Source organism: Falsiroseomonas sp. HW251 (genome assembly GCF_050563545.1).
GTDB lineage: Bacteria > Pseudomonadota > Alphaproteobacteria > Acetobacterales > Acetobacteraceae > Falsiroseomonas.
Genome location: NZ_JBNXUM010000006.1, coordinates 53,203 through 163,366, shown reverse-complemented (window position 1 = coordinate 163,366; position 110,164 = coordinate 53,203). Strand labels below are relative to the sequence as shown.

109 protein-coding genes (1 of these 109 cut by a window edge) are annotated in these 110,164 nt (G+C 71.9%); 55 read left to right on the top strand and 54 right to left on the bottom strand.

What is annotated here, in order from left to right; translation table 11 throughout:
* On the top strand, positions 1-65 hold the 3' portion of the coding sequence (locus tag ACLF3M_RS09305; protein ID WP_430656627.1) for a solute carrier family 23 protein. 1,678 nt of this gene lie to the left of the window's left edge; 65 of the gene's 1,743 nt are visible here — the last part of the coding sequence; the start codon falls outside the window, past its left edge; it ends in the stop codon at positions 63-65.
* A gap of 23 nt (positions 66-88) precedes the next feature.
* Here ACLF3M_RS09305 and ACLF3M_RS09300 read toward each other — a convergent pair whose 3' ends face one another.
* On the bottom strand, positions 89-604 hold the full coding sequence (locus ACLF3M_RS09300; protein ID WP_430656626.1) for a DUF1269 domain-containing protein: 516 nt from the start codon (positions 602-604) through the stop codon (positions 89-91).
* 224 nt (positions 605-828) lie between these two features.
* On the opposite strand from ACLF3M_RS09300, the gene ACLF3M_RS09295 reads away from it, so the two are divergent.
* Complete coding sequence (locus ACLF3M_RS09295) at positions 829-1,455, top strand: potassium channel family protein (RefSeq protein ID WP_430656625.1); 627 nt, start codon at positions 829-831, stop codon at positions 1,453-1,455.
* On the opposite strand, the gene ACLF3M_RS09290 is transcribed toward ACLF3M_RS09295, so the two are convergent.
* The 4 genes from ACLF3M_RS09290 to ACLF3M_RS09275 are packed head-to-tail and all read right to left on the bottom strand — an operon-like array spanning position 1,382 to position 4,361.
* Positions 1,382-1,741 (bottom strand): LysR family transcriptional regulator, encoded by a 360-nt coding sequence (locus ACLF3M_RS09290; protein WP_430656624.1) that lies wholly within the window; start codon positions 1,739-1,741, stop codon positions 1,382-1,384. The genes ACLF3M_RS09295 and ACLF3M_RS09290 overlap by 74 nt on opposite strands.
* A 25-nt stretch (positions 1,742-1,766) precedes the next feature.
* Positions 1,767-3,041, bottom strand: coding sequence for a DNA polymerase IV (locus ACLF3M_RS09285; RefSeq protein ID WP_430656623.1), 1,275 nt, complete (start codon positions 3,039-3,041; stop codon positions 1,767-1,769).
* 1 nt (position 3,042) lies between these two features.
* A complete protein-coding gene (locus tag ACLF3M_RS09280; protein ID WP_430656622.1) occupies positions 3,043-3,420 on the bottom strand; it encodes a hypothetical protein in 378 nt (125 codons plus the stop codon).
* Positions 3,417-4,361, bottom strand: coding sequence for an ROK family protein (locus ACLF3M_RS09275; RefSeq protein WP_430656621.1), 945 nt, complete (start codon positions 4,359-4,361; stop codon positions 3,417-3,419). Before ACLF3M_RS09275 ends, ACLF3M_RS09280 begins: the two co-directional genes overlap by 4 nt.
* Positions 4,362-4,437: 76 nt before the next feature.
* Here ACLF3M_RS09275 and ACLF3M_RS09270 point away from each other — a divergent pair, with 76 nt between their 5' ends.
* The 10 genes from ACLF3M_RS09270 to ACLF3M_RS09225 all read left to right on the top strand — a co-directional run bounded on the left by ACLF3M_RS09270 (position 4,438) and on the right by ACLF3M_RS09225 (position 14,118).
* Positions 4,438-4,674, top strand: a complete 237-nt coding sequence (locus tag ACLF3M_RS09270; protein ID WP_430656742.1) for a sulfurtransferase TusA family protein — start codon at positions 4,438-4,440, stop codon at positions 4,672-4,674.
* Entirely contained in the window at positions 4,671-5,600 is a 930-nt protein-coding gene (locus tag ACLF3M_RS09265) for a histone deacetylase family protein (RefSeq protein ID WP_430656620.1), read from the top strand. Before ACLF3M_RS09270 ends, ACLF3M_RS09265 begins: the two co-directional genes overlap by 4 nt.
* A gap of 258 nt (positions 5,601-5,858) precedes the next feature.
* Positions 5,859-6,824 carry a Bug family tripartite tricarboxylate transporter substrate binding protein gene (locus tag ACLF3M_RS09260; protein WP_430656619.1) on the top strand — a complete coding sequence of 322 codons (966 nt, stop codon included), beginning with the start codon at positions 5,859-5,861 and terminating at the stop codon, positions 6,822-6,824.
* A gap of 104 nt (positions 6,825-6,928) precedes the next feature.
* Positions 6,929-7,171: an exodeoxyribonuclease VII small subunit gene (locus ACLF3M_RS09255; protein ID WP_430656618.1), complete on the top strand. Its 243-nt coding sequence runs from the start codon at positions 6,929-6,931 to the stop codon at positions 7,169-7,171.
* A gap of 1 nt (position 7,172) precedes the next feature.
* Positions 7,173-8,078: a polyprenyl synthetase family protein gene (locus ACLF3M_RS09250; RefSeq protein WP_430656617.1), complete on the top strand. Its 906-nt coding sequence runs from the start codon at positions 7,173-7,175 to the stop codon at positions 8,076-8,078.
* A 3-nt stretch (positions 8,079-8,081) separates the two neighbouring features.
* Complete coding sequence (gene dxs, locus ACLF3M_RS09245; protein ID WP_430656616.1) at positions 8,082-9,998, top strand: 1-deoxy-D-xylulose-5-phosphate synthase; 1,917 nt, start codon at positions 8,082-8,084, stop codon at positions 9,996-9,998.
* A 226-nt stretch (positions 9,999-10,224) separates the two neighbouring features.
* Positions 10,225-10,968, top strand: coding sequence for a TlyA family RNA methyltransferase (locus ACLF3M_RS09240; RefSeq protein ID WP_430656615.1), 744 nt, complete (start codon positions 10,225-10,227; stop codon positions 10,966-10,968).
* 9 nt (positions 10,969-10,977) lie between these two features.
* Positions 10,978-12,150 carry a M20 aminoacylase family protein gene (locus tag ACLF3M_RS09235; protein WP_430656614.1) on the top strand — a complete coding sequence of 391 codons (1,173 nt, stop codon included), beginning with the start codon at positions 10,978-10,980 and terminating at the stop codon, positions 12,148-12,150.
* A 4-nt stretch (positions 12,151-12,154) separates the two neighbouring features.
* A complete protein-coding gene (locus tag ACLF3M_RS09230; protein WP_430656613.1) occupies positions 12,155-13,327 on the top strand; it encodes a M20 aminoacylase family protein in 1,173 nt (390 codons plus the stop codon).
* A 2-nt stretch (positions 13,328-13,329) separates the two neighbouring features.
* The gene (locus ACLF3M_RS09225) at positions 13,330-14,118 is read left to right on the top strand and encodes an SDR family NAD(P)-dependent oxidoreductase (protein ID WP_430656612.1); all 789 of its coding nucleotides are present in this window, start codon (positions 13,330-13,332) and stop codon (positions 14,116-14,118) included.
* A 132-nt stretch (positions 14,119-14,250) separates the two neighbouring features.
* Here ACLF3M_RS09225 and ACLF3M_RS09220 read toward each other — a convergent pair whose 3' ends face one another.
* The 10 genes from ACLF3M_RS09220 to ACLF3M_RS09175 form a co-directional block, all read right to left on the bottom strand.
* The gene (locus ACLF3M_RS09220; protein WP_430656611.1) at positions 14,251-15,306 is read right to left on the bottom strand and encodes a dihydroorotate dehydrogenase; all 1,056 of its coding nucleotides are present in this window, start codon (positions 15,304-15,306) and stop codon (positions 14,251-14,253) included.
* Positions 15,296-15,631 (bottom strand): cupin domain-containing protein, encoded by a 336-nt coding sequence (locus ACLF3M_RS09215; RefSeq protein WP_430656741.1) that lies wholly within the window; start codon positions 15,629-15,631, stop codon positions 15,296-15,298. The genes ACLF3M_RS09220 and ACLF3M_RS09215 overlap by 11 nt, the downstream gene beginning before the upstream one ends.
* Positions 15,632-15,633: 2 nt before the next feature.
* Positions 15,634-16,593: a Bug family tripartite tricarboxylate transporter substrate binding protein gene (locus ACLF3M_RS09210; RefSeq protein ID WP_430656610.1), complete on the bottom strand. Its 960-nt coding sequence runs from the start codon at positions 16,591-16,593 to the stop codon at positions 15,634-15,636.
* Positions 16,593-17,324, bottom strand: coding sequence for a class II aldolase/adducin family protein (locus ACLF3M_RS09205; RefSeq protein WP_430656609.1), 732 nt, complete (start codon positions 17,322-17,324; stop codon positions 16,593-16,595). Before ACLF3M_RS09205 ends, ACLF3M_RS09210 begins: the two co-directional genes overlap by 1 nt.
* Entirely contained in the window at positions 17,324-18,289 is a 966-nt protein-coding gene (locus tag ACLF3M_RS09200; protein WP_430656608.1) for a Bug family tripartite tricarboxylate transporter substrate binding protein, read from the bottom strand. The genes ACLF3M_RS09205 and ACLF3M_RS09200 overlap by 1 nt, the downstream gene beginning before the upstream one ends.
* A gap of 20 nt (positions 18,290-18,309) precedes the next feature.
* Positions 18,310-19,866 carry a hydantoinase B/oxoprolinase family protein gene (locus tag ACLF3M_RS09195; RefSeq protein WP_430656607.1) on the bottom strand — a complete coding sequence of 519 codons (1,557 nt, stop codon included), beginning with the start codon at positions 19,864-19,866 and terminating at the stop codon, positions 18,310-18,312.
* Entirely contained in the window at positions 19,863-21,944 is a 2,082-nt protein-coding gene (locus ACLF3M_RS09190) for a hydantoinase/oxoprolinase family protein (RefSeq protein ID WP_430656606.1), read from the bottom strand. The genes ACLF3M_RS09195 and ACLF3M_RS09190 overlap by 4 nt, the downstream gene beginning before the upstream one ends.
* Positions 21,945-22,021: 77 nt before the next feature.
* Positions 22,022-24,049: a M3 family metallopeptidase gene (locus ACLF3M_RS09185; RefSeq protein WP_430656605.1), complete on the bottom strand. Its 2,028-nt coding sequence runs from the start codon at positions 24,047-24,049 to the stop codon at positions 22,022-22,024.
* 21 nt (positions 24,050-24,070) lie between these two features.
* Positions 24,071-25,657, bottom strand: a complete 1,587-nt coding sequence (locus ACLF3M_RS09180) for an MBL fold metallo-hydrolase RNA specificity domain-containing protein (RefSeq protein ID WP_430656604.1) — start codon at positions 25,655-25,657, stop codon at positions 24,071-24,073.
* A gap of 25 nt (positions 25,658-25,682) precedes the next feature.
* Entirely contained in the window at positions 25,683-26,783 is a 1,101-nt protein-coding gene (locus ACLF3M_RS09175) for an MBL fold metallo-hydrolase (protein ID WP_430656603.1), read from the bottom strand.
* A 40-nt stretch (positions 26,784-26,823) separates the two neighbouring features.
* Here ACLF3M_RS09175 and ACLF3M_RS09170 point away from each other — a divergent pair, with 40 nt between their 5' ends.
* Together ACLF3M_RS09170 and ACLF3M_RS09165 are read left to right on the top strand one after the other, a co-directional pair.
* Positions 26,824-27,582: a TIGR00730 family Rossman fold protein gene (locus ACLF3M_RS09170; protein WP_430656602.1), complete on the top strand. Its 759-nt coding sequence runs from the start codon at positions 26,824-26,826 to the stop codon at positions 27,580-27,582.
* Positions 27,579-28,286 (top strand): SDR family oxidoreductase, encoded by a 708-nt coding sequence (locus ACLF3M_RS09165; RefSeq protein ID WP_430656601.1) that lies wholly within the window; start codon positions 27,579-27,581, stop codon positions 28,284-28,286. Before ACLF3M_RS09170 ends, ACLF3M_RS09165 begins: the two co-directional genes overlap by 4 nt.
* Positions 28,287-28,298: 12 nt before the next feature.
* Here ACLF3M_RS09165 and ACLF3M_RS09160 read toward each other — a convergent pair whose 3' ends face one another.
* The 3 genes from ACLF3M_RS09160 to ACLF3M_RS09150 form a co-directional block, all read right to left on the bottom strand.
* Positions 28,299-29,792 (bottom strand): hypothetical protein, encoded by a 1,494-nt coding sequence (locus tag ACLF3M_RS09160; RefSeq protein WP_430656600.1) that lies wholly within the window; start codon positions 29,790-29,792, stop codon positions 28,299-28,301.
* A 157-nt stretch (positions 29,793-29,949) separates the two neighbouring features.
* Entirely contained in the window at positions 29,950-30,840 is an 891-nt protein-coding gene (gene mmsB, locus ACLF3M_RS09155; RefSeq protein WP_430656599.1) for a 3-hydroxyisobutyrate dehydrogenase, read from the bottom strand.
* Positions 30,841-30,928: 88 nt separating this feature from the next.
* Positions 30,929-31,078: a hypothetical protein gene (locus ACLF3M_RS09150; protein ID WP_430656598.1), complete on the bottom strand. Its 150-nt coding sequence runs from the start codon at positions 31,076-31,078 to the stop codon at positions 30,929-30,931.
* Between the two features lie 315 nt (positions 31,079-31,393).
* Here ACLF3M_RS09150 and ACLF3M_RS09145 point away from each other — a divergent pair, with 315 nt between their 5' ends.
* The 3 genes from ACLF3M_RS09145 to ACLF3M_RS09135 all read left to right on the top strand — a co-directional run bounded on the left by ACLF3M_RS09145 (position 31,394) and on the right by ACLF3M_RS09135 (position 33,534).
* On the top strand, positions 31,394-31,957 hold the full coding sequence (locus tag ACLF3M_RS09145) for a hypothetical protein (protein ID WP_430656597.1): 564 nt from the start codon (positions 31,394-31,396) through the stop codon (positions 31,955-31,957).
* 167 nt (positions 31,958-32,124) lie between these two features.
* Positions 32,125-32,985, top strand: a complete 861-nt coding sequence (locus ACLF3M_RS09140) for a transglycosylase SLT domain-containing protein (protein WP_430656596.1) — start codon at positions 32,125-32,127, stop codon at positions 32,983-32,985.
* 60 nt (positions 32,986-33,045) lie between these two features.
* Positions 33,046-33,534: a TspO/MBR family protein gene (locus tag ACLF3M_RS09135; protein WP_430656595.1), complete on the top strand. Its 489-nt coding sequence runs from the start codon at positions 33,046-33,048 to the stop codon at positions 33,532-33,534.
* A 54-nt stretch (positions 33,535-33,588) separates the two neighbouring features.
* Here ACLF3M_RS09135 and ACLF3M_RS09130 read toward each other — a convergent pair whose 3' ends face one another.
* Positions 33,589-34,521, bottom strand: coding sequence for a dihydroorotate dehydrogenase (locus tag ACLF3M_RS09130; RefSeq protein WP_430656594.1), 933 nt, complete (start codon positions 34,519-34,521; stop codon positions 33,589-33,591).
* Positions 34,515-35,330, bottom strand: coding sequence for a dihydroorotate dehydrogenase electron transfer subunit (locus tag ACLF3M_RS09125; protein ID WP_430656593.1), 816 nt, complete (start codon positions 35,328-35,330; stop codon positions 34,515-34,517). The genes ACLF3M_RS09130 and ACLF3M_RS09125 overlap by 7 nt, the downstream gene beginning before the upstream one ends.
* A 75-nt stretch (positions 35,331-35,405) precedes the next feature.
* On the opposite strand from ACLF3M_RS09125, the gene ACLF3M_RS09120 reads away from it, so the two are divergent.
* The 5 genes from ACLF3M_RS09120 to ACLF3M_RS09100 all read left to right on the top strand — a co-directional run bounded on the left by ACLF3M_RS09120 (position 35,406) and on the right by ACLF3M_RS09100 (position 40,247).
* Positions 35,406-36,698 carry a Zn-dependent hydrolase gene (locus tag ACLF3M_RS09120; protein ID WP_430656592.1) on the top strand — a complete coding sequence of 431 codons (1,293 nt, stop codon included), beginning with the start codon at positions 35,406-35,408 and terminating at the stop codon, positions 36,696-36,698.
* Entirely contained in the window at positions 36,695-37,375 is a 681-nt protein-coding gene (locus tag ACLF3M_RS09115; protein WP_430656591.1) for an orotate phosphoribosyltransferase, read from the top strand. Before ACLF3M_RS09120 ends, ACLF3M_RS09115 begins: the two co-directional genes overlap by 4 nt.
* Before the next feature lie 132 nt (positions 37,376-37,507).
* Positions 37,508-38,461 (top strand): Bug family tripartite tricarboxylate transporter substrate binding protein, encoded by a 954-nt coding sequence (locus ACLF3M_RS09110; RefSeq protein ID WP_430656590.1) that lies wholly within the window; start codon positions 37,508-37,510, stop codon positions 38,459-38,461.
* A gap of 2 nt (positions 38,462-38,463) precedes the next feature.
* Complete coding sequence (locus ACLF3M_RS09105; RefSeq protein ID WP_430656740.1) at positions 38,464-39,513, top strand: hydroxyacid dehydrogenase; 1,050 nt, start codon at positions 38,464-38,466, stop codon at positions 39,511-39,513.
* Positions 39,510-40,247: an SDR family NAD(P)-dependent oxidoreductase gene (locus tag ACLF3M_RS09100; RefSeq protein ID WP_430656589.1), complete on the top strand. Its 738-nt coding sequence runs from the start codon at positions 39,510-39,512 to the stop codon at positions 40,245-40,247. The genes ACLF3M_RS09105 and ACLF3M_RS09100 overlap by 4 nt, the downstream gene beginning before the upstream one ends.
* Positions 40,248-40,330: 83 nt before the next feature.
* Here the strand turns inward: ACLF3M_RS09100 and ACLF3M_RS09095 are convergent, their stop codons facing one another.
* Both ACLF3M_RS09095 and ACLF3M_RS09090 read right to left on the bottom strand, forming a co-directional pair.
* Positions 40,331-41,917: an ABC transporter substrate-binding protein gene (locus ACLF3M_RS09095; RefSeq protein ID WP_430656588.1), complete on the bottom strand. Its 1,587-nt coding sequence runs from the start codon at positions 41,915-41,917 to the stop codon at positions 40,331-40,333.
* Positions 41,918-41,997: 80 nt separating this feature from the next.
* Entirely contained in the window at positions 41,998-43,797 is a 1,800-nt protein-coding gene (locus tag ACLF3M_RS09090; RefSeq protein ID WP_430656587.1) for an AI-2E family transporter, read from the bottom strand.
* 115 nt (positions 43,798-43,912) lie between these two features.
* Here ACLF3M_RS09090 and ACLF3M_RS09085 point away from each other — a divergent pair, with 115 nt between their 5' ends.
* Both ACLF3M_RS09085 and ACLF3M_RS09080 read left to right on the top strand, forming a co-directional pair.
* Positions 43,913-46,459 (top strand): response regulator, encoded by a 2,547-nt coding sequence (locus ACLF3M_RS09085; protein ID WP_430656586.1) that lies wholly within the window; start codon positions 43,913-43,915, stop codon positions 46,457-46,459.
* On the top strand, positions 46,456-46,839 hold the full coding sequence (locus tag ACLF3M_RS09080) for a response regulator (protein ID WP_430656585.1): 384 nt from the start codon (positions 46,456-46,458) through the stop codon (positions 46,837-46,839). Before ACLF3M_RS09085 ends, ACLF3M_RS09080 begins: the two co-directional genes overlap by 4 nt.
* Before the next feature lie 125 nt (positions 46,840-46,964).
* On the opposite strand, the gene ACLF3M_RS09075 is transcribed toward ACLF3M_RS09080, so the two are convergent.
* A complete protein-coding gene (locus tag ACLF3M_RS09075) occupies positions 46,965-47,255 on the bottom strand; it encodes a hypothetical protein (protein WP_430656584.1) in 291 nt (96 codons plus the stop codon).
* A gap of 37 nt (positions 47,256-47,292) precedes the next feature.
* Complete coding sequence (locus tag ACLF3M_RS09070; RefSeq protein WP_430656583.1) at positions 47,293-49,068, bottom strand: SLC13 family permease; 1,776 nt, start codon at positions 49,066-49,068, stop codon at positions 47,293-47,295.
* Positions 49,069-49,160: 92 nt separating this feature from the next.
* Here ACLF3M_RS09070 and ACLF3M_RS09065 point away from each other — a divergent pair, with 92 nt between their 5' ends.
* Positions 49,161-49,601, top strand: a complete 441-nt coding sequence (locus ACLF3M_RS09065) for a DUF533 domain-containing protein (RefSeq protein ID WP_430656582.1) — start codon at positions 49,161-49,163, stop codon at positions 49,599-49,601.
* On the opposite strand, the gene ACLF3M_RS09060 is transcribed toward ACLF3M_RS09065, so the two are convergent.
* Positions 49,589-50,017 (bottom strand): CBS domain-containing protein, encoded by a 429-nt coding sequence (locus tag ACLF3M_RS09060; RefSeq protein ID WP_430656581.1) that lies wholly within the window; start codon positions 50,015-50,017, stop codon positions 49,589-49,591. The genes ACLF3M_RS09065 and ACLF3M_RS09060 overlap by 13 nt on opposite strands.
* A gap of 66 nt (positions 50,018-50,083) precedes the next feature.
* Between ACLF3M_RS09060 and ACLF3M_RS09055 the strand changes: the two genes are divergently transcribed.
* Entirely contained in the window at positions 50,084-50,971 is an 888-nt protein-coding gene (locus ACLF3M_RS09055; protein WP_430656580.1) for a helix-turn-helix transcriptional regulator, read from the top strand.
* Here ACLF3M_RS09055 and ACLF3M_RS09050 read toward each other — a convergent pair whose 3' ends face one another.
* From ACLF3M_RS09050 to ACLF3M_RS08990, 13 genes are all read right to left on the bottom strand, one after another.
* A complete protein-coding gene (locus ACLF3M_RS09050) occupies positions 50,972-51,409 on the bottom strand; it encodes an acyl-CoA thioesterase (RefSeq protein WP_430656579.1) in 438 nt (145 codons plus the stop codon). It lies immediately after the preceding gene.
* Positions 51,393-52,619 (bottom strand): benzoyl-CoA 2,3-epoxidase subunit BoxA, encoded by a 1,227-nt coding sequence (gene boxA / locus ACLF3M_RS09045; RefSeq protein WP_430656578.1) that lies wholly within the window; start codon positions 52,617-52,619, stop codon positions 51,393-51,395. The genes ACLF3M_RS09050 and boxA overlap by 17 nt, the downstream gene beginning before the upstream one ends.
* 98 nt (positions 52,620-52,717) lie before the next feature.
* The gene (gene boxB, locus ACLF3M_RS09040; protein WP_430656577.1) at positions 52,718-54,166 is read right to left on the bottom strand and encodes a benzoyl-CoA 2,3-epoxidase subunit BoxB; all 1,449 of its coding nucleotides are present in this window, start codon (positions 54,164-54,166) and stop codon (positions 52,718-52,720) included.
* Between the two features lie 11 nt (positions 54,167-54,177).
* Positions 54,178-55,827: a 2,3-epoxybenzoyl-CoA dihydrolase gene (gene boxC / locus ACLF3M_RS09035; protein WP_430656576.1), complete on the bottom strand. Its 1,650-nt coding sequence runs from the start codon at positions 55,825-55,827 to the stop codon at positions 54,178-54,180.
* A gap of 69 nt (positions 55,828-55,896) precedes the next feature.
* Positions 55,897-56,694: an alpha/beta fold hydrolase gene (locus tag ACLF3M_RS09030; RefSeq protein WP_430656575.1), complete on the bottom strand. Its 798-nt coding sequence runs from the start codon at positions 56,692-56,694 to the stop codon at positions 55,897-55,899.
* Entirely contained in the window at positions 56,691-58,253 is a 1,563-nt protein-coding gene (locus tag ACLF3M_RS09025; RefSeq protein WP_430656574.1) for a benzoate-CoA ligase family protein, read from the bottom strand. The genes ACLF3M_RS09030 and ACLF3M_RS09025 overlap by 4 nt, the downstream gene beginning before the upstream one ends.
* A gap of 3 nt (positions 58,254-58,256) precedes the next feature.
* Positions 58,257-58,724, bottom strand: coding sequence for a DUF4863 family protein (locus ACLF3M_RS09020; RefSeq protein ID WP_430656573.1), 468 nt, complete (start codon positions 58,722-58,724; stop codon positions 58,257-58,259).
* 4 nt (positions 58,725-58,728) lie between these two features.
* Positions 58,729-59,493, bottom strand: a complete 765-nt coding sequence (locus tag ACLF3M_RS09015) for an ABC transporter ATP-binding protein (RefSeq protein ID WP_430656572.1) — start codon at positions 59,491-59,493, stop codon at positions 58,729-58,731.
* Positions 59,490-60,227 carry an ABC transporter ATP-binding protein gene (locus tag ACLF3M_RS09010; RefSeq protein WP_430656571.1) on the bottom strand — a complete coding sequence of 246 codons (738 nt, stop codon included), beginning with the start codon at positions 60,225-60,227 and terminating at the stop codon, positions 59,490-59,492. Before ACLF3M_RS09010 ends, ACLF3M_RS09015 begins: the two co-directional genes overlap by 4 nt.
* Positions 60,224-61,174: a branched-chain amino acid ABC transporter permease gene (locus tag ACLF3M_RS09005; RefSeq protein WP_430656570.1), complete on the bottom strand. Its 951-nt coding sequence runs from the start codon at positions 61,172-61,174 to the stop codon at positions 60,224-60,226. The genes ACLF3M_RS09010 and ACLF3M_RS09005 overlap by 4 nt, the downstream gene beginning before the upstream one ends.
* A 1-nt stretch (position 61,175) precedes the next feature.
* Positions 61,176-62,045, bottom strand: a complete 870-nt coding sequence (locus ACLF3M_RS09000) for a branched-chain amino acid ABC transporter permease (protein ID WP_430656569.1) — start codon at positions 62,043-62,045, stop codon at positions 61,176-61,178.
* A gap of 90 nt (positions 62,046-62,135) precedes the next feature.
* Complete coding sequence (locus tag ACLF3M_RS08995) at positions 62,136-63,326, bottom strand: ABC transporter substrate-binding protein (RefSeq protein WP_430656568.1); 1,191 nt, start codon at positions 63,324-63,326, stop codon at positions 62,136-62,138.
* Between the two features lie 110 nt (positions 63,327-63,436).
* Positions 63,437-64,444: an aldo/keto reductase gene (locus ACLF3M_RS08990; protein WP_430656567.1), complete on the bottom strand. Its 1,008-nt coding sequence runs from the start codon at positions 64,442-64,444 to the stop codon at positions 63,437-63,439.
* A 126-nt stretch (positions 64,445-64,570) separates the two neighbouring features.
* Between ACLF3M_RS08990 and ACLF3M_RS08985 the strand changes: the two genes are divergently transcribed.
* Complete coding sequence (locus ACLF3M_RS08985) at positions 64,571-65,548, top strand: Bug family tripartite tricarboxylate transporter substrate binding protein (protein ID WP_430656566.1); 978 nt, start codon at positions 64,571-64,573, stop codon at positions 65,546-65,548.
* A 214-nt stretch (positions 65,549-65,762) separates the two neighbouring features.
* Here the strand turns inward: ACLF3M_RS08985 and ACLF3M_RS08980 are convergent, their stop codons facing one another.
* The gene (locus ACLF3M_RS08980) at positions 65,763-66,920 is read right to left on the bottom strand and encodes a helix-turn-helix transcriptional regulator (RefSeq protein WP_430656565.1); all 1,158 of its coding nucleotides are present in this window, start codon (positions 66,918-66,920) and stop codon (positions 65,763-65,765) included.
* A 191-nt stretch (positions 66,921-67,111) separates the two neighbouring features.
* Here ACLF3M_RS08980 and ACLF3M_RS08975 point away from each other — a divergent pair, with 191 nt between their 5' ends.
* The 8 genes from ACLF3M_RS08975 to ACLF3M_RS08940 all read left to right on the top strand — a co-directional run bounded on the left by ACLF3M_RS08975 (position 67,112) and on the right by ACLF3M_RS08940 (position 73,378).
* Positions 67,112-67,282, top strand: coding sequence for a hypothetical protein (locus ACLF3M_RS08975; protein WP_430656564.1), 171 nt, complete (start codon positions 67,112-67,114; stop codon positions 67,280-67,282).
* Positions 67,279-67,989 carry a hypothetical protein gene (locus ACLF3M_RS08970; protein WP_430656563.1) on the top strand — a complete coding sequence of 237 codons (711 nt, stop codon included), beginning with the start codon at positions 67,279-67,281 and terminating at the stop codon, positions 67,987-67,989. Before ACLF3M_RS08975 ends, ACLF3M_RS08970 begins: the two co-directional genes overlap by 4 nt.
* Before the next feature lie 127 nt (positions 67,990-68,116).
* Positions 68,117-68,401 (top strand): acyl carrier protein, encoded by a 285-nt coding sequence (locus ACLF3M_RS08965; protein WP_430656562.1) that lies wholly within the window; start codon positions 68,117-68,119, stop codon positions 68,399-68,401.
* A gap of 21 nt (positions 68,402-68,422) precedes the next feature.
* Positions 68,423-68,878, top strand: coding sequence for a 3-hydroxyacyl-ACP dehydratase FabZ family protein (locus tag ACLF3M_RS08960; RefSeq protein WP_430656561.1), 456 nt, complete (start codon positions 68,423-68,425; stop codon positions 68,876-68,878).
* Between the two features lie 3 nt (positions 68,879-68,881).
* Positions 68,882-70,084, top strand: coding sequence for a beta-ketoacyl-ACP synthase (locus ACLF3M_RS08955; RefSeq protein ID WP_430656560.1), 1,203 nt, complete (start codon positions 68,882-68,884; stop codon positions 70,082-70,084).
* Positions 70,081-71,340 carry a beta-ketoacyl synthase N-terminal-like domain-containing protein gene (locus ACLF3M_RS08950; protein ID WP_430656559.1) on the top strand — a complete coding sequence of 420 codons (1,260 nt, stop codon included), beginning with the start codon at positions 70,081-70,083 and terminating at the stop codon, positions 71,338-71,340. Before ACLF3M_RS08955 ends, ACLF3M_RS08950 begins: the two co-directional genes overlap by 4 nt.
* Positions 71,337-72,359 (top strand): zinc-binding dehydrogenase, encoded by a 1,023-nt coding sequence (locus tag ACLF3M_RS08945; RefSeq protein WP_430656558.1) that lies wholly within the window; start codon positions 71,337-71,339, stop codon positions 72,357-72,359. Before ACLF3M_RS08950 ends, ACLF3M_RS08945 begins: the two co-directional genes overlap by 4 nt.
* A 116-nt stretch (positions 72,360-72,475) precedes the next feature.
* Complete coding sequence (locus ACLF3M_RS08940; protein WP_430656557.1) at positions 72,476-73,378, top strand: lipid A biosynthesis lauroyl acyltransferase; 903 nt, start codon at positions 72,476-72,478, stop codon at positions 73,376-73,378.
* A 133-nt stretch (positions 73,379-73,511) separates the two neighbouring features.
* On the opposite strand, the gene ACLF3M_RS08935 is transcribed toward ACLF3M_RS08940, so the two are convergent.
* Entirely contained in the window at positions 73,512-74,063 is a 552-nt protein-coding gene (locus ACLF3M_RS08935) for a YSC84-related protein (RefSeq protein ID WP_430656556.1), read from the bottom strand.
* A 182-nt stretch (positions 74,064-74,245) separates the two neighbouring features.
* On the opposite strand from ACLF3M_RS08935, the gene ACLF3M_RS08930 reads away from it, so the two are divergent.
* Genes ACLF3M_RS08930 through ACLF3M_RS08915 form a run of 4 tightly spaced genes read left to right on the top strand, consistent with a single transcriptional unit; the run spans position 74,246 to position 77,896 of the window.
* Positions 74,246-74,869: a glutathione S-transferase family protein gene (locus ACLF3M_RS08930; protein WP_430656555.1), complete on the top strand. Its 624-nt coding sequence runs from the start codon at positions 74,246-74,248 to the stop codon at positions 74,867-74,869.
* The gene (locus ACLF3M_RS08925) at positions 74,866-75,507 is read left to right on the top strand and encodes a glutathione S-transferase family protein (protein WP_430656554.1); all 642 of its coding nucleotides are present in this window, start codon (positions 74,866-74,868) and stop codon (positions 75,505-75,507) included. Before ACLF3M_RS08930 ends, ACLF3M_RS08925 begins: the two co-directional genes overlap by 4 nt.
* Positions 75,507-76,073: a histidine phosphatase family protein gene (locus ACLF3M_RS08920; protein WP_430656553.1), complete on the top strand. Its 567-nt coding sequence runs from the start codon at positions 75,507-75,509 to the stop codon at positions 76,071-76,073. The genes ACLF3M_RS08925 and ACLF3M_RS08920 overlap by 1 nt, the downstream gene beginning before the upstream one ends.
* Positions 76,070-77,896, top strand: coding sequence for a hypothetical protein (locus ACLF3M_RS08915; RefSeq protein WP_430656552.1), 1,827 nt, complete (start codon positions 76,070-76,072; stop codon positions 77,894-77,896). The genes ACLF3M_RS08920 and ACLF3M_RS08915 overlap by 4 nt, the downstream gene beginning before the upstream one ends.
* A 7-nt stretch (positions 77,897-77,903) precedes the next feature.
* Here the strand turns inward: ACLF3M_RS08915 and ychF are convergent, their stop codons facing one another.
* The 5 genes from ychF to ACLF3M_RS08890 form a co-directional block, all read right to left on the bottom strand.
* Complete coding sequence (gene ychF / locus ACLF3M_RS08910) at positions 77,904-78,998, bottom strand: redox-regulated ATPase YchF (protein ID WP_430656551.1); 1,095 nt, start codon at positions 78,996-78,998, stop codon at positions 77,904-77,906.
* A gap of 4 nt (positions 78,999-79,002) precedes the next feature.
* Positions 79,003-79,455 carry a hypothetical protein gene (locus ACLF3M_RS08905; RefSeq protein WP_430656550.1) on the bottom strand — a complete coding sequence of 151 codons (453 nt, stop codon included), beginning with the start codon at positions 79,453-79,455 and terminating at the stop codon, positions 79,003-79,005.
* 4 nt (positions 79,456-79,459) lie between these two features.
* Entirely contained in the window at positions 79,460-80,032 is a 573-nt protein-coding gene (gene pth / locus ACLF3M_RS08900; RefSeq protein WP_430656549.1) for an aminoacyl-tRNA hydrolase, read from the bottom strand.
* A gap of 193 nt (positions 80,033-80,225) precedes the next feature.
* Entirely contained in the window at positions 80,226-80,918 is a 693-nt protein-coding gene (locus ACLF3M_RS08895; RefSeq protein ID WP_430656548.1) for a 50S ribosomal protein L25/general stress protein Ctc, read from the bottom strand.
* 505 nt (positions 80,919-81,423) lie between these two features.
* Entirely contained in the window at positions 81,424-82,416 is a 993-nt protein-coding gene (locus tag ACLF3M_RS08890; protein WP_430656547.1) for a Bug family tripartite tricarboxylate transporter substrate binding protein, read from the bottom strand.
* A 143-nt stretch (positions 82,417-82,559) separates the two neighbouring features.
* Between ACLF3M_RS08890 and gltS the strand changes: the two genes are divergently transcribed.
* From gltS to ACLF3M_RS08840, 10 genes are all read left to right on the top strand, one after another.
* The gene (gltS, locus tag ACLF3M_RS08885; RefSeq protein ID WP_430656546.1) at positions 82,560-83,750 is read left to right on the top strand and encodes a sodium/glutamate symporter; all 1,191 of its coding nucleotides are present in this window, start codon (positions 82,560-82,562) and stop codon (positions 83,748-83,750) included.
* Complete coding sequence (locus ACLF3M_RS08880; RefSeq protein ID WP_430656545.1) at positions 83,747-84,775, top strand: glycosyl transferase family 90; 1,029 nt, start codon at positions 83,747-83,749, stop codon at positions 84,773-84,775. The genes gltS and ACLF3M_RS08880 overlap by 4 nt, the downstream gene beginning before the upstream one ends.
* A gap of 71 nt (positions 84,776-84,846) precedes the next feature.
* Positions 84,847-85,596, top strand: a complete 750-nt coding sequence (locus ACLF3M_RS08875) for a maleate cis-trans isomerase family protein (protein WP_430656544.1) — start codon at positions 84,847-84,849, stop codon at positions 85,594-85,596.
* A 73-nt stretch (positions 85,597-85,669) separates the two neighbouring features.
* Complete coding sequence (locus tag ACLF3M_RS08870; protein WP_430656543.1) at positions 85,670-86,116, top strand: CoA-binding protein; 447 nt, start codon at positions 85,670-85,672, stop codon at positions 86,114-86,116.
* 117 nt (positions 86,117-86,233) lie between these two features.
* Entirely contained in the window at positions 86,234-86,983 is a 750-nt protein-coding gene (locus ACLF3M_RS08865) for a DUF2076 domain-containing protein (RefSeq protein WP_430656542.1), read from the top strand.
* 301 nt (positions 86,984-87,284) lie between these two features.
* Entirely contained in the window at positions 87,285-88,145 is an 861-nt protein-coding gene (locus ACLF3M_RS08860; RefSeq protein WP_430656541.1) for a LysR family transcriptional regulator, read from the top strand.
* Between the two features lie 31 nt (positions 88,146-88,176).
* Positions 88,177-89,445: a non-hydrolyzing UDP-N-acetylglucosamine 2-epimerase gene (wecB, locus tag ACLF3M_RS08855; RefSeq protein ID WP_430656540.1), complete on the top strand. Its 1,269-nt coding sequence runs from the start codon at positions 88,177-88,179 to the stop codon at positions 89,443-89,445.
* A gap of 3 nt (positions 89,446-89,448) precedes the next feature.
* Positions 89,449-90,663, top strand: coding sequence for a UDP-N-acetyl-D-mannosamine dehydrogenase (wecC, locus tag ACLF3M_RS08850; protein WP_430656539.1), 1,215 nt, complete (start codon positions 89,449-89,451; stop codon positions 90,661-90,663).
* Positions 90,664-90,857: 194 nt separating this feature from the next.
* The gene (locus ACLF3M_RS08845; RefSeq protein WP_430656538.1) at positions 90,858-91,208 is read left to right on the top strand and encodes a hypothetical protein; all 351 of its coding nucleotides are present in this window, start codon (positions 90,858-90,860) and stop codon (positions 91,206-91,208) included.
* A 32-nt stretch (positions 91,209-91,240) separates the two neighbouring features.
* Positions 91,241-92,050, top strand: coding sequence for a transglutaminase-like domain-containing protein (locus ACLF3M_RS08840; RefSeq protein WP_430656537.1), 810 nt, complete (start codon positions 91,241-91,243; stop codon positions 92,048-92,050).
* 10 nt (positions 92,051-92,060) lie between these two features.
* On the opposite strand, the gene ACLF3M_RS08835 is transcribed toward ACLF3M_RS08840, so the two are convergent.
* Positions 92,061-93,740: an FAD-dependent oxidoreductase gene (locus ACLF3M_RS08835; RefSeq protein WP_430656536.1), complete on the bottom strand. Its 1,680-nt coding sequence runs from the start codon at positions 93,738-93,740 to the stop codon at positions 92,061-92,063.
* On the bottom strand, positions 93,737-95,560 hold the full coding sequence (gene glmS, locus ACLF3M_RS08830; RefSeq protein ID WP_430656535.1) for a glutamine--fructose-6-phosphate transaminase (isomerizing): 1,824 nt from the start codon (positions 95,558-95,560) through the stop codon (positions 93,737-93,739). The genes ACLF3M_RS08835 and glmS overlap by 4 nt, the downstream gene beginning before the upstream one ends.
* A gap of 197 nt (positions 95,561-95,757) precedes the next feature.
* Between glmS and ACLF3M_RS08825 the strand changes: the two genes are divergently transcribed.
* Both ACLF3M_RS08825 and ACLF3M_RS08820 read left to right on the top strand, forming a co-directional pair.
* The gene (locus tag ACLF3M_RS08825; RefSeq protein ID WP_430656534.1) at positions 95,758-96,981 is read left to right on the top strand and encodes an MFS transporter; all 1,224 of its coding nucleotides are present in this window, start codon (positions 95,758-95,760) and stop codon (positions 96,979-96,981) included.
* 4 nt (positions 96,982-96,985) lie between these two features.
* Entirely contained in the window at positions 96,986-97,633 is a 648-nt protein-coding gene (locus ACLF3M_RS08820) for a trimeric intracellular cation channel family protein (protein WP_430656533.1), read from the top strand.
* Here the strand turns inward: ACLF3M_RS08820 and ACLF3M_RS08815 are convergent.
* The 4 genes from ACLF3M_RS08815 to ACLF3M_RS08800 all read right to left on the bottom strand — a co-directional run bounded on the left by ACLF3M_RS08815 (position 97,615) and on the right by ACLF3M_RS08800 (position 102,080).
* Positions 97,615-99,171, bottom strand: coding sequence for a glycosyltransferase family 2 protein (locus ACLF3M_RS08815; RefSeq protein ID WP_430656532.1), 1,557 nt, complete (start codon positions 99,169-99,171; stop codon positions 97,615-97,617). The genes ACLF3M_RS08820 and ACLF3M_RS08815 overlap by 19 nt on opposite strands.
* Before the next feature lie 22 nt (positions 99,172-99,193).
* On the bottom strand, positions 99,194-99,607 hold the full coding sequence (locus ACLF3M_RS08810) for a hypothetical protein (RefSeq protein ID WP_430656531.1): 414 nt from the start codon (positions 99,605-99,607) through the stop codon (positions 99,194-99,196).
* A gap of 48 nt (positions 99,608-99,655) precedes the next feature.
* Positions 99,656-100,756 (bottom strand): alanine racemase, encoded by a 1,101-nt coding sequence (locus ACLF3M_RS08805; RefSeq protein ID WP_430656530.1) that lies wholly within the window; start codon positions 100,754-100,756, stop codon positions 99,656-99,658.
* Positions 100,757-100,961: 205 nt separating this feature from the next.
* Positions 100,962-102,080 (bottom strand): pyridoxal-phosphate dependent enzyme, encoded by a 1,119-nt coding sequence (locus ACLF3M_RS08800; RefSeq protein ID WP_430656529.1) that lies wholly within the window; start codon positions 102,078-102,080, stop codon positions 100,962-100,964.
* 48 nt (positions 102,081-102,128) lie between these two features.
* Here ACLF3M_RS08800 and ACLF3M_RS08795 point away from each other — a divergent pair, with 48 nt between their 5' ends.
* The 4 genes from ACLF3M_RS08795 (at position 102,129) to ACLF3M_RS08780 (ending at position 106,723) form a co-directional block, all read left to right on the top strand.
* Positions 102,129-103,238 (top strand): M20/M25/M40 family metallo-hydrolase, encoded by a 1,110-nt coding sequence (locus tag ACLF3M_RS08795; protein ID WP_430656528.1) that lies wholly within the window; start codon positions 102,129-102,131, stop codon positions 103,236-103,238.
* Between the two features lie 373 nt (positions 103,239-103,611).
* Positions 103,612-104,430, top strand: a complete 819-nt coding sequence (locus ACLF3M_RS08790; protein WP_430656527.1) for an alpha/beta fold hydrolase — start codon at positions 103,612-103,614, stop codon at positions 104,428-104,430.
* A 213-nt stretch (positions 104,431-104,643) separates the two neighbouring features.
* On the top strand, positions 104,644-105,315 hold the full coding sequence (locus ACLF3M_RS08785) for a DUF2726 domain-containing protein (protein WP_430656526.1): 672 nt from the start codon (positions 104,644-104,646) through the stop codon (positions 105,313-105,315).
* Between the two features lie 247 nt (positions 105,316-105,562).
* Positions 105,563-106,723, top strand: coding sequence for a benzoate/H(+) symporter BenE family transporter (locus ACLF3M_RS08780; RefSeq protein ID WP_430656525.1), 1,161 nt, complete (start codon positions 105,563-105,565; stop codon positions 106,721-106,723).
* Here the strand turns inward: ACLF3M_RS08780 and ACLF3M_RS08775 are convergent.
* The 3 genes from ACLF3M_RS08775 to ACLF3M_RS08765 form a co-directional block, all read right to left on the bottom strand.
* A complete protein-coding gene (locus ACLF3M_RS08775; RefSeq protein WP_430656524.1) occupies positions 106,619-107,455 on the bottom strand; it encodes a methyltransferase in 837 nt (278 codons plus the stop codon). The two genes, ACLF3M_RS08780 and ACLF3M_RS08775, sit on opposite strands and share 105 nt — an antisense overlap.
* 125 nt (positions 107,456-107,580) lie before the next feature.
* Positions 107,581-108,612, bottom strand: a complete 1,032-nt coding sequence (locus ACLF3M_RS08770; RefSeq protein ID WP_430656523.1) for a Bug family tripartite tricarboxylate transporter substrate binding protein — start codon at positions 108,610-108,612, stop codon at positions 107,581-107,583.
* A gap of 137 nt (positions 108,613-108,749) precedes the next feature.
* On the bottom strand, positions 108,750-110,054 hold the full coding sequence (locus ACLF3M_RS08765; RefSeq protein ID WP_430656522.1) for an Nramp family divalent metal transporter: 1,305 nt from the start codon (positions 110,052-110,054) through the stop codon (positions 108,750-108,752).
* Between the last annotated feature and the right edge of the window lie 110 nt (positions 110,055-110,164).

Sequence of the window (110,164 nt, the reverse complement as noted above, 5' to 3'; positions counted from 1 at the left end):
AGGCCGGCTTCACCCAGCGCGTCACCGGCGCGGATTGCGAGGCACGGCTGGTCTTCGAGGACTGAGCGCCCGGCCGAAGCGCCGCGCGTCAGCCTGCCGCAGTCGGCTGCGCGGCCGCCTGCGCGCCGGCCAGGGCCTCGCGCAGCGCTTCCTCGCGCGTGTGGTCGAAGGAGGTCTGCATCACGCGGCCGCCGACGCCCTTCAGCTCCGCCAGGACCTTGTCGGCGGTGACCTTGCGGATCAGCAGGAACAGCGCGGCCTCGCCGTCATGCAGGGTCTTGCCGACATCCTTCATGAAGGCGTCGTTGATGCCGAGGTCGGTCAGCTTGCCGCTGAGCGCGCCGGACGCCGCGCCGATCGCCGCCCCGGCGAGAGGCATCAGGAAGATCAGCCCGATCAGCGTGCCCCAGAGCGCGCCGGAGGCCGCGCCCATCGCCGTCGTGCTGAAGAGCTGATTCAGCTTCACCGTCCCGTCGGGCTGCTTGGCCGCGATGCAGGCATCGCCGAGCTCGATCAGGTATTGCGACTGCATGGCGAGCAGCTTCTGGCGCACTTCCTCGGCCTTGGCCTCGGTGGGGAAGGCGATCACGACCAGGTCGGCCATCCGGGTTCTCCTGTGCCTTGCGGGGGAGGCGCAGGCTGCACCGGCCGGCGCCGTGCGACCAGGGGCCGCAGGATGACATCAGGTGGAAGCCCACGTCGCGGCACCGGGCCGGGATGGGGGGCACAGCCCGAACCATGTCCGATTCTGACGCCGCCGGCACGGCCGCTTGCCCGCCGGCCGGCGCCGGGCTGACATCGCGGCCGCAATCTCCGGAGTCGCGGCGCATGTCGAGGGACCGCGCCATGCAGGTCCTGCTGGCCGGGCTGGTGGTGGGGCTGTTCGTCCTGCAGCCCGCCGCCGATCTCAGCCTTGTGCCGTTCTGGCTGCCTGTCCTGGTCACGGCCTGCACGCTGCTGGCCGGGGCCATCGCGCTGACCTCGCCGACGCTGCTGCGCTGGCCGATCTTCCTCTGCAGCGCCATCTCCTCGGTGGGCTACGCGCTGGGCAGCGAGCGGCTGGACGGCACCGCGGGCGTCATCGGCCTGGTGCTGCTGGCCTTCGCGCTGTTGCGCGAGGTGCTGGCCCCGGGCCAGGTCGGCCGCAACCGCATCATGGGCGCGATCGCGCTCTACCTCGTCATCGCGCTGGCCTTCGCCGGCTTCTACGAACTGCTGGATACCGAGCTTCCCGGGAGCTTCGCCGGCGCGACGCACCTGCCGCATTCCTTCCGCTATTTCAGCATCGTCGTGCAGACCACGATCGGCTTCGGCGACATCGTCGCCGCGACGCCGCTCGCGCGGTCGGTGGTGATGCTGCAGGCCGTGAGCGGCCAGATCTTCATCGCGGTGCTGCTGGCCCGGCTGGTCGCGCTGCAGGTGGAGGCGCGGCGGCAGCCCGAGGATCGGCAGTAGACCCGCGCCGCCGCGGCGACAGCCGCAGCAGGTCATGCGCGGCCGAGACCACGGCCCGCGCCTGGCGCAGCAGCACCTCCCCCTCCGCCGAGACCACGAGGCGGCGCGTGGTGCGGTGGAAGAGCGGCACGCCCAGCAGCGCCTCCAGCTTGCGGATCTGGACGGAAAGCCCGGCCTGGCTGACGCCGCAGCGTTCGGCGGCGCGGCCGAAATGGCCGCATTCCGCGACCGCGACCGCGTATTCCAGGTCGCGCAGGGACAGGCCGGAGAGGGTTCGGTGCGGCATCCCGCCGGTATGGCGGCGATTCGGGTTAAGAACCGTTAACGGGCCGCTTGCGTTCGAGCCCGCGCCCGCTGACCACGGCGCCTGCGCCGAACTTCCGGCGCAGCGCCTCCACCGCGTTCCACTTTGCCGCGCGCCGCCCGGCATCGGGATCCGCGAGGTCCGGCAGGTCGGCCTGCTCGCCCGGGACGAGCGGTTGGGCGCCGATGCCGATCAGGCGGAAGGCGGTCCCCGTCGCCTCCTTGGCCAGCAGCGGCTGCGCGGCGCGGAACAGCGTCTCCGGCAGGCGCGTGGGCTGCGCCAGGCGCGCATGGCGCGATCGCACCTCGAACCCCGCGGTCTTGAGCTTCAGCACGACGCCGCCGGCGGCGAAGTCCTGCTCCTTCAGCCGGCGCGCCAGCTTCTCGCAGAGCCGCCAGAGCGGCGCCTCGAGCTCGGCCTGCAGGCGGAGATCGGTGTCGAAGGTGGTCTCGGCCGAGATGGACTTCGTCTCGCGGTCGGGGCTGACGCGGCGCGCATCCTCGCCGCGCGCGCGGGCGGCGAGCGCCGGCCCTTCCTCGCCGAAGCGCCGCGCGGCCTCGCGCGGGTCGAGCGCCGCGATCTGGCCGAGGCGCGTGAAGCCGGCGGCATTCAGCTTCCTCGCAAAGGCGGGACCCACGCCCGGCAGCAGCGAGACCGGCTGGTCGGCCAGCCAGTGCACGGCCTCCGCCCCCAGCACGGCGAAGCCGCGGGGCTTGTCGCGCTCCGCCGCCAGCTTCGCCAGCAGGCGGTTGCGCGCGAGGCCGATCGAGACGGTGATGCGGATATCGCGCTCCACCGCTCGGGCGAAGCGGGCGAGCGTCACGGCGGGTGGGGCGCGGTGCAGCGCCTCGGTCCCCGCGAGATCGAGCACCGCCTCGTCGATCGAGAGCGGCTGCACCAGCGGCGTCAGGGCCTCCATCAGCGCGCGGACCTCGCGCGCGACGGCCACGTATTTCGCCATGTCGGGCTTGATGACGACGGCGTCCGGGCAGGCCGCAAGTGCCTTGAACATCGGCATCGCGGATCTCACGCCGCGGGTGCGCGCGACGTAGCAGGCCGCCGAGACCACGCCGCGCTTGCCGCCGCCGACGATCACCGGCTTCGTCGCGAGTTCCGGCCGGTCGCGCTTCTCGACGGAGGCGTAGAAGGCGTCGCAATCGACATGCGCGACGCTCAGCGCGAAGAGCTCGGGATGCGCGACGACGCGGCGCGATCCGCAGGATGGGCAACGCGAGAAGCGCTGCTCGGCCGCCATGTCGCAGTCGCGGCAGAGCGCGGGCATGTCACGCGCGCCGGCGGATCAGCGGCATCGCCGCGAAGATCACCTGCAGCGCGAGGCCGATCAGGCCCGCCGTGGTCTGGAAGCGCTCGGCCCAGAGCACGCGGCCTCGCAACAGCGCATCGAGCGCGGTCTCGGCCAGCACCAGCAGCGCCAGCGCGACCAGCCCCATGCCGAGCCGCGGCAGCAGATCGGGCGACATGTCGAAGAGCCGCGCGGCCCAGGGCGCGGCGACAGCCATCGCCGCAACCATCGGCACGCCCTCCGCCGCCACCGCCCAGGCCGCGCCCAGCCAGGGCTCCAGCAGCAGCGTGCGGACCACGCCGAGCAGGAAGCCGAGGCCGAAGATCGCGGCGAAATAGACCGCGCCGGCGGCGATCACGGCGTCCAGCCCCGCTCGCGCGGCGCGTCGTCCCACAGCCGCGCCGCGCCGAGCACGCCGGAGCTGTCGCCATGCACCGCGCGCACAACGGGCGTGGAATACGCGTCCGAGAAGACGTGGCGCGGGATCAGCCGCGGCAGGTCCTCGTAGAGATGCGCCATGTTGGACAGCCCGCCGCCCAGCACGATCACGTCGGGATCGAGCAGGTTCACGACGGAGGCCAGGGCGCGGGCCAGGCGGTCGGCATGGCGATCCAGCGCGGCCTTAGCGCGCGCATCGCCGGCGGCCGCGCGCGCCGGCAACTCGCTCGCGTCGCGCGCGCCGGGGCCGTCGGCATCGGCGGCCAGCGCCGGGCCGCAGAGGAAGCTCTCGATGCAGCCCGGCTTCCCGCACCAGCAGGCGGGCCCCGGGAACTCCGCCTGCGTCATCCAGGGCAGCGGGTTGTGGCCCCATTCCGCGGCGACGCGATTGCGGCCCTCGACGATGCGGTTGTTGACGACCAGCCCGCCGCCAACGCCGGTGCCGAGGATCACGGCGAAGACCACGCCATGCCCCTCCCCGGCGCCGTCCGCGGCCTCGCTCATCGCCAGGCAGTTCGCGTCGTTGGACAGCCGCACCGGCCGGCCGAGCCGCGCGGCGAGGTCGACGCCGAGCGGGCGGCCGTTCAGCCAGGTGGAATTGGCGCCACGGATGGCACGCGTGACCGGGTTCTCGCTGCCGGGGATGCCGATGCCGACGGTGCCGCGCGCGCCGAGCTCGGCCTCCGCGCCCTCCACCAGGCCGGCGATCGCCTCGATCGTGCCGGGATAGTCGCGCGCGCTGGCGACGCGGCGGCGAAGCCGCACGGCGCCCGCCTCGTCGAGGGCGACCACCTCGGTCTTGGTGCCGCCGAGGTCTATGCCGAGCCGCCATGCGGTGCCGGGACCGTTCCGCCAGGACATTCCGGCAAGGTGAGCGCCCCGCGCCGGGACCGCAAGCATGCTGGACGCCGCCCGCGCGCGGTGCTGGATTCGCGGGATGGGAGATACGCTGCTCGACGTCCAGGGGCTGACCTGCCCGCTGCCGGTGCTGAAGGCCAACAAGGCGCTGCGGTCACTCGCCCCGGGGGCGAGGCTGACCGTGCTCGCCACCGACCCCGCCAGCGTGAAGGACTTTCGGGCGTTTGCGCAGGAGACGGGACACGCGCTGGTGGCCTTCAGCGAGGAGAAGGGGGTGTATCGCTTCACGCTGAAGAAGCGGGAGGATACGGCGTGAGCGTGCTTCTCCTCAGTCACCGCGCCTGCCTGCACCACGACATGGGGGCGCATCACCCGGAATGCCCCGACCGTCTGCGCGCCGTGCTGCGCGCGCTGGAGGCGGAGGAGTTCTCCGACCTGATCCGCGACGAGGCGCCGCAGGCGACCGTCGAGCAGCTGACGCGCGTGCATCCCGCGCGCTATGTCGAGGCGATCCTCGGCATCCGGCCGGAGCCCGACGACCTCGTGCCGCTCGACGGCGATACGCTGATGAACTGGGGCAGCGCGGAAGCGGCGCTGCGATCCGCCGGCGCGGCGGTGGCCGGCGTGGACGCGGTCTGCCGCAACGAGATCCGGCGCGTCTTCTGCGCGGTGCGCCCGCCCGGCCACCACGCCGAGCCCGCCAGGCCAATGGGCTTCTGCTTCTTCGCCAATGCCGCGGTCGCCGCCCGCCACGCCCAGGCCGTGCACGGGCTGACGCGCGTCGCTGTGGTCGATTTCGACGTCCACCACGGCAACGGCACCCAGGCCTGCTTCGAGGCCGATGCGACGCTGTTCTACGCGAGCTCCCACCAGTCGCCCTGCTATCCCGGCACCGGCGAGGCGAACGAGACAGGTGTCGGCAACATCGTCAACGCGCCGCTGCCGCCGGGCGCCGATGGCGCGGCCTTCCGCGCGGCCTGGGCCGGGAGGCTGCTGCCCGCGCTCGATGCCTTCGCGCCGGAGCTGCTGGTGATCTCCGCGGGCTTCGACGCCCATGCCCGCGACCCCCTGGCGCAGCTGCGCGTGCGGGAGCCGGATTTCGGCTGGCTGACGACGGAGCTCTGCCGCATCGCGGACCGGCATTGCGGCGGCAAGGTCGTGAGCCTGCTGGAGGGTGGGTATGATCTGGACGCGCTGGCGAGCTCGGCGGCGGTGCATGTGCGGGCGTTGATGCGTTCGTAGGGTTCCCCCCCGCCAAAGCGCTTTCTCCCCCGCTCAAGCGCCTCCCGCCGCCGCTTGCAGGGGAGAGATAGGGTGGGGTGCTTTGTCAGCGGCTCCCAGGCTCTCGCACCCCCACCCTGACCCTCCCCCGCAAGCGAGGGAGGGAAAAGAGAGAGCGGGGGGAGGAAGCCGCCGTGGTGGGACAGGCAGCACCGCTTGCCCCTCCTCCCCCCACGCCCTATCCCCTTCCCCATCGTCTCCGGGAGGAAAAGCACAGCCATGATCACCCGCCGCACGCTGCTCGCCGCCGCGCCCGCGCTCGGCGCCGCGCCCGCCTTCGCGCAGGGCGCCTGGCCCGCCAACCCCATCAAGGGCATCGTCCCCTTCGCCCCGGGCTCCGCCACCGACACCGTCGCGCGGCTCTTCGCCGACGGCATGCGGGAGAGCCTCGGCCAGGCCATCGTCGTGGAGAACCGCGCCGGAGCGAACGGGCTGATCGGCGCCGAGGCCGTCGCCCGCGCCGCGCCCGACGGCTACACCCTGATGTTCGGCACCAACTCCACCAACGCCGCGGCCGCGGCGCTGAACCGGCGCGTGCCCTTCGACCCCGATCGCGCCTTCGCGCCGATCTCGACCCTCTGCTCCGTCCCCCTGATCGTGGCGGTGCGCAACGACAGCCCCTTCCGCACGCTGGCCGACCTGATTGCCGCCGCCAAGGCGCGGCCGGAGGGGCTGACCTATGCCTCGACCTCGGCGTCGCAGCGCGTGGCGACCGAGATGCTGGCCTCCATGGCGGAGGTGAAGCTGCTCTACGTGCCTTACCGCTCCTCGCCCAACGCGGTGCAGGACCTGATCGCAGGGCGCGTGGACCTGTTCGTGGCCGACCAGGCGGTGATCCTGCCGCAGATCGGCCAGGGACTGCGCGCGCTGGCGGTCACCACCAAGGAACGCTCGGCCCAGTTGCCGGACACGCCGACCGTCGCCGAGGCCGGCAACCTGCCGAACTACGAGCTCTTCGCCTGGTTCGTGCTGGTGGCGCCCGCCGGCACGCCGGCGCCGGTGATCGCGCGCCTGAACCAGGCCGTGCGCGCCGCCGCCGGCCAGGCGAACCTGCGGGAGAGGCTGGGCTCCACGCTCGGGATGGCGGTCCGCACCTCCTCTCCCGAGGAAGCGCAGGCCTTCATCGTCTCGGAAACCATCAAGTGGACCAATGCGATCCGTGCCGCGGGCATCGAGCCTGAATAAGCCACAAAGTCTTGCTGCAACGCATCATGAGGGGCGGGTGCACGGCGCCCGCCCCTGCCTATTTGTACTAGCCAGCGCCTGGGGAAGCGTGCATCATGTCAAGGATGGTTGACACACCAGCGTCTCGTTCGGTTGACACTTTATCCTTCGAGGAGGCGCTGCAGGAGCTCGAAGGGATCGTGCGTGCGCTGGAAGCCGGCCAGGGCAAGCTCGAGGAGGCCGTCGCGCAGTACGAGCGCGGCGCGGCACTGCGGAAGCACTGCGAGACGCTCCTCGCCGCCGCCGAGCAGAAGGTCCAGGCCATCGTCGAGACGCCGTCCGGCCCGGCGCTGCGGGACGCCGGCTGAGATGTCCGTGACGAGCATCGGCCTCGCCGCCGCCCTGCCCGAGGCCGCCGCCGAGATCGAGCGCACGCTCGACACGCTGCTACCCCCCGTCGAAGGCCCGGAAGCGCGCCTGTACGAGGCCATGCGCTACGCCGCGATGGGCGGCGGCAAGCGCATGCGCGGCTTCCTGGTGCTGGAAGGCGCGCGCCAGTTCGGCGTCGCCCGCGCGGCCGCGCTGCGCGTCGCCGCCGCGATCGAGATGCTGCACGCCTATTCCCTGGTGCATGACGACCTCCCAGCGATGGACGACGACGACCTCCGCCGCGGCAAGCCGACGGTCCACAAGGCCTTCGACGAGGCGACCTCGATCCTCGCTGGCGACGCGCTGCAGACCCAGGCCTTCCAGGTCCTGGCGGAGGAGGACACGCATTCCGACAGCGCGGTCCGCGTCGAGCTCGTGCGCTGCCTGGCAAAGGCCGCCGGCGCGCGCGGCATGTGCGGCGGGCAGATGCTGGACATGCTGGCCGAGGAAGCCGGCGAGGCGCTTGACGAGCCCGCGATTGGCCGCCTGCAGCTGCTCAAGACCGGGCGGCTGATCGAGTTCTCGGCGGAGGCGGGCGCGATCCTCGGCAAGGCGCCGTCGGCGCAGCGCCACGCGCTGGCCGCCTATGGCCGCGACGTCGGCGCCGCCTTCCAGATCGCCGACGACATCCTGGACGCCACCGCCACGCCCGAGGAGACGGGCAAGGCGACCGGCAAGGATCAGGGCGCGGGCAAGGCGACGCTTGTCGGCCTGCTTGGGCTCGAGCGCGCGCGCATCCAGGCCGAGCGGCTCGCCGCCCAGGCGCGCGACCATCTCGACAGCTTCGGCGAGCGCGCGGAACTGCTCCGCGAGCTCGCCGCCTATACCGTGCAAAGGAAGAGCTGACCCATGGCACGTCCCGCCACGCCGCTGCTCGATCGGGTCACGATCCCGCAGGACCTGCGCAACTTCTCCTCCGACCAGCTCAAGCAGCTCGCGGCCGAGCTCCGCGCCGAGACGATCGACGCGGTGTCCGTCACTGGCGGGCACCTCGGCGCCTCGCTCGGCGTGGTGGAGCTGACGGTCGCCATCCATTCGGTGTTCGAGACGCCGCGCGACCGGCTGATCTGGGACGTCGGCCACCAGGCCTATCCCCACAAGATCCTGACGGGCCGGCGCGACCGCATCCGCACGCTGCGCACGGAAGGCGGCCTGTCCGGCTTCACGCGGCGGTCGGAATCCGAATACGACCCCTTCGGTGCGGCGCATTCCTCCACGTCCATCTCGGCCGGCCTCGGCATGGCGGTCGCGCGCGACCTCAAGGGCGACCAGCGCAACGTCATCGCGGTGATCGGCGACGGGTCGATGTCCGCCGGCATGGCCTATGAGGCGATGAACAATGCGGGCGCGCTGAAGGCCCGGATGATCGTGATTCTCAACGACAACGACATGTCCATCGCGCGGCCCGTCGGCGCGATGAGCGCCTATCTCTCGAAGGTCGTGTCGTCGCGGCCGTTCCTGAACGTGCGCGAGATGATGGCGAAGCTCGCGAAGCGCTTTCCGAAGCAGATCGAGCACGCCGCGCGCCGCGCCGAGGAATTCGCCCGCACCGTGCTCACCGGCGGCACGCTGTTCGAGGAGCTGGGCTTCTACTATGTCGGCCCGATCGACGGCCACGACCTCGATCACCTGCTGCCGATCCTGCGCAACCTGCGCGACGCCGACGAGAACCACCCGATCCTGCTGCATGTCGTGACGCAGAAGGGCAAGGGCTACGCGCCGGCCGAGGCGGCAGCGGACAAGTATCATGGCGTGCAGAAGTTCAACGTGGTGACGGGCGAGCAGCAGAAGGCCCCGCCCGGCCCGCCGGCCTACCAGAAGGTCTTTGCGAGCGCCCTGATTGCGGAAGCGGAAGCGGACGAACGCATCGTGGCGATCAACGCGGCGATGCCGTCCGGCACGAGCCTCGACATGTTCGCGAAGAAGTTTCCGAAGCGCTGCTTCGACGTCGGCATTGCGGAACAGCACGCCGTCACCTTCGCCGCAGGGATGGCGACGGAGGGGCTGAAGCCGTTCTGCGCGATCTACTCCACCTTCCTCCAGCGCGCCTACGACCAGGTCGTGCATGACGTCGTGCTGCAGAACCTGCCCGTGCGCTTCGCGATGGACCGCGCCGGCCTGGTCGGCGCCGATGGCGCGACACATGCCGGCAGCTTCGACATCGCCTATCTCGGCTGCCTGCCGAACATCGTGCTGATGGCCGCGGCGGATGAGGCGGAGCTCGCCCACATGGTCGCGACCTCCGCCGCGATCGAGGACCGCCCCTCCGCCTTCCGCTATCCCCGAGGCGAGGGCACCGGCGTGCCGGTCCCGGCACGCGGCACGCCGCTGGAGGTCGGGCGCGGGCGCATCCTGCGCGAGGGCAACTCCATCGCCATCCTGTCCTACGGGACACGGCTGCAGGAGGCTCTGAAGGCAGCCGACGAGCTCGCCGCGCAGGGCCTGTCGGCGACCGTCGCCGATGCGCGCTTCGCCAAGCCGCTGGACACGAAGCTGGTGGAGCGCCTGGCGCGGAACCACGAGGTGCTGATCACCATCGAGGAAGGCAGCACCGGCGGCTTCGGCAGCCTGGTCGCGCAGCACCTGGCCTGGCAGGGCCTGCTCGATGGCGGGCTGAAGTTCCGCCCGATGTGCCTGCCCGACCGCTTCATCGACCACGCCGCGCCGAAGGTGCAATACGACCAGGCCGGGCTGAACGCGCGGCATATCGTTGCGGCGGCGGTGACCGCGCTCGGCGTGCCGGTCGCGCAGTCCGCCAGGGCGTAGAGTTCTACCCCTCCCCGCTCCGGAGCCTCCCTCCCCCGCTCCTCCATTTCCCTCCCCCGCAGGCGGGGGAGGGTCAGGGAGGGGGTGCTTCGTTCAGCGCGCCCTCGATCCTCCGCACCCCCACCCCCTCCCTCCCCCGCAGGCGGGGGAGGAGGCCTCTCATTCGGGGGAGGAAATCGAAGAGCGGGGTAGGGCCATCACAGCGAGCGGGCGGTAATCTCCCCCCATGCCCACCCCCAAGCTCCGCGCCGACGTCGCTCTCGTCGAACGCGGCCTCGCGGACTCCCGCACGCGCGCCCAGGCCCTGATCCTCGCCGGCCTGGTCTTCTCGGGCGAGCAGCGCGTGTCCAAGGCCGGCGACCTCATCAAGCCCGACCAGCCGCTGGAACTGCGAGGACAGGACCACCCCTGGGTCTCGCGCGGCGGCCTCAAGCTCGATCACGCCATCACCCACTTCAAGCTCGAGCCGCAGGGCCTCACCTGCCTCGACGTCGGCGCCTCCACCGGCGGCTTCACCGACGTTCTCCTGCATCACGGCGCGCGAAAAGTCTTCGCCGTCGATGTCGGCCACGGCCAGCTCGCCTGGAAGCTCCGCAACGACCCGCGCGTCGTGGTGATGGAGCGCGTGAACGCCCGCTACCTCACCGCCGCGCAGATCCCCGATCCCGTCCAGGCCATCGTCTGCGACGCCAGCTTCATCGGCCTGCGCACCGTCCTGCCTTCTGCCCTTGCCCTCGCCGCGCCCGGGGCCTGGGCCGTCGCGCTGATCAAGCCGCAATTCGAGGTCGGGCCCGCCATCGCCAAGGGTGGCGTGGTGCGCGACGCCGCGGTGCATGAGCGGGTCTGCGACGCGATCCGAACATGGTGGTCCGAATTGCCGGGCTGGCGGGTCCAGGGTATCGAAGCCAGCCCCATCCTCGGCCCCGAGGGGAACCGCGAGTTCCTCATCGCCGCCCGCAAGCACGCCTAGGGAAGCCGCATGCCCATCATCAACCGCATCGCCGCCTTCACGCCCGAGATGCAGGCCTGGCGCCGCGACATCCACGAACATCCCGAACTCGGCTACGAGGAGCACCGCACCAGCGAGACCGTAGCGAAGCTCCTGGCCTCCTGGGGAATCGAGGTGCACCGCGGCATCGCCGGCACCGGCGTTGTCGGCGTGCTGCGCAACGGCACGTCGCGCCGCGCCATCGGGCTCCGCGCGGACATGGACGCGCTGCCGATGCCGGAGGAGACGGGGCTGGCCTATGCCTCTCGCAACCCTGGCCGCATGCATGCCTGCGGGCATGACGGGCACACCTCGATGCTGCTCGGCGCGGCGAAGTACCTGGCCGAGACGAAGGCCTTCGACGGCACCGTCGTCTTCATCTTCCAGCCCGCCGAGGAAGGCGGCGCCGGCGGGCAGAAGATGGTGCAGGAGGGCCTCTTCACCCGCTTCCCCGTGGACGCGGTCTATGGCGTGCACAACGACACCGCATCGAAGCTCGGCGAGATGCTGGTGGTGTCGGGCCCGATCCTGGCCGCAGCCGACACGATCGACATCACGATCCGCGGCAGGGGCGGGCACGCCGCGCGGCCGCATACCGCGCTCGATCCCATCATGATCGGCGCGCAGATCGTGACCGCGCTGCACCAGGTCGTCTCGCGCCGCGTGGATCCGCTGGACAGCGCGGTGATCAGCCTCTGCCAGTTCCACGCGGGCACCGCGCACAACGTGATCCCCGAGGTCGCGACGATCAGCGGCACCGTGCGCACCCTGCGCGCGACGACGCAGGACGAGATGGAGCGGCTGATCGGCCAGACCGCGCAGGGCATCGCCGCGCTGCACGACGCGGTCGCCGATGTCCACTACCACCGCGGCTATCCCCCTACCGTCAACCACGCCGCGGAGACCGAGCGCGCGGCACTGGCCGCCGCGAAGGTCATGGGCATTGACCGGGTGCAGCGCGACGCGCCGCCGATCATGGCGGGGGAGGATTTCTCCTTCATGCTGAATGAGCGGCCCGGCTGCTTCGTGCGCATCGGCCAGGCCGACGGCGCCAAGGGCGCGGTGCCGGTGCACAACCCGAAATACGACTTCAACGACGACCTCCTGCCGATCGGCGCGAGCTTCTTCGCGAACCTGGTCGAGCAGGAATTGCCGCGGAGCTGAAGGCATGCCGATCCTTAACCGCATCGCCGCCTTCACGCCCGAGATGCAGGCCTGGCGGCAGGACATCCACGCGCATCCCGAACTCGCCTTCGAAGAGCACCGCACCAGCGACCTCGTCGCGCGGCGCCTGGCGGAATGGGGCATCGAGGTGCATCGCGGCCTGGCCGGCACCGGCGTCATCGGCGTGCTGCGCAACGGCACGTCATCGCGGGCCATCGGGCTCCGCGCCGACATGGACGCGCTGCCGATGCCGGAGGAGACGGGGCTGCCCTATGCCTCGCGCAACCCTGGCCGCATGCATGCCTGCGGGCATGACGGGCACACCTCGATGCTGCTCGGCGCGGCGAAATACCTGGCCGAGACGAAGGCCTTCGACGGCACCGTCGTCTTCATCTTCCAGCCTGCCGAGGAAGCCGGTGGCGGCGGCGAGCGCATGGTGCAGGACGGCCTGTTCCGCCGCTTCCCCGTGGAGCAGGTCTTCGCGCTCCACAACGATCCCACGACGCCGATCGGCCAGGCGCAGGCCGTCGCCGGCCCGGTGCTCGCAGCGGCCGACCCGATCGCGATCCGCATCCGCGGCAAGGGCGCGCATGCCGCGCAGCCGCATTTCGGCGTGGATCCCATCCTGGTCGGCGCGCAGATGATCACCGCGCTGCACCAGGTGGTCTCCCGCCGCATCGATCCGCTGGATTCCGCCGTGCTCAGCCTCTGCGTCTTCCAGGGCGGCACGGTCGGCAACGTGATCCCCGAGACCGCGACGATCGAGGGCACGGTCCGCACGCTGCGCGTCGCGACGCGTGACGAGATGGAGCGGATCATCACGAAGACCGTCGCTGGCCTCGCCGCGCTGCACGATGCCGAGGCCGAGCTCGACTACCGCCGCGGCTATCCGCCGACGGTCAACGACGCCGCCGCCACGGACCGCGCGGCGCTGGCGGCATCGCGCGTGCTGGGCGAAGGCCGCGTGATCCGCGAGGCGCTGCCGCTGATGGGCGCCGAGGATTTCTCCTACATGCTGCTGGAGCGGCCAGGCTGCTTCCTGCGCCTCGGCCAGGCGGATGGCGCGAAGGGGGCGGTCGCCTGCCACAACCCCCGCTACGACTTCAACGACGATGCCCTGCCGGTCGGCGCGAGCTGGTTCGCGACGCTCGTCGAGCAGGAGATGCCGAGGAGCTGACGATGGACCTGCAACTCCGCGGCCGGGTTGCCGCCATCACCGGCCCGGCCAAGGGCATGGGCGCCGCGATTACGCGCGCCTTCGCGGAGGAAGGCTGCAGGCTCGTGCTGATCGGCCGCGACACAAAGGCGATCACGCCGGTGGCGGAGGAAGTCGGCAAGATCACGGAGGTGATCGTCGTCGCCACCGACATCACCTCCGACACTGCCTGTTTTGTCGCGGCCGAGCAGGCCAAGGCGCGCTTCGGCACGGTGGACATCCTGGTCAACGTCGCGGGCGGATCGGGCCCGATCGGCAAGACGGGGCTGACGACCACGCAGGCCGAATACGACGAGATCATCGAGCTCAACATGCGGGGCTGCTTCAACACGATCCGCGCCTTCGCGCCCCTGATGGTCGCGCAGCGCTGGGGCAAGATCGTGAATGTCGGCGGCACCTTCGGCATGCGCGGCCGCGCCGGGCGCCTTGCCTACAGCGCGTCGAAATGGGGCCTGCGCGGCATCACCAAGTCATTCGCGCTCGAACTCGGCCCGCACAACATCAACGTCAACAACGTCGCGCCGGGCATGGTGGATGGCCCCCGCTTCCGCGAGAAGGTCTGCAAGGAGATGGCCGCGCGCCTCGGCATCACCGAGGAGGAGGCCGCGAAGCGCCACGCCGCGGACTATGCGCTCGGCCGCATCACGACGGACGCGGATGTCGCCAATGCCTGCCTCTTCATGGCCTCCGACGTGTCGCGGCAGATGACCGGCGTGGACCTGCCCGTGGACGGCGGCTGGGCCGCGCTGTAGCGCCGAAAAACCCTCTCCCGCTCGCGGGGGGTCGACGCATCGCGTCGGCGCCGGAGCGGTCGGCTTTAGCCGACTACGCGTAGGCTGGTGCCGAGCGAAACGAAGCGGGTGGGGGTCCGCGGGCCCTTCCCGCTACCTCGCCTCCTCCGGCACAAATTCCCGCCAATACCCCGGCCGGTCCGGCTGCACCCCGTACCCGACCTGCCGGTCCGCCGCGACGCCGACAAGCTCCTCCGCCGAGCCACCTGTGCGAGCGAGGTAGTCGGCAAACTCCTCCGCCGCGCGCCGCGCCACGCCGAACCCGCCCGTCATCACCGCGCTTGTCATCTCCACCGCCCGCGCCCCGGCCAGCAGGAAGCGCGCGAGATCGAGCCCGCTCCTTGCCCCGTTCGTCCCGAGCAGCGGATAGTCCTTGCCCAGCTTCTTCCGCGTCATCGCCAGCCACCGGCAGGTCAGCGCCAGCGCCCAAGGGCCGCCGATCGCGCCCGCGGTGCCGAGCATCGGCGCGCGCGTCTCGACATCCGGCACCAGCGCCATGAAGCGGCCCATCACGATCACCGCATCCGCCCCACCTTCCTTCGCGGCGGCGGCGAGCGAGGCGACATCCTCGCTCTGCCCCGTGAGCTTGATCCAGAGCGGGATCGTCACCGCCGCACGCAGCGCGGCCGTGATCTCCTTCACGCGGCCCGCCGCGCGTTCCTGGATGATCGCGCCCTTGACGGCCTCGTCGCCATGCGGCGCGCCGATGTTGAGCTCCAGCACACGGATCCCCGCTCCCTGGTAGCGCCGCGCGAGATCACAGGCGGCATCCAGCCCCGCCAGGATGATCGACCCGATGACGTACTGGCCGTTCGTCGCGGCCTCTCGGTCCGCCGCCGCGACCGCCGCGATCCATTCGTCGCTGTCCATCTGCTGCAGCCCCGACCGCCCGAACAGCATCGCATCGGCCGGCGGCCGAAAGTCCCAGGGCAGCGGGTTCCACTCGCTGTCCAGCAGCACATGGTCGCTGCCGTCGAGCTGCCGCTTCGCCGCCGCGTTCTCGTTGATGGATTTCGCGACCACCGCGCCCGCGCCGGTCGCGAGCGCCGCGCGCAGCCCGCCCGCCGTCATGACGTGGTCGCCCGATCCGATGATCAGCGGGTTGTTCAGCCGAACCGCGCCGAGCCGGACCGAGGTGTCAGGACGCATAATCGGGCCGCGCGGGGGAGAAGATATCCAGGTTCATCACGGGCTCGTCGCCCACGACGACGCCGTGATGCATCGCGTTCGGCGGCACCACCAGCAGCCCACCTGGCCCCAGCCGATGCACCTCGCCCTCGATGTGGAAGTCGATGGTGCCGGACATGATCCAGACGATCTGCTCATGCGGATGGCTGTGCGGCTTCGGCTCATGGCCGGGCTGCAGGCGATGCAGCGCCACCGTCGCGCCACCGCCCGTGAATCCCTTGCGGTCAACGCCGGGCCGCACCGGCGTCCAGGGGATGGCGTTCCAGTCGATCTTCGGGATGTTCATGGTCACTGTCTTTCGATGCCGGCCGCGCGGATCACGCGGCCCCACAGCTCCGTCTCCGCCACCAGCATGGCGCGGAAGGCTTCCGGCCCGTTCGCCGCGGGCTCCACCGCCAGCGGCAGCAGACGGTCGCGCACATCCGGCATCGCCATCACGCGACGCAGCTCCGCATACATCCGGTCCACGATCGGCCGCGGCAGGTTCGCCGGCCCCGCCATGCCGTTCCAGGTGATGACGTTGTAGTCGGGCAGCCCGCTCTCCGCGACGGTCGGCACGTCCGGCAGCACGCTGACGCGCGCCGGGGAGGTCACGGCCAGCGCGCGCAGCCGCCCGCCGCTGATCTGGCCGAGCGTCGTCGCCGCGACCTCCATCGCGGCGGTCACGTCGCCCGTTGCCGTCGCGTTCAGCAGATCGCCGGTGGAGCGGTAGGTCACGATCTCCGCCGGGATGTTGCCCATGGACTTCAGCAGCTCGAGCGAGAGGTGCAGCGCGGTGCCGACCGCGACCGAGCCGAGGTTGATCCGCCCGGGATTGGCGCGCGCGCCGGCAATCAGGTCCTGCAGGTTGCGATAGGGCGCATTCGCCGCGACGACGATGATGTGCGGGAAGCTCGCAACCTGGCTGACGAAGGTGAAGTCGTTGATGGCGTGATAGGGCATCGCGCGGAACAGATGCGGCGCCGAGGCCGCGGTCGAGGTCACCAGCAGGAAGGTCTGGCCATCCGGTGCTGCGCGCGCCACTGTCTCGCTCGCGAGGATGCCGCCCGCGCTCGGCCGGTTCTCGATCACCACGGGCTGGCCCAGCACTTCCGCGAGCTTCGCGCCGACGATGCGCGCCGTGGTATCGCCGACCCCGCCCGGCGCGAAGCCGACGATCCAGCGGATCGGGCGCGTCGGCGACCAGTCCTGCGCCAAGGCGGGCAGCGCGGCCAGCGCGAAGGCGGCGGCGAGCAGCAGGCGTCTCATCATTGGCCCTCCAGGAACGGCCGCGTGCGCGCGATCTTGCGCTTCATAAACGCCCAGCGCAGGCCGAGGTTGGCGGGATCGAGCAGGAACGTCTTGGATTGCGCCGCGGCCTCAGGCGCCAGGTGCTGCAGCGGTCCCGCCGCCGCCGCGCGCAACTGCACATCGGCCGCCCATTCCAGCACCGTCATGCCGATGCAGGCCTCCGCGACGTTGCCGCCGACGACCAGCGCGCCGTGGTTCTTCAGCAGCAGCGCGCGGCTGCGCCCCAGGGCGGCCGCGATCGCGTCGCCCTCGTCCGTGCCGAGCACGATGCCGTGGAACTCGTCGAACAGCGCGATGTCGTCCGCGAAGATCGCGCCGGTCTGGGTGATCGGCTCCAGCGTCATGCCCGCGCAACCCAGCGCGACGCCGGCCTTGCCATGCGTGTGCACGATGCAGGTGACGTCGGGTCGCGTGAGGTAGATGCGGGTGTGGATGTGCAGCGTCGGGTTGACCCGCCCGTTGCCGCGCGTGGTGTTGAGGTCGAAGTCGGCCTCGATCAGCCCGTCCGCCCGCACCTCGTCGAAGCCCACGCCCCATTGGTGCGACCAGAAGCGGTCGCGGCCGGGCAGCCTTGCCGTCAGGTGCCCCGCGATCCCGCTGGCCTGACCGTCGGCGTCGAGGATGTGGTAGGCGTGCAGCAGGTCGTCGCGCAGCCGTGCCTCGGCGTCGGTGACCGCGAGCCCATCCATCACTGCTTCTCCACGCCGGCGAGCTGCGCCATGCGGCCCCAGGCCGCGACCTCCGCGGGGATCATCGCGCCGAGCTCCTCCGGCGTCGAAGGTTCCGGCAGGCCGCCGAGCTCGATCAGCCGGTTGCGGATCTCCGTGTTGCCGAGCGCCGCGCGAATCGCGCGGTTCATCGCGTCCACCTGCGGCCGCGGCGTGCCGGCAGGGAAGACGATGGCGTTCCAGCTCCGCACGATGTAGCCGGGCAGCCCGGATTCGGCGGAGGTCGGCACGTTCGGCAGCGTCGGGAAGCGCGTCGGCGCCGTGATCGCGATCAGCTTCACGCGCCCCGCCGCGACCTGCGGCAGGGTCGGCGCCAGCAGCTCGCCCGCCACCTGGATCTCGCCGGTCGCGACCGCATTGATGAGCTCGGGCGAGGAACGGTAGGTCACCGTCGTCATCGGCACCTCCGCCATCGCACGGAACAGCTCGACGCCGAGGTGCTGCGCGTTGCCGACCGCGATGGAGCCGATGTTGAGCTGGTTCGGCCGCGCCTTGGCGTAGGCGATGAGCTCCGTCAGGTTCGACACCGGCAGTTGCGGGTTGACCGCGATGACGTGGTCGTACCAGACCATCCGCCCGACCGGCGCGAAATCCTTCGTCACGTCGAAGGGCATGGTCCGGTAGAACGCCGGCGCGGCCATGTTGCTGGTGGTCAGCAGGTACATGGTCTGGCCGTCCGGCGCGGCACGCGCGACCGCTTCCCCGCTGACGATGCCGCCGGCACCGGGGCGGTTGTCCACGACGATGGGCTGGCCGATTTCCTGCTGCATGATCGGCGTCAGCATGCGCACCGTGATGTCGCCGGCGCCGCCCGCGGCGAAGCCCAGCACGAAGCGCACGGGGCGCGTGAACAGAGGCTGCGCGCGCAGCGCGGGTGCGGCCAGCAGCGTGCCGGCAGCAGCCAGAAGACCACGGCGTCCGATCATGGCGCCCCTCCCCTTGTTGTTCAGGTGGAACCGTAGCCGCCGCCGCCCGGCGTTTCCATCAGCACCTCGTCACTGGGCTGCATGACCATCTTGCGCGCCTCGTTGACGGGCTTGCCGTTCACCAGGAAGCGCCCGGCCTGGCCAGGGCCGCCGCCTTCCATGCCCTCGGGCCCGAGTTCCGTGCGGCTGGCGACCAGGTTCAGCAGCCAGGGGTCCTGCGTGCGCATGCGATAGCCGATGAGCTGCCCGTCGCCACCGCGCTGGCGGCCCTCGCCGCCCGATCCCGGGCGCAGCTCCTTGCGCGTGAACTCGATCGGCATCGCGGCTTCCAGCACCTCGACCGGGACGGCGGCGACGCCGGTGGGGTAGCAGGTCGCGTCGAGCCCGGGCTTGCCGCGCCGCGCGCCCATGCCGCCGGAGTAGTTGAACATGGACGAGGTGAAGGGCCGCCCCTGCTCGTCGCGCCCCTGGATCTGGATCGTCCAGACCGCGCCGGAGCCCTCCGCCACGACGCGGTCCGGCATCACCTGGTGCAGCGCCTTCAGCACGGGGAAGGGCACGTACATCCCGACGACGTGGCGCGCATTCACCGGCGCGGGATAGCGGCAGTTCACGATGCAGCCTTCGGGCGCGATCACCTTCACCGGCCGCAGGCTGCCCCAGTTGTTGGGCAGGTCGGGATCGAGACAGGCGCGCACCGCGAAATTCGCATAGGCCGCCGTGTAGTTCAGCACGACGTTGATCCCGATCGGCGCCTCGGGCGAGGAGCCCGCGAAGTCGATCGTCATCTCGCCGGCCTTGGCATCGATGGTGACCGCGCAGCGCAGCGTGATCTGCAGCCCGCCCGGCACGTCGAAGATGCTCTCGCCGTGGTAGGTGCCGGCACGCAGCTTGCGAATGGAATCGCGCGTCGCCAGTTCCGACCGGTCCAGCACCGCGACGCTCAGCGCCTCGATGTCGTCCAGCCCCTGGCGGTCGCAGAGCGTGTTCAGCCGATCCGCACCGACGCGCCCCGCCGCGACCTGCGCGGCCAGGTCGCCCGCGACATGCTCCGGCGTGCGGACGTTGCGGCGGATGATGTCGAAGAGCAGCGCGTTGGGCGTGCCGCGCTCATACAGCTTCGCCAGCGGGATCCAGAGCCCTTCCTCATGCACGTCCCGCGCGCCGGCGCCGACGCCGTAGCCGCCGATGTCGGTGTGGTGGATGGTGCTGCCGAAGAAGCCGATGCAGCGATCGCCCCGGAAGACCGGCGTCATGATGGTGATGTCGAAGAAGTGCCCGGCCGAGAGCCAGGGATCGTTGGTGATGAGCACGTCGCCGGGCGAGAGCGTGTCCGGCGCGAAGCGCTTCACGAAATGCTGTCCCGCCATGCCGAGGCTGTTGATGTGGCCGGGTGTGCCGGTGACGGCCTGCGCGACCATGCGGCCCTGGCGGTCGAAGAGCGCGGTGGCGAGGTCGCCGGCCTCCCGCACGATCGGGCTGAAGGCGATGCGCTGCAGAGCGCGCGCCTGCTCGGTCACGGTCGCGATGAGGTTGGACCAGAGGATCTCGAGCGTGATGCCGTCGAAACTCGTCATGAGCCGCGCTCCGCAATCACCGCGCCTGACGCGTGGACCTGCGCGACCCAGCCCCGCAGGACAACCAGCGTCGTCTCGCGTTCCTCGATGATCGCGGGGCCGGCGACGCGCTGCCCGACCGCGAGCGAGGCGCGGTCATAGACCGGCACGGACGGCGCCGCCGCTTCCACCGCGACCACACGATGCGTACGCGGCGCGGCTGGCGCGCCGCCCGGGATCGGCGGCGGGGACGCCGCGGGGATCGGCCCGCGCGCGGCCAGCCGCCAGGTCACGACCTCCACCTCCACATCGGGCAGGCGGATGCCATAGAGCGTCTCGTAGGTTTCCTCGAAAGCGGCGCGGAGCGCGGCAGCGTCGCCGGATTCCGCGACCGCCATCGGGATCTCCGTCGTCACCTCGTTCTGCTGGCCGCGGTAGCGGCAATCCACGCCAAGCGAGAAGGTCGCGTTGGCTTCCGCGACACCCGCCTCCGCCAGCGCCGCGCGGCCCTCCGCCGCCATCCCTTCGATCAGCGCGCTCGCCGCGTCCCAGTCCAGGGTGGACAGCGTGTCGAGCGAGGAGCGCACGAGATCGAGCCGCACCGGGGAGACCAGCGTGCCGAAGGCGCTCAGCACGCTCGCCATCGGCGGGAAGATCACCTGCGCGCAGTCCAGCAGTTCCGCGACACGGCAGGCATGCACCGGGCCGGCGCCGCCGAAGGCCAGCATCGGAAGCCCGCGCCAGTCGATGCCGCGATCCGTCGCATGGGCGCGCGCGGCGCCGGCCATGTTCTCGCACACCACCTCGAACACGCCGCGCGCGGCGGTCACCGCATCCACGCCAAGCCGTTCGCCCAGCTTCGCGAAGGCCGCCTCCGCCCCTGCGCGATCCAGCTTCATGTCGCCGCCGAGGAACCGCTCCGCGTCCAGTAGGCCGAGCACGACGTCGGAATCCGTCACCGTCGGTTCACCGCCGCCGCGGCCGTAGCAGACCGGCCCGGGCTCCGATCCCGCGCTGCGCGGCCCGACCTTCAGCAGGCCGAGATTGTCGATGCGCGCGATGGACCCGCCCCCCGCGCCGATCTCGATCATGTCGACCGACGGGATGGTGATGGGGAAGCCGCTGCCGGGCTTGAAGCGATAGCGGCGGTCCACCTCGAACTCACCGGCGACCAGCGGCTTGCGGTCCAGGATCAGGCACGCCTTGGCCGTGGTGCCGCCCATGTCGAAGGAGAGCAGCCGGTCCGTGCCGAGCAATTCGGCGAAATGCGTCGCCGCCAGCGCGCCGGCGGCCGGCCCGCTTTCGATCATGCGCACGGGGAAGGCGCCGGCGACCTGGCCGCCGACGACGCCGCCATTGGACAGCATGATCAGCGGCCGGTTCGGGAAGCCGCGGCGCGTCAGCTCCGCCGCCAGCGCATCCAGATACGGCGCGACGAGGGGTTGGGTGTAGGCGTTAATCACCGTGGTGGAGGTCCGGGGGTATTCGCGGATCTGGGGCGAGACCTCGGATGAGATTGCGATGTGCAGGCCCGGCGCCGCGCGCATCATGGCGTCGCGCGCCGCGCGTTCATTGGCACCGTTGCGGTAGGCATTCAGCAGGCAGATCGCGACGGCGCTCACGCCGCGCGCGGCAAGCTCGCGCGCCAGCGCCGCGGCCTCGTCGGGGTTCACCGGCTTTGCCACCCGCCCATCCGCCAGCACGCGCTCGTCCAGGCCGAAGGTGAGCTCGGGCGGAACCAGGGGCTCGGGATACTCGATCTGCGGATCGAACATGTCGTAGCGATGCTCGTTCCGGATGCGCAGGACATCGCGGAAACCCTGCGTGGTGACCAGCGCCGTCGGCGGGCCGCGGCGCTCGATCACCGCATTCGTCACCAGCGTCGTCGCATGGACCGTCACGTCGTCCACCGCGGCCGGCGCGACGCCGGCGCGGCCCAGCGCGAGGTCCACCGCGCGGAAGAAGCCTTCCAGCAGGTCGCGATGCGTCGTCAGCGTCTTGTCGGTGACCGCGCGCCCGTCGCGATGGCGCAGCACGACGTCGGTGAAGGTCCCGCCAATATCCACCGCGAGGGCGAATCCGGCACCTGTCTCGGCCACGCCTTCCTCCCGCGTCCGTCGGAAGCTCCGGACGCCCGTTCGGCAGCGAGCGTGGCCGAGCCCCCCTGGGGCGTCAATCAGGCCGCGAGCAGGCCGCGCTTCCTCAGCAGCGCATCCACCTTAGGCTTTCGGCCGCGGAAGGCGACGTAGAGCTCCATCGGGTCGCGCGTGTCGCCGGCCTCGTAGATCGCCTTCAGCTTCGCGCTCAGCGCGGGGTCGAAGGGATCGCCCGCTTCCTCGAAGGCGGCGAAGCCGTCGGCGTCCAGCACCTCGGCCCACATGTAGAAGTAGTAGCCCGCTGCATAGCCGCCGCCGCTGAAGAGATGGCTGAAATGGATGGGGCGGTGGCGCAGCCCGATCGCGGGCGGCATGCCGATGGTGTCGAGGAATTCCTGCTCGAATTCCTCTAAAGCCAGCGTCTCGGGCTGGGGGTGGCGGTGAAGCGCCAGGTCGATCAGCGCGGAGCCAACATATTCCACCGTCGCGAAGCCCTGGCCCTCGTTGCGGGCGGCCAGCAGCTTGGCCAGCAGCGCCTCCGGAAGCGGCTCGCCGGTCTCGTGGTGGCGGGCGTGCTCGCGCAACGTCTCCGGCACGGAGAGCCAGTGTTCCAGCACCTGCGACGGGAACTCCACGAAGTCGCCCAGCACCGCGGTCCCGGCCTGCGACGGATAGCGCGCGGTGCTCAGCAGGCCGTGCAGCGCGTGGCCGAACTCGTGGAAGAGCGTGCGCGCATCGTCCCAGGACAGCAGCGTCGGCGAGGCCTTGGCCAGGTTGTTGTTGTTGACGGTGATCGGCGAGACGCGCTGGTCCAAGGCATCGGTCACGCGATACGAGCTCATCCAGGCGCCGGACCGCTTGCCCGTGCGGGCGAAGTTGTCGAGCAGGAAGACGCCGCGATGGCTGCCGTCGGGGTTCTTCGCCTCGAAGGCTCTGATATCAGGGTGGTAGACCGGGATGTCGCGGCGTTCCTCGAAACTCACGCCGAAGAGCCTGCGCGCGGTCGCGAACAGCGCGCGCAGCATCGCCTCCAACTCGAAATGCGGCTTCAGCGCGGCGCCGTCGAAATCGTGCTTGGCCTGGCGCGCGCGCTCCGCCCAGAAGCGCCAGTCCCAGGCCTCGATCCGGCCGTTGTGGCCCTCGGCGCGGGCCAGCGCCTCGAGCTCGGCGCGTTCCTGGTCCGCGCGCTTCTTTGCGGGCTCCCAGGCCGCGCGCAGCAGCGCCTCCGCGGCTTCAAGGCTCTTCGCCATGGTGTCGGCCAGGCGGAATTCCGCGTGGTCGCTGTGGCCGAGCAGCCGCGCGCGTTCGGCCCGCAGCGCCAGGATCTCGCGGATCAGCGTCGCGTTGTCGCGCGCGGGATCCAGCGCGCCGCGCTGCACCCAGGCGCGCCAGGCCTTCTCGCGCAGGTCGCGCCGCGCGGAATAGGTCAGGAAAGGCTCGACCGAGGAGCGCGACAGCGTGATGACGTAGCCATCCGCACCGCGTTCCTCCGCCGCGTGCCTCGCGGCCGCGACCTGGCCCGCGGACAGCCCGTCGAGGTCGGCCTCGGTCAGCACCATCTGCCACTCGTTCTCGTCGGCCAGCACGTTCTGCCCGAACTGCGTGTGCAGCGTGGCGAGCCGCGTGGAAATATCGGTCAGGCGCTGGCGGGACACCTCGTCCAGAGCGGCGCCGCAGCGCACCAGGCTGCGATGCGTGCGTTCCAGCAGCCGGTCCTGGGCGGGATCCAGCGTCAACTCCGCGCGCCGGGCAAACAGCGCGTCCACGCGGCGCCAGATGCCGGGGTCGAGCGCCATCTCCATGTTGTGCCGCGCGAGCCGCGGCGCGATGTCGCGCTCCACCTCCTGCAGGGCGGGCGTGGACAGGCTGGAGGTCAGGTTCCAGAACACCGCGCCGACGCGGTTGAGCAGGCTGCCCGCGCGCTCCAGCGCCTCGATCGTGTTGACGAAGTCGGGCGGCGCGGGATCGGCGCCGATCGCGGCGTATTCCGCGCGGTTCGCGTCCATTGCGGCCTGGAAGGCCGGCGCGAAATGCTCCTCGCGGATGCGATCGAAGGGCGGGACGCCGAAGGGCGTGGTCCAGGTCTCGAGCAGCGGGTTTGTCGTCATGACCCTTATCTGGCCCTGGTTTCAGCTTGCGTCCAGCGCGCGCCTCAGCCGGTCCAGCAGCACCGCACGGGTCCGGTCGTCGCGCGCCTTCTCCAGCGCCTCCTCGATCTGCAGGGTGAGGGCGGCGCGGGCGTTGTGCCAGTCGGGATGCCCGACCGTCTCCGGCCGCGCCCGGCGCTGGCCACCGGCCCCGTCGCGCTCGACCCTGCCCGGCATCAGACGAAAGGCCTCGTCCAGCACGGGGCGGAAGATGCGCTCGTCCGGCGCGATACCCCGCCCGACGACGCGCTTCGCCAGCCCCTCGATCGCCTCCTCCTCTCCGTGCACGAGGAAGACGCCGCCGCTTACCGTCCCGCGCGCCTGCAGCCAGCGGCCGAGCTCCGGCCCGTCGGCATGGCCGGAATAGCCCTCGATCTTCTCGATCCGCGCCCCGACGCGCATCGCCTCGCCCTGGATCTTCACGCGCTCCGCCCCGTCCAGCAGCAGGCGGCCGAGCGTGCCCTGGGCCTGGAAGCCGACCAGCGCCACGACGGTCCGCGCATCCCAGAGCTTCGCCTTGAGATGCGCGCGGATCCGCCCGGCATCGCACATGCCGCTGCCCGCGAGCACGATGCGGAATCCTTCCTGCCGCGACAGCTGCGCGCTCTGCTGCCAGTCCTCGACGTGATGCACGCGATGGTCCGACAGCGCCGTGCGCATTGCCGCGCCATCCTCCAGCATCGCGGCGTGCTTCTCGAAGACCGCTGTCGCGCGCGAGGCGAGCGGGCTGTCGAGGTGGATGTCGGCGGGCGGCACCTGCGCGCTGCGCATCAGCGTCACGAGGTCCAGCACGACTTCCTGCGCGCGCTCCACCGCGAAGACGGGGATCAGCAGCGCGCCGTTCTGCCGCGACGCCGCCTGCACCAGCTTCGCCATCGCGGCGCGGCGGGCGGCGGGCGCGACATCCACGCGGTCCTCGTCGCCATAGGTGCTCTCGATCACCACGTGATCGGCGCCCTCCGTCGGTCCTTCGGGATCGCGCTGGATGGGCCCGAGGTCCGGCCCGATGTCGCCCGATACGATCACACGCATGCGGGGCCTGTCGAACTCCAGCTCGATGGACGCGGAGCCCAGCATGTGCCCCGCGTTCCACCAGCGCGCGCGCAGGCCGGGGACGGGCTCGATCCAGGCGCCGTAGTCCAGCGGGCGGAAGGCGACCATCGCGCGTTCCGCATCCTCGGCCGTGTAGATCGGCTGCACGGGATCGCGCCCGCGGCGGCGGTTGCGGCGGTTGAGCTGCTCGACCTCGGTCTCCTGGATGTGGCCGCTGTCCGGCAGCATCACCGAACACAGGTCGCGCGTGGCTTCGGTCGTGTGGATGGGTCCGCGGAAGCCCTGCTTCACCAGCTTCGGCAGCAGGCCGGAATGGTCGATATGCGCATGCGTCAGCAGCACGGCGTCCACGCTGGTCGGATCGTAGGGGAAGGGCTCGTAGTTCAGCGCCTTCAGCGTCTTCGGCCCCTGGAACATGCCGCAATCCACCAGCACGCGGCCGCCCGGCGTGTCGAAGAGCAGGGACAGCCCCGTGACCTCGCGCGCCGCGCCGCAGACCTTCAGGCCGATCGCCATGTGCGCCTCCCCGCGGCGAGGATGGTCAGGTCGTCCGGTAGCCGCCGTCCCGGAACACCAGCCGGCCCGCGCGCTCGAGGTAGTTCACATGCGCGAGGGCCTCGCTGAAGGCGAAGCCCATCTGGTGCGGGTCGGCGATCACGCGGCCGAACACCACGGGCACCAGCGCCGCGGCCGTGCGCGGCGCGTCGCGGCAGGCCTGCAGGATCGCCTCGCAGCGGGCGTCGTGATGCGCCAGCAACTCGTCGGCGCGGCGGTGCAGGCCGATGAAGGGCTGGTGGTGGCCGGGCAGGATCAGCGTGTCCTCCGCGACGTCGCGCTTCAGCGCCGCCAGCGAGCGGATGTAGATGCCGAGCGGATCGCCATCGGGGTCCATCGCCTGCACGCTGATGTTGGGCGAGATGCGCACCATGATCTGGTCGGCCGCCAGCAGCAGCCGGTCCGCCCGGCAATGCAGCATCACCTGCTCCGGCGCATGGCCGCCGGCGGTCAGCACCTCCCAGCGCCTTCCGCCGATCTCCAGCGCCTCGCCCGCCACCAGGCGGCGGAAGGTGCGCGGCAGGCCCGTCATCATCTCGAGGTAGCGTTGCCCGCCCGACAGCAATTCCTGCGTGACGTCCTCCGCCAGGCCGTGGTCGCGATAGAAACTCAGATAGGGCTCGGAGCGCAGCATCTCCGGCCGCAGCTGGATCGTCAGGCTGGTCAGGTATTCCGTCTGGCTCATCAGCAGCGGCGCGCCGGTGTGCTGGCACAGCCAGCCCGCCATCCCCGCATGGTCGGGATGGAAGTGCGTGGCGACGATGCGCTGCACCGGCCGCCCGCCGAGCAGCGCGTCAAGCGCGCGGAGCCACAACGCCTCGGTCGCGGCGTCGCCGAGGCCGGTGTCCACCACCGTCCAGCCCGGCCCGTCCTCCAGCAGGTAGACGTTCACGTGGTCCAGCCGGAAGGGCAGCGCGAAGCGCATCCACAGCACGCCCGGCGCGACCTCGGTCGCGCGGCCGGGGGCGGGGGGCTCCGCGAAGGGGAGACGCAGCGTCAGGGATGCACCGTCCGTCATGCCCGGCGATGAATAGCCGCGCGCGGCGGGCCCGGACAGCCCCGCGGCACGCGCGCCCTGTCTTGCCATCCCCCGGGATTGCCGGATTGTGACGGCAGGAGGATCACGCATGGCCAGCCCGCCCCGCCACGGGAAGCCGCGCCAGGGCCCGAGCTATCGCCTCGCGCTGTTCGACCGCGACTTCCTGCTCAGCCCCGCGATGCGCGGCGTCCGGCTGCAGATCGAGACGGAGAAGGCCGAGGAAGCGCTGCGCGCCTGGGGCGTGCGGTCCACCATCGTGGTCTTCGGCTCCTCCCGCCTGCGGGAGGACGGGCCGCCCCACCACGCAGGCTGGTACGCCGAGGCCCGCGCCTTCGGCCGCATCGCGAGCGAGCGCGGCGGCGCGCTGCAGCTTGTGGCCGGGCTGCGCGACAACGTCATCGCGACGGGCGGCGGGCCAGGGCTGATGGAAGCGGCGTGCCGCGGCGCGCATGATGCCGGCGCGCCGGCCATCGGCTTCAACATCCGCCTGCCGCACGAACAGCAGCCCAATCCCTACACCACGCCGGAGCTGACCTTCCAGTTCCACTATTTCGCGATCCGCAAGCTGCACCTGGCGATGCGCGCCCGCGCGCTGGTGGTCTTCCCCGGCGGCTTCGGTACGCTGGACGAGCTGTTCGAGATCCTAACGCTGCGCCAGGCCGGCCGCATGGGCCGCGTGCCCGTCGTGCTGGTGGACGAGGCCTATTGGCGACGGCTCATCAACTGGGAGGTGCTGGTGGAGGAAGGCATGATCGCGCCCGGGGACATGGAGCTTCTGCATTTCGCCGCCGGAGCCGAAGCCGCCTGGCATCTGCTGGACGACGCCGGCGTTCGGCTCCGCGCATGACGGAACAGGGCAAGGTCGCGCTGATCACCGGCGGCGCGAAGGGCATCGGGCTTGCGACCGCGCGTCGGCTGGCACGCGACGGGTATCGCGCCGTGGTGGCGGATCGCGAGGCGCCGCCGGCGGACCTGCCCGCCCGGCACGTCATCGCCGACGTCTCGAGCGAAGCCGATGTCGTCGCGCTGCTCGACGGCATCGCGCGGCAGGAAGGGCGGCTCGACGCGCTGGTCTCCAATGCCGGCTTCATGATCCGCAAGCCGATCGCGCAGCTGACGCTGGATGACTGGAACAGCGTCATCGGCACCAACCTCACGGCGACCTTCCTGCTGGTCCGCGGCGCCGAGGCGATGCTGCGCGCCTCGCGCGGCGCGGTGGTGACGATCGCCTCCACCCGCGCGCGGCAGTCGGAGGCGAATACGGAATCCTACAGCGCGTCGAAGGGCGGGCTGGTCGCGTTGACCCATGCGCTCGCGGTCAGCCTCGGCCCCGATGTGCGCGTCAACTGCGTCAGCCCCGGCTGGATCCACACCAAGGGTGAGGCGCTGCGGCCCGAGGACCATGCCCAGCACCCCGCCGGCCGGGTCGGCACGCCCGACGACGTCGCCGCGCTCGTCGCCTGGCTGGTCGGGCCGGAAAGCGGCTTTGTGACGGGCGCCGAATTCGTCAGCGACGGCGGGATGACGCGGAAGATGATCTACGCGGAGTAGGCGCGCGACGCCCTATCTCAGCTCGAAGCCCTGCGCCGTCATCGGCGTCGCCGCGGTGGTCGGCAGGCCGAAGCCGCGCTCGCCCGTGCCGGCCAGCAGGTTGCGCAGCGCGAAATCCACCAGGCTGCGCTCGTCCAGCTGGCGCGAGCCGAGGAAGCGGCGGAGGTCGCGGATCTGGTCCAGGATGAAGCCGGGCTGGAACGCCGCGACCTGCGCGCCCGACGCCTTGATCCGCTCCAGCGCGTAGTCGATCGATTCCTCGCTGAGCTTGATGCCCGTTTTGGCCGAGACCGAATGGCAGATCGCGCGGAACTCCGCCTCGTTCGGCCCGCCGACCTCGATCTTGTGCGCGATGCGGCGGAGGAAGGTCGGGTCCATCAGCTCCTCCGGGCCGATGTTCGTGGAGAACAGCAGCAGCGCGTCGAAGGGCAGCGAGAAGCTCTTGCCGGTGTTGAGCTTGAGGTAGTCCACGCGCCGGTCCATCGGCACGATCCAGCGGTTCAGCAGCACGCGCGGCGGGATGATCTGGCGGCCGAAATCGTCGATCAGGAAGACGCCGTTGTTCGCCTTCACCTGCAGCGGCGCCTCGTAGTATTTCGCGATGTCGTTGAAGTTCAGCTCCAGCATCTCCGGCGTCAGCTCGCCACCGGCGAAGACGAAGGGCCGCCGGCACGGCACCCAGCGCTGGTCGTATTCCTCCGCGACGATGGACACCGGGCCGCGGTCGCCCAGCGCCAGCAGCGCGTCGTCGCTGATGGGGTGATGGATGGAGCCGTCGAAGACCCGCACGATCTGGCCCGCCACCTCGAAGGCGTGCGGGATGAAGACGAAGGACTGGAAGAGCCGCCCGATCTTCTCCGCGATCGTGGTCTTGCCGTTGCCCGGCGGCCCGTAGAGCAGCGCCGAGCGGGAGGAATTGGCCGCCGCGCCGATGTCGCGCAGCACCTCCTCCCGGATGATCATGTCGCCGAAGGTCTCCTGCACCTGCTCCGGCGTCACGAGTTCCCCGTAGACCGATTGCAGGCGGATGCGCGCGGCGTAGTCCTCCACGGACACCGGCAGCGGGCCGACATAGGCGCAGGACTCGAAGGCGGCCTCGGCCTGGGCGCGGCCCTCGCCACTCAGCGAGAACTGGATGTCGCCGGCGCTGCTCGGCTTGAACTCGATGTGCTTGAGCTGCCGCGCCTCCTCGATCAGCTGGGTCGCGACCCGGCTCGAGACATGCAGCTCGGCCGAGACGGAGGCGATGTTCGAGGTGAGGCCGAGCGAGGCGGCCTTGAGGAAGACGTCGCGGGCGATGCCGCGGTTGATGTGCAGGTCCTCGATCCCGAGCGGCTGGACCGGCAGCGTGCGGAAGGCGCGCTCGATCGCGTCCGGCCCGGCCGTGCCCATCCCGGTCAGGATGTCCTTCAGCCGGCGGCCGGTGCGGCGCTGCTCGGCCAGCGCCTGGTCCACCTCCTGCTGGGTGGCCAGGCCGAGGGCGACGACAAGCCTGCTGATGAGCATCCCGCGCGCGTCTCCTGGGGTGGTGGTCGAGCCGGCCTCGGCCGGCATCCCTGCCAGGAATGAAACCATCCCCGGCAACCCCGGCGCAAGCCGAAGGGGCGCCGAATCAACCCGCGGCGACGCAACGCGACCCGTTCCCGCTTGCCGGGCGGCTGGATCAGCCGGCGTTCCCGCCCGCGCGCAGCATGGCGATGATGCCGGAGAAGTCGGCCCCGCCGCCGCCGTTCTCCACGAAGGCGCGATAGAGCGCGAGCGCCTGCGCCCCGACCGGCGTCGCCGTCCCGGTCTGCCCGGCCGCGGCCGCGGCCAGGCCGAGGTCCTTCAGCATCAGCGCCGCCGCGAAGCCCGGCTGGTAGTCGCGGTTGGCTGGGCTGCCCGGCACCGGGCCCGGCACCGGGCAGTAGCTCGTCAGGCTCCAGGACTGGCCGGAGGATTTCGACATCACGTCGAACAGCGCCTGGTGGGTCAGGCCTAGCCGCTCGGCCAGCACGAAGGCCTCGCAGGTCGCGACCATGGTGGCCGCGAGCACCATGTTGTTGCAGGCCTTGGCGGCCTGGCCCGCGCCGGCCGCGCCGCAATGGATCGCGGCGCGCCCCATCTGCTTCAGGATCCCCTCGGCGGCGCTAAAGGCGTCATCGGGCCCGCCGACCATGAAGGTGAGCGTGCCCCCTTCCGCCCCCATCACCCCGCCCGAGACCGGCGCGTCGAGGAAGGGCCGGCCGCAGCCCGCCGCGACCTCGCGCGCCGTCGCGACGTCGATGGTGGAGCAGTCCACCAGGACCGCGCCCGGCGGGCTGGCGGCCGCCATCCCGCCGGCACCCAGCCAGGCGTCGCGCACATGCTGGCCGGCGGGCAGCATGGTGATCGCCACCTCGGCGCCGCGCGCGGCCTCCGCGGCGGAAGCCGCGCCGGTCGCGCCGGCGGCGACGCAGCGCGCGACGAGATCGGGGACGATGTCGAACACCGCGACCTCGTGCCCGGCCTTGGCCAGGTTGCGCGCCATCGGCCCGCCCATGTTGCCCAGCCCGACGAAGCCGATGCGTGCCATGCCCTTCCTCCCCGTGACGAGGCGGAAGGCTAGGCGCGGCGCGCCCGCGCGTCACCTATCGCGGGCCAGGTGACGCGCGCGGGCCTCGTCAACGGCGCCGCTCCATCACGTTGACGCAGTTGCCGGTGACGTCGATGGCCATGGGCGGGATGCAGGGCGCGCCGCCCTGGTTCTGCTGCTGCGCGCAGCCCGCGAGGCCGGTGAGCGCGAGCAGCGCGATGCCGAAGACGTAACGCATTCGAATCGCTCCTCGGAAGAGGGTCGTCATCCTGCCCGGCCGATGCCGGGCGTGTCCAGGCGGGCGGCCCGGGCGTGCGGTCCAACCGGCGACCGTCTTCGCGCGCAGCGACGTCGTGCTCGATGGGCACCGGCGCCGCATGGGCCGGGCCGGGGGGGGCGGCAACGTCACCTTCGTGGGCGCCGACTTCGTTCCGACACCGGCCATTCGCTGAGCGGACGGTCAGGAAACCCGGCCACCCCGGATTTGGGCAGGGACAGACTGCCTCCATCGGGGGTGGTGCGGGGCGGGCCGGAGGGTTATGCCGGCGCCGCCATGCGCGCCGTCCTGATCCTGCTGCCGCTCGTCCTTGCCGCCTGCGGCGAGCGCTACTCCCCCGACACCTACGCCACGCGCGCGGTGCAGCAGATGAACCGCGTCGAGCAGGGCGTGATCATCGGCCGGCGCGGCGTGAACGTGCAGGCCGAGGGCTCCACCGGCGCCGCGACCGGCGCGGCGGCGGGCGGGATCATCGGCAGCCAGACGCCGGGCGGCAACATGACCGGGGCGATCGGGGCGGTGGGGGGCGCGCTGCTCGGCAGCCTCTTCGGCACGGCGGCGGAGCGGGTGGCCGGCGACACCACGGCCTTCGAATACATCGTGCGCAAGATGAACGGGGACCTGGTCTCGGTCACCCAGCGCGACGCCCGGCCGCTCGAGGTCGGGCTGAGGGTGCTGGTCATCGCGGGTAACCAGGCGCGGATCGTCGCCGACTACACCCTGCCCGGCCAGGCCGCCCCGACCGAGATCCCGGCCGAGCCGCCCCCCGGCGCGGCGTCCCAGGCCCCGCCCCAGGGTGCGCCCGAGGCCCCGCGCAACGATTCCCCCGCTATCCTTTAAGCCCTGTAATTCCTTGATTTTTTGTAGGCTTCGTGCAACAAGTCCTTGCCAAGCCCCGCCCGGCGGTGGAATTTGTCCGAAGCCTGCAACGGGGCCGGGGCTAAAGTGGTAAAACTCCAAAAGCGTGAGGTCGGGCGGTCTGGCATGGCGGTTGCCGTGGCCGGGGCATGATCCGTCTCCTCGCGCTTCTCCTCCCGCTGATCCTCGCCGCGCCGGCGCTGGCCGAGCAGGGGCTGCTCTGCCGCGGCGCCATCCAGGCCGCCGAGCGGGAAGCCCGGCTGCCGCCGCACCTGCTGATGGCGATCGGGCGGATCGAATCCGGCCGGCGCGACCCCGTCACCGGGTCCTTCCACCCCTGGCCCTGGACCATCAACGTGGAGGGGCGGGGGTACTTCTTTGCCTCCAAGGCGGAAGCGATTGCCGCCGTCCAGGCATTCTGGGCCGGGGGGGCGCGGTCCATCGACGTGGGGTGCATGCAGATCAACCTGCGCCACCACCCAAACGCCTTCCCCACGCTGGACGCGGCCTTCGACCCCATCACCAACGCCCGCTACGCCGCGCGCTTCCTGACCGAGCTCTACGCCCCTCGCAACGACTGGTCGCGGGCGGCCAGCGCCTATCACTCCGCGACGGCGGAATACGCCGAGCCCTATCGCCAGCGCGTCATGTCCGCCTGGACCGAGGAGATGGCCCGGCCCTTCCCGGCGGTGGCCATCCCCGGCGTGCCCTTCCGCCTCGGCCCATCCCTGCCGGCGCCGGCCAACGCCATCACGATCCGCGCACCGATGGCCAGCGCGACCTTCGGCGGGGCAATGGGCGGAGGGGCGATGGGCGGCGGAGGCATGCTGTCGAACGGCGCCGACCGCTTGCCCCTGCCGGCCACCAACGCCGCGCCGACCGGGCGGGGGATCGAGGCCTATCGCCTGGTCCCGACCCCGATCGCCGGCCGCGGCCCGGTCCAGGCCGCCTTCCCCACGGGATTGCGCGACCCGAACGGCCGGGCGACCGCCACGGTCGCGATGCGCTGACGCCGACCCGCGGTCTGCAACGTCTCGACAGCGGGCGGGCGCCTTCCCACTTCAGGGGGCATGGACATGACCGAATGGCTCGGGCTGGGCGGGTTCCTGGTCGCGGTGGTGGCCGCGGCCTCGACGGGCGCCTTCTTCAAGCCCGGCGCCTGGTATGCCGGGCTGAACAAGCCTTCCTGGAACCCGCCGAACTGGCTGTTCGGGCCCGCCTGGGGGGTGCTCTACACCTCCATCGCGGTGGCGGGCTGGCTGGTGTGGAGGCGGACGGGCTTCGGGCCCGAGATCGGGGTCTGGACGGTGTCGCTGCTGCTGAATGCCGCCTGGTCCTGGCTGTTCTTCGGCCTGCGCCGGATGGACCTGGCGTTCTACGAGCTGGTGGCCTTCTGGCTTTCCATCCTGGCGATGATCCTGGCCTTCGCCGGCGTGCGGCAGGATGCGGCGCTGCTGCTGCTGCCCTACCTCGCCTGGGTGACCTTCGCGGGCGTTCTGAACTGGACGCTGTGGCGGATGAACCCCACCGCGAACGGCAACCCGCTTCCGGCGGAGTAGCCGGTTTCCCCCTCCCCCGCTTGCGGGGGAGGGATGGGGTGGGGGCGGCGCAACCTACTCCGCTGCTTTCGCCAGCCGGCTTGGCAGCGCCGCACCGGTGAGCTCACCAACGCGCGCCACGCCCTTTCGCGCGCAGAAGTCGCGCAGCCCCTCGATCACGCCGAGCATCGCGGTCGGGCTGACGAAGGTCGCGGTGCCGACCTGAACCGCGGCGGCACCCGCCATCATGAACTCCACGGCGTCCTCGCCGGTCGCGATGCCGCCCGCGCCGATCACCGGCACCCGCACGGCCTGCGCGATCTGCCAGACGAGCCGCAGCGCGATCGGCTTGAAGGCCGGGCCGGAGAAGCCGCCCATGCCGGAACCGAGCTTCGGCCGCGTCGTCTCGATGTCGATGGCGAGCCCGAGGATGGTGTTGGCGACGACCAGCGCATCCGCGCCCTCCGCCTCCACCGCGCGGGCCACCGCCGCGATGTCGCCGGTGTTCGGCGAGAGCTTCACCCAGAGCGGAAACCCCGGCACCGCGCGCCGCATCGCCGCGGTGGCGGCCGCAGCGGTCTCCGCATGCATGGCAAAGGCGCGGCCGTCCTCCTCGAGGTTCGGGCAGGAGATGTTGGCCTCGATCGCCGCGATGCCGGGCGTCGCCGCCAGCCGCGCCGCGCCGGCGGCGAAGGAAGCAACGCTCGGGGCGGAGAAGCTGACCACCAGCGGCGCGCGGAAGCGCCGCCACTCCGGCATGGCGTGGGCGATGAAGTGATCGAGCCCCTTGCCCGGGATGCCGATGGAGTTGAGCACGCCGGCCTCGGTCTCGCAGAGCCGCGGCAGAGGGTTGCCCGCGCGGTACTCCGGCGTGACGGACTTGGTCACCAGTGCGCCGAGCGCATCGAGGTCGAAGACCTGCGCGAGCTCGGGCCCGAAGGTGCCGGAGGCCGGCATCACCGGGTTCGCCAACGTTAGGCCGCCGATGCGCGTGGTGAGGTCTACCATGCCAGCGCCGCCTGCAGGTCGAAGACCGGCCCTTCCGCGCAGACCCGGAGGTTCGCGATCTCGCCATGCTCGTCGCGCACCTGGCGGACGCAGCAGAAACACATGCCGAGGCCGCAGCCCATCTGCTGTTCCAGCGCGACCTGGCCGGGAATGCCGAACTCCGCGGCCAAGCGCTGCAGCAGCAGGAACAACCGGTTCGACCCGCAGGTGAAGACCGCATCGGGCCGCGCCTGCGCGAGGCGTTCGCGCAACAAGACGTCGACTGCGCCGACCTCGCTGGTGCCGCCGGCGTCGAACACCGCTGTCACGCGCGCGCCCGACGCCCCCGCGAACGCCTCGGCCATCAGGTCGTCCTGCGAGCGCGCCGACAGCACAGCGTCCACCGCGATGCCCATCGCTGCCGCCGCGCCGGTCAGCGGCGCGAGCGTCGCGAGCCCCACGCCGCGCGCCAGGATCAGGATGCGCCGCCAGCTGGGATCGAGCGTGAAGCCATGCCCGAGTGGCCCGACCACCGACAGCGCATCGCCCGCCCGCAACCGCGCCAGCGCCGCCGTGCCCTTCCCTTTCACGTGGAACAGGAACCCCAGCGCTTCGCCCGGCCCGCAGCGCCAGATGCTCATCGGCCGCCTGAGATAGGGCCCGTTCCCCGCGCCGTCGCGGCAGAGCAGGTGGAAGAACTGGCCGGGTCTGCTCGCCGCCGACAGGTCCGGCGCGTCCAGCAGCAGCCGGTGATAGCGCCGCCCGACGGGCTGGCTCTCGATCACCGCGACGTTGCGTTCGGCCACCAGCGCGGCCGGCCCGAGGTCCATCCCGCGATGTTCGGGCGCGCCGGGGCGAAGTCAAGCACGGCTTGCCCGCCACCACGCGCCGCGCGATGGTCGGGCATGGACCTGGCCGTCCGGACGCTCGCCATCGCGCCCGACCTCGCGGCGCTCGCGCGCGCGCTGTTCGAGGAACTGCGCACGTCATCGCATGACGGCGTCGGCATCACGCGCGAGACCTATGCGGCCGGCGAGACGCAGGCGATGCGCCGCATCGAGGCGATCGCGCGGGCGGCCGGCCTCGGCTGCGCCTGGGACGCGGCTGCGAACCTGCGCGTCACCCTGCCCGGCACCGATCCCGCGCTGCCCGCGGCTTCCTGCGGGTCGCACCTGGACAGCGTGCCGCAGGGCGGCAACTACGACGGTGCCGCGGGCGTGATCGCGGGGCTGCTCGCGCTGCTGCACGCCGCGCGCGAGACGCGCCGTGCGCGCAGCCTGACGCTCTTCGTCATGCGCGGCGAGGAGAGCGCCTGGTATGGGCGCCCCTATCTCGGCTCCTCCGCGCTGTTCGGCGTCTTCGATCCCGCCTGGCTCGACCTGCCGAACCTGCGCGACCCGTCGCTGACCCTGGGCGAGGCGATGCGGCGGGAAGGCGCGGACACCGCGCCAATCGCCGCGCGCACACCGCTGATCGATCCCGCTTCGTTGTCGCATTACGTGGAGCTGCATATCGAGCAGGGCCCGGTGATGGTCGCGCGCAAGGTGCCCGTCGGCCTCGTCTCCGGCATCCGCGGCAACCATCGCCACCCCAACGCGCGCGCGACCGGGGAGGCCGCGCATTCCGGCGCCGTGCCGCGCTGGCTGCGGCGCGACGCCGTGCTCGGTGCCGCCGACTTCGCCATGCGGCTGGACGGCACCTGGCGCACGCTGCTCGAGCGCGGCGAGGACCTCGTCATGACCTTCGGCATCTTCACGACCGACCCGCGCGAGCACGCCATGACGCGCGTGCCCGGCGAGGTGCGCTTTACCCTGGAATGGCGCAGCGAGAGCGAGGCGACGCTGGATGCCTTCGGCGATCTTGCCCGCACGGAGGCCGCGGAGATCGCGCGGGAGCGCGGCGTACGGATCGAGCTCGGCCCCGGCGTGCGCACGCCACCGGCCGCGATGGACAAGCGGCTGCTCGCGCTGTCGCACCGCATCTGCCGGGACGCGGCAATGCCGCATGAGGTGGTCGCCTCCGGCGCCGGCCACGACGCCGCGATCTTCGCCAATGCCGGCGTGCCCTCCGCCATGGTCTTCGTGCGCAACGAACACGGCAGCCACAACCCGCACGAGGCGATGGACATGGACGACTTCCTCGCCGCCGCGGCGGTGCTACGCGAGGTGCTGCTGAACGGAGCGGACGTGCTGACATGACGATCGGGCGAAGGACAGCGCAGATCCTGCTCGACACCGGCTGCATCCTGCTGCGGCCCGACCGGCCCTTCGTGCTGACCTCCGGCTGGATGAGCCCGGTCTGGCTCGACATCCCGCGCGCGCTGTCTTTTCCGCTGGCCCGCGCCGCGCTGCTGGAAGCCGCGGAACGCCGCATCCTGGACGTCGCGGGGCACGCCGGCTTCGACGCGATCGCCGCGACGGAACAGGGTGGCATCGCGCTGGGCGCGATGCTGGCGGAGCGCTTCCGCCTGCCCTTCACGACGGTCCGCCGGCGCGCGCAGGGCTTCGGTGCCGACGCGCATGTCGAAGGCGCGCTGCGCCCCGGCGCGCGCGCACTGCTCGTCAGCGACGTCACCACGGACGGCCGCAGCAAGGCGCGCTACGCGCGGTCGCTGCGCCAGGCCGGGGCGGAGGTCGGGCATGTCTTCGTGCTGTTCAGCTACGGCATCTTCGACCGCGTCGTGACGGAAGTCAGCGACATCGGCGCGACGCTCTTCGCGCTCGCGACCTGGGACGACGTGCTGCCCGAGGCCGAGGCCCGCGCCGCGCTGCCGGAGGAATCGCTCGCGGCGTTGCGGGCGTGGCTGGCCGACCCCTTCGCTTGGTCAGCGGCGCGGGGTGGGCTGGCGGCGCCGGATCCGAACTGGAAGGCGTGAGCCCTCCCCCGCAGTGGTGCCTCCCTCCCCCGCTTGCGGGGGAGGGCAAAGGCAAGAGCGGGGAGGGAACCGCCCGCCTTGCCCGCCCTCGCTCCATCCCCGACACTCCCCGCCAAAGGGAGGACCACCACCATGCAGCGCCGCGCGCTTCTCTTCGCCACACCCGCCGTTGCCGCGCCGCGCCTGGCGCGCGCCCAGGCCTTCCCGTCCCAGCCCGTGCGCTTCATCGTCCCTTTCACGCCGGGCGGCAGCAACGACGTGCTCGCGCGTCTGATCGCAGAGCGCATCCCTGCCCGCTTCGGCCAGCCCGTGGTCGTGGAGAACCGACCCGGCGCCACCGGCAACATCGGCGCCGAAGCGACCGCGCGAGGCGCGCCGGACGGGCACACCTGGCTGCTCGCGCCCAACCAGATCTTCAGCGCCAATCCCTGGCTGCTGCGCGCGAGCTTCGACCCTCTGCGCGACCTAGCGATCGCACTGCGCATCGCCGACGTGCAGGTGCTGCTGGTCGCGAATCCGGCGCTCGGCGTGCGCAGCGCGCGTGACCTCGTCGCCAAGGCCGCGGAACGGCCGGGCGCACTGGCCTATCCCTCGTCGGGCATCGGGTCCTTCCAGCATCTCGGCATGGCGGGCCTGGTGGGCACGACGATGGAGCACGTGCCCTATCGCGGTGCGGCGCAGGTACTGCCGGACCTGCTGCAGGGTCGCACCGTCGCCTTCGTCGGCGCGCTGAACTCCCTGCTGCCACATGTGCGCGCCGGCGCGCTGGTGCCGCTGGCCAGCATGGGCCGCCGGCGCATCGCGGAACTGCCGGACGTGCCGACCATCGTCGAGGCCGGCTTCCCCGACGCCGTGACCGAGATCTGGGCCTCGGTCACGCTCGCCGGCGCGACGCCCGCCCCGATCGTCGCGCGCGTCGCGGAGGTGGTGGAGGAGACGCTGACCGGCCCCGAGCCGCGCGCGCGCCTCGCTTCCCAGGGCATCGAGATCAGTTTCATCAGGACCGAGGAGGCGATGCGCCTGGCGCGGGAGGAGCACGCGCAGATGGGCGCGCTGATCCAGCGCCTGGGCATCAAGCCGGAGTGACCATGCAAGCGAACCTGGTCTATTTCCCCGACTTCACCGATCCCGTCGCGGAGCGGATGCTGCGCGCGACGAACCACATCGCGCTGCACAGGCTGGACTTCGCCTGGCCGCGCGACCGGCTCGACGCCGCCTTCGCGACCGCGCACGGCTACCACGCGCTGCCGCGCGTCGAGATCCGCGAACCCTGGTTCTGCGACGCCGCGCTGCTGCAGCGCGCGCCGGCATTGCTCGCGGCGTGTTCCACCGGGGCGGGCTTCGACGTGATCGATGTCGAGGCCTGCACGGCGGCCGGCGTCATTGTCTGCCACCAGTCCGGCACCAACAAGGAGGCGGTAGCCGAACACGTCCTCGGCATGATGATCGTGCTGTCGAAGAAGCTCGTCCAGGCGGACAAGGGGCTGCGCCGCGGCGCGGTCGGCGACCGCTACGCCATGACCGGCCGCGACATCAGGGGCAGGACGATCGGGATCATCGGCCTCGGCAACATCGGCACGCGCGTGGCAGAGCTCTGCCGCGGGCTGTTCGGCATGACGGTGCTGGCCTGCGATCCCTATCTCACGGCCGAGCAGGTCGCGTCCCGCGGCGCCGAGAAGGCGACGATGGAGGAGCTGCTCGAGCGCGCAGATTTCGTAACCGTGCATACACCGCGCAACGCGGAGACGCTCGGCATGCTCGGCGCGAAGCAGTTCGCCCGCATGAAGCCCGGTGCAATCTTCATCCAGACCGCGCGCGGTGGCATCCATGACGAGGCCGCGCTGGCCGAGGCGCTGGGCAGCGGGCATCTGGGCGGCGCCGGCCTCGATGTCTGGGTGAAGGAGCCACCGCCCGCCGACCATCCGCTGCTGCGCTTCGACAACGTCGTGGCCTCCCCGCACAACGCCGGCATCACGCATGAGGCGCTGCACAGCATGGCGGTCGGCGCGGCCGAGCAGTGGATCGCCATCTTCCGCGGCGAGGTGCCGCCGCGGCTCGAGAATCCCGCGGCCTGGCCGCGCTATGCCGCGCGGTTCAGGGAAGCCTTTGGCTTCGCGCCGGCGGCGCTCCACCGATGAGCCGCGTCGTCCTGGTCACCGGCGCGGGATCGGGCATCGGCGCGGCGTGCTGCCGGCGGATGGCAGCGCCCGGCACGTCCTTCCTGCTGCACACGCGCAAGAACGCCGAGGGGCTTGAACGCGTCGCTGCGGCGGCGCGAGACGCCGGCGCGGAGGCCGAGGTGATGCTCGGCGACATCGCCGACCCCGCGCTGCCGGACGCACTGGTCTCGCGCGCGGTGGAGCGTCTCGGGCGGCTCGACGTGCTGGTCTTCGCCGCGGGCTTCGCGGACAAGACGCGGGTTGCGGACATGCCGGACGCGGTGCTCGGGAAATCGCTAGACGCGGTGCTGTGGGGCTTCCTGCGGACCGCGCGCACGGCGCTGCCGCATCTCAGGAACGGTCGCATCCTGGCGATATCGTCCTTCGTGGCCCACGTCTTCCGCACCGATGTCAGCACCTTCCCCGCCAGCGCGGCCGCGAAGGCGGGGATGGAGGCACTCGTCCGCGCGCTGGCGGTGGAAGCCGCCGCATCAGGCACGACGGTGAACGCCGTCAGCCCTGGCTACACGCGCAAGGATCCCGGCGCGCATGCCGCGCTGAGCGCCGCGCAATGGGACGCGGTAACGGCAAAGATCCCGATGCGGCGGCTCGGCACGCCGGAGGATGTCGCGGGGATGGTGAACTTCCTGGCGTCAACGGAAGCGGGATATGTGACGGGGCAGGTCGTGCATGTGAATGGGGGGCTGGTGTAGCGCTGCCCTCCCCCACTCTTCCGTTTCCCTCCCCCGTTCGCGGGGGAGGGAAGCATTTGAGCGGGTGAGGAGGCGCCTCTCGACTACTGCCGCATCCGCACCCAGCGCAGCTCCAGGTCCTCGTTCACGCGCATGGTGAAGTCGGCGACGGTGTCGCGCACAGCGAAGATCTGCGGCTCCTGGTGCAGCGGGATCTGCGGGACAAGGTCGCGGTAGCGTGTCCAGTATTCCGCCGCGAGCTGCTGGCGTTGCGGATCCGCGGGCGAGAGGTTGCTGATCTCCTGCGCGAGCTGGTTCATCCGCGCATCGTCGAACTTGCCCCAGTTGAAGCTGCCGTCGCCCAGAAGCTCCCGCGCGGGGTTGGTCATATCGAAATTGCCCGGCGTCCAGCCCAGCAGCCAGAACTGGTATTCGTTGTTCGCCCCGCCCGCGAGGAAGCGGCCGAAGGGCACGGCGTTCAGCCTGGCCTGGATGCCGGCGCGCTGCAGCATCGCGGTGGCGGCCTGGCAGATCGCCTCGTCGTTGACGTAGCGGTTGTTCGGGCAGTTCAGCGTGATGGGGAAGCCATTGGGGTAACCGGCCTCGGCCAGCAGCCGCTTCGCGGCGTCGGGGTCGAAGGGCAGGCGCTCCGCCAGCGACTGCACATAGCCGCCGATCGCCGGCGAGATCGGCAGGCCCGACGCGGTGGTCGAGTTGCGCAGGATCACGCGGGTGATCGTGTTCATGTCGATCGCCTGGTACATGGCGCGCCGCACCCGCGCATCGCGCAGCGGGTTCGGGCGGCCAGGCGTGTCCAGGCTCTCCGGCCGTGTCACGTCGAAGGCGAAGTAGATGGTGCGCGCCGTCGGGCCCTGCACCAGCCGCACGCCCGGCGCCTGCTGCACCTGCTGCACGTTCTGCAGCGGCACATGGTACATGATGTCGAGCTCGCGCGAGAGCAGCGCGGCAAGCCGCGTCGGCGCCGAGGAGATCGGCCGGAAGATCGCGCGAGTGATGCCGGTGTTGATCTCGTTCGCCGCCCAGTATTGCGAATTCGGCACCAGCACGGTCCGCTCATCGGCCACCCGCTCCACCAGGCGCCAGGGGCCGGTGCCGTTGACGTTGAGCTGCGCGAAGGCGGTGTTCGATCCGGGCTGGCCCGCGCGCGCGACGCTGAAGGCGTTGTTCGCGTCCACCCAGGGCTTGCTCATGATGAAGAACAGCACGAGATCCTGCAGCAGGATCGGGTTCGGCCCGCGCGTCTCGAAGTCCACGGTGAAGTCGTCCACCGCGCGCACCGCCGTGACGGACTGCAGCACATAGGCCATGTCGTTCTGGCGCACGCGCTCGGCCGACATCACGACGTCGGCGGCGGTGAAGGGCTCGCCGCCATGGAAGCGGACGTTGCGGCGGAGGTGGAAGCGCCAGGTCGTGGGGTTCGGCTGCTCCCAGCGCTCGGCGAGCGCGGGACGGATGGAGCCATCGGGCTGGCGCTTCACCAGCGGCTCGTAGATGTTCTCCTTCATCGTGTTGGTCACGCCATGGTTGTTGGCGTGCGGGTCGAGGCCGAGGATGTCGTTCGCGGTTGCCCAGGTGAAGTTCGTCGCCGCGGCCGGCGTCGCCGCCACCGGAAGGCCGGCGCCCAGCGCCAGCGCGCAGGCCGCGCCTCGCAGCGCCGCGCGCATGCTCATCTTGCCCATTTCTTCAGTCGCCTCCCGGAGATGGTCCGAAGGGCGCGGACATACGGCACGCCCGCGCCCGCTGTCCAGGGTCAGGCCGCGGGTTCCGGAACGGTTTCGGGTGCCGCGGCCTGGGCCTGGGCGAAGGCCAGGACCTCGCCCAGCGAGGTGACGATCACCGCCGCGCCGCCGCTGTCCTGGCGGAGTTCCGCCAGCATCGGGCTGCCCGCCGGCGCGTGCCACAGCGCGACGGCGATGGGCACGCCGGGCAGGCGGCGCTGCAGCCGGCGCAGGAAATAGCGCGCAGCGGCGGCGCTGCTGCCTTCCTGCAGGACCGACAGGCAGCACAGCCGCACGCGCGCGGGATCGAGCCGCGCATCGGCCTCGCCCTCCAGCGCCGATCCCGGCAGCGCGACGGCGCCGAAGCCGTCATGGCGCAGCGCCTGCGCCGCGACGGCGGCCGCAAGGTCGTCCAGGCGGCCGCGCCCGGCGATGCAGAGCACCGCTCCTTCGGTCTTCCAGGCCGCGGGCAGCGTCGTCGCGGATTCCGCGGCCGGCGTCTCCTCCATCTCGTCCAGCAGCGCCTCGACCTGCTGGCGGATAGCGGTCAGGCGCTCGGGTTCCAGCACCTCGCGCGACCAGTCGGTCTCGGCCAGCGCCAGCGCACGCAGCGCGACCTCGTCGTGCCAGGCGACGAGCGTCGTCCCCGATTTCAGCGCGGCCCGGGCCTGCGCGACCAGCGCGTCGGCGTCGCCCTCCAGGGCGCGCTGGTAGAAGCTCTCCTCCGGCCGCAGCGGCGGGCGGTCGCCCAGCATGACGTCGAGGAACTCGAGCCGCGGCACGTGCCGCCCGAGCACCACCAGGCACACCGTCAGCGGCGTCGCCAGCAGCAGCCCGATCGGGCCCCACATGAAGGTCCAGAAGGTCGCGGCCACGACAACGGAGACCGGCGAGAGGCCAGCGCTACGCCCGAGGATCAGCGGCTCCACGACCTGGCCCATGATGGGCTCCAGGACCAGGAACAGCGCGGCGACCGACAGGACCAGGCTCCAGCCGGGGTCGGCCGCCAGCGCCAGCAGCATCGGCGGCACCACGGCAACCCAGATGCCGAGGAACGGCACGAAGCGCATCAGCCCCGCGAGGATGCCCCAGAGCGGCGCCGCGGGCAGGCCGAGAAACCAGAGCGCGACCGAGACCACGAAGGCGAAGCCGGCATTCAGCGCGAGCTGCGCCAGGAAGAGGCGCGACAGGCGGTCCGCCGCCTCGTCCAGCGCGTCGTTGGTGCGATGCAGGTCGCGCACGCCGGCCAGGCGGATCAGCCGGTCGCGCAGGTCCTCCCGGTACAGCAGGATGAAGAGCGCGAAGACCACGACGATGCCGAAGGTCGCGATCGGCGTGAGCACCGGCCCGAGCACCGCCGCCGCCAGTTCCAGCGGAGAGGACTCGTTCGTGGCGACCGGGGCCTGCGGGACGGCGGCAGGGGGCGTGCCGCCGACGATGCCGCGCAACCCGTCGAGCGCGTGCTGCGCCTGCTGGATCAGGTCCGCGATGTGCAGCCGGTCGAGCTTCGCCTGCAGGTTCTTCGCGAGTTCCGGCAGCTGGCCCGCCAGCGTGGCGAGCTGGCGCAGCACCAGCAGCCCCAGCCCGCCGATCACGCCGACCGCGAGCAGCACGGCGAGGATGACGGAGGGCGCATGCGGCAGCCCCGCCCGCCGCAGCAGCCGCGCCAGCGGCGCCAGCACGAAGGCCAGGATCACGGCAAGGGCGAGCGGCACCAGCAGGTCGCGGCCGAGATAGAGGGCGGCGACGATGATTGCGCCGGCGACCATCGGCGCGACCTCGGCCCAGGGCGGGATGGCGCGCGCGGGCGCGCCGCGGTCTCGGGCGTCCAAGCCTGGTCCCTTCTGTGTTGCGGCTTGGCAACGCATCGATCACGCGCGGGTTCGGTGCGTGAACCCGGTGGCCTGCCCGGCGCTAAGGACATTCCACGCGGAGTTGTGCACGCCCTTGCCCAACCGGCTCCAAGCCATCGGTCCGGCCCGGCCGCTGCCCCCCTGGGTGCGGCGCGCGCCCTTCGTCGCGGGCGGGCTCGTGGTGCTGGCGCTTGCCCTCTCGGCCTGGGCCTGGCGCGATCCCTCGGCGGATGTCTGGGCCTATGCGGTGGCGCTCGTCGCGGTGCTGGCGGCCTGCGGGCTGCTTGCCGCGCTCGCATTCATGCGGCGGCGGACGGAGCGCCGGGCGAGCGCGCTGTTGCGCGGCGTGGTGGAGAACGCGCCGATCGGGCTCGGCTTCCTCGATCGCGACCTTCGGCTCAGCCACGCCAACCGCAGCCTGGCGCAACTCGGCGAGCGCACGCTCGGCGTCGAGAGCGGGGAGGAGGCGCTGCCCGACACGGTGCGCGCGCAGCTCGAGCCGCATCTGCGCAAGGTGCTGGACGGCGGCCGTGCCCAATCCGGCATCGAGGTTGCGGTGAAGCCGCCGAACAGGGGGCTGACGCGGCACCTGCTGCTCGGCGTCTTCCCGCTGCAGGAGGACGACGACGAGCGCAGCGTCGAAGGCGTGGGCCTGTTCGCCATGGACGACACGTCCCGCCGCCGCGCGGAGGCGCGGCTCAAGCGCAGCGAGCAGCGGCTGCGCACCATCGTGGACGCGATCCCGCAGCTCGCCTGGATGACGGACGCGGCCGGCGCGGTGCAATGGACCAACCGCCGCTGGCAGGACTTCACGGGCCAGGCCGCGGAGCAGGCGCTGGGCGATGGTTGGCGCGAGGTCCTGCACCCCGAGCACGCCGCCCGCGTGACCGAAGGCTTCCGCACCGCGATCGCGGCGGCCGAGCCCTGGGAGGACACCTTCCCGCTGCGCGGCGCCGACGGCCGCTACCGCTGGTTCCTGTCCCGCGCGCTGCCGCTGCTCGAGGACGAGGACGAGGACGGCGAGGCGCATCCCATCGGCTGGTTCGGCACCAACACCGACATCACGGAGCTGCGCGAGGCCGAGGAAGGCCTCGCCGCCGCCAAGGCCGCGGCGGAGGAGGCGAACCTCGCCAAGAGCCAGTTCATCGCCAACATGTCGCATGAGCTGCGCACGCCGCTGTCCGCCGTGATCGGCTATGCCGAGATGCTGGAGGAGGAGGCGGAGGCGGTGGAGGGCGGCGACGCCTTCCTGGACGATTTGAGGAAGATCGGCAGCAATGCCCGCCACCTGCTGTCGCTGATCAACGACGTGCTCGATCTCTCGAAGATCGAGGCCGGCAAGATGGAGGTGCATGCCGAGGATTTCGACGCCTGCGAGCTCGTCCACGAGGTCGCGCAGACTGTCGAGGCGCTGGCCGAGCGCCGGCGCAACCGCCTGGTCGTGGAGTGCGCCGAGGATCTCGGCGGCGGGCATTCCGACATCGTGAAGATCCGGCAGTGCCTGTTCAACCTGCTCGGCAATGCCGCGAAGTTCACCGAGGACGGGACGATCACGCTGACCGCCGCGCGGCATGACGACATGATAACCTTCGCCGTGCACGATACCGGCATCGGCATGACGCCGGAGCAGCTGGATCGGCTGTTCCAGCGCTTCTCCCAGGCCGATGCCTCCACCACGCGGCGCTTCGGCGGCACGGGCCTCGGGCTCGCGATCACCAAGGCCTTCGCGACGATGCTGGGTGGCACGATCGAGGTGACCAGCGAGGCCGGCAAGGGCAGCTGCTTCACCCTGCGGATCCCCGTGGACATCCGCGCCGCGCGCGCCGAGCCGGACGAACCCGCAGTGAGGCTGGGCGAGGCCGTCGCCGCGGAGCAGGACGGCAGCGCCGGGCTCGTGCTGGTGGTGGACGACGACGCCGCGACGCGCGACCTCGTGTCCCGCTTCCTGCGGCGTGAGGGCTTCGCGGTGCGTTGCGCGCAGGACGGGGCGGAGGGGCTCGCGATGGCGCGCGCGCTGAAGCCCGTGGTGATCCTGCTCGACGTGATGATGCCGCGCATGGACGGCTGGGCGGTGCTGGCGGCGCTGAAGGCCGACCCCGAGCTGGCGGAGGTGCCGGTGGTGATGGTCACCGTCGTGCAGGAGCGCGGCCTGGCCTTTTCGCTCGGCGCGGAAGACTACCTGAACAAGCCCGTGCGCTGGGACCGGCTGAAGCGCGTGCTGGACCGCTTCCGGCGCGAGGTGGCGCCGGGGCTCGCCCTGCTGATGGAAAGCGACGAGAGCGAGCGGGCGGAGCTTTCATCGGTGCTCGCGGCGCAGGGATGGACGGTTGAAGCCGTCGCCGACCCGCAGGCCGCGCTGGCGCGGCTGGCGGCGCCGCCGGTGCCTACCGTGCTGGTGATGGAGCTGCGCGCCCCGGCCGTCGGCGAGGGATTCGCGCTGCTGCGCGAACTGCGCCGCCGGCCGGAGCTGCGCGAGGTCGAGGTGATCGCGATCACCGAGGGCGAGGTCGGCCCGGCCGAGTTGTCGGAGCTGCGCGATGCCGTGCGCACCATCGTGCCGGCGGAGGAGGCGAGCCGCGAGCTCGCGAGCGAGTTGAAGCGCGTCGCCGCGCAGAAGCCGGGAATGGAGGCCAGGACGTGACGACGATCCTGCTGGTCGAGGATCACGAGGAGCTGTGGGATTTCCTCTCCCGCCGCCTGAAGCGCCGGGGTTTCGAGGTGGAGCTGGCGCATGACGGGCAGGAAGGCGTGGACAAGGCGCGCGCGCTGAAGCCGGACGTGATCCTGCTCGACATGAACCTGCCGGTGAAGGATGGCTGGACCGCGGCGCGGGAGTTGCGTGCGGACCCGGACACGCAGCGCACGCCGATCATTGCGCTGACCGCGCATGCCATGTCGGGCGATCGCGGGCGGGTGCTGGAAGCCGGCTGCGACGACTACCACCCGAAGCCCGTGGATTTCTCCCGCCTGCTCGCGCAGATCGACGCGGCGTTGCTCAAGCGGGACGAGGCGGAGGGGTAGGGATCCAACCCCCACCCCGACCCTCCCCCGCAGGCGGGAGAGGGAGCGGTTGCGCCAATCTCCGTCTCCCGCTTGCGGGGGACGGCGCCCGCGCAGCGGGCGGATGGCGGTGAGCGCGCCCTTCCCTACTCCTCCACCAGCGCCGGATAGTTCTCCGCCAGCCCTTCCGCCTCCACGCGCGCTTCGCCCGGAAAACTCTCGATCACGCGCTGCAGATCCGCCGGGCGCAGCCGCGGGCAATCCGTGTCTTCGATGCTTCGGCAGGCCAGCCGGTCCAGCAGCGCCAGCACACGCTCGCGAGGGTCCATCGCAATCAGCTTGTCGGCCTGCTTCGCGCTGGCGCTGGCCTGCTGCTCCTCGAGTTCCTCACGTGCCTCGACGGGCAGCCAGCCCAGGCCCTCGTTCGCTCCGCTCATGCGCGTCCCAGCGCGCGGCCTGCGCCGCCGGTTCCCGCTACCGCGCCGCGAGCGGCCAGACCCAGGCGATCATCGGCACGCCGATCAGCAGCACGATCAAGGTCAACGGCGCGCCGAGCCGGGCATAGGCGCCGAAGCGATACCCGCCCGGTCCCATGACCAGCGTGTTGCACTGGTGCCCCACGGGCGTCAGGAAATCGCAGGCCGCGCCCATCGCGACCGCCATCAGGAAGGCGTCGGGCGAGAGGTGCAGCCGTTCCGCCAGGCTCGCCGCGATGGGCGCCAGCATCAGCACCGTCGCGGCGTTGTTCAGGAAGGGCGTGACGGCCATTGCCACCACCATCATCAGCGCCAGCGCGCCGAGCGGCGGCAGCCCGTGCACCGCGACAGCCAGCCAGCCCGCGATGAGGTCCGATCCGCCGGTGGTCCGGATCGCCTCGCTCACCGGGATCAGCGCGCCGAGCAGGATCAGCACCGACCATTCCATGGTGTCGTAGGCGTCGCGCATGGTCAGCGCGCGCAAGGTCAGCATGGCGACCGCCGCGGCGAAGAAGGCCACCGCGACCGGCACCAGGTTCAGTCCGACGCAGGCCATTGCGACGCCGAGTACGATCGCCGGCACCAGGCTGCGCTTCCGGCTGCCCAGCGCGATGTCCCTGCCAGACAGCGGCAGGATGTGGAGCTCGCCCAGAACCTCGGGCAGGCGTTCCTGCTCGCCCTTCAGGATCACCACGTCCCCCGCGCGCAGCCGCAGCGCGGCGAGCCGGCGGGAGATGCGCTCGCCGCGGCGGCTGACCGCGAGCACCGCCAGCCCGTGCCGCCGCGCCAGGTCGGTCTCGGCGGGCGTGCGGCCGACCAGCGGACTCGCGCCGGTGATCACGCCCTCGATCACGCCGGCCTCCTCGACGGGCTGGCGGGCGGCCTGCCTCTCCCCGGCCAGCACGAGGCCGGCGCGGGCCTGCAAACGTTCGAGGTCCTCGGGCTCGCCTTCCAGCAGCAGCACGTCGCCGGCGCGCAGCACGGTCGCGGGCGTCGGCGTGAGGCGGCGGAAGCGCTCGCGGATCACGCAGGCGACGTGCACGCCGGCGACCAGCGCCTCGAACTCCGCGACCGTGCCGCCGGCCATGGGGCTCTCGGCGGGCAGCGTCGCCTCCGTCGTGTAGGCCTCGAGCGCGAAGGCGGCCTCCATGCCCGCGGAGGGCCGCCGCCCGCCCGGCAGCAGGCGCCAGCCGATCGCGAGGAACGCCAGCCCTGCCAGCGAGACCACGATCCCGACCGGCGCGAAATCGAACATCCGGAAGGGCTCGCCCAGGATCTCCTCCCGCATGCGGGAGGCGATGATGTTGGGCGAGGTGCCGATCAGCGTGACCAGCCCGCCGAGCAGCGAGGCAAAGGACATCGGCATCAGCAGCGCCGAGGGCGAATGCCCGGTCCGGCGCGCGAGCTGGAACGCCACCGGCATCAGCAGCGCCAGCGCGCCGATGTTCTTCACGAAGGCCGACAGCAGCATCACGGCGCCGGCCAGCACCGGCACCTGCGTCGCGGGCGACCGCAGATAGGGCACGAGGGGCCGCATGATCGTCTCGACCACGCCGGATTTCGCGACCGCCGCGCTGACCAGCAGGGCGGAGGCGACGATGATCACGATGTCGTCCGAGAAGCCGGAGAAGGCCTCCTTCGCCGGCACGACGCCGGTGACGAGGCCGGCGAGCAGCGCCAGCAGCGCGACCAGGTCATAGGGCAGCTGTCCCCAGACGAAGAGGCCGATGGTCACGCCGACGATCCCGAAGGCGATGGCCTGGTCGGGCGTCATGGGCTGTGGGGGCTGGACGGCACGGGCGGGAAAGTCGCGCGGGGTGCCGCGGGTTCCGCGGAACCGTGGAAGGGCGGGTGCGTCCAGCCGGCATGCCACAGGACCCGCCGCCGGCCGATCGCGTCCTGCACGCGGCGATCGCAACCAAGCTGCTGCATGCCTGGGCGCAGAACCGGCAGCAGGTGCTGGCGCCGCTGACGCTCGACCTCTCGCGCATGGAAAGCGGCCCGCGCGCGCTGCTGCTGGGCATGGTGGCAGCCGCGCAGGCCGTGGGCGGGAAGGACGGGGATCGGCTGCGAGGCGCGCTGCGGCGGATGCGCGCGGAGGGCGCGGCCATCCCCGGCCCGCCCGACCTGTTCCCGCTGCTGCACGAGATCGAGGCGGCGGCGCTCGGCGCGCAGGCCTATGCCGCCGCGGCGCTGCTGCTGGACCGGCGCGTCGCGGCGGAGCGCGCCTTCCTGGACTGGATCGCAGCGCGCTTCGCCCTGCCGGCCTCGGCCGTGGCGGCGCTGGCGCGGCGCTACGGGCGCTGAGTCTCCGTCAGCTCGGCCAGCGCGGCTTGCAGCGGGGCGGAGCCCAGCAGCATCGCCCGGGCGAGGTCGGCCAGCGTGATCCAGCCCGTCACCCGGCCCGCCGCATCCAGCACGGGCAGGCGGCGGAGATGATTCGACGCCATGAGGTCCAGCGCGGCATTCACGCCGTCCTCCTCGCGGCAGGTGATGACGGGGGTGGAGAGCACGTCGGCGACCCGCACCTGGCCGGCATCCAGCCCCCGCGCGACGACGCGGTAGAGCAGGTCGCGGTCCGTCACGATGCCGCGGAGGTCGGCCGGGCCGCCCACGGGCAGCGCGCCGACGTCGAGCTCCCCCATCAGCTCCGCCGCGGCGGAGACAGGGGCCTCCGGCGCGATGAACTCGACTTCCCGCGTCATGAGCTCGGCGACCCGCATGGGCGCGCAACGCCGCCGGGCGCCGCGCCGTTCCCCCGTGCCGGCGGCGCGGCTAGGATGCGCGCGATGACGACGACCGAAAGGCTCAACGGCGATCCCGACGACGACGCGTTCCTCGCGACGGTGGGCGCGCGGCTACGCACGATCCGCGCGCGGCGCGGCGTGACGCGGCGCGACCTGTCGCGCCTGTCGCGCGTGTCGGAGCGCTACATCGCGCAGCTCGAGGCCGGGAGCGGAAATGTCTCGATCCTGCTGCTGCGGCGGATCGCGCGCGCGCTGGGCGTGGGGTCGGAGGAGCTGACGGCCGAGCACCCCGAGCGCAGCGTGGAGCGCCTGCTGATCGACCAGCTTCTGGCGCAGTTGCCGGACCAGCGCCTGGCGGAGGCGCGGGAGATGCTGCAGCAGCGCTTCGGCCGGCAGGAATCGCGGACGCGGGCGCGGCGTCTGGCGCTGATCGGGCTGCGCGGCGCGGGCAAGTCCACGCTGGGGCGGAAGCTCGCGGAACGGCTCGGCGTGCGCTTCGTCGAGCTGGACCGCGAGGTCGAGCGCGAGGGCCGGATGGAGCTCTCGGACATCTTCGCGATCCACGGCCAGGAAGGCTTCCGGCGGCTGGAACGCGCGACGCTGGAGCGCCTGGTGCGGGAGGACACGGCCGCCGTGATCGCCGCCGGCGGCGGCATCGTGGCGGAGCCCGCGACCTTCGGCCTGCTCCTCGACACCTGCGTCACGGTCTGGCTGCGCGCGAGCCCCGAGGAACACATGAAGCGCGTGATCGAGCAGGGCGACACGCGTCCCATGCGCGACAACAGGCGCGCGATGGAGGATCTGCGCGCGATCCTGGCCAGCCGCGAATCGCTTTATGCGCGGGCGGATTTCACGGTGGACACCTCGGGCCGGACAGTCGCGCAGGTGCTGGACGAGTTGGCGTCGCTGCCCGCGCTCGCCGCGGCCTGATCAGATCACGTCGGCTTCGAGGATTTCACGGAACCGCGGCGGGATCGCCATCGGCTTCATCTTCGGCCCGGTCGTGTCGACGAAGGCGCAGACCAGCTTGCCGTCATAGGACACGCGATCGCCGACGCGGCCCTGCACGACGAAGGTGACGGAGGAGCCGCCGAGCTTTGCGATGCGGACCTCGGTCTCCAGCGTGTCGCGCGGCGTGACGGGGCTGCGGAAATCCAGCGAGACATGCACGAAGGGCGAGCCCGAGCCCATGTCCAGGTTGAACTCGTAGAAGCTCGCACCGAGGCGGTCGTTGAAGAACGCCTCGATCGCATCCATCGCGAAATCGAGGTAGCGCGCGGTGTAGGCGATGCGCGCGGGATCGGACTCGCCCCAGCGGATGCGGCGGGCGTGGACGAAGGGGTAGGACTTCTCAGTAGGTCTCGACATGGAAGCGGCCTTCCTCGCGCATCGCCGCGCGGAGCGCAGGCCAGTCCATGCCGCGCGCGGCGGCGACCTCGGTCAGTGCCTCGTCCACGCCCGCCTCGAGCCCGCGCAGGCCGCAGACATAGATGTGCGTGCGCGGCTTCGCGAGCAGCCCGCCGAGCGCCTCGGCGCGGGCGCGCATGCGGTCCTGCACGTATTCCCTGGGCTGGCCCGGGACGCGGCTGTAGACGAGTTCCTGCGCCATCACCTCGGCCGGGACCTTCTGCAACGGGCCGAAATAGGGAAGCTCCTGCGGCGTGCGCGCGCCAAAATACAGGTGGAGCCTGCCGCTGCCGGCCTGGGCGATGCGGCGGCGGCGTTCCGTGAAGCCACGGAAGGGCGCGGAGCCCGTGCCGGTGCAGATCATGACGACGTCGGCCTCGGGCTCGTCCGGCAGCAGGAAGGTGGTGCCGAAGGGGCCGATGACGCCAAGGCTGTCGCCGACCTTGAGATCGCAGAGCCAGTTGGACGCGACCCCGCGGAAGATCGTGCCGTCCTCGCGCGGCTCGGCGACGCGCTTGACGGTCAGCGCCAAGTTGTTCGCACCGGGCTTCTCGCCGTCGCGGGCGGAGGCGACGGAGTAGAGCCGCATCGCGTGCGGGCGTCCCGTGACGTCGAGGCCCGGCGGCACCACACCGATGCTCTGGCCCTCGAGGACCGGGAAGGGCGTCGAGGCGAAGTCGAGGATGATGTGGTGCACGTCGGAAGAGGTGCCGGATTTCGTCACGCGGATGTTGCCGACGACCTTTGCAAGAGCTGGCGTCGCGCGGTTGAACAGGTTGACCTTGGGCTTAGCGGCGGTGGTCGGCGCGCGCGTCTGGCCGCCGGCGCCCTTGTGCGCCTCGGCAAACAGCGCGGCGGCTTCCGCATCGGCGGCTGCGGCGGCGAGTGCGGGTTCGGGCGCACGCGGCGGCAGTTCCTGCCAGGAGAACTGCTCATCCAGGCTGTAGGGCGTAGCGACGGCAAACCAGTTGTCGATGGCGCCGGTCGGGCAGGGCGAAATGCAGTCGCCGCAGGCGTTGCAGGTGTTCGCGTCCACGACGTAGTTGTTGTCGTCGTGGGTGATCGCGTTGATCGGGCAGGTCGCCTCACAGGTGTTGCAGCGGATGCAGATCTCGGGGTCGATCAGGTGCTGCTTGAGGGACGTGCCCTCAGTGGTCGGCGTGCCGTCCATCAATACTCTCCCGACGTCAGTTCGCTTCCCCGTTTCAGAGGCTCCCTCCCCCGCAAGCGGGGGAGGGAAACCGACAGTGGGGGGAGGTCGCTCCGATCCTATTCGTGCAGCTTCACATACTCGAAATGCCCGGGCTTGTTGTCGATGCCGACCTTGGGCGCGGCGATCCAGTTGGCGTAGTTGCCGGCGGTGTCCACGGGCTGCATCAGCGCGGTGATGAAGAGGTTGTCGTCGTTGGACGGCAGCCATTCGTCGCGCTTCGCGGCCCAGGTGCCGGCGTCGATGACGCGGCCGTCGGGATCCGCGTGGATCTTGCTGAACTCGCCGATCTTCCGGTTGAAGGCGACGTCCGGCAGCTTGAGCTGGAAGGGAATGCCGGCCTTCTCGATCACCTTGTTCCAGCGGCCGACGCCACCGTTGCAGTCCACGACATAGTCGTCGCGCAGGCGCATGTTCAGCGCGGAGAGCGCCGGCACATCCTCCTTCACCACGGCGCCGTCGATGCAGCGCAGGACGGGATAGGTGCTGTCGATCAGGCGGTGGTCGTCCTCGATCTTGTCCTCGCGGTAGCGGCCCTTCAGGCCCGCATTGTAGGCGTTGGCCGCGTTGGTCGAGACCTCGCTGCCGAACAGGTCGAGCGTCAGCGAGAAGTGCAGGTTCATCTTCTTCTGGATCGCGGGGAGGTCGATGACGCCGAGCGCGCGGACCTTCTCGATGTCGTGCGGGTCCTGGATGCCGGCGTCCTTCATGGCCTGGCAGGTCCGCTCCACCACGCGCATCACGCCGGTCTCGCCGACGAACATGTGGTGCGCTTCTTCGGTCAGCATGAAGCGGCAGGTGCGGGACAGCGGGTCGAAGCCGGACTGGGCTAGCGCCTCGAGCTGCATCTTCCCGTCGCGATCTGTGAAGAAGGTGAACATGAAGAAGGACAGCCAGTCCGGCGTCGCCTCGTTGAAGGCGCCGAGCATGCGCGGCGTGTCCTGGTGGCCGGAGCGGCGGCGCAGCAGCTCCTCCGCCTCCTCGCGCCCGTCCTTCCCGAAGTACTTCTGCAGGAGGTAGACCATCGCCCAGAGATGGCGGCCTTCCTCCACGTTCACCTGGAAGAGGTTGCGCATGTCGTAGAGCGAGGGCGCGGTCTTGCCGAGGTGGCGCTGCTGCTCGACCGACGCCGGCTCGGTGTCGCCCTGGATGACCAGCAGGCGGCGCAGCATGGCGCGGTATTCGCCGGGCACTTCCTGCCAGGCGGGCTCGCCCTTGTGGTGGCCGAAGCCGATCTTGCGATCGGGCACCGCCGGCGCAAGCAGGATGCCCCACTTGTATTCCGGCATCTTCACGTAGTCGAACTTCGCCCAGCCCTTCGGGTCCACGGAGATCGCGGTGCGGAGATAGACGAGGGATTCCTGGAAGCCCTCCGGCCCCATGTCCTTCCACCAGTCGATGTAGCCGGGATGCCAGGTCTCCAGCGCCTTGCGCACGCGCGCATCGCTGTTGAGGTCCACGTTGTTCGGGATCAGGCCGTCATAGTTGACGTTCATGCCGTCGGGCATCTTGGGTCTCCCTACACGCGCTGCTTGTCGTAGTTCGGCTTCACGCCCGATCCGTAGAGCTTCAGCGCACCCTCCGTGCCGACCGCGTTCGGGCGCTGGAAGATCCAGTTCTGCCAGGCGGTCAGGCGGCCGAAGATGCGCGTTTCCATCGTCTCGGGCCCGACGAAGCGGAGGTTCGCCTCCATCCCCGTCAGCGCATCGGGGGAGAAGCTCGCGCGCTCCTCCAGCATGATGCGGACCTCGTCGTCCCAGTCGATCTCGTCGAAGGTCATGGTGACAAGGCCGAGTTCCTCAGCCTCCTCGGCTTCCAGGCCCTTGCCGATGGCCTCCTTTGCGCGATCCACGCTGCCGGGCTCGCCCCAGAAGCGCGCCTGGAGGCGGGTCAGATTGTTCGACATCGGATAGGCGCCGAAATTCATCGGCGAGAGGGTGATCGCCGCGGGCGGACGATTGTCGCCCTCGCGCTTGCCCGACAGCATCACGGAGCGGTCGGCGGCGAAGGCGAGTTCGGCCAGCGTTCCGGCGAAACAGCTGCCGGGCTCGACCAGCGCGACCAGGCTGCGCGACGTCATGTCCACGCGCTTAAGCACGCGCTTGAGGTAGTGGCGGACCTCGCGGATGAACCAGTCGGCCTGGTGTGCCTCCAGGAATTCGTCATGCCCCAGCACCAGCGCCGCATCGCCTTCGGTGCGGAAGGTGATCAGGCCGAGCTCGGGTTCGTTGGCGCGGAGGTGCAGGATCGCATCGTCCAGCTCGCGGGCCAGGCGCAGCGGCCAAAACTGCGCGTGCTTCGCGGCGTCGAGCGTCGCGGGCGGCGCTGCCTCGGGCCCCAGCACCGTGACCGTCGCGCGGCCGCCAGCGCGGTCGCATTCCACGCGCACGCGGGAATAGAGGATGTGCTCGCCCTCGAAGCGGCGATCGAGCGGCGTCAGCGCGACGCCCTTCGCGTCTTTCGGACGATCCGTCTTCGCCGAGAATTCTGCCGCGCGCTGCTTCACGCGCTCGTTCCAGGCGGAGGGCGGGACGACCTCGTCCACCAGGCGCCAATCCACCGCGCGCTTGCCGCGCACGCCTTCCTCGGTCGAGCAGAAGACGTCGGCGAGATCCCGCCGCACCTTGCGCTTGTCCGTCACGCGGGTCAGCCCGCCGGTGCCGGGCAGCACCGCCAGCAGCGGCGTCTCCGGCAGCGCGACGGAGGAGCGGCGGTCGTCGATTAGCATCACGTAATCCGCCGCGACCGCAAGCTCATAGCCGCCGCCGGCGCAGGCGCCGTTCACCGCCGCGATGTAGTATTGCCCGCTGTTCCAGGTCGCGTCCTCGATCGAGCAGCGCGTCTCGTTGGTGAACTTGCAGAAATTCACCTTGTGGCCGTGCGTCGCTTTGCCAAGCATGCGGATGTTCGCACCGGCGCAGAACACGTTGTCCTTGCCGGAACGGATGACGACGGCGCCGACCTCGGGATGCTCGAAGCGCAGGCGCTGGATCGCGTCATGGAGCTCGATGTCCACGCCGAGGTCGTAGGAGTTGAGCTTCAGCTCCACGCCCTCGAACAGGCTGCCATCGGCGTCCACATCCATGACCAGGCTCGCGACCGGGCCGTCGAGCTCCAGGCGCCAGTGGCGCCACCGGCTCGGCTCCGTCTGGAAGTCGATGCGTGCCATTGGCGATTCCTGCCCTCGTTGGATGCTAGATAATGCAGGTCCATCGGCCGACGCAAGCCGCAATATGAATTATTTTGCTGGTTCGTGGACCCGGAAGAGGCGGTTGGCGAAGTCGGCGACGGCGTCCAGCGTGGGGCCGGTCGCCTCGAGATGCGGGGAATGGCCCACGCCGGGCAGCACCAGACGGTCCACCGGGCAATAGGTCTCGCGTTCGATGATGTGCAGGTGCTCGAGCGTGCCGTAGGGATCGGCCGCGCCCTGCACGACCAGGATCGGCACGCGGACATGCGCGATCTCCGGCTGCAGGTCGAGCACGGCGGGGAAGCCGGGATCGAGCCAGGCGCCGTTCCAGCCGAGGAAGGCGGCCGCGGGATCTCGATGGTACTTCGCCATGCGCTGGAGCAGGTCGGTGGTGTTCCAGCGGTCGCGCGCGCGCTCGATCTCGCCGATGCTGAAGGGCTCGACCATGACATGCGGCGCGAGCAGCGCGAGGCCGCGCACGCGGCGGTCCTGGTGCGATCCCGCATAGATCAGCGCGATCGAGGCACCGTCGGAATGCCCGACCAGCACGCAGCGCCGGATGCCCTGCGCGTCAAGCACGCGGCCCAGCACGTCGCGCGCCTCGTCATGCATGTAGGTCAGCGGCCGCGGCAGCGCGACGCTGTCGGATTGGCCATAGCCCAGGCGCGAATAGGCCATCACGCCGAAACCGGTCATCGCGGCGAGTTTCGCCGGCACGTCGCGCCACAGCGCGACGCAGCCCAGGCCCTCGTGCAGCAGCACCAGCGTCGGCGCTTCCTCCGGCCCCGGCCCCCACCACGCCGCCTCGATCCGGCGGCCGTCGAGTTCGAAGGAAACGTCCTTCATTCGTGGTGCGCGAAGCGTTCGCGCAGCTTGAAACGCTGGATCTTGCCGGTCGCGGTCTTCGGCAGTTCCTCCACCGCCTCGATCCAGCGCGGATACTTCCACGGGCCGGCCGCGGCCTTCACATGGGCCTGCAGCTCCGCGATCAGCTTCTCGCCGGCGACGCCGCCGCCCTTCAGCGTGACGAAGGCCATCGGCTTCACCAGCCCGTCGCTGTCCTCGCGCCCGATCACCGCGGCTTCCTGCACGGCGTCGTGGGAGACGAGCGCGGCCTCGACCTCGAAGGGGCTGACCCAGATGCCGCTGACCTTGAACATGTCGTCGGCGCGGCCCTGGTAGCGGTAGAAGCCTTCGGCGTCGCGGAGGTACTTGTCGCCGGTGCGCGTCCACTCCCCCTGGAAGGTGCGGCGCGACTTCGCGCGCTGGTTCCAATAGCCCTCGGCCGCGCTCGGCCCGTTCACCAGCAACTCGCCGGTCTCGCCATCGGGCACGTCGCGGTCATGCTCGTCCACGATGCGGAGTTCGTAGCCCGGGACCGCGACGCCGGAGCTGCCGTAGCGCATCTTCCCGGGCTGGTTGGAGACGAAGATGTGCAGCATCTCCGTGCTGCCGATGCCGTCCAGGATGTGCACGCCGACCGCCTCGTTCCAGCGGAGCCCGATATGCTCGGGCAGCGCCTCGCCAGCGGAGACGCAGCGGCGCAGGCGCGGCGATCCCGCGCCGCGGGTCAGCGCGGGATTGGCCAGCATCGCGGCATAGAGCGTCGGCACGCCGAAGAACATCGTGGGCCGGTGCCGCTGCATCGTCGCCATCACGCTGTCGGGCGTCGGCCGGTCCGGCAGCAGCGCCGCGCAGGCACCGACATGCATGGGGAAGGTCATGGCATTGCCGAGGCCGTAGGCGAAGAACAGCTTCGCCGCGGAATAGCAGACATCGTCACGCGAGATGCCCAGCACCTGGTCGGCATAGGTGTCCGCCGTGGCCTTCAGGCTGGCATGGACATGCTTCACGCCCTTCGGCGCGCCAGTGGAGCCGGAGGAATAGAGCCAGAACGCGACCTCGTCGGGGCTCGCCTCCACGGCGACCGGCGCCGGCAGCGCCTGCGCGATGAAGGCGCGGAGGTCGCGTTCGTTGTCCTTCAGGCCCTCTGCCGGCGATCCGTCCACCGACGCGACCAGCACCAGCTTCAGCGCATCGAGCCGCGCGATGACGTGCCGCAGCGCCGGCAGCAGCGGCGCGGAGACCGCCAGCGCCTCGGCCCGGCTGTCCTGCAGGATGTAGGCGACCTGCTCGGCGGGCAGCAGCGTGTTGATCGGGATCGGCACGACGCCGGCGCGGATCGCGCCCCAGAACAGGGCGGGGAAATCCACGGTGTCCAGCATGAGCATGGCCAGCCGCCGCTCGCGGTCGATGCCTGACGCGCCGAGCCCGCCGGCGACGCGCGCGGACCCCTCGGCGAGCCCTGCGTAGGTCACGCTGCGATGCGGATCCGCGAAGGCCGGCGCGTCGCCGCGGCCCTCATCGATGTGCCGGTCCAGGAACCACGTGACGGCGTTCGCCATGGGTCAGGCCTTGGTGAACTGGATCGCGCCTTGCGGCAGGAGATACAGCACGATGGCTCGCCCGCCGCTCACGGTCGGGTGATGCGCGGTGTCGGGGCCATAAACCAGCCAGCCCTCGCCCTTGCCGTCGAAGGCCGCACCCGGCGTCTCCGGCATGATCATGTCGATCTCGCCATTGGGGTGGCTGTGGTGGGGCCCGGCCAGGCTGTCCATCAGCACGACATCCACGCTGTAGCCCGCGGTGTCGGGGCCCGGCTTGACGGGGCGGCCGTAGCGGATGCCGCCGGCCTCGCGCTGGCAGAGCCAGCCCTCCGCGATGCCCTGGCGGCAGAGCGCCTTGATCGCTTCGAAGGTCCCGGAGCCCGGCGGGAATTGCGCCTCCAGGGTCTTCGCCAGAGCGGGCTCCACGGGCAGGCCGGTAATGGCCGCGGTCACGTCCCTGATCTTCGCCTCGAAGGCCGCAAGCGACATGGCGTCACACTCCCAGGTGTCGGTGCATCAACGCCGGATCGGCACGCAGCTCGTCGGGCCTGCCAGACCACACCAGCGAGCCCTTCACCAGGATCTCGGCGCGGTCCACGACGGACAGCACCGCGGTGACCGTCTTGTCCACGATGATGCAGGCGAGGCCGGCTTCGCGCACCGTGCGGATCGTCCGCCAGATCTCGTCGCGCACCAGCGGGGCCAGGCCTTCGGTCGCCTCGTCCAGGATCAGCAGGCGCGGGCTCGTCATCAGTGCGCGGCCGATGGCCAGCATCTGCTGCTCCCCGCCCGAGAGCTGGTCGCCGCGGTTCGTCGCGCGCTGGCCGAGGCGCGGGAAGATCGACAGCACGCGATCGAGCGGCCAGGGCGTGCTGCCCGCCGCATCCGGGCGGGCCGCAAGCTTCAGGTTCTCGATGACGGTGAGAGAGGCGAAGACGCCGCGGCCTTCCGGCACCACGGCGATGCCGCGCTGCGCACGCCTGAACGTGGTCTCACGCGTGACGTCCTGGCCGTCCACCAGAACTTGGCCCGCGCGCGCCGGCAGCAGGCCGAGCAGCGTGCGGATCAGCGTCGTCTTGCCCATGCCGTTGCGACCCATGAGCCCGATCGTCTCGCCCGGCCGGATCGCGATGTCCACGCCGCGCAGCACGAGCCCTTCGCCATAGCCGGCCTGCAATCCGCGCGATTCCAGGATGGGCGTCCCCGTCCGATGACCGGAGGGCGCCGCCCGGAGGTCTGAATCGGCCGGGCCACTCATGCGTCGTTGCCCAGATAGGCTTCGCGCACGGCGGCCGACGCCCGGATCGTCGCCGGCGCGCCCTGTTCCAGCACGCGGCCATCCACCATCACCGTCATGGAATCCGCAACCGCGAAGACGAAGTCCATGTCGTGCTCGATCAGCAGCACCGCGTGATCGCGCGTCAGTTCCTTCAGCAGGCCCGCGACCTTCTCGCCCTCCTCCGGGCCCATGCCGGCCAGCGGCTCGTCCAGCAGCAGCACGCGCGGGGCGGTCGCCAGCGCCATCGCGATCTCCAACAGGCGCAGCTCGCCATGGCTCAGCGTCGCCGCGATTCCCTCGCGCTCGAGCCCGACGCGCACCAGCGCGGCGCGCGCCGCCTCGATCGGCGCGGTTTCCCGAGTCGCGCGGTGCAGCCAGCTTCCGGGCGTGAAGACCGATGCCTGCGCGGCCAGCCGCACATTCTCGAAGACCGTCATCTCGCGCAGCACGTTGGTGCGCTGGAAGCTGCGGCCGATGCCGGCCTGCGCGAGCCGCCAGCTCGGCCAGCCCGTCACGTCCGTGTCGCCCAGCAGCACACGGCCCGCGCTCGGCGGCAGCGTGCCGGACAGCAGGTTGACCAGCGTGGACTTGCCCGCGCCGTTCGGGCCGATCACGGCGTGCAACTCGCCGATCTCAATGGACAGCGAGACGTCGGACACGGCGGTCAGGCCGCCGAAGCGGCGGGTCAGCGCCTCGGCGCGCAGCGCGCTCATCGGCGCGGCTCCTTCCGCGCGGGCAGGATGCCAGCCAGGCCGCGCGGCAGCAGCAGCACGACGGCCAGGATGACCAGCCCCTCCACCAGGCGCTGGCGTTCGGTGATCAGCGTCGCGGCCTCGCCCAGGCCGACGTAGGCGAAGGCACCGAGGATCGGGCCGTGCAGCGCGCCGATGCCGCCGAGGAGGACCATCAGCAGCGCCTCCGCGCTGCGGTGCCAGGAGAGGAACTCGGGGTTCACGAAGGCCTCGGTCATCGCCCACATGTGGCCCGCGAGTCCGGCCAGCGCGCCGGCGATGACGAAGGCCACCAGCTTGATACGACGCGTGTCATAGCCAAGGGCGCGCATGCGGTCCTCGTTGGCGCGGATGCCCTGCAGCGCATGGCCGAAGAGCGTGCGCATCAGCAGCGCCAGCCCCGCATACATCGCGACCAGGATACCGAGATTGACCCAGAGCAGCACCTGCGCGCGCTGCCGGCGCGGGACCTCCCACGCCATGCCGAAGATCTCGAAGGCCGGGCGGGTGACGAAGACGCCGTCCTTGCCGCCACCGAGCGGCGTGTCGTGGAAGAGGAAATACAGCATCTGCCCGAAGGCGAGCGTGACCATCAGGAAGAAGAAGCCGCGCGTGCGCAGCGACATCGCGCCGACCGGCAGCGCCGCGATCCCCGCCAGCGCGGCCGCGGCGGGCAGCGTCAGCGCGATCGAAAGTCCGGGCGGCAGCAGATAGACCGCATAGGCGCCGACGCCGAAGAAGGCGGCGTGGCCGAGGCTCACCATCCCCGCCCCGCCCACCAGCAGCTGCAGGCTCAGCGCGAACATCGCGGAGATCAGCGCCGTGGAGGCGAGCTGGACGTGATAGGCCTGCGCCCACCACGGCATCGACGCCACCACGATTGCGGTGATCGCCAGCAGGAGCGTCCCGATCGGGCCCGCGACCCGCATCTCAGCGCCCCGCCGCGAACAGGCCGGACGGCCGCCAGAGCAGCACCGCCGCCATCAGCACATAGACCGCGAGCCCCGAGACGCCGGGCATGTAGGCCTTGCCCAGCGTGTCCACCAGCCCGATCAGCAGCGCCGCCCAGAACGCGCCGGCGATGGACCCGACGCCACCCACCACTACCACCACGAAGCAGATGATGAGGAAGCCGTCGCCCATGTTGGGGTAGACGGAATGCAGCGGCGCCGCGAGCGCGCCGGCCAGCATCGCCAGCGCCGTGCCGGCGGCAAAGACCAGCATGTGGATGCGCCGCGCATCGAGCCCGAGCAGGTCCACCATCTCCGGCTTCTCCGCCGCCGCGCGAATGGCGGAACCGACGCGCGTACGCTCGATCCCGAGGAACATCAGCGCCGCGACCACCAGGCAGACGCCGAGCACGGCGAGGCGGTAGGCGGAATAGGCGAAATCGGCGGTGACGGGGACGGAGAAGTCCAGGATCTTGGGCACCGGCACCGCGTGGAAGTCGTTGCCGAGCAGGGCGGAGCGCGCTTCCTCGAACAGCAGGATCAGCGCGAAGGTCAGCAGCACCTGGTCCAGGTGCTCGCGCCTGTAGAAGCGGCGGAAGAGCCCGGCTTCCAGCGCCGCGCCGACCGCGATGCCGCCGAGGATCGCGGCGGGCAGCGCGAGCCAGAGCGAGCCCGTCAGCCCCGCGATGACGAAGGCGAGGTAGGCGCCGATCATGAACATCGAGCCGTGCGCGAGATTGATCACGCCCATCACGCCGAAGATCAGCGTGAGCCCGGAGGAGATCAGGAACAGCAGCAGCCCGTACTGCAAGCCGTTCAGGATCTGCGCGAGAAGGCCGGAGAGGTCCAAGGGCGTCCTTTCGCCCTCCCCCGATACGCGGCCGCCTCCCCCGCTAGCGGGGGAGGGAAAATCACGGGCGGGGGGAGGGAGCGCGTTTGGTCATGCCATCCGGCAGCCCGTGCCCGGGTCGGCCAGCGATTCCGCGGCGATGCCGATCACCTTGTTCTCCCCGCCCTTCGCCTCGCGCAGCCACATGTTCTGGATGGGATTGTGGCTGGCGGACAGCGAGAACGGCCCGCGCGGGCTGTCGATGCGGGCGCTGCGGATCGCGCGGCTGAACTCCCGCTCGGCGTCGAGGTTGCCGCGCACGCCGTCCAGCCCCGCCGCCAGCATCTGCGCGGCGTCGTAGCCCTGCACGGCATAGACGTCTGCATCGCGGCCCGTGCGGGCCTTGAAGGCCTCCCGGAAGCTCCGGTTCTTCGGGGTGTCGATGCCGTCGCCATAGTGCAGCGAGGTCTTGATCCCCTCGGCCGCGGCGCCCTGGCCTTGCAGCGTGCCCTCCGTCAGGAAGCCGGAGCCGCAGAGCGGGATGCGGTCCTTCAGCCCCGCCGCGGCGTATTCGCGCACGAACTGCACGGCGCCGCCGCCCGCAAAGAAGCTGCCGACGGCATCCAGGTTCAGGCCCGGGATCTGGGCCAGCAGCGGCTGGAAGTTGGTCTCGGGGAAGGGAAGCTTCAGCTCGCGCACCAGCTCCGCGCCGCCCGCGGCCAGGCCCTGCCGGAAACCTTCGCCGGATTCGTTGCCGGCAGCGTAGTCCCAGGTCACCCAGGCCGCGCGCTTCACGCCGTTCCGGCTGAGCCAGAGCCCCATCCCATAGGCCGGCTGCCAGTTGCTGAAGGAGGAGCGGAAGATCGAGGGCGCGCAGAGCTCCCCGGTCGCGGCCTGGTTGCCGGCGTTCGGGATGATCAGCGGGATGCCGCGCTCGCGGCTGACCTGCACCAGCGCCATCACCACGCCGGAATGGACGGTGCCGATCAGCACCTCGGCCCTGTCGCGGCCGACCAGGCGGTTGACGTTCTGCACGGCGTTGGCCGGGTTGCTCTCGTCGTCGAGGCGGATGAGCTGGAGCTGCCGCCCGCCGAAGCGGCCGCCGCGTTCCTGGATGTGCAGCTCGATCGCGGCCGCGATGTTCTCGCCGAGCGCGGCGAAGGTGCCGGAGAAGGGCAGCATCAGCCCGACGCGCAGCGGGGCGCCCTGGGCGATGACCGGACGGGCGACGCCGCCGAGGGCGCCGGCGGCGGCAAGCGCCGCGAAGCCGCGGCGCGATATGGGCATGGCGCGATCGCGCATCGAACGTGGTCCTTCCCTTGTCGCCCGGCGTGAACCCGCCGGATCGTATCCTGCAACAAGCCTATCTCATGCGCCGCGGCAACCTGCAATATCGTGCAGGTTCAACGGCATCACCCTCCTGGCAGCCGGCCCTCCACGGGGTAGGCGGGATCGTTGTAGCCCGGCGTCGAGGGATGCCCGGCCGGCACCAGCCCGTCCACCAGCGCCTCGTCCTCCGCCGTGAAGCGGTAGGCCAGGCCGCCGAGATAGTCCTGCCATTGCCCGAGCGTCCGCGGCCCCGCGATCGCACTGGTGACCAGGCGGTTGTTCAGCACCCAGGCCATGGCGAACTGGCCCGGCGTGATGCCGCGCGCCTCGGCATGCGCGCGGATCACCTGCGCGATGCGCAGGCTGTCCGGGCGCCATTCCGTCTCCATCATGCGCCGGTCCGCGCGCCCCGCGCGGGTGTCGGGCGGCGGCGCGTCCTGGGACGCGTATTTCGCTGTCAGCACGCCGCGCGCCAGCGGCGAATAGGGCACGACGCCAAGGCCGAAATGGGCGCTCGCCGGGATCTGCTCGACCTCGGACTGGCGGTTCAGCAGGTTGTAGAGCGGCTGGCTGGCGACGGGGCGGTCGATGCCTGCCTCGTCGCAGAGCCGGCAGATCTCCGCGATCCGCCAGGCCCGGTAGTTCGACACCCCGAAATGCAGGATCATCCCCTGCCCCACCAGGTCGGCCAGCGCGCGCACCGTCTCGGCCAGCGGCGTCTCGTGATCCTCCTTGTGGAGGTAGAGGATGTCGATGGTGTCCAGCCCGAGGCGTGACAGGCAGGCCTCCACCGCGTCGAAGCAGGCGCGCCGCGACAGGCCGCGCTCGTTCGGGCCCTTGCCCATGGGGTTGGCGATCTTGGTCGCGACCACCCACCATTCCCGCGCGCCGCGCACCAGGCGCCCGGTGACCTCCTCCGACACGCCGTTGCCATAGGCGTTCGCGGTGTCGATGAAGTTGACGCCGGCATCGCGCGCGGCTCCGACGATGCGCGCGGCCTCGGCCTCGTCGGTCGGGCCGCCGAACATCATGGCGCCCAGGCAAAGCGGCGAGACCTTCAGCCCACTGGTCCCGAGACGGCGATAATCCATCGGCGATCCTCCCTGGCCGTCAGTCTGCGCGCCCGGCCGTCGCGCGTCCAATTCCCACCCCGCGCTTGCGCGCCGTGGCGGTATCGTTCTTGCTAGTCCGCGATGAACGAAACCGGGAGTTTCACCATGATCCGTCGCCGCCACCTGCTTGCCGCCGGCCCGGCGCTGCTCGCCGCACCGGCGCTCGCGCAGGGAACGGGAGGCTGGCCGAACCGGCCCATCCGGCTCGTCGTGCCCTATCCGCCGGGCGGCGCGAGCGACATCGCAGGCCGGCAGCAGGCGCAGGTGCTGAGCGAGGCGCTGGGCGTGCCGGTGGTAGTGGACAACCGCGCCGGCGCGGGCGGGACGATCGGGACCGCGCATGTCGCGCAATCCGCGCCCGACGGCTACACCATCATGATGTCGAGCCCGTCGAGCCACCTCGGCGCGCCGCTGCTGTTCCGCAGCCCCGGCTACGAGGGCGTGGACGACTTCACCCACATCGCGACCTTCGCCCGCGGCACCGCCCTGGTCTGCGTGAAGAACGCGCTGCCCGTGCGCAACATCCAGGAGCTGGTCGCCTACGCCAAGGCCAATCCGGGCCGGCTGAACTACGGCTCGGCCGGGGCGGGGGGCGCGAACCACATGCTCGGCGTGCTCTTCATGCTGCGCACGGGGACGGAGCTGACGCATGTGCCCTATCGCGGTGCGGCGCCGGCGATGGCGGACCTGATCGGGGGCAACATCGACCTGGTCTTCGACAGCTACTCCGGCATCATCCCCGCCGTGCGCGCCGGCCAGGTCCGCGCGCTGGCGGTCGTGAGCCCCGACCGCTGGCCGCTCGCGCCGGAATTCCCGACGGTGCAGGAACAGGGCGTGGCCGACTACAACCTGCCGAGCTTCTCCGCGGTCGTCGGGCCGAAGGGCATCCCGGACACGATCGCGGACCGCATGAACGCCGCGATCAACGCCGCGCTGGCGACGCCGGCACTGAACGAGACGCTGACGCGGGGCGGCAACATCCCCTATCCCACGACGAGGGCGGAGTTCCTGCGGGTGATGCAGGAACAGCGGGCGACCTGGCAGGAGCTGGTGCGGGTGTCGGGGGTGCAGCCGGAGGGGTGACGCGGGTGGCCCGGGGAGGGCGCTGCCCTCCCCGATACCCCGCCCGCAAAGGGCCAGTGGGCCCTTTGAACCCATGAATTTAACGCCGAAGGCGGGGAGGGGGCACTTCGGCCCCCTCCCCGCCTTCGGCGTTGAACTGATCGCGGGTCCAGGGGCCCGCCGGCCCCTGGCGGGGTGGGTCCGGGAGGGGCAGCGCCCCTTCCGGCGCCGCGCGTTACACCCCCGCCAGCCCCGCCAGCATCCGCTCGAGGTCCCGCAGGTTCGCCGCGCCCGTCTTCGCCAGCACCGCGCGGACCTGGGTGCGCACCGTCGTCTCCTGCAGGCCGCGCGCCGCCGCCACCTCGGCCTTGGTCGCGCCGCCGGCCAGCGACCGCGCCACCTCCGCCTCCGCCGTCGTCAGGCCGAACAACTCCCGCAGCAGCGCCGCGCGCGGCGCGGCCGGGGCCGCGAGTTCCCGCAGCAGGACCAGCGCCCGGCCGGGCACGCGCCCGCCGGCATGCAGCGACGCCCCCGCCATGCGCGCCGGCAGCGGCGAGACCAGCGCGGCGACGGCGGCCGAGCCGTCCTCGCTGCGCAGCCGGATCGCGCCCCCGGCCTCCCCCTTGACCGCCGCGGCGGCGACCAGCGCGGCGAGCGGCGCGGCATCCGCCCGATGGCAGGGCACCAGCGCCGCCTGGCCCGTCAGCCGACCGGTCGAGCGGCGGAAGCGGAAGCCGAGGCCGGCGGCCGCCATGCCCTCCGCCGCGACATTGGCCAGCGTCACCTGCATCGAGGCGTCCACCACCAGCACGCCGCTCGCCAGGCCGTCGAGCGCGGCAAGCCCCGCCCCGGGGCCGGCCGGCACCGCGGCCAGGCGATGGCGAAGCTGCAGCGCACGGCGCAGATGCGGGACCGCCGCCTCCACCAGGCGGCGCTCGCCCTCGCCGAAGGGCTCGGCGTCCTGCGGGCGATGCAGGCCGAGCGGCATGCTGCCGGCCTCGCCCAGCGGCACCACCGTGCCGACGACGTAGCGCAGCCCGTAGTGGCGGCCGAAGCCGTTCCAGAACTCGCTGCGCAGGAATTCGGCGTCGGGCACCAGGCTGCCGCTGGTGAGCACGGCGGGCCGCGCCCCGGACCGGCGCAGCAGCGACGCCGCGCGCTGCGTCCAGAGGTCGTGCATCCGGTACCGGCTGCCATAGGCGGCGACCGCCTCGGGGGGGATGTTGGCGTGGCAGAGCAGTTCGGCCCCGCCCTGGCCGTCGGCCACCATCAGCGATGCGCTGCGGGCCCCGGCCAGCGCGGCCAGGCCCTGCCCGACGGCATGCCACGGCGTCCCGCCCGCTGCCGCATCGTAGATGCTTTCCGTCACGTCCAGGAGCCGCGCTTCGGTCACGCCCAACCTCCTTCGGCTGACCCAGGCCCTATCACGCGTGCGGGGCACCGGGCTCCGAAAGTTTTCCGAAAGCGCTGCTGCACGACGCCCTGGCGCGCCGTCGTCCTCCGAACGGAGGATGAGGCGGCGGCAGCGGCGGGGCGAGCATGCCGGCGCACCCTTGCCGGGGGTGCGGTCCAGGAGAACGCACCATGCCCTCCCACCACGCCAGGATGCTGCCCGTCGCCATCATGCTGACGCTGCTGCTCGCGGCCACCGCCGCCATGGACAGCGCCGCGGGCACGCCGCGCCAGGCCGTGCCCTATCCCGACGCGCCCGCCCTCGACTGGACGATGCGCCCGACGATGTGGGGGATGCCGTGAGGGCCGCGGCATCGCTGCTCGGCGCCGCCGTCGCGCTGGCCCTGGCCGGCGCGGCGTCGGCCTTCGAATACACGCAGTTCCGCGCGGTGGTCCTGCCGACCGACGACCCCGCGGCCGTGCACGGCATCCCCGCGATCATCGAAATCCCGGCGGGCTGGCAGCCCGGCCATGCCGCGGCGGTCGTGCTGTTCGACCCGCCCGAGGAGCCCGCATTGAAGGACGCGCTGCTCGTCGCGCTGCTCGACAGTGGGGCGGCAGTCCTGATGGTGGACGCCAATGCCGCCCGCGGCTTCTCCGAGGAGTCGGGCAACGACCCGCCGCCGCCGACGGCCGAGAGCCTGGTGCGGGACCTCGCCGCCGCGCTGGCCTCGCTGCGGCGGGATGCCGGGGCAGGAGTGGTGGTCGCGATCGGGCACGGCCTGGGCGGGGAGGCGGCGCTGCTGGCGACCGACCCCGCGCGGCTGGGGCCATTCGGCCAGGACGGCCCGGGCTTCGCCGCGGTCGCCTCGGTCGGGCCGGGCACGCCCGTCTTCCGCGCCGGGGCGGGGCCCGACCCGTCGGAGGGATGGAACCGGCGCGCGCCGCTGCTCTGCGACGTGCTGGCCTTCGCGCTCGGGGCGCTGCCGACACCACGCCCGGCGGTGCAGGTCGCCCAGGCCGGGCCGGAGACCGGCGGGGCCTGCCGGGAAGCGCTCGCGGCGCGCTGACAGCGGGAGGGGCGCGGGGCCGCTGCGCGCCCCCTGCCCTGGACAAGCCGGCCCGATCGCGCGAATACGCGGCCCCAAACGCCGCGTCGCGGACCCCGCGTCGCCTGTCGCCCCGGAGTCCCGCCCCATGACCTCCCCGGTCTTCGACCGCATCGCCGAGATCATCGCCGAGAACAGCGATGTCCCGCGCGAGAAGATCACGCCCGAGGCCCATGTCATCAACGACCTCGGCATCGACAGCCTGGACTTCCTCGACATCGTCTTCGCCATCGACAAGGCCTTCGGCATCAAGGTCCCGGTCGAGGCCTGGACGCAGGAAGTCAACGCGGGGAACGCGCCGGCCGAGCAGTACTTCGTCATGGGCAACCTGGCCCAGCGCATCGAGGAACTGGTTGCCGCCAAGGGCGGCTGACGACCGAGGCAGGGCCGGGCCGTGCGCCTCGAATACTTCCAGATGGTGGACCGGGTGGTGGCGCTGGACGGCGAGACCATTACCGTGTCCAGCAGCGTGCCCGAGGCGAGCCCCGTCTTCGACGGGCATTTCCCGGGCTACCCGATCCTGCCCGGCGTGCTGATGGTGGAGACCATGGCCCAGGCCGGCGGCTGGCTGCTGCTGGCGCTGAACGGGCTGACGCGCATGCCCTTCCTGTCCAAGGTCGCGGAGGCGAAGTTCCGCGGCTTCGTCGGCCCGACATCCGAGCTGACGGTGCATGCCACGCGCACGCATGACGGCTCGGGCTACGCGGTCTGCGAGGCGAGGATCGAATCCGGCGGCAAGCGCATCGCGGATGCCGAGATCACCTACCGCATCCTGCCCTTTCCCGCCCCCGAACTGGAACAGATGATGCGCGACACCGCCAGGCGCATCGGCCTGCCCGGACAGAGCTGAGCCATGGCCGACAACGACATCTGGATCACCGGCGTCGGCCTGGTCTCCTGCGCGGGCGAGGGGCGGGAGGCGCATCTCGCCGCCTTGGCCGCAACCGCGCCGGCGGCGACCGACGGCGACAGCTTCGCGCCCTTTCCCGTGCATCCCGGCCCGGCGCTCGAGCTCGACCGGCAGATCGCGAAGAAGGGCGACCAGCGGCAGATGGAGCCCTGGCAGCGGCTCGGCACCTATGCCGCGGGGCTCGCGATCGACGATGCCGGCGCGCGCGGGCTGGTCTCCACCATGGACCTGATCGTCGCGGCCGGCGGCGGCGAGCGCGACGTGCCGCTCGACGATTCCATCCTGACGGCGCTGGCGCCGCTGCCGCCGGCGGAGGCGGCGGTGAAGCTGAACGCGATGCTGGCGGGCGGGCTGCGCCCGACGCTGTTCCTCGCGCAGCTCTCTAACCTGCTGGCCGGCAACATCTCCATCGTGCATGGCGTGACCGGCGCGTCCCGCACCTTCATGGGCGAGGAGGAGAGCGGGGCCGACGCCGTGCGCATCGCGGCGGCGCGGCTGGCCGATGGCAGTTCCCCCATCGCCCTGGTCGGCGGCGCCTTCGCGGCGCAGCGCTGGGACATGGTGCTGCTGTATCACGCGGGCGGGCTGCTGCGCCGCGCGGCCTATGCGCCGGTGCTGTCGCGGGAGGACGCGCCGGGCGCGATCATGGGCACGCAGGCCGCCTTCCTGGTGCTCGAGACCGCGGCGCATGCGAAGGCGCGCGGCGCCAAGGGCCTGGCGAAGCTCGGCGCCATCGTCACGGCCCAGGCGCGCCGCACGGAAGAGGACAGCGGGCGGGAGGCGATGGCCCAGGCGCTGACGCGACTGATGCCGCGGCTGCCGGAGGGGCCGCTCCCCGTGATCTCCGGCTGCACCGGCGTCGCCGCGCCGACCGTGCTGGAGCGCGAGGTGCTGGGCGGGCTCTATCGCCCGATCGCGCTGCGCGCGACCGGCAGCCGCATCGGCTGGGGCGTGGAGGCGACCTTTCCCGCCAATGTCGCGCTCGCCGCGCTGTGCCTTTCCGCCGGCAGCTTCCCCGCGCCGATGGAGGCGCTGGAAGCGCCGCTGGACGGCGCGCCGCGCGACATCCTAGTCACGGGCTTCGCGGCCTGGCGGGGCGAGGCGCTGGCGCATCTCTCCGCCATTCCTGCGGGAGAGCAGGCATGAGCACGCTCGATCACGCCGGGCACCCGGTCGTCGCGGTCACCGGCATCGGCATCGTCTCACCGCTTGGCGTCGGCATCGCCGACAACTGGGCGGCGCTGCTGGCGGGCAGGTCCGGCATCACGCGGATCGCGCGCTTCCCGACCGATCACCTCCGCACCACCATCGCGGGCCAGGTGACGCTGCCGGGGCTCGACACCGGCGCCATGACCTCGGCCGAGCGCGTGCTGCGCTACGCCACGCTGGTGGCACAGGAAGCGCTGGCCGGCGCAGGCATCGAGGGCGCCTTCCCCGGCCCGCTGATGCTCGGCATGCCGCCCGTCGAGACGGAGTGGCCCTATCGCTTCCGCCTGGCCGAGCGCGCCGCCCCCGCGACGCCGATCTACCCCGTGCTGGTGGACGCCGCCGCGAACTGGGACGCGATGTACGAGAACGCGGCCTTCGCCGTGATCGGCGAGAAGTTGGCCGCCCGCTTCGGCACGCGCGGCGCGCCGATCGCGATCAGCACGGCCTGCGCGACCGGCGCCAGCGCCATCCAGCTTGGCGTCGAGGCGATCCGGCGCGGCGAGGCGGAGGCCGCGCTGGCCATCGGCGCCGACGGCACGGTCCAGCCCGAGGCGCTGATCCGCTTCTCCCTGCTCTCCGCGCTCTCCACCCGCAACGAGGACCCGACGAAGGCCGCGCGCCCCTTCGAGAAGACGCGCGACGGCTTCGTCATGAGCGAGGGCGCGGCCTGCCTGGTGCTGGAGAACTACGACCACGCCAAAGCGCGCGGTGCGACGATCCTCGGCGTGGTGCGCGGCTGCGGGGAGAAGTCCGACAGCTTCCACCGCACGCGGTCGAACCCGTCGGGCGAGGCGATCGTCACGGCGATGCGCAACGCGATCGCGGATGCGGGTTTGCAGCCCGCCGACATCTCCTATGTGAACGCGCATGGCACGGGCACGCCGGAGAACGACAAGATGGAGACGCTCGGCATGCGGGCCGTCTTCGGCGAGGGCGCGCCGCCGATCTCGTCCAGCAAGTCCATGATCGGGCATACGCTGAGCGCGGCGGGTGCGATCGAAGCGGCGATCAGCCTGCTTGCGATCCGCGACCAGGTCCTGCCGCCCACCATCAATCACGACGAGCCCGATCCCGCGATCACGCTGGACGTGGTGCCGAACGCGGCGCGGAAAGCGCGCGTGACCAACGTGCTGTCCAACAGCTTCGGCTTCGGCGGGCAGAATGTCTGCCTCGTGCTGGGGCCCGCGCCATGAGAGCCCTTCGCCTTCACGGGGACCGCGACCTTCGCCTGGAAGAGATCGACGCCCCGCCGCCTCCGGGTCCCGGCGAGATCCAGCTGCGCCTCCGCGCGGTGTCGCTGAACCACATCGACGTCTGGGGCTGGCGCGGCATGGCCTTCGTGCAGCGCCAGCTCCCGCTCGTCGTCGGCGCCGAGGCCTCCGGCGAGGTTGTCGCGATCGGTGAGGGCGTCACCGGGTGGCAGGTCGGCGAGAAGGCGACGCCCTATGGTGCGCGGACCTGCGGCATCTGCCCCGCCTGCCAGGCCGGCCGCGACAATCTCTGCGAGAACGTGCAGGGCGTCGCGGGCTTCCACATCGACGGCTTCGCGCGGGAGGTCGCCAACGTCCCGGCCCGCCTGCTGGTGAAGGTGCCGGAGGTCGTCTCCTACGAGGACGCGGCGTGTTCCACCGTCACCTTCGGCACGGTCGAGCACATGCTGTTCGACAACGCCCGCCTGCAGCCCGGCGAGACCGTGCTGGTCCAGGCCGCGGGCTCGGGCATCGGCTCCGCCGCGATCCGCATCTGCAAGGCGATCGGCTGCACCGTCATCGCGACCGCCGGTGACGACGAGAAATGCGAGAAGGCCAGGGCGCTCGGCGCCGACCACGTCGTGAACTACAACGAGAAGAATTTTTCGTCTGTTGCGCGTCGGGTCACGAACAAGCGTGGGGTGGACGTCGTCTTCGAGCATGTGGGGGCCGCAACCTGGGCGCCGTCGCTGCTGTCCCTGCGGATGGGCGGGAGGCTGGTGACCTGCGGCTCCACCTCGGGCGTCAGCGCCGAGACCAACCTGATGATGCTGTTCCAGCGCCAGCTCCACATCTTCGGCAGCTTCGGCTGCCGGATCGAGAACGTGGCGAATGGCGTGGCGAAGATGGCGGCCGGCATCCGCCCCGTGCTCGACACCGTCGTGCCGCTCGACCGCTTCGTCGAGGGCCTGGAGCGCCTGGAGTCGCGCAAGGTGTTCGGCAAGATCGTCGTCACGCTGTAGACGGCCCCCTCCCAACCCTCCCCCGCGACAGCGGGGGAGGGCTTTTCCCTCATCGCTCCTTTCTTCTCCGTCCCCCGCGGTTGCGGGGGAGGGCGGGGAGGGGGCAAGACGCCCCGATGCCCCGCACGCTCCGCACCCTCGCCGACGAAGCCCTCGCCGCCCTGGTGCGCGGCGGCTTCGCGCTCGTGCGTGCGCTCGGCCCCGACCGCGCGTCGGATATCGGCGCCGCCGCCGCCCGCCTGCTCGGGCCGCTCACTCCGGCCCATCGCATTGCGCGAGACAACATCGACGCCGCCTTCCCCGAGAAGTCCGCCGCCGACCGCGCCGCGATCCTGCGCGAGAGCTGGGAGAACCTCGGCCGCACCGCCTGCGAATACGTCCACATGGGCACGCTCTTCGACTACGATCACGAGAACCCGCGCGCCGGCCGCATCGAAATCTCCGAGGCCGACATCGCGCGCTTCGTCGCGCTGCGCGAGGACGGCAAGCCCGCCATCTTCTTCGCCGCCCACCTCGCGAACTGGGAACTGCCGGCGGTCGCGGCGCGCGCCTACGACCTGCCCTCCGCCGCGCTCTACCGCACGCCCAACAACCAGGCGATCGCGCGCGACATCGTGCGCATGCGCAAGGACGTGATGGGGGAGCTGATCCCGGCCGGGCTGTCTGCGCCGCTGCGCATGATGGAGGCGCTGGATGCCGGGCTGCATCTCGGCATGCTGGTGGACCAGCGCTTCGGGCGCGGCCCGAAGATCCGCTTCCTCGGCCGCACCGCGACGGCCAATCCGCTGCTCGCGCGGCTCGCGCGGCGCTTCGACTGCCCGGTGCATGGCGCCCGCGCGATCCGGCTGCCGGGCAACCGCTTCCGGCTGGAACTGACCGACGCGATCGAACTGAAGCGCGGCGCGAACGGCCAGGTGGACGTGGATGCCGCGACCCAGCAGGTCAACGACATCATCGAGGCCTGGATCCGTGAGCATCCCGGCCAGTGGCTCTGGCAGCACCGGCGCTGGCGGATGTAGCGTGGTGCCAGTCGCCAGGCGCAGGCGGCCCGCCGCCCTTCAGGCGGGCCGAGCGCGCGAAGGCGCGCCGCGCATGCGCGAATGCCCGCGACGCATGCGTCGCGCGCCGGAGGCGGAGCCCGGCGCCTGAGGGCTACGAATTCGGCGTGAACGCCGTGATCCGCGTCCCGTCCAGCGATAGCGACGCCATCAGCCCCTGCTGGTTGAAGCTGATCGCGTAGACCGCCTCGGTCAGCGTCGTGCTGCTCGCATTCGCCTGCAGACCCATGTCGAGCGCCACCACCGACGGCCCCGTGCCGACCTGCCAGCCGTCGTTCCGGCGCAGCGTCGCCAGCGCGTTCTCGTTCATGAACATCATCGCGAGCCCGCCGGTCTGCGCGCCGGCCAGCAGCCCGACCGACAGCCCGCGGATCTGGTAATAGCTCTCGATCGCGCCGTTGCGGACCAGCGCGCCCTCGCCGTACTGGCCGCCGACGATGAAGCCGCCCGACAGGATGCGCGGGAAGACCAGCTGCGCGACGGACACCCGCAGCAGCGGCTCCGCATTCGGCAGGCGGCGCAGCCGTTCCAGCGCCGCCATCACGCCGGCATCGATCTCCGCCTTGGTGTCGGCGCGCGCCGCCGCCGGCACCGCCGCCAGCCCCGCGCCCGCCAGCAGGCCGGCGATCTCTCGTCTACGCCGCATCGGTTCCTCCTCGGTCGTCGGCGCCACCATACATCAGGCCTGGCCCGGCGCGACGATCCGCGACGCCCGGCAGGGCGGGCGTGGAGGCGGCCCCGTCACGTCGGCCTCGGCGCGCCGCCGGGAGGGCTGGCGAGCCCCCCCGGCCAGCCCTACAACGGCGGCAACGGTCCAGGAGGATACCCGTGAAGCTGTTCTACTCGCCCAACGCGTGCTCGGTCGGCATCCATGTCATCCTCGAGGAGATCGGCAAGCCCTACGAGCTCTCGCTCGTCGCGCTGAAGGACAACGCCCAGTACCAGCCGGCCTACATGGCAGTGAACCCCAAGTCGAAGGTGCCGGCGCTCGACCGCGGCGACGGCAAGGTGCTGACGGAATGGCCGGTCATCGCCTTCTGGCTGGCCAAGTCCAACCCCGAGGCCGGGCTGATCCCGACCGATTTCGATGGCGAGGTCCGCTGCCTCGAGATGATGGACTATGTCTGCGGCACCGTGCATCCGCACGGCTTCACCCGCCAGTTCCGCCCCGCCAACTTCGCCTTCCGCGAGGAGGACCACCCGAAGTCGGTCGAGACCGGCAAGGCGAACGCGGCGAAGTATTTCGACACCATCGAACGCAGCTGGACCGGCGGGACCTGGATCCTGCCCTCGGGCTACTCGGTCGCCGACGCCGCGCTGTTCTTCGTGGAGTACTGGGCGACGCGCCGGTCCGGCATGACGCTGCCGCCGAAGCTCGATGCGCATCTTAAGGCGATGCTGGCGCGGCCGGCGGTGCAGCGCGCGCTGACGCAGGAGGGGCTGGCGCTGTGACCGGCGTCACGCTCTGGACCTCGACCTTCACCTCCGGAACGCTGGCGCACCAGGTCGCCAGCGTCTCCGGCGTGCCTTTCGATCTCCGCTTCATCTCGCTTCGCGCGGGCGACCACAGGAAGCCCGAGTATCTCGCGATCAACCCGAAGGGCGAGGTGCCGGCGCTGCAACTGCCGGACGGCACGGTCGTGACCGAGGCGCCGGCGATCATCCAGTGGTTCGCGGAAGCCGCGCCGGAGTCCGGCCTGCTGCCGCGCGACCCGTCGAAGCGCATCAAGGGCATCGAATGGCTGGCCTGGTGTCACTGGTCCATGGGCCGGCACTTCAATGCCTGCTTCGGCCCGCTGCGCCTGACCGACGGCGACGAGCAGGCCGCGACCGTGGTGCGCGCCGCGGCGCTGAAGCGCTGCCGCACCGCACTCGCCTTCGGCGACGCGGCCATCGCGAAGAATGGCGGCACGCTGCTCGGGACGGACACGCCCTCGGCGCCGGATATCTTCCTCGCCTCGCTCGGTGGCTTCGCGGGCTTCCTCAAGCTCGACATCTCCGACCTCGCCAATCTCACGGCGCTGATGGGCCGCGTGGCGGCGATGCCCGGCGTCGCGGCCGCGATGGCGAAGGAGAAGGCGCAAGGGTGATGCTGAACCCACGCCCCTTCTGGTTCCTCCGCCACGGCGAGACCGACTGGAACGCGCAGGGCCTGTCCCAGGGCCGCACGGACATCCCGCTCAACAAGGTCGGGCTGATGCAGGCCGAGCGCGCGGCCCTGACGCTGCGCGCCGGCGGCATCGCGACCGTCGTCTCCTCCCCGCTCATCCGGGCGCGCCGCACGGCGGAGATCGTGGCGGAGCCGCTCGGCCTGCCCGTGCAGCTCGACCCCGACCTGCAGGAGGTCAACTTCGGAGACCAGGAAGGCCTGCCGATGGGCGATTGGTATGACGACTGGATCGCCGGCACCTACACGCCGGCGGGCGCCGAGAGCTTCGCGGAACTCGTGGCTCGCGCCGTGCGCGGTGTGAACCGCGCGACGGAGAAGCAGGCGCCGGTGCTGGTCGTCGCGCATGGCGCGCTGTTCCGCGCACTGCGGCTCGCGCTGGGGCACGAGCCGAATGTCCGCACGCCGAACGCGCTGCCCATGCACATCAAGCCGCCGGCCGATGGGGGCACGTCCTGGGGCATCGCGCCGGCCGCACTGGCGGCGTGAGCGTGACCGGGGGGGCGGAGGAAGCCGGCAGCCGCGGCGAGGTCATCGGGCTGGTCGGCCTCTTTGTCCTCGCCATCGCAACGCATGCGCTGCTCGCGCTCTCGCAGGTCCACCTCTACAACGTCTCGCTGGTGGACACCGACAGCTACACGCGGATGCTGCGCGTGCTGCAGCTCTGGCATGGCGACGGCTGGTACGGGACGCTGCTGCCGCAGCTCAATGCGCCGGACGGGCTGCCGATGCACTGGAGCCGGCCGCTCGACCTGCTGATCATCGCGCCGGCGCTGCCCGCCCTGCTGCTGGGCGACGATGCGGAACTCGCGCTGCAGGCCGCCGGCGCGCTGCTCTGCCCGGTGCAGCACGCGCTGGCCTGCCTGGTCGCGGTCTGGGCCGCGCGCGGGCTGTGGCCGCGCCGCTGGTGCTGGTTCGCCGGCCTGATCCTGCTGACGACGCCGAGCCCCTTCAGCTATTCCATCTTCGGCCGCGCCGACCACCACACGCTGATCCTGCTGGCCGGCGTGGCGACGCTGGGCTTCGCGCTGCGCGCCGCGCGCGGAAGCGCAGGAGCCGCCTGGAAGGCGGGGATCGTGCTCGGCCTTGGCGTCTGGGTGCTGCCGGAAGTGCTGCTGATCGGCATGCCGGTGCTGGCGGCCTTCGGCCTGCTCTGGCTGTCGGGCCAGCGCGACGCGGCGCGGCAGGGCATGCGGATCGCGCTCGGCATGGCGCTCGCGATCGCGGTCGCGCTGCCGATCGAGCGGGCGCCATCGGCCCTGCTGCAGGCGCAGCCCGACCGCATCTCGATCCATCACCTCGCCCTCGGGCTGGTCATCGCCGCGGTCTTCGCCGCGGTGGAGCGGCTGCCGCCGATGCGCCCGCCGGCGCGCGCGGCCGCGGGCGGCGCGCTCGCCGCGCTCGGCGCGGGCACGCTGCTGCTGGCCTGGCCGCAGCTCATCGCGGGCGCGACCGCCTCGGCCGACGGCGCCTATGGCGCCGCCTTCGTCGCGGCGGTCCAGGAGATGCAGCCGCTGCGCTTCGACAGCGTCGCGGCCTGGCGCGACGCGTTGCTGCTGGCCGGCGGCGTCATCCCCGCCACGCTCGCGCTGCTGCTCGGCCTGCTGCTGGGCAGAGAGGCGCTGGGCCCGCACTACCGGGCGCCGATGCTGGTCGTCGCGCTCGCCATGCTGGGCTGCCTGGCCGCGACCATCTCCGCACGGCGCTTCGCGCTCGACCTCGCCGCCCCGGTCGCGATCGCGGCGTCGGGGCTGGTGCCGATGGTGGTCCAGCTGGCCAGCCCCTACGGGCCGCTGGCCCGCGTGCCGGCGCTGGTCGCCTCCACCGCACTGGCGATCTTCCTGCCGAGCTTCGGCGGCAGCGGCCAGGCCGTGGCGATCCGCGATTGCGATCCCGTGGCGGTCGCGCGCTGGCTGGCGACCGGCGTGCCGCCGGTGCACGGCAAGGCCGCCTGGGACGGGCCGGTGATCCTGGCCGACGACCTGAATGTCGGGCCGGCCCTGGCCTATTTCAGCGGCCTGCGCGTGGTCGGCGCGCCATATCACCAGGCCGGCGCGGCGCTGCGCGACCTGCACCTCGCCTTCGGCGCCGACGAGGGCGTGACGCGGGAGATCGTGGCGCGCCGGCAGGTTTCGCTGGTGCTGGTCTGCACGGCGGAGATGGCGGAGCGGGACCCCGGTGGGCGCGACCTGCGCACGCGCCTGATCGCGGGCGACGTGCCGGCGTGGCTAGAACCCGTCGCGATCCCCGAGGAGGTCTCCGAGAACCTCTACCGCCTGTTCGCTGTGAGGCCGGAAGCAGCGGCGCCCTGACCCGCGGTCAGACGTTGAAGCGGAACAGCAGGACGTCGCCGTCCTTCACCACGTATTCCTTGCCCTCGACACGCATCTTCCCCGCGTCCTTCGCACCGGCCTCGCCGCCCAGCGCGACATAATCGTCAGAGGCGATGGTCTCGGCCGCGATGAAGCCGCGCTCGAAGTCGCCATGGATCACGCCCGCCGCACCCGGCGCCTTGGTGCCCCTGGTGATCGTCCAGGCCCGCGTCTCCTTCGGCCCCACGGTGAAGTAGGTGATCAGCCCGAGCAGCGCGTAGCCCGCGCGGATGATGCGGTCGAGCCCGCTGTCCTCGAGCCCGAGGGAGGCCAGGAACTCCGAGCGGTCGGCTTCCGGCATCTGGCTGATCTCGGCCTCGATGGCGGCGGAGACGATCACGGCCGACGCACCCTCGGCCTTAGCCATCGCCTGCACGGCGGCGCTGTGCGCGTTGCCCGTCGCGGCCGAGGCTTCCTCGACGTTGCAGACATAGAGCACGGGCTTGGTCGTCATGAGCTGCAGCCGCCCGGCCGCGGCTTCCTCGCCCTTCGGCACCGCGGTGCGCGCGGGCCTGCCGGCTTCCAGCGCGGCCTTTAGCGGCTCGATCAGCGCCATCTGCCCGATCGCTTCCTTGTCGCCGCCACGGGCGCGCTTCACCAGGCCCAGCGCGCGCTTCTCCAGGCTGTCGAGGTCGGCGAGCATGAGCTCGGTCTCGACGGTCTCGGCGTCGCGCACGGGATCCACGCTCCCCTCGACATGGGTGATGTCGCCGTCCTCGAAGCAGCGCAGGACGTGGATGATCGCGTCCACCTCGCGGATGTTCGCCAGGAACTGGTTGCCGAGCCCCTCGCCCTTCGACGCGCCGCGCACCAGGCCCGCGATATCGACGAATTCCAGGCTGGTCGGGACGACTTTCGCGGACTTGCCGATCTTCGAGAGGATCTCGAGCCGCGGGTCGGGCACCGCGACGCGGCCGACATTCGGCTCGATCGTGCAGAACGGGTAGTTCGCGGCCTGCGCGGCGGCGGTCTGCGTCAGCGCGTTGAAGAGCGTGGACTTGCCGACATTCGGCAGGCCCACGATGCCGCAGTTGAAACCCATGGTCCTATTCCTTCAGCGCCGCGCAGATCTCGGCGGCGAGCGTGGTCGCGGCGATCCGCGCCGCCGCGTCGTCGGTGCGGAAGTCGAGCGCGGCGGCGCGCAGCAGCGGCGCGAGCGTCGCGGGGGGCAGGCCGGCGCGCCTGGCGGCATAGGCCAGCTTCGGCGCGGTCTCCTGCGCCGGGCGCGGCTCGCCGATCAGCGTCGCGGCATCCAGCGCCAGCGCGGCGCGCAGCGCGGCCTCGCCGGCGGCCTGGGTCGCGAGGCGCAGGCGCCGCACATCGGCGGCGCCGTCGGGGCCAGGCTGGGACGCGGCGCGCAGCGCGGCGGCGGAGGTCGCGAGCGCCTGGGCTTCCCGCACCATGCCCGCAGCCAGCGCGGCGGCGGCGTTGGCGAAATCCTCGGGCCCGGGCCCGTGCTGGAGGTCGCCGAAGCTGTCGGAGAACATGTCGTCGCTCATCGCCTCAGCTCTCCTGCGTCAGCAGCGCAACGCGCGTCATGAAGTCCTCGGGCTTGCCGGCGGCCAGCATCGGCGCGGCATCGGCCACCGCATCCAGCAGGGGTCCCACCCAGGTGTCCACCTTCGCGAAGTTGCCGAGCACATGGCCGGTCACGGCGTCGCGGTGGCCGGGGTGGCCGATGCCGAGCCGCACGCGCCCGAAATCCGCCGTCGCGAGCGCGCGCTGCATGTCGCGCAGGCCGTTGTGGCCGGCGGTGCCGCCGCCCTTCTTCACCCGCACCTTGCCCGGCGCCAGGTCGAGCTCGTCATGGAACGCCCAGATGTCGGCCGGCCTGATCTTGTGGAAGCCCGCGGCCTGCTGCACGGCGTCGCCGGAGCCGTTCATGTAGGTCATGGGCTTGAGCGCCAGGACCTTCACGCCGCCCACCGCGCCTTCCGCGACCTCGCCCTTGTAGCGCTTGCGCCAGGGCGAGAAGCCGTGCCGGCGCGCGATCGCGTCGAGCGCCATGAAGCCGATGTTGTGGCGCTGGCGGGCGTGTTCCGGCCCCGGATTGCCGAGGCCAACCCATAGCAGCATGGGGTGGACTCCCTGTGGGGCGGGCGTCCCCTCCCCCGCACCTCGTTCCCTCTCCCGCTTGCGGGGGATGGGCAGGGTGGGGGTGCGAGGAAACGGGCTCGCTGAACGAAGCACCCCCACCCCATCCCTCCCCCGCTTGCGGGGGAGGGAGGTTCTGAAGCGGGGGAGGGTCGCAGCGGGGGCTGCGGGCCCCCTACTTCTTCTTCGCCGGCGCGGCCGGCGCTGCGGCGGCGGGCTTGGCGGCCGCCTTGCCCTTGCCCTTCGCCGGCTCCGGCGCGGCAGGCGCCGCGGCGGCGGCCGGCGCCGCTTCCGCCTCGGTCGTCGGGGCGGCGATCGAGGCCACCATGAAGTCGCGGCCGGCGATCACGGGACGGGCGCCAAAATTGTCCTTCACCGCCGACCAGCGCAGGCCGTCGCCGATCTTGGCCTCGGACAGGTCGATCTCGAAGCTCTCGGGGACGCGGTCGGTCTCGGCCATCACCTCGACCTCACGGCGGACGACGTTCAGGACGCCGCCGGCTTTCAGGCCCGGGCAGCTGTCCTCACCCAGGAAGACCACGGGGACGCGCACGCGGATGCGCGCACCCGGCGCGACGCGCTGGAAGTCCACATGGATGGGCCGGTCGGTGACCGGGTCGAACTGCACGTCGCGCATGATGCTGCGCTCCGTCGGGCCGTCCTTCACGGCGACCTCGAACAGGTGCGACTGCCAGCCGCCCTTCGTCAGTTCCTTCATGACGTCGCGGGGATCCAGGGCGATCAGCGTCGCCTCCTGCTTCGCCCCGTAGACGACAGCGGGGACAAGTCCCCCACGCCGGGTCGCGCGCGCCGCCCCCTTACCGGCACGCTCGCGCGCCACGGCCTCGATCCGAACAGTCTGGACCATCGCCAGGCTCCTTATGCGAAAACTGCATTGCGAGATGTGTGCTTTGCCCGCGCGGCAGGATCGCCGCGAACGCAAACAGCCGGCCTCCAGGGGTGCCGGCGCGGCGCGGCTGTTAGCGGATGCGGAGCCGGAGGGCAAGGGCGCCCGGGGGCGCGGGCCTGCCCCTATCCGGCCGGCCCGTTGAAGAACTCGGCTTCCATGGCTCCCGGCGAGCAGCCCGGCCAGGATGCGCCCGCCCTTGTCGGCGCGCACCGCGGCGTTGAAGACCGGGGTGCGGTGCCGGGGCGGCAGCGGCGCATGGGCGAAGTCCACCCGCACCAGGCGCGCCCGGTCCGGCAAAGGGGGCAGCGCCGTGCCCTCGTTCGCCACGACGATCAGGTTCCAGGCATCGTGCCGCTGGCCGAGGAGGGAGCGCAGCGTGATCGCCGTCCGACCGTGCACGGCCGCCCAGTCGCGCACCCCGGCCTGGTGGCGCACCGGCATCACGAAGTTGGGCCCGGAAGCCTCAGTCCGCCGTCGCGCCCACCGCCTGGATCACGACCTTCCAGCGGTCGCTCTCCTCCTGCATGAAGCGGGCGAAGTCGGCCCGGCCCATCCGCACCGGGATGGACCCGCCGGCCAGGATCCGTTCGCGCAGCGCCGGCTCCTCGATCGAGGCGAGCAGGTCGGCCTCCAGCCGGTTCAGGATGGCGTCCGGCACCCCGGCCGGGGTGCAGAGGCCGAACCAGCCCGTCGAGACGATCTCCACCCCCTGCTCGCGCATGGTCGGCAGGTCAGGGAAGGCGGCGACACGCTCCGCCCCGCTGACCGCAACGGGCCGCATCCGCCCGGTCTGCGCCATCTGCGTCACCGCCGAGATGGACTGGAACAGCATGTCGATCCGGCCCTCGATGAGGTCGGTGTTCATCTGGCCGCTGTTCGTATAGGGCAGGTGCTGCATCGGCAGCCCCGTGATCATCTGGAACTGGCTGCCCGCCAGGTGCTGGGAGGAGCCGGCGCCGACCGAGCCGAAGTTGATCGGGCGGTTCTGCCCCCGCGCCCAGGCGATGAACTGCTGCAGGTTCTGCGCCGGGATGGCGGGCGGGATCACCACGATGTTCGGCACCAGCGCGATCATGCCGACCGCCGCGAAGTCCTTCTCGGGGTCGAACTGCATGTTGCGGTAGAGCCACTTGTTCGCGGCGTTCGCCGCGATGGAGGCGAGCCCCACGGTGTAGCCGTCCGGCGCGGCACGGGCGACGACGGTCATCCCGATGTTGGTGCCGGCGCCGGGGCGGCTGTCCACCACCACGGGCTGGCCGAGCCGGGCCGACATGCGGTCGGCGACCAGGCGCGACAGCACGTCGCCGGCGCCGCCGGCCGGGCCCGGGTTGATCCAGCGGATCGGCCGGTTGGGGTAGTCGCCGGCAGGCGACTGCGCCGGCGCCGGGCGGGCGAGCATGGCGGCGGCAAGGCCGAGCACCGCGCGGCGCGGCAACTCCGTGGGACGCATCGTCATGGTCTCCTGGGCTGCGCGCACACTGGTTCGCCACCCCGGCCGATGCAAGGGCACCGCCCCGGCGGCAGCCGCGGCGCCGCGCGGTTGCCGCGGCGCGCGCGGGGCGCGATGCTGCCCCGCGCCAAGGCGGAGACGACGCGCGGATGAGCCTGGACCCGCTGCAATCGCTGGCGCTCGCCGCGGCGATCCTGCTGGTGGGCCGCGCGCTGAACCGCCGCGTCGGCGTGCTGGCGCGCTACAACATCCCCCAGCCCATCACCGGCGGGCTCGCCTTCGCGTTGCTGGCGACGCTGCTGCACGCCACGACCGGCTTCGCCTTCGAGGTCAGCGTCGCGCTGCGCGGCCCGCTGCTGCTGGCCTTCTTCGCGACCGTGGGGCTCGCGGCCGATCTCGGCCGGCTGAAGGCGGGCGGGCCGAAGCTCGTCATCTTCCTGCTGGTGGTCGGGCCCTATCTGGCGCTGCAGAACATCGTCGGCACCGCGCTGGCTCTGCTGCTGGACCAGCATCCGCTGATGGGCCTCCTCGGCGGCTCCATCACGCTGGTCGGCGGGCACGGCACCGGCGCGGCCTATGCCCGCATCTTCACCGAGACCCACGAGCTGACCGGCGCGGCGGAGGTCGCGATGGCCGCGGCGACGGTCGGCCTGGTCGCAGGCGGCGTGCTGGCCGGCCCCGTCGCGCAATACCTGCTGCGCCGCACGGGCACGCGGGACGCCGTCGGCCCCGGCGAGACCGCGGCGGGGGCCGCGGTGCCCGCGCCGGTCTCGACCGACGCGGCGGTGGTCACGGTCGCGCTGATCGCCTTCTGCATCGTGGCGGGCAGCGCGCTGGCGGCGGCGACCGCGGCCTGGCCGATCCGGCTGCCGGATTTCGTGTGGTGCCTGTTCTGCGGCGTGCTGGTGCGCAACCTGATCGCGCCGGCTGTCGGGCTGCCGGTGGATGACGGCGCGATCGACCTGCTCGGCGGCATCGCGCTCGCGCTGTTCCTGGCGATGGCGATGAGCGCGGTGCAGCTCTGGGAGCTGGCCGACCTCGCGGGGCCGCTGATGCTGATCCTGGCCGCGCAGGCCGCGCTTGCCGCGGTCTATGCGGCAGTGGTGGTCTGGCGCGTGATGGGGCGGAACTACGAGGCGGTGGTGATCAGCGCGGGCTTCTACGGCTTCGCGCTCGGCGCGACGGCCACCGCGATCGCCAACATGCAAGCGGTCGTCGGGCGACACGGCCCGGCGCCGGTCGCCTTCCTGGTGGTGCCGCTGACCGGCGCCTTCTTCATCGACCTCATGAATGCCGTCCTGCTGTCCGGCGCGCTGTCGCTGCCGCTCTTCGCGCCTTGACGGCGTCGGCCCCGCGCACGCCGCGCTGGACCGAGCTGGTTGAGCGGCTGCGGCCGGTGGAGAAGCGCGCCGCCGCGCTCGATGCCTTCCGCTTCGAGGGCTTCCGCGCATCCGCCTCGGATTGCGACTTCGTGCTCCGCTTCCTGCCGGGGCGGCCGCGCATCGGGCTCGCGGCGTCGGCGCGGCTGGCGGCCGCCCCGCCGCGCCGCGCGCTGCACGTGATGGGCCGCCTGGCGCGCAGCCTGGACGCGCTGGGCCCGGCGCTGGCGGCGCTGCACGAAGCGCAGGAGCGGCCGGCGCGGCTGCGGCTGAACGTGGACGATGTCGGCGGGCGCGACGGGCTCTGCTTCGACCGCCCGGCCGGCAGCGATTGGCCGTTGCTGCCCGACCTCTATCTGCTGCGCCATGTCCGCAGCGCCAGGCCGGTGCCGCAGCGCGATCCCGCCGCGGCGGCCGCCGAGTTCACGTCCCGCCGCCCCGTGCTGTTCTGGCGCGGCGCGACCACCGGCGGCGTCATCCGGAGCCTGGACGACCTCGCAACCAATCCGCGCGTGCGGGCCTGCCTGCTGGCGCGGGAGCAGCTGGCCGAGCACGCGGATTGCCGCGTGGTGGAGGTCACCGCCGCGCCCGCCCTCGTGCCGGAGGCCGAGGCCTGGCTCGCCGCGCGCGACCTCTCCGGCCCGCGCGTGCCGCAGGCGGAGTTCGCGCGCCACCGCATGACGCTCGATCTGGCCGGCCATGCCGCTGCCTGGGGCAGCTACGCGCGCTACCTCGAGGGGACGCTGGTGCTGCGCGTCGCGCATGGCCGCGAGCTCTTCTACTATCCGATGCTGAAGCCCTGGACGCATTACGTCCCGGTCGCCGCCGACCTCGGCGACCTGCGGGAGCGCGCGGAATGGGCGCTGGCCAACACGGACCAGGCCGCGCGCATCGCCCAGGCCGGCCATGAGCTGATGGCAGGGCTGCTGGAGGCGCTGCCGGCCCTGACGCTCGACGCGCTGCGCGCCGCGCTGCGGCCGGGCTGACCTGCCCGGCCCCTCTGGCGCACCGCGCCGGGCGTGGCACTCTGGCGCCGCAAGGCAGGCGGAGGCCGACGATGAGCAAGGACATGCAGGGCTGGCGGTGCAAGTTCGGTGTGATGGGACCCTCGACCAACACCATCGTGCAGCCCGATTTCGACAAGATGCGCCCGGCGGGTGTCACCAACCACTACAGCCGCATCTTCACCCCCAACGCCGCCGCCATCTCCAACGAGACCTTCCGCGCCGGCGCGGAAGTCATCGCGGGAAACACGCTGGATGCCGTGAAGTCGGTGATGACCTGCCAGCCCGATCACCTCGTGATGGGCATGTCGGCCGTCACCTTCTTCGACGGCGCCAAGGGTGCCGATCGCTTCGTGAAGCAGGTCGAGGAGTTCTCCGGCCTCAAGATCAGCGTCGGCAGCCATGCCTGCACCGCGGCGCTGAACGCGCATGGCGGGGTGAAGCGGATCGCCGTGCTGTCGCCCTACTGGCCCAGCATGAACATCGAGGTCGCGCGCTACTTCACCGACATGGGCTTCTCCGTCCTGCGCGACATCGCGCTGCAGCGCACGAGCTGGATCGCGATCGCGGAGACCACCTCCGCGGAATGCGTCGAGGCGATCAAGCGGCTCGACGGTGATGACGTGGACGCGATCGTGCAGGTCGGCACCAACCTCTCGATGGTGCGGCTCGCCGCGATGGCGGAGATGTGGCTCGGCAAGCCCGTCATCGCGATCAACACCGCGACCTACTGGCACGCGCTGCGCACGCGGGGGATCGAGGACAAGGTCGAGGGCTGCGGGACGCTGCTCGAGAGGTTCTGATGGTCGTCTCCCGCCCCTGGGCCAGGTGGCCCCCGCGTGGAACGGCGGCCGCGGCCGCGCTTTGGGGAGGCGCATGGATACGACCGACGCCGCGATCCGCGACCTGCTGTTGACCACGCGCCGCATCGCAGTGGTCGGTGCCTCCGACCGGCCGGGGCGCCCGAGCAACGGCGTCTTCGCCTTCCTCCTCGCCCGCGGCTACGACGCCATCCCCGTCAACCCGCAGATCGCGGGGAGGGAGATCCACGGCCGCACCGTCGTGGCGAACCTCGAGGCGGCCGGGCCGCTCGACATGGTGGACGTCTTCCGCCGCTCGACCGAAGCCGGCGCCGTGATGGACGAGGCGGTCCGTCTCGGCGCGCGATCGGTCTGGCTGCAGCTCGGCGTGGTGGACGAGGACGCGGCGGCGCGCACCCGCGCGGCCGGTCTCGTCGTCGTGATGGACCGCTGCCCCGCCATCGAATGGCCGCGCCTCGGGCTGAGCGGGCGGGTCACCGACCGTCACGCAGACGACGCTTGAAATCGGCCCGGCCCTGGGCCACATCGGCGGAGCATGAATTTCCGGTAAGGTGGCGCGGGCGCCTGCCGGACATCCCTCCCCGCGCATGGCCCTTTCCTGAGAGGACCTGAGGACATCATGACGGACGAGGAACGCCGGATCATCACCAGCTTCGTCGAGCGGGTGAGCGGCGCGGCCAATGCGGCGCCGCGCCCGGCCTCGCCCTGGGGCGGCATGGGCGGCGGCGCCCAACCCGCCGCGCAGCCCCTGCCCCCGGTGGACCCGGAGGCGGACCGGCTGATCAACGACCTCTTCGCGCGCTACCCCGAGGCACGCTACCGCATCACCCAGATGGCCTTCGTGCAGGAGGCCGCGCTGGTGGAGATGCAGAACCGCATCAAGCAGCTGGAATGGGAAGCCGAGAACAACCGCCGCCAGGCGGAGGCCGCGCAGAGCCGGACGGGCCTCTCCGGCCTCTTCGGCGGCGGCCGCGGCCCCGCGCCGATGCCGCCCCGCCCCCAGCCGCAGTATCCGCCGGGCTACAACCCCGGGATGCTGCAGCAGCAGGGCGGCGGCCGCGGCTTCCTCGGCACCGCGCTGATGACCGCGGCCGGCGTCGCCGGCGGCCTGGTGCTCGGCAACGCGCTGATGAGCGCCTTCAGCGGCGGCGGCGCGGCACATGCCGCGAGCGCGGCCGGCGCGGGCGCCTTCGGCCAGGATGCGGTGCCGGCCTCCTCCCCCTGGACCGATCCGGGCGCCGCGGCGGCCGAGCCCGCGGCCTGGGGCAACGACGCCCAGCCCGCCGACGACCCGGGCTATGGCAGCGACGCCAACAACGATGCCGGCGCCTATGACGACGGCGGCGGCTACGACGACGAGGAGATTTGACCCTGCGCCCGCCCGGGACGCCTCGCGCGTCCCGGGCGTGACGAGGGCGTTCTCGATCCCCGCCCGCGAAGCATCGCCGGGCGTGCGCCGGATCCCTTTCCCATTGCGCACACGCGGCGGGGTGACTCCCGGCCAATAAGCCCACCTGTCGAACTCGGCCGCGGTGCCCCTGGCGCTGCGGCTTTTTCGTGGGCATTTTGCATGGCCTCAGGCGCCGGCGCGGCCTCCGGCCGCTTGGCTCGCCGCACCGGCGGCGGGCCGCGTTCGCGGCCTCGGCCAGCGTCGCTGGCCGCCATCCAGGATGACGATGCGTCTCCCCGACCTCGACCTCGACCTGCTGCGCTGCTTCGTGCTGGTGGCAGAGGCCCGCGGCTTCACGGCCGCCGGCGACGCGCTCGGCCTGACCCAGTCCGCCGTCAGCCTGCGTATCAAGCGGCTCGAGGAGGTGGTCCGTCGCCCGCTCTTCGACCGCACCACCCGGACCGTCGCGCTGACCCGGGACGGCGAGACGCTGCTGACCTATGCCCGCCGCCTGCTCGCGCTGAACGACGAGGCGGTGCGGCGGCTCGCCGCGCCGCCGGTTGCCGGGCGCCTGCGCCTCGGCGTCGCCGACCATTTCGTGCCGCGCAGCCTGGCGCCGATCCTGGCGCGCTTCGCCCGCACCTACCCCGAGGTCACGCTGGAGGTGGAGGTCGGCCGCTCCCACGAGCTCCGCGCCAAGCAGGAGGCGGGCGGGCTCGACCTCGTGCTCGGCAAGCGCCGCGACGGGGAGAGGACGGGAACGCCGATCTGGACCGAACAGGTCGTCTGGGCCGCCGCGCCCGACTGGACCGCGCCGGCGGATCGCCCCTTGCCGCTGGCGTTGCTGCCGGAGGGCTGCCTGTTCCGCGAACGCGCGCTGGCCGCGCTGTCCCGCGCCGGGATCGCCAGCGAGACCGTCTTCACCTGCGACAGCCTGCTCGGCCTGGCGGCCGCGGCGCAGGCGGGCTTCGCGCTGACCGTGCTCGGCCGGTCGGGCTTCCCGCCCGGGTTGGTGGAGGTGCCCGGCCTGCCGGAACTCGGCTTGGTGGAGATGGCGGTCTTCGGCGATCCCGCGGGACGGCACCCCATCGTGGAGCCGCTGGTCGGTTTCATCCGGGACAGCCTCACGATTAACGGTTGAGAAACCGGCTATCTGCGCCCAACCTGGGGTGATGCCCTCGCCCGTCGCCCCGACCTGCCCGCAAGCCGTGCCGGGCCGGGTCATGCTCGTCTTCGGGACGCGCCCCGAGGCCATCAAGATGATTCCGGTCCTAACCGAGCTGCGCCGGCGGCCAGGCCTGTTCCCCATCGCGCTCTCCACCGGCCAGCATCGCCAGATGCTGGACCAGGCCATGGCCGCGTTCGGCGAGCGTTGCGACCTCGACCTCGGGCTGATGCAGCCCGGCCAGGCCTTGCCTGACCTGTTCGCGCGCATCCTGACCGGCGTCTCCGCCGTGCTGGCGCGCGAAAGGCCGGCGCTGGTGCTGGTGCATGGCGACACCACCACGGCGCTGGCCGCGGGGATGGCCGCCTTCTACGCGCGCATCCCCGTCGGCCATGTCGAGGCCGGGATGCGCAGCCACGACCTCGACCAGCCCTTCCCGGAGGAGTTGAACCGCGTCGCCATCGACGCCTTCGCTGCACTACGTTTCGCCGCTACGGAGACCGCGGCGGCCAATCTTCGCGCGGAATACGATCCCCGCGGCGGCGTGCACGTCACGGGCAATACGGGGATCGACGCCCTGCTGGCGACCGCAACGCGGGCCGTCTTCGATCCCGGCTTCGCCGCGCGGCTGGACGCCGGGCTGCCGGCGCTCGATCCCACGAAGCGCCTGGTGCTGGTCACCGCGCATCGGCGGGAGAACCTGGGCGGGGCGTTGCAGCGGATCTGCGCCGCCATCGGCGCGCTCGCTGCGCGCAGCGACACCGAGATCCTCTGGCCGCTGCACCCCAACCCCGCCGCGCGCGATCCCGTCCGCGCGGCCCTCGGCGGACGCGCCAACATCCACCTGGCGGAGCCGCTGGGCTATGCCGGGATGGTCCGTGCGATGTGCCGCGCGGCCTTCCTGCTGACCGACAGCGGCGGCCTGCAGGAGGAAGGGCCGGCGCTCGGGAAGCCCGTGCTGGTGCTGCGCGAGGTGACCGAACGCCCGGAGGCGATCGCCGCCGGCGTCGCGCGGCTGGTCGGCACCGATCCCGCGCGCATCGTCGCGGCGGCGACGCGGCTGCTGGATGACGACGACGCCTATCTCGCCATGGCGCGGCACGCCTTTCCCTTCGGCGACGGCACCGCGGCGCGGCGCATCGCCGACGCGGTGGAGGAATGGGCCGCCGCGCAACCCGGGCCGCGCCACGCGCGGCCGCGACGCATGACGCGGCCGGCCTCGCGGTGGTCGCTGGCCTGGCGCGGTGGCCGCGCGGCGGCGCAGCCGGCGGTCTGAGCCGTGGCGCGCGTCGCGGTGCATGGCCTCGGCTATATCGGCCTGCCGACGGCCGCGCTGCTGGCCGAGGCGGGCCATGACGTGCTGGGCTGCGACATCGCGCCCGCGGTGGTGGAGCGCGTGAACCGCGGCGTCTCCGGCTTCCGCGAACCGGGCCTCGATGAGTTTCTGGCGCGCGCGCACGCGACCGGAAGGCTGCGCGCCGCGACGACCCCGGCGCCGGCCGAGTTCCACCTGGTCGCGGTGCCGACGCCCTTCGCCGAGGATCACCGCCCCGACCTGTCCTGCGTGGACGCCGCGGCCGATGCGCTGGCGCCGGTGCTGCGCGCCGGCGATTGCGTGATCCTGGAATCCACGGTCCCCGTGGGTGCGACCGAGGCGATGGCGGCGCGCATCTCGGCCGCGCGGCCCGACCTGGACGTGCCCGGCGACATCCATGTCGCGCATTGCCCGGAACGCGTGATCCCCGGCCGCACGCTGCACGAGCTCGTCCACAACGACCGCGTCATCGGCGGCCTCGGCCCGGGCTGCGCGGCGCGCGCGGCATCGCTCTACCGGAGCGTCGTGAAAGGCGCGCTGCTGGAGACGGATTGCCGCACGGCGGAGCTGGTCAAGCTCGCGGAGAACGCCTTCCGCGACGTGAACATCGCCTTCGCCAACGAGCTCGCCGCGATCGCGCGGCGCTTCGGCGTGGATCCCTGGGGCGCCATCGCGCTGGCGAACCGTCATCCCCGCGTGGAAATCCTGTCCCCCGGCGCGGGGGTCGGCGGGCATTGCATCGCGGTGGATCCCTGGTTCCTGGTGCATGGCGCGCCGGAGGAGGCGCGGCTGATCCGCACGGCGCGCGAGGTGAACGACGCCGTGCCCGCGGATGTCGTCGCGCGGGTGAAGCGGGCGGCTTCGGGGTTGGCCTCGCCACGCATCGCGTGCCTCGGCCTGGCCTACAAGCCGGATGCCGACGACGTCAGGGAAAGCCCGGCGGTGAAAATCGTGCGCGCGCTCGCGGCGGAGGGCTTAGCGGTGACGGCGGCCGATCCGTTCCTGGAGACGGCGCCGGCGGGCGTGGCCTTCGCCGGTGTCGCGGAGGCGATCGCGGGGGTGGATGTCGTCGTGATGCTGGTCGCCCACACGCCGTTTCGGGCGCTGGACCCCGCGGCGCTGGAGGGGAAGCTGGTGCTGGACGTGGCCGGCGCGCTAGCCGGCGGAAGGCAGGCCTGACGGCCGGCCCGCGCTCCCGCCGCTTAAATCATAGCGAATATTGTCTGGCTTATTTCGGCAATACCTGCGTTATGTGCATTGGCCGACTGCCAATCAAAGCCCTTCGGGCGGCAAGATGATTATTCGATCGCGCCGAAACTTCTCTGTCGGCTCCTTCGATCTTGTTCAGATGCTCGGCCAACCGGAGCACCATCATGTCCGCCACGACACCCGGCCTGCGCGCCAGGCTCGCCACCCGCTGGACCGAGACGAAGCCCATGCTGACGGGGCTGATCATCGGCCTTGTCGCCGGTCCGATCATCTCCGGCTTCGCCGGCTTCCAGGTCCGCACCAGCACCGCCGAGGCCGCGACGCGCAGCAGCGTCGTCGAGCAGCAGGCCGCCTTCTGCGCGGAGCGCGCGCGCGCCGCGACGCCTGGCAGCGCAGCCCTCGACTGGCAGGCACGCGGCGAGCTCGCGCGGCGCTTCGCGACCATGCCGGGTGCCGCCGCCGGCAGCGCCGACCAGGAAGTCGCCTATGCCTGCGCCAACCGGCTGTCGCGCTGATCGCGGCGGGCCAGGCACCGGCGGGGCTGCCGATGCTCATCGCCGCGGGCTGCGAGATCACCTATGACTGCCCGCAGCCCACGCCGATGCTGCTCGTCGTCAGCCCGCATGCGTCGCGGCTGCCCGACCTCGTCGGCGAGCATGAGGTCTCCTTCGCGCCGGCCATCCCGGCGCGGCACTATGTCGACGGCTTCGGCAATTGCTGCACGCGCATCGTCGCGCCGGTCGGGCGGCTGGTGATCTCGACGCGGCTGCTGAAACGGGATTCCGGCATGCCGGACGCGCTGTCGCCGCTGGCCCGGCAGCGTCCCGTGGAATCGCTGCCCGACGAGATGCTGACCTTCCTGCTCGGCAGCCATTACTGCGACACCGACCGGCTGGCGGAGGCCGCCTGGGCGCTGTTCGGCCAGGGCCCGACGGGATGGGCGCGCGTCCAGGCGATCTGCGACTTCGTGCATGACCGCATCGGCTTCGGCTACGAGCATGCGCGCCCGACCCGCACCGCGTCCGAGGCCTTCGACGAGCGGCGCGGCGTCTGCCGCGACTATGCGCATCTGGCCGTCACGCTCTGCCGCTGCGTCAACATCCCCGCACGCTACTGCACCGGCTATCTCGGCGATATCGGCGTGCCGCCGCCGCACGGGCCGATGGATTTCGCGGCCTGGTTCGAGGCCTTCCTGGATGACCGCTGGCATACCTTCGACGCGCGCAACAACACCCCGCGCATTGGGCGCATCCTGATGGCGCGCGGGCGCGACGCGACCGACGTTGCCATCGCGACGACCTTCGGGCCCTGCACCCTGTCGGGCTTCCGCGTCTTCACCGACGAGGTCACGGGTTGATGCCGGGCGTTCAGCGGTTGCGCCTGGCGATCTCCGTCCCCGCCACATACCCCCAGGTCATGTAGGGGCCGATCGTCGTGCCCGCGCCGACGCCGCGCGTGCCGATGGGATTGGCGCTCGATGCGCCGGCGGCGAAGAGCCCGGGGATCACATGGCCCTCGACATCCAGCACCCGCGCGCGATCGTCCGTGCGCGGCCCGCCCTTGGTCCCCAGGATGGACCGGCTGAACGGCATCGCGAGGAACGGCGCGCGCTCGATCGGCTCCAGGCCCCCGCGACGCCGCTTGTCGCCCTTCGCCGCGGCGTCCGCCGCCGAGGGCCGGCCGAAATCGCCGTCTCGCCCTTCCGCGCAAGCCGCGTTGTAGCGCGCCACCGTCGCCTCCAGCACGGCGGGATCGAGCCCGATGCGCGCGGCGAGCCCCGCTATCGTGTCGTCGCGATGCAGCCAGGACGGATCGGCCTGCGCGGCCCATCGCGCCGGCGGCAAGCGATACGGCAGCAGCTCGTCGCTAATCACCCAGCAGGGCTGATTCACCGGCCGACCGTCGGCGTCGCGGGCATCCAGCGCCTCGCCGATGTTGAAGGTCAGCTCGTTGACGAAGCGCAGGCCGTGGCGGTTGACGAGGATCGCGTTGGGCTCGGTGTGGAAGGGCACGGGCTGCGCCATGATGCGCCCCTCATGCCGCACGGGGATGCAGGGCGAGAGCGTCGCCTGGTCCATGCGGTCCAGCGCGGCGCCCACGGCTTCCGCCATGCGGTGCCCGTCGCCGGTGTTGGTCGGCGCGCTGCCGAGATAGTCGGCGCCGCCGGGGAAATGCCGCTCCAGACGCTCCGCGTCCCATTCGAAGCCGCCGGTCGCGATCACCACGCCGCGCCGCGCGGTCACGCGCTCTGTCACACCGCGCTGCTCAACCAGCGCGCCGGTCACCGTGCCCATGCGGTCCTTCAGCAGTTCCACGGCCCGCGCGCCGGTCTCGATCCGGACGCCGGCATCGAGGCAGCCGCGGATGAGGCCCACGATCAGCGCCGTGCCCTTGCCCCGCGTGTTGGTCAGCAGGCGCCACAGCAGCCGCGGCCAGAGCTGCCAGGCCGTGCGGTAGGGATGGTGATAGAGATCGGTCTCGACGGCCTCGTGATAGGTGAAGAGCTCCGGGATCTGGCTCTTGCGGATGCGCGACGCGAAGCGGCCGGCCCGAAAACGCGACAGCGGCAGCGGCGAGACCATGCGCCCGCGCGGCTTGGCGCCGGGCAGGTCGCGCAAGGGATCGGGCTCCGGCGTCAGCGCGAAGCGGAGCGGGGAGTGTTCCTCGACGAAGCGCAGCATCGGAGCCGAGGCCTCGACGAGGCGCTGCCACAGCGCGTCCTCGCGCTCGGCCCAGCCAGGGGGCGCCGCGGCGCGGATATAGGCCAGCGCCTCCTCCGGGCTGTCGGCGATGCCCGCCGCGGCGGCGTGGTGGTTGGCGGGGATCCAGGTGCCCGCGCCCGACATGGCGCTGGTGCCGCCGACGACATCGGCCTTCTCCAGCACCGTCACGCGCAAGCCAGCAACGGCGGCTGCCAGCGCAGCCGTCAGCCCCGCCGCGCCCGATCCGAGGATCAGCGCGTCGGTCTCATGCGCGAGTACGCCGTGCCGCCGCCGATTCAGACCTCCGGGCCTGTCGGCCCTGCGGTTATCAGAGCCGACGCTCACTCCACTGTCACGCTCTTCGCGAGGTTGCGCGGCTGGTCCACGTCGGTGCCCTTCAGCACCGCGACGTGATAGGCGAGCAGCTGCACCGGGATCGTGTGCAGGATCGGCGCGGAGAAGGGATCGACGCTCGGCAGCTCGATCACATGCTCGGCGAAGCGGCGCAGCGCCGGCGCGCCCTCGGCGTCGGTGAAGGCCATGATCCGCCCGCCGCGCGCCGCGGCTTCCTGCAGGTTGCTCGCGGTCTTCTCGAAGAGCGGGCCGGAGGGACACAGCGCGATCACCGGCACGGCGCTGTCGATCAGCGCGATGGGTCCGTGCTTCATCTCGCCGGCGGCGTAGCCCTCGGCGTGGATGTAGCTGATCTCCTTCAGCTTGAGCGCGCCTTCCATCGCGATCGGGAACATCGAGCCGCGGCCGAGGAACAGCACGTCGCGCGCCTTGGCCACTTCCTCGGCCAGCGCGCGGATCTGCGCGTCCTTCTCCAGGATCGCCGCAGCATGGCCCGGCACCTGCAGCAGCGCCTGGGTCAGCCGGCCTTCGTCGAGCGTCGAGAGCTCACGCCGCGCGCGGCCGAAGCCGATGGCGAGGCACGCCAGCACCGCAAGCTGCGCCGTGAAGGCCTTGGTGGAGGCGACGCCGATCTCCGGCCCCGCGACCGTCAGCAGCGCGGCGTCGCTGCTGCGCGCCATCGTGCTCTCCGGCACGTTGACGATCGAGAGCACCTTCTGGTTGGCGTCCCGCAGCAGCTTCAGCGCGGCCATGGTGTCCGCGGTCTCGCCGGATTGGGAGACGAGGATCGCCGCGCCGCCATCGGGCAGCGGCGGATTGCGGTAGCGCAGCTCGCTCGCCACTTCCGCGTCACAGGGGATGCGGGCGAGCTGCTCGATCCAGTAGCGCCCGACATGCGCGGCCAGGAACGCGCTGCCGCAGGCCGTCAGCGTCAGGCGCGGCACGCGCGCGGGATCGAAGGGCAGGCGCGGCAGCCGCACCTCCAGCGTGCGGGGATCGAGATACTGCCGCAGCGTGTCGCCGAGCACCGCGGGGTGCTCGTGCAGCTCCTTCTCCATGAAGTGGCGGTAGTTGCCCTTGCCGACGACAGCGCCGGAGACGGCGGTCTGCACGATGCTGCGATCCACCGGCGCGTCGGCCGCGTCGAAGAAGCGCGCACCGTCGTCGGTGACGACGGCCCAGTCGCCTTCCTCGAGATAGGCGATGCGGCGCGTCAGCGGCGCCAGCGCCAGCGCGTCGGAGCCGAGGAACATCTCGCCCTCGCCGAAGCCGACGGCGAGCGGCGCGCCCTGCCGCGCACCGAGCAGCAGGCGGGGATGCCCCGCGAAGACCGCGGCCAGGGCGAAGGCGCCGTGCACGCGCTTCAGCGCGGCGGAGAAGGCGGCCACGGGCTGCATGCCCTGCGCCAGCAGGTCGTCGAGCAGCCGCACGAAGGTCTCGGTGTCCGTCTCGGTCTCGAAGCGGGCGCCCTTGGCTTCCAGCTCGGCGCGGAGCTCGGCGTGGTTCTCGATGATGCCGTTGTGCACCACCGCGACGCGCGAGGTGGCGTGGGGGTGCGCGTTGCGCTCGGTCGGCGCGCCGTGCGTCGCCCAGCGGGTGTGGCCGATGCCGGTGGTGCCGGGCAGGGCCTTCGTCTCCAGCACGCCGGCGAGGTTGCCGAGCTTGCCCTCGGCGCGGCGGCGCTCGATCCCGCCCTCCACCAGGGTGGCGATGCCGGCGCTGTCATAGCCCCGGTATTCCAGCCGCCGCAGCGCATCCAGCAGCAGCGGGGCCGCGTCCTGGCGGCCGATGACGCCGACGATCCCGCACATGGGGCCATGGTCTCCAGGGTTGTTCACCCAAGGGTCTAGCCGGTCCAGGCCAGGGGCGGAATCACCGCTGCGACAGCAGGCGTTCACACCCTGTTTCACCCCTTTGCGCAGGGCAGCATCCTGCACGCCGTGGTTGACCCGTGGGAGGGCGAGGCGCAGCTTGCCGCTTCCCCTGTCCCACCGGAGAGCCAGCTGGCATGGCCCATGCCCCTGCCGCCCCGATCGGCCGCGATGCCCGCATCCTGACGCTGATCGGCACGGGCCATTTCCTCAGCCATTTCTACCTGCTCTGCCTGCCGCCGCTGTTCCTGGTTTGGCGCGACGAGTTCGGCGTCACCTATGCCGAGCTGGGCCTTGCCGTGGCGCTGATGTCCGCGGTGACGGCCGTGCTGCAGACCCCTGTCGGCTTCCTGGTGGACCGCTACGGCGCACGGCCCTTCCTCGTCGGCGGGATCGTGCTGATGGGCGTGACCATCGCGGGGATGGCCTTCGCGCCAGGCTACTGGGCGATCCTGGTGCTGGCATTGCTGTCGGGGGTCGGCAACTCGGTGATCCACCCCGCGGACTACGCCATCCTCGGGTCGTCCATCGACAAGTCGCGCATGGGCCGCGCCTTCGCGATGCACACCTTCACCGGCAATCTCGGCTTCGCCGTCGCGCCGCCGGTGGTGGCGGGGATGCTGTTGGTGATGGATTGGCGCCAGGCGCTGCTGATCCTGGGCCTGATCGGCGTGCCGGTGGCGTTCGCGATCCTCTGGCAGAGCCGCATCCTGCAGGACCAGGCGCGCCCGGCGAAGAACGATGCGCAGCCCAGCGGGCGCGAATTGCTGATGTCGCGCCCGATCCTGCTCTTCTTCGCCTTCTTCCTGCTCTCCTCCATGGCGGGCTCGGCGATCCAGGCCTTCTCCATCACGGTGCTGGGCAAGCTCTGGGGCACGCCGGTGGCGATCGCCTCCTTCGCGCTGACGGGCTACATGGCGGGCGGCACGGCGGGCACGCTGGTCGGCGGCTGGTTCGCCGACCGCTCGACGAGGCACATGCCCTTCATCGTGGTGCTGACCTGCTTCGCCGCGGCACTGCTGCTGGCGATGGGCGTGCTGCCGATGCCGGAGGTGATGCTGCCCGTGGTCGCCTTCGTCGCGGGGCTGGCGATGGGCGCGTCGCGCACGCCGCGCGACGTGATGCTGAAGGAAGCCTCGCCGCCGGGGCAGATGGGCAAGGTGTTCGGCTTCGTCTCCGCCGGGCTGCCGCTTGGCGGCGCGATCACGCCGGTGCCCTTCGGCTTCCTGATCGACCTCGGCCTCGCCTGGCTGGTCTTCCCCGCCGCGGCGGGGCTGCTGATCCTCTCGCTGCTCTGCATGGGCAGCGCCCAGGGGGCCGCGAAGCGTGCGATGGGCGTGCGGGCGGTCCCGGCGGAGTAGCTGCTTGGGCGGGCTCGACACGGCGCTGCGCGTCCTCGACATCGCGGGGATCGCGGTCTTCGCGATCTCCGGCGCGCTGGTCGCGAGCCGCAAGCAGATGGACGCGGTGGGCTTCGTGCTGATGGCCTGCGTCACCGGCTTCGGCGGCGGGACGCTGCGCGACCTGCTGCTGGGGCGGACCCCGCTGTTCTGGCTCGGCCGACCCGACCTGATCGCGGTCGCCGCGGCGGCGGGGCTGCTGGTCTTCGCCGTGGCGCCCTGGTTGGAAAGCCGCTTCCGTGCGCTGCTCTGGGCCGATGCGGTCGGGCTCGCGCTGTTTGCCGTGCTGGGGGCGGAGATCGCGCTGATCGCCGGCGCCGACCCCTGGGCGGCCGTGCTGCTCGGCGTCGTCACCGCGACGGGGGGTGGGATCCTGCGCGACGTCATCTGCAACGAGCTGCCGCTGATCCTGCGGCGCGAGATCTACATCACCGCCGCCGCCGCGGGCGCCGCGGCCTATGTCGCGCTGCGCCTCGCCCCCCTGCAGCGCGACGTCGCGGTGCCGGCCGGCATCCTGCTGGGCTTCGCGATCCGCGCCGCGGCGATCCGCTTCGGCTGGTCACTGCCGAGCTACCGCGCGCGCCCGGCGCGGGACTATCCCGACCGGCGATAGCGTGCATCGCCGCGCTGCGCGAGCAGGGCGGCCTTGAGCGCCTGCGGCCTGTTGCCGTCTCGCGCGCGCAGCAGCGCCAGGCGCGGTCCGCGCGCGACGATGTCGGCAAAGGCGCGCAGCGCGGCGTGGGCGGGATGATGCTCGTCGAAGCCGCGGAACAGGATCGCGACCCCTGCGGCCGGCACGCCGCACAGCGCGGCCTGGCGCAGCGTGGCGAGGGCAAGGGCGGCGCGGCGCCGTCCCGCCAGGATCACCAGGCCCGGCCAGGCATCCTCGCGCGGCCAATGCGCCCAGGGCCGCGCCGCGTCGGCCTCCGTCAGGCGCAGCCGCCCGGCCTCCGCCGCGGCCTGCGCGAGGGGCCGCCGCGCGAAGGCCTGCGCCAGCGCGCGGTCGGGCTCCGCCGCCACGATGCGCGCCTGGCCCAGGCGCAGCGCGAGCATCGTCTCCGGCCCGAGCCCGAAGACCGCGACGGCCTCCACGCCCGCGATCGCGCGGCGCAGCAGGGCGACGTCGCGCGGCTCCAGCGCCGCGGGGGACAGGGCGGAGACGGCCACCGGCGGCGGGGCGAGCACGGCCCCACCCGTCCAGGGCACCGGCGCGATCAGCCCCGCCTCCACCAGCCCGGCCGAGCCCGCATAGCGCCGGCTGAGCCGGCCCTTCAGGCGCACCGACGGCCTCGCGGCCAGGACCGCCCCGATCTGCCGGTACATCACGCCGTCATGAGCGTAGCCGCCGCGCGCGACATTCGCCTGCGCGCGCGCCGTCAGGTCGGGCAGGAACTTCAGGTGCAGCAGCGCGAGCAGCCGCGGCGCCGCCCAGTTGCCCCCGGTCGGCCAGATGAAGTGGGGATGCGCGGGCAGCGCGCCCGCGGTCGCGCGGAACAGCGGCATCTTCGTGAGCTGCGCCCCGCGCCCGATGCGGCCGGCCAGCAGGCGCTGCCGCGGCCCGCCGCGGATCGTCATGCCGAGCGGGCCCTCGGCCTCGGCATAGCCGGCGGCGTCGTGGAAGGGCGTGGCCTCCAGCAGGCCCGCGCCGTCCGGCAGGGCCGAACGGTCCAGCGCGTCCCCAGGATACATGTCGAGCGTGATTCCGCGCAGCCGCGGGATGCCGCGCGCCTCCAGCAGGCGCGCCAGCGCGTCGAAGCCGCGGGTCTCGATGCCGTCGAAGACGACGAGCTCGTCGGCGTCGGGGTAGAGGTACCAGCGCCCCTCGCCGTAGCGGCGCATCGCGGCGATCAGCCAGCCCTGCTTGCGGAAGGTGGCGAAGGGCCGCGCGGTGGACAGCAGGTCCACGTCGGGCTGCGCCGCCAGCAGCTCCGCCGTGCCGTCGTCGGAGGCGTTGTCCACCACGCAGAAGCGCCGGATGCCGGCGCGGCGGTAGTGGTCGAGGAAGGCCTCGATGCGCAGGATCTCGTTGCGCGCGGCGAGGAGCACGATCGGGCTGTCCGGCGGCGGCAGCGGCGCGGCGCAGGCGCGCAGCACGTCGAAGACGACCGTCCCGGCCTCGGCGAGCGCTTCCTCGAGCCAGGGCGGCGTCATCGCGCGGCCCGCCGGCCGCGTGTCAGCCGCAGCTGCGCGCCAGCCCCGCTTCGGCGAAGCCCTCGAAGGTCGCGAGGTGGCGCGCGGCCTCGATCAGGAGGAGCTGGTTCTCGGCGTGCAGGATATGCGCCTCGCCATGGATGAGGCGGCTGGAATCCAGCGCCGAGACGCGGCTGTAGACCACCGACATCCCGTCCTCCTCGACGCGCCAGGACCGCACGGGCAGCGCGTAGCAGAGAAAAAGGAGACGCACGCTCATCAGGCCCGTGCCGTCCTCGGCCAGCAGCAGCCGCGCCGCGCCAGCCTCCCCGCGCAGCAGCGCGGTGCGGCCGATCCAGAGCGGGAAGGGCGGGATGGCGCGCGCGGCGGCGCGGCCCGTGGCGGGCGCGATCAGCAGCGGGGCGGCGAGCAGCGATCGGCGGGCAAGGCCGGGCATGGCCGTGCGTGGTAACGGGCGGCGCGTGAAGCCGGGCCTGCGTCGCCGTTACCAATGGTTCACCCGCTCCCATGCCGCGACGACGCGGCTGCCCTCGATCACGTGGAAGCGATCATGCGCGGCCGCGGTCAGGCAGGCATGGTTCGGCTGGATCCTCACCCGCGCGCCGACCGGCAGGCGATCGAGCGGCAGGCCTGGCCCGCTGGCCTCGCCATGTTCCTGGTGGACGCGCGTCACGATGGCCTCGCCGATCGGGCGGCCCTCGAGGTCGAGCACCCGGCCGAATCCGAAATCGCGCGGCGCGCGTTCGGTGCTGCGGTCCTTCGACAGCGCGAGCGCGCCGGCATCGAGCAGCACCGCGCCGCGCCGGGGGTAGTTGCCGATGACGGAGGCGAGCACGGTGACCGCGATGTCGTCCGGGGGATGCGTGCCGATCTGGGCCTGGAAGAGGTCGCCAAGCATGTAGACGCCGGCGCGCGTCTCCGTGACGCCGTCGAGGTGGCGGGCGTAGAGCGCCGCGGGCGAGGATCCCACGGAGACGATGCCGACTTCGTGCCCGGCATCGCGCAGGCGGCGTGCGGCGAGCAAGATGCCGGCGCGCTCGGCCTCCGCGACCTGCTCCATCTCGGCCGGGCTGCGGCCGGCATAGCTGTGGCCGGAATGCGCGACGACGCCGGCGAGCTTCGGGCCGAGCGCGGCGGCGATGGCGAGCAGCGCGTCGTCGTCGGGCGCGACGCCGGCGCGGCCTTCGCCGACATCCACCTCGATCAGGGTGGGCAGCACGCCGGCATGCCCGGCGATCGCGCGCGCGGTGGCGAGGTCGTCGGTGATGACCTTCACCTGGTTGCCCTCGGCGTTCAGCACGGCGATCGCGTCCAGCTTCGCGGGCACGATGCCGACGGCGTAGAGCTGGTCGCGGAAGCCGTGGTCGGCGAAGTAGCGGGCCTCGGTGATGGTGCTGACGGTGATCGGGCCCTTGCCGGGCGCCGCGAGGTCGGCGACCGCGGCGGACTTCGCGGTCTTCATGTGCGGGCGGAGGATCACGCCGGGGTGGCGCGCGACGGCCTGCGCCATGCGCGCGATGTTGCGGCGGAGGATGTCGAGGTCGAGGAGAAGGGATGGGGTGGGGAGGTCGTGGAGGGTGGTCATGGGTTGCGCTCACCCGTCCCGCCATTGCCATCGGGGAGATGGCGGATGGCCGATGAATGCCCTCTCCCGCCGGGGCGGGAGAGGGTTGGGTGAGGGTGAGGCGCGCAGCGCTGGCGACGCTGCGCTGACCAGCTTCGCGACCCCCTCACCCAGCCCTCTCCCCCTTCCAGGGGGAGAGGGAAAGCAGAAAAGCCGGAGAGGGCAGTCACAGCGCCACCCCCAGCATCTCCGCATAGCGCGGCGTCGATTTCAGCCCGGTGCCCGTCAGCACCACGACCGCCGTCTCCGCCGCGCCGATCTTCCCCGCCTCGCGCAGCTTGCCGAAGGCCGCCGCGGCCTGGGCGCAGGTCGGCTCGACATAGACGCCGCTACGCGCGAGCGACAGCGAGGCCGCGGCGATCTCCTCCTCCTCCAGCAGCACGGCGCCGCCCTCGCTCTCCTCGAGCGCATGCAGGCATTCCGGCAGGCGGAGCGGCTGCGCGATCGCGGTGCCCTCGGCGATGGTGGGCCTGGCATCCTGCGCGGGCAGGCCGAGCGCCGCGCGCGCGATCGGCCCGCAATGCGCGGGCTGCGCGGCCCAGATCCGCGGCAGGCGCGCGATCTGCTTCGCGCGCTTCAGCTCCCCGAAGCCGAGCCAGCATCCCAGCACGTTCGATCCCGCGCCGCAGGGGACGATGACGTGGTCCGGGGCGGCAAAGCCGAGGTCCTCCCAGAGCTCGTAGGCGAGCGTCTTCGTCCCTTCGAGGAAGAAGGGATGCCAGTTGTGGCTGGCGTAGAAGATCTCCGCGGATTTCGCGAGCGCGGCATCGGCGCAGTCCTGGCGGGAGCCCGGGATCAGCTCGATCGCGGCGCCGGCGGCGCGGGACTGCACGGTCTTGGCGGGGCTGGTGCTGGCGGGGACGAAGATCGTCGCCGCCATCCCGCCGGCGGCAGCATAGGCGCTGACGGCCGCGCCTCCGTTGCCGGAGCTGTCCTCCAGCACGCTCGTGACACCCTGGTCGCGCAGCAGGGACAGCATCACCGACGCCCCGCGATCCTTGAAGCTGCCGGTCGGCATGAACCATTCGCATTTCAGCAGCGCGGTGCCGCCGGGGATCGCGCGCTCGATCAGCGGGGTGCGGCCCTCGCCCATCGAGATCGGCGCCTTCGGCATCCAGGGGAAGGCGGCGGCGTAGCGCCAGATCGAGCGCTCCGCCGTGACGATGTCGGCGGGCGCGATGCCGGCGCGGCCGGTCAGCAGCAGCGGCTGCCGCGCATCGCCGCACCATCGCGGCGCGTCGAGGGTCCAGGTCTGGCTGGTGCGGGGGTCGAGGTAGTGTTGCATGGGGCGACTCTCCCTTGCCCGGCGCGCGCGGGCAAGCGAGGCTGGGGCATGCCCGACCTCAACGACCCGACCCTGCGGCTGGCCGCCGACCTCGTCGCCATCGACAGCCGCAGCTTCGTCTCCAACCTGCCCGTGGCGGAGCGCGTGGAACGCGAGCTCCGGGGCTTCGAGGTGGAGCGGCTGGACTACCGCGACGCCAAGGGCGTGGCGAAGCGCGCCATCGTCGCGCACAGGGGGCCGAAGGGCGGCTACGCGCTGTCCGGCCATCTCGACACCGTCCCGGCCACGGGGTGGGAGAGCGATCCCTGGGCGCCGCGGATCGACGCCGAGGGCGTGATGCACGGCCTCGGCTCGGTCGACATGAAGGGCCAGGTCGCGGCCGCGATCGTCGCGGCGCAGCACGCGGGCGCGGACGTTCCGGTCACGCTGCTGATCACGGCCGATGAGGAGACGACCAAGCAGGGCGCGCATGTCATCGCGACGCGATCCGCCTTGGCGAAGTCGCTGGGGTTGAAGGGTATCATCGTGGCGGAGCCCACGAGCCTGGCGCCGGTGCGCGGCCATCGCAGCCACATCGCCTTCACCGCCACGGCGCATGGCGTGCAGGCGCATTCCTCGACGGGGAAGGGCGACAACGCGAACTGGAAGCTGCTGCCCTTCCTGGCCGAGATGCGCAGCGTGTTCGACAGACTGCGTTCCGACGTCTCGCTGCAGGATGCGGATTACGAGCCGCCGTTCTCCGACTTCAACCTGATCCTCGACAACCACGGCACGGCGCTGAACGTGACGGTCGCGCGGGCGACCGCGCATATCAAGTTCCGCTACAGCGCGAAGGTGGATCCCGGCCCGGTGCTGGAGGCGGTGCGGGGCGCGGCGCAGCGGGCAGGGCTGGAGCTGGCCGAGCAGCACGAGGGCAAGCCGCCCGAGCTGCCGGCTGACCATCCGCTGGTCGCGCTCGGCGTCGCGCTGACGGGTGTTTCCGCGAAGACGGCGCCTTATGGGACGGATGCGAGCGAGCTGCAGGCGCTCGCGCCCTGCCTGGTGCTCGGGCCCGGCGATGTCGGGACGGCGCACACGCCGCATGAGCGGGTGCGGGCGCAGGACCTGCTGGACGCGGTGCCGCTGTTCGGCCGCGTGCTGGAGGCCGGGAAGGGCTGACACGGCCCGCGACGCCCCGGCCGGGGACTTTAGCGTTTTAGGATTTTAAGCTTTTAGCGCTGAAGACATCCCGAGGGTCCGGACAAAGGCCGCCCGAAGGCGGGCTCCGCCGAGGAAGTGGCCTGAAGTCGCTCGAGGCAAAGGGACAAAGATCGGCGCGTAATGGATCATGCCAAAGTGTATGTGATTCTATTCCTTGATTGCAAGCGAAGAGTGTAGCCCGCGCCGTCCCGGCCGCCGTAAGGCCCTATCCCGGCCTCGCAGGCCGCGTGCAGCCGTTGTTGTTTTGACACTGGCGACCCGGACGGCGCCGACTGGCGCGGCCGGGATCGGAACCGTCAAGCCGCTCGCCTGGGCGGCAGGAGGGTGTCATATGCCCGACATCATCGCGCGGAGGTCCGCGCTCGCATTCGGTTTCGGCGCCGCTACGGCGTCCCTGACTCTTCGCGCCAGTTCCGCCGCCGCGGAGGTGCCCAACCTGCCCGCGCCGCGCGGCAAGACATATGTGCTCGTCCACGGCGCTTGGCTCGGCGGCTGGGCCTGGGCGCCCGTGGCGGAGCGGCTGCGCGCCGCGAACCATCGCGTGATCGCAGAGTCCTTTACGGGCATGGGCGAGCGCCGGCATCTGCTCGCGCCCGGCGTCACGCTCGAAACCTGGATCGAGGACCTCGCCGCCATCATCGAGGCGGAGGAACTCGACGACGTCATCCTCGTCGGGCACAGCTTCGGCGGCCTGCCATGCCTCGGCGTGACCGACCGGATGCCCGACCGCATCGGTCGGCTCGTGCTGCTGGATGCGATGGTGGCGAAGGACGGCCAGAGCGCGCTCGACGTGCTGCCGCCGGACTCCGCCGAGCGGATCCGGCGGGGCGAGGCCACGGAGCGGGGCGTGCCGGTCCTTCCCGCCTTCACCCTGCCGCCCGACACGCCCTTCGCGCGGTGGCTGATGCGGCATGTCGCGCCGCACCCCAAGGCGACCTACGAGGCGCCGCTGCGGCTCGCCCGAGAGCCCGGCGCCGGCCGCCCGAGGACCTATGTCGCCCTCACCGGCCCAGCCGACCGCTCCATCGAGCCGAGCCGCCAGGCGGTCCGGGCGCTCGGCGGCTGGGAGTGGGCGGAGATCGCCGCCCCGCACGGTGCCCCGATGCGGAATCCCGACGAGGTCGCTGCTCTGCTCGCCGGGCTGGGGTAGAAGCGAGGCGGGCGGGGCCTCCTGGTCCTGCGAATACCATCGCTGACCGACGATGCTTCGCACCGGCGACCCTCGTGCCGTTCAAGCGAGGCTTCCACGAGATGCAAGGCCGCTCCAGGGCGAAACGAGCGATGGTGGTTCCATCGGCGGCGCGAGACGCGCCGCCCGCCAGGAGAACCGCTTTGCATAGCTTCGAAGAGGCGGGGGACAGCCATGCCGCCCGCGACTAGCGCCGCCCCGGATCCAGCGGCCCTGCTCGCGATCCTGGTGGTGGCGGGCTTGTTCATCGGCGTCATCGTAAAGCTGCTCGCATCGAGGTCCCGAGGCCTTAAGGAGCGCAAGCTCAAGCGCGGGTCATGGGAACAGAGGAAGCGGAGCCCGGGCTTCCCGGACTGGTCGCCCCCGACCGCGTACCGCGCCCCGCCAGCTAGACCGTCTGCGCCCGCGGCGAAGCCCACGGACGCTGCCGACCAACTGCGAATCGTCCTCGGCGCCGAGTTTGCCAGCCAGCCGCTCCTCAACAGGAGCGAAGCGCGTGTCTTTGCCGAACTGGAGCGCGCGGTTATTGCCCGCAACCCGAACTGGCGTGTGATGGCTCAGGTGTCGCTCGGTGAAGTCCTGGTAGCCCGTGATGCGGCGGCGTTCAGCTGCATCAATTCGAAGCGGGTTGATCTGCTTCTAGTTGATGGCGATTGCCGGCCGCGTCACGCCATCGAGTATCAGGGCCCTGGGCATTACCAGGGCAACGCCGTCGCGCGGGATGCGGTGAAGCGCGAAGCGCTGCGACGAGCGGGCATCGGCTATCATGAGGTTCTCGCCGGCGTGATGACGCCGGCGGAACTGCGGAGGGTTGTCCAGAAGCTGGTGGACAGGGCCGACGCCTAGGCGCGTGCGTGACACCAGAGCCCCACTCTCGCCGGGCCTTTCGCGGCCTGGGCCACCAGGGCGGGCGCGGCATACAGGCGCTTCAATCGTTGCAACAGCTGCCGACTCATCGATATCTTCGTTGCGCAGAGTCCAGATGCACCCGGCACCAGGACGTGCCGGCAACGCAGCGGTCCGCGCCGCCCGTCGTGCCGTGCGCCGTCGTTGTGGCGTGGGTCTAAGCTGCCCGCGTGATGCGAGGACGGTGATGTACGCGCTCATCGCGACCGGGCTGCTGGCCGCCTTCGTCGGGTTCGCCGGGTCGTTCGCCGTCGTGCTGCAGGGACTGGCAGCTGTCGGGGCATCGCCCGCCCAGGCGGCGTCGGGGCTCATGGCCCTTTGCGTCGCCAAGGGCCTCGCAGGCATCGTGCTCAGTCTGCGCTATCGCATGCCGATCAGCGCGGCCTGGTCCACGCCGGGCGCGGCGCTGCTGGTGACGACCGGTGCGATCGAAGGGGGCTTCGCGGCGGTGACCGGCGCCTTCCTGCTGACGGCCGTGCTTCTCGTCCTGGCTGGGCTGTGGAGGCCACTCGGCCGATGGGTCTCCGCCATTCCTCCCGCGATCGCCAATGCCATGCTGGCCGGCATCCTGCTGGCGCTTTGCCTGGCGCCGGCGCATGCGGTCGCCGAGGCGCCCATCGCCGCCCTCTCGATCATCGCCGTGTGGGCCGTGACCGCGCGCATCAACCGCCTGCTGGCCGTGCCGATGGCCGTGCTGGTCACGCTCGTCCTGATTGCCGTCACCGTGTCGCTGCCCCAGGGCTGGGCCATGTCGGCCTGGCCCGCACTGGTCGCCACGCGACCGACGCTCACGATCCCCGCCGTGATCGGCATCGCCCTGCCACTCTTCATCGTCACCATGGCATCGCAGAACATCCCGGGAATGGCGGTGTTGAACGTCAATGGCTACCGGCCGGCGCCGGGGCCGCTGTTCACGGCCACGGGGCTGTTCAGCCTAGCCGCCGCGCCGTTCGGAGCGCACGCGGTGAATCTGGCAGCTGTCACAGCCGCGCTCTTCGCCGGCCCGGACGCGCATCCCGATCCGACGAAGCGTTGGATCGCAGCGCTGGTCGGTGGCGTGACCTATATCGTGCTGGGGCTTTCCGCAGGGTTCGCCGCGGGGTTCGTCTCCGCGGCACCGCCGGTGCTGATCCAGGCCGTCGCAGGCCTGGCATTGCTCGGGTCCTTCAGCAGCGCGCTGCTGGCCGCGCTATCGGACGTGGAGGACCGCGAGGCGGCAACCGTCACCTTCCTCGTTGCAGGATCAGGCCTTGCCTTCTTCGGCGTCGGTGCGGCCTTCTGGAGCCTGCTCGCCGGCCTCGCGCTCCGCGAGTTGCGGAAGCGGCGGATCGCTCTCCGCCGCGGCTGAGCATCCCTGGCTGACCGGCCGATCGGGAGCTGAATCTGCGGCACCAAGGCGACGAAAGGTCACCGCCGCGATCTTGCGGCCCAGCCGGGCGGCCCGCTCGGCGACCCCCGGCAGGTCCAGCACCGTCCCGCGCAGCCTTGGCCGCGCGCGCAGCACGGCCGCGAGCAGCGTTCCCTGACCGCCGCCGACATCCACCACCAGGCCCTCCTCGGGAAGGGCTATGGCGGCCAGCACCGCCGCGGCGCCCTGCTCCGCCTGCACGGACATGCCGGCATCGAAGGCGGCGCCGAAGGCCGGGTCGGCGGCGTAGCGCTCGAAGGTCGTCTCAACGCCGAAGAGGTGCCGCACCGCCGTCTCTCCGGTCCGGACGCAATGCTCGAGCGCGCCCCAGGTCGCCCAGAAATCGGGATGGCCGAACAGCAGCACGAGGTCCCGCACCGAACCCGGCACGCCCGACCGCAACGGCCCTCCGACCGGGCCGAGCGCGAAGCGGCCGTCCGCCTCCTCCGTCGCGACGCCAAGCGCGGCGAGCGCCCGCAGCAGGCGCCGCAGGGCAGGCGCATGGGTTCCGGTGGCGGTAGCGAGTTCGCCGGCGTCGCACGGCCCCGCCGCCAGCAGGTCCGCAAGCCCGAGCCGCGCCGCGACCACCACCGCCTGTGCGGCCGCGGCGCCGTTCCCCAGCCGCAGCAGGGCTGCGCCGGCCTCCTGGGTGTCCAGGATCATGCCCGTCATGCGCCTTCTCCATCCGTCGCGGCGGAAGGCACGGCACGTTCGCAGCCGACCCTGTCTAGGCGCGACCGAGGCCGGGCGCCACATCATCCTCGACGGCGCAGACCGAGAGGGCGGCGCCGCTGGTCTCAGCCCCCCTCCGGCCTGATCCCGGCCTCGCGGATGATCCGGCGGAAGCGCGCCCGCTCCGCCTCGATATAGGCCCGCGTGGCCGCGCCGTCGCGGAAGCGCGGCGGCAGTCCCAGGCGCTCCAGCGCGGCCGGCAACTCGCCGCCCTGCAGCGCCGCTGCCATGGCGGATTCGAGAAGCCGGCGATTCGCCTCGGGCATGGAGGCGGGCACCATCAGCGCCATCCAGGACAGCGCCTCGTAGCCCGGCAGCCCCGCCGCCTCGGCCACCGTCGGCAGGTCGGGGCGCATCGCGATACGCGAGGCCCCGGTCACGGCGATCAGCCGGACCTGCCCGGCCTCTTCCGCCGGGCGCATGGTGGCGTAGGGGTCCATGACCAGGTCCACCCGGCCGGCCGCCACATCGGGCATCGCCAGGGCGATGCCCCGATACGGGACGTGGTGGATGTCGAGCCCGAGCGGCCGGCGAAGCTGCTCGAAGGCGAGCTGGTGGAGCGAGCCGATGCCGTTGGAGGCGAAGGTCAGCCTGCCCGGATGGGCGCGGGCATGGGCGACGAGGTCCGGCAGCGTGGCGACCGGCAGCCGCGCGGAGACGCCGAGGAAGAACGGGCCTTCGACGAGCAGCCCGACAGGCGTGAAGTCGCGCAGCGAGTCGTAGCCGAGGTCGGGGAAGAACTCGTTGTTGAGGGCGAGGCTGCCGGTGTTGCCGAAGAGCAGCGTATGGTTGTCGCCGGCGCGCAGCACGGCCTCCATGGCAGGGCCGCCGTTGGCGCCGGTCCGGTTCTCGACATGCACGGACTGGCCGAGCGCATCGGCGAGGCTGCGCGCCAGCAGCCGCGCCGAGAGGTCGATCCCGCCGCCGGCGGCGAAGCCGACGACGATGCGCAGCGGCATGCGCGGCCAGGGCGCCTGTGCCCAGGCCGGACGCGCGGCGAGGGCGAGGCCGGTGCCGACGACGCGCCGTCGCCGCAGGTAATGCAGCGCGGCGCGGGGACGGGGGCGGTGGCGCGGCAAGGCGAGGGGAACAGGCATGGCTCATGCTCCTTCAGGGGAAGGGACGATGCGCTCCACGCCTGTTGGTTATGTGCCTTGAGGAGCGGCGCGAGAGTGCGGGAAGCCGGCGGGCCTGTCCAGCGCCGCGTGCGCTGCGCGCGGCCTGCCCGCGTCCCTCAATCCCCCAGCAGCGCGTCGAACAGCACCTTCATGTTCAGCACCACGATCACCGCCGCGATCGTCCAGCCCAGCACCACCTGCCAGCGCGGCGCGACCAGCGCGCCGAGCCTCGCCTTGTCGGAGGCGAACATCATCAGCGGGATCACCGCGAAGGGCAGCTGCATGGACAGCACCACCTGGCTCAGGATCAGCAGCTGCGCCGTGCCGGATTCGCCTTGGATCCAGGTCACGATCACTGCGGGGATGATCGCGATCAGCCGCGTCACCAGGCGCCGCATCACGGGCGGCAGGCGGAAGCGCAGGAAGCCCTCCATCACCACCTGGCCGGACAGCGTCGCAGTGACAGTCGCGTTCAGGCCACAGAGCAGCAGCGCGATCGCGAAGAGGGTCGCCGCCAACGTCCCGCCGAGCAACGGGGACATCAGCTGGTAGGCCTCCTGGATCTCGGCCACCTCCGTGTTGCCGCTGGCGTGGAAGGTCGCGGCCGCGGTGATCAGGATCGCGGAGTTGATCAGCAGCGCGAGCGACAGCGCGATGGTGCTGTCGAGGCTGGCGAAGCGGATCGCCTCCTTCTTCGCCGCGACGTCCTCGCCCACGGCGCGGGACTGCACGACCGCGGTGTGGAGGTAGAGGTTGTGCGGCATGACCGTCGCGCCGAGGATGCCCATCGCGATGTAGAGCTGCTGCTGGTTCGTCACGATGCTGGCGGAGGGGATGTAGCCGCGCAGCACCTCGCCCCAGACCGGGTCGGAATAGGCGATCTGGACGGCGAAGCAGCCGAAGATCAGCACGATGAAGCCGAAGACCAGCGCCTCGAGCCAGCGCACCCCCTTGTTCTGCAGCCAGAGGATCAGGAAGGCGTCGAAGGCGGTCAGCAGCACGCCGAAGATCAGCGGGATGCCGAACAGCAGCTGCAGCGCGATCGCGGTGCCGATGAGCTCCGCCAGGTCGGTCGCGCAGATCGCGGCCTCGGCGAAGAGCCAGAGGGGATAGGCGACGGGTTTCGGGAACCGCTCGCGGCAGAGCTGGGCGAGGTCGCGGCCGGTGGCGATGCCGACGCGCGTGCAGAGCGCCTGCAGCAGGATCGCCATCAGCGACGACGTCAGCGCGACGGCGAGCAGCGTATAGCCGAAGGCCGAACCGCCGGCGAGCGCGGTGGCCCAGTTGCCGGGGTCCATGTAGCCGACCGCGACCAGGTAGCCCGGCCCCATGAAGGCGAAGAGCTTGCGCAGGAAGCCCGCCGCGTTGGGCACCGCCACGCTGCGGTGGACCTCGGGCAGGCTCGGCGTGTCATCGCGCATGGCAACGGCTTCCGATGGTGGCGGCATCCAGACCCTCCGGGAGGAAGCTTGATGGAAGGCGATTCTGAAAAACTTAGTGTAGGCTAAGAAGCAATATGCTGGCTATGGAG

Excerpts from the sequence above, each read along its gene's own strand:
- ACLF3M_RS09300 (WP_430656626.1), bottom strand. The coding sequence starts at position 604 with ATGGCCGACCTGGTCGTGATCGCCTTCCCCACCGAGGCCAAGGCCGAG.
- ACLF3M_RS09295 (WP_430656625.1), top strand. The coding sequence starts at position 829 with ATGTCGAGGGACCGCGCCATGCAGGTCCTGCTGGCCGGGCTGGTGGTG.
- ACLF3M_RS09290 (WP_430656624.1), bottom strand. The coding sequence starts at position 1,741 with ATGCCGCACCGAACCCTCTCCGGCCTGTCCCTGCGCGACCTGGAATAC.
- ACLF3M_RS09285 (WP_430656623.1), bottom strand. The coding sequence starts at position 3,041 with ATGCCCGCGCTCTGCCGCGACTGCGACATGGCGGCCGAGCAGCGCTTC.
- ACLF3M_RS09275 (WP_430656621.1), bottom strand. The coding sequence starts at position 4,361 with ATGTCCTGGCGGAACGGTCCCGGCACCGCATGGCGGCTCGGCATAGAC.
- ACLF3M_RS09270 (WP_430656742.1), top strand. The coding sequence starts at position 4,438 with ATGGGAGATACGCTGCTCGACGTCCAGGGGCTGACCTGCCCGCTGCCG.
- ACLF3M_RS09260 (WP_430656619.1), top strand. The coding sequence starts at position 5,859 with ATGATCACCCGCCGCACGCTGCTCGCCGCCGCGCCCGCGCTCGGCGCC.
- ACLF3M_RS09255 (WP_430656618.1), top strand. The coding sequence starts at position 6,929 with ATGGTTGACACACCAGCGTCTCGTTCGGTTGACACTTTATCCTTCGAG.
- ACLF3M_RS09250 (WP_430656617.1), top strand. The coding sequence starts at position 7,173 with ATGTCCGTGACGAGCATCGGCCTCGCCGCCGCCCTGCCCGAGGCCGCC.
- dxs (WP_430656616.1), top strand. The coding sequence starts at position 8,082 with ATGGCACGTCCCGCCACGCCGCTGCTCGATCGGGTCACGATCCCGCAG.
- ACLF3M_RS09240 (WP_430656615.1), top strand. The coding sequence starts at position 10,225 with ATGCCCACCCCCAAGCTCCGCGCCGACGTCGCTCTCGTCGAACGCGGC.
- ACLF3M_RS09235 (WP_430656614.1), top strand. The coding sequence starts at position 10,978 with ATGCCCATCATCAACCGCATCGCCGCCTTCACGCCCGAGATGCAGGCC.
- ACLF3M_RS09230 (WP_430656613.1), top strand. The coding sequence starts at position 12,155 with ATGCCGATCCTTAACCGCATCGCCGCCTTCACGCCCGAGATGCAGGCC.
- ACLF3M_RS09225 (WP_430656612.1), top strand. The coding sequence starts at position 13,330 with ATGGACCTGCAACTCCGCGGCCGGGTTGCCGCCATCACCGGCCCGGCC.
- ACLF3M_RS09220 (WP_430656611.1), bottom strand. The coding sequence starts at position 15,306 with ATGCGTCCTGACACCTCGGTCCGGCTCGGCGCGGTTCGGCTGAACAAC.
- ACLF3M_RS09215 (WP_430656741.1), bottom strand. The coding sequence starts at position 15,631 with ATGAACATCCCGAAGATCGACTGGAACGCCATCCCCTGGACGCCGGTG.
- ACLF3M_RS09210 (WP_430656610.1), bottom strand. The coding sequence starts at position 16,593 with ATGAGACGCCTGCTGCTCGCCGCCGCCTTCGCGCTGGCCGCGCTGCCC.
- ACLF3M_RS09205 (WP_430656609.1), bottom strand. The coding sequence starts at position 17,324 with ATGGATGGGCTCGCGGTCACCGACGCCGAGGCACGGCTGCGCGACGAC.
- ACLF3M_RS09200 (WP_430656608.1), bottom strand. The coding sequence starts at position 18,289 with ATGATCGGACGCCGTGGTCTTCTGGCTGCTGCCGGCACGCTGCTGGCC.
- ACLF3M_RS09195 (WP_430656607.1), bottom strand. The coding sequence starts at position 19,866 with ATGACGAGTTTCGACGGCATCACGCTCGAGATCCTCTGGTCCAACCTC.
- ACLF3M_RS09185 (WP_430656605.1), bottom strand. The coding sequence starts at position 24,049 with ATGACGACAAACCCGCTGCTCGAGACCTGGACCACGCCCTTCGGCGTC.
- ACLF3M_RS09180 (WP_430656604.1), bottom strand. The coding sequence starts at position 25,657 with ATGGCGATCGGCCTGAAGGTCTGCGGCGCGGCGCGCGAGGTCACGGGG.
- ACLF3M_RS09175 (WP_430656603.1), bottom strand. The coding sequence starts at position 26,783 with ATGGCAAGACAGGGCGCGCGTGCCGCGGGGCTGTCCGGGCCCGCCGCG.
- ACLF3M_RS09170 (WP_430656602.1), top strand. The coding sequence starts at position 26,824 with ATGGCCAGCCCGCCCCGCCACGGGAAGCCGCGCCAGGGCCCGAGCTAT.
- ACLF3M_RS09165 (WP_430656601.1), top strand. The coding sequence starts at position 27,579 with ATGACGGAACAGGGCAAGGTCGCGCTGATCACCGGCGGCGCGAAGGGC.
- ACLF3M_RS09160 (WP_430656600.1), bottom strand. The coding sequence starts at position 29,792 with ATGCTCATCAGCAGGCTTGTCGTCGCCCTCGGCCTGGCCACCCAGCAG.
- mmsB (WP_430656599.1), bottom strand. The coding sequence starts at position 30,840 with ATGGCACGCATCGGCTTCGTCGGGCTGGGCAACATGGGCGGGCCGATG.
- ACLF3M_RS09150 (WP_430656598.1), bottom strand. The coding sequence starts at position 31,078 with ATGCGTTACGTCTTCGGCATCGCGCTGCTCGCGCTCACCGGCCTCGCG.
- ACLF3M_RS09145 (WP_430656597.1), top strand. The coding sequence starts at position 31,394 with ATGCGCGCCGTCCTGATCCTGCTGCCGCTCGTCCTTGCCGCCTGCGGC.
- ACLF3M_RS09140 (WP_430656596.1), top strand. The coding sequence starts at position 32,125 with ATGATCCGTCTCCTCGCGCTTCTCCTCCCGCTGATCCTCGCCGCGCCG.
- ACLF3M_RS09135 (WP_430656595.1), top strand. The coding sequence starts at position 33,046 with ATGGACATGACCGAATGGCTCGGGCTGGGCGGGTTCCTGGTCGCGGTG.
- ACLF3M_RS09130 (WP_430656594.1), bottom strand. The coding sequence starts at position 34,521 with ATGGTAGACCTCACCACGCGCATCGGCGGCCTAACGTTGGCGAACCCG.
- ACLF3M_RS09125 (WP_430656593.1), bottom strand. The coding sequence starts at position 35,330 with ATGGACCTCGGGCCGGCCGCGCTGGTGGCCGAACGCAACGTCGCGGTG.
- ACLF3M_RS09120 (WP_430656592.1), top strand. The coding sequence starts at position 35,406 with ATGGACCTGGCCGTCCGGACGCTCGCCATCGCGCCCGACCTCGCGGCG.
- ACLF3M_RS09115 (WP_430656591.1), top strand. The coding sequence starts at position 36,695 with ATGACGATCGGGCGAAGGACAGCGCAGATCCTGCTCGACACCGGCTGC.
- ACLF3M_RS09110 (WP_430656590.1), top strand. The coding sequence starts at position 37,508 with ATGCAGCGCCGCGCGCTTCTCTTCGCCACACCCGCCGTTGCCGCGCCG.
- ACLF3M_RS09105 (WP_430656740.1), top strand. The coding sequence starts at position 38,464 with ATGCAAGCGAACCTGGTCTATTTCCCCGACTTCACCGATCCCGTCGCG.
- ACLF3M_RS09100 (WP_430656589.1), top strand. The coding sequence starts at position 39,510 with ATGAGCCGCGTCGTCCTGGTCACCGGCGCGGGATCGGGCATCGGCGCG.
- ACLF3M_RS09095 (WP_430656588.1), bottom strand. The coding sequence starts at position 41,917 with ATGAGCATGCGCGCGGCGCTGCGAGGCGCGGCCTGCGCGCTGGCGCTG.
- ACLF3M_RS09075 (WP_430656584.1), bottom strand. The coding sequence starts at position 47,255 with ATGAGCGGAGCGAACGAGGGCCTGGGCTGGCTGCCCGTCGAGGCACGT.
- ACLF3M_RS09070 (WP_430656583.1), bottom strand. The coding sequence starts at position 49,068 with ATGACGCCCGACCAGGCCATCGCCTTCGGGATCGTCGGCGTGACCATC.
- ACLF3M_RS09065 (WP_430656582.1), top strand. The coding sequence starts at position 49,161 with ATGCCACAGGACCCGCCGCCGGCCGATCGCGTCCTGCACGCGGCGATC.
- ACLF3M_RS09060 (WP_430656581.1), bottom strand. The coding sequence starts at position 50,017 with ATGCGGGTCGCCGAGCTCATGACGCGGGAAGTCGAGTTCATCGCGCCG.
- ACLF3M_RS09055 (WP_430656580.1), top strand. The coding sequence starts at position 50,084 with ATGACGACGACCGAAAGGCTCAACGGCGATCCCGACGACGACGCGTTC.
- ACLF3M_RS09050 (WP_430656579.1), bottom strand. The coding sequence starts at position 51,409 with ATGTCGAGACCTACTGAGAAGTCCTACCCCTTCGTCCACGCCCGCCGC.
- boxA (WP_430656578.1), bottom strand. The coding sequence starts at position 52,619 with ATGGACGGCACGCCGACCACTGAGGGCACGTCCCTCAAGCAGCACCTG.
- boxB (WP_430656577.1), bottom strand. The coding sequence starts at position 54,166 with ATGCCCGACGGCATGAACGTCAACTATGACGGCCTGATCCCGAACAAC.
- boxC (WP_430656576.1), bottom strand. The coding sequence starts at position 55,827 with ATGGCACGCATCGACTTCCAGACGGAGCCGAGCCGGTGGCGCCACTGG.
- ACLF3M_RS09030 (WP_430656575.1), bottom strand. The coding sequence starts at position 56,694 with ATGAAGGACGTTTCCTTCGAACTCGACGGCCGCCGGATCGAGGCGGCG.
- ACLF3M_RS09025 (WP_430656574.1), bottom strand. The coding sequence starts at position 58,253 with ATGGCGAACGCCGTCACGTGGTTCCTGGACCGGCACATCGATGAGGGC.
- ACLF3M_RS09020 (WP_430656573.1), bottom strand. The coding sequence starts at position 58,724 with ATGTCGCTTGCGGCCTTCGAGGCGAAGATCAGGGACGTGACCGCGGCC.
- ACLF3M_RS09015 (WP_430656572.1), bottom strand. The coding sequence starts at position 59,493 with ATGAGTGGCCCGGCCGATTCAGACCTCCGGGCGGCGCCCTCCGGTCAT.
- ACLF3M_RS09010 (WP_430656571.1), bottom strand. The coding sequence starts at position 60,227 with ATGAGCGCGCTGCGCGCCGAGGCGCTGACCCGCCGCTTCGGCGGCCTG.
- ACLF3M_RS09005 (WP_430656570.1), bottom strand. The coding sequence starts at position 61,174 with ATGCGGGTCGCGGGCCCGATCGGGACGCTCCTGCTGGCGATCACCGCA.
- ACLF3M_RS08995 (WP_430656568.1), bottom strand. The coding sequence starts at position 63,326 with ATGCGCGATCGCGCCATGCCCATATCGCGCCGCGGCTTCGCGGCGCTT.
- ACLF3M_RS08990 (WP_430656567.1), bottom strand. The coding sequence starts at position 64,444 with ATGGATTATCGCCGTCTCGGGACCAGTGGGCTGAAGGTCTCGCCGCTT.
- ACLF3M_RS08985 (WP_430656566.1), top strand. The coding sequence starts at position 64,571 with ATGATCCGTCGCCGCCACCTGCTTGCCGCCGGCCCGGCGCTGCTCGCC.
- ACLF3M_RS08975 (WP_430656564.1), top strand. The coding sequence starts at position 67,112 with ATGCCCTCCCACCACGCCAGGATGCTGCCCGTCGCCATCATGCTGACG.
- ACLF3M_RS08965 (WP_430656562.1), top strand. The coding sequence starts at position 68,117 with ATGACCTCCCCGGTCTTCGACCGCATCGCCGAGATCATCGCCGAGAAC.
- ACLF3M_RS08955 (WP_430656560.1), top strand. The coding sequence starts at position 68,882 with ATGGCCGACAACGACATCTGGATCACCGGCGTCGGCCTGGTCTCCTGC.
- ACLF3M_RS08950 (WP_430656559.1), top strand. The coding sequence starts at position 70,081 with ATGAGCACGCTCGATCACGCCGGGCACCCGGTCGTCGCGGTCACCGGC.
- ACLF3M_RS08945 (WP_430656558.1), top strand. The coding sequence starts at position 71,337 with ATGAGAGCCCTTCGCCTTCACGGGGACCGCGACCTTCGCCTGGAAGAG.
- ACLF3M_RS08940 (WP_430656557.1), top strand. The coding sequence starts at position 72,476 with ATGCCCCGCACGCTCCGCACCCTCGCCGACGAAGCCCTCGCCGCCCTG.
- ACLF3M_RS08935 (WP_430656556.1), bottom strand. The coding sequence starts at position 74,063 with ATGCGGCGTAGACGAGAGATCGCCGGCCTGCTGGCGGGCGCGGGGCTG.
- ACLF3M_RS08920 (WP_430656553.1), top strand. The coding sequence starts at position 75,507 with ATGCTGAACCCACGCCCCTTCTGGTTCCTCCGCCACGGCGAGACCGAC.
- ychF (WP_430656551.1), bottom strand. The coding sequence starts at position 78,998 with ATGGGTTTCAACTGCGGCATCGTGGGCCTGCCGAATGTCGGCAAGTCC.
- ACLF3M_RS08905 (WP_430656550.1), bottom strand. The coding sequence starts at position 79,455 with ATGAGCGACGACATGTTCTCCGACAGCTTCGGCGACCTCCAGCACGGG.
- pth (WP_430656549.1), bottom strand. The coding sequence starts at position 80,032 with ATGCTGCTATGGGTTGGCCTCGGCAATCCGGGGCCGGAACACGCCCGC.
- ACLF3M_RS08895 (WP_430656548.1), bottom strand. The coding sequence starts at position 80,918 with ATGGTCCAGACTGTTCGGATCGAGGCCGTGGCGCGCGAGCGTGCCGGT.
- ACLF3M_RS08890 (WP_430656547.1), bottom strand. The coding sequence starts at position 82,416 with ATGACGATGCGTCCCACGGAGTTGCCGCGCCGCGCGGTGCTCGGCCTT.
- gltS (WP_430656546.1), top strand. The coding sequence starts at position 82,560 with ATGAGCCTGGACCCGCTGCAATCGCTGGCGCTCGCCGCGGCGATCCTG.
- ACLF3M_RS08875 (WP_430656544.1), top strand. The coding sequence starts at position 84,847 with ATGAGCAAGGACATGCAGGGCTGGCGGTGCAAGTTCGGTGTGATGGGA.
- ACLF3M_RS08870 (WP_430656543.1), top strand. The coding sequence starts at position 85,670 with ATGGATACGACCGACGCCGCGATCCGCGACCTGCTGTTGACCACGCGC.
- ACLF3M_RS08865 (WP_430656542.1), top strand. The coding sequence starts at position 86,234 with ATGACGGACGAGGAACGCCGGATCATCACCAGCTTCGTCGAGCGGGTG.
- ACLF3M_RS08860 (WP_430656541.1), top strand. The coding sequence starts at position 87,285 with ATGACGATGCGTCTCCCCGACCTCGACCTCGACCTGCTGCGCTGCTTC.
- wecB (WP_430656540.1), top strand. The coding sequence starts at position 88,177 with ATGCCCTCGCCCGTCGCCCCGACCTGCCCGCAAGCCGTGCCGGGCCGG.
- ACLF3M_RS08845 (WP_430656538.1), top strand. The coding sequence starts at position 90,858 with ATGTCCGCCACGACACCCGGCCTGCGCGCCAGGCTCGCCACCCGCTGG.
- ACLF3M_RS08840 (WP_430656537.1), top strand. The coding sequence starts at position 91,241 with ATGCTCATCGCCGCGGGCTGCGAGATCACCTATGACTGCCCGCAGCCC.
- glmS (WP_430656535.1), bottom strand. The coding sequence starts at position 95,560 with ATGTGCGGGATCGTCGGCGTCATCGGCCGCCAGGACGCGGCCCCGCTG.
- ACLF3M_RS08825 (WP_430656534.1), top strand. The coding sequence starts at position 95,758 with ATGGCCCATGCCCCTGCCGCCCCGATCGGCCGCGATGCCCGCATCCTG.
- ACLF3M_RS08815 (WP_430656532.1), bottom strand. The coding sequence starts at position 99,171 with ATGACGCCGCCCTGGCTCGAGGAAGCGCTCGCCGAGGCCGGGACGGTC.
- ACLF3M_RS08810 (WP_430656531.1), bottom strand. The coding sequence starts at position 99,607 with ATGCCCGGCCTTGCCCGCCGATCGCTGCTCGCCGCCCCGCTGCTGATC.
- ACLF3M_RS08805 (WP_430656530.1), bottom strand. The coding sequence starts at position 100,756 with ATGACCACCCTCCACGACCTCCCCACCCCATCCCTTCTCCTCGACCTC.
- ACLF3M_RS08800 (WP_430656529.1), bottom strand. The coding sequence starts at position 102,080 with ATGCAACACTACCTCGACCCCCGCACCAGCCAGACCTGGACCCTCGAC.
- ACLF3M_RS08795 (WP_430656528.1), top strand. The coding sequence starts at position 102,129 with ATGCCCGACCTCAACGACCCGACCCTGCGGCTGGCCGCCGACCTCGTC.
- ACLF3M_RS08790 (WP_430656527.1), top strand. The coding sequence starts at position 103,612 with ATGCCCGACATCATCGCGCGGAGGTCCGCGCTCGCATTCGGTTTCGGC.
- ACLF3M_RS08785 (WP_430656526.1), top strand. The coding sequence starts at position 104,644 with ATGCCGCCCGCGACTAGCGCCGCCCCGGATCCAGCGGCCCTGCTCGCG.
- ACLF3M_RS08780 (WP_430656525.1), top strand. The coding sequence starts at position 105,563 with ATGTACGCGCTCATCGCGACCGGGCTGCTGGCCGCCTTCGTCGGGTTC.
- ACLF3M_RS08775 (WP_430656524.1), bottom strand. The coding sequence starts at position 107,455 with ATGACGGGCATGATCCTGGACACCCAGGAGGCCGGCGCAGCCCTGCTG.
- ACLF3M_RS08770 (WP_430656523.1), bottom strand. The coding sequence starts at position 108,612 with ATGCCTGTTCCCCTCGCCTTGCCGCGCCACCGCCCCCGTCCCCGCGCC.
- ACLF3M_RS08765 (WP_430656522.1), bottom strand. The coding sequence starts at position 110,054 with ATGCGCGATGACACGCCGAGCCTGCCCGAGGTCCACCGCAGCGTGGCG.